This window comes from Saprospira grandis DSM 2844 (assembly GCF_000275825.1).
GTDB classification, from domain to species: domain Bacteria; phylum Bacteroidota; class Bacteroidia; order Chitinophagales; family Saprospiraceae; genus Saprospira; species Saprospira grandis_A.
On the sequence record NZ_JH719942.1, the window covers coordinates 1,193,914 to 1,309,256 of the forward strand.

Annotated in this window: 83 protein-coding genes and 4 tRNA genes; 38 read left to right on the forward strand and 49 right to left on the reverse strand. The window is 47.4% G+C overall.

What is annotated here, in order from left to right:
• Window positions 1-64 precede the first annotated feature (64 nt).
• The 9 genes from ruvA to SAPGRDRAFT_RS05530 form a co-directional block, all read right to left on the reverse strand.
• Window positions 65-895: a Holliday junction branch migration protein RuvA gene (ruvA, locus tag SAPGRDRAFT_RS23255; RefSeq protein ID WP_002657849.1), complete on the reverse strand. Its 831-nt coding sequence runs from the start codon at window positions 893-895 to the stop codon at window positions 65-67.
• 432 nt (window positions 896-1,327) lie between these two features.
• Window positions 1,328-4,228, reverse strand: a complete 2,901-nt coding sequence (locus tag SAPGRDRAFT_RS05495; RefSeq protein ID WP_002657850.1) for a putative LPS assembly protein LptD — start codon at window positions 4,226-4,228, stop codon at window positions 1,328-1,330.
• Between the two features lie 357 nt (window positions 4,229-4,585).
• Window positions 4,586-6,022 carry a protein kinase domain-containing protein gene (locus SAPGRDRAFT_RS05500; protein WP_002657852.1) on the reverse strand — a complete coding sequence of 479 codons (1,437 nt, stop codon included), beginning with the start codon at window positions 6,020-6,022 and terminating at the stop codon, window positions 4,586-4,588.
• Window positions 6,023-6,463: 441 nt separating this feature from the next.
• Window positions 6,464-7,723: a 2-oxoglutarate dehydrogenase complex dihydrolipoyllysine-residue succinyltransferase gene (gene odhB / locus SAPGRDRAFT_RS05505; RefSeq protein ID WP_002657854.1), complete on the reverse strand. Its 1,260-nt coding sequence runs from the start codon at window positions 7,721-7,723 to the stop codon at window positions 6,464-6,466.
• Window positions 7,724-7,804: 81 nt separating this feature from the next.
• Complete coding sequence (locus tag SAPGRDRAFT_RS05510) at window positions 7,805-8,986, reverse strand: hypothetical protein (RefSeq protein WP_002657856.1); 1,182 nt, start codon at window positions 8,984-8,986, stop codon at window positions 7,805-7,807.
• Between the two features lie 181 nt (window positions 8,987-9,167).
• Window positions 9,168-10,412: a hypothetical protein gene (locus SAPGRDRAFT_RS05515; RefSeq protein WP_002657858.1), complete on the reverse strand. Its 1,245-nt coding sequence runs from the start codon at window positions 10,410-10,412 to the stop codon at window positions 9,168-9,170.
• Window positions 10,413-10,498: 86 nt separating this feature from the next.
• A complete protein-coding gene (locus tag SAPGRDRAFT_RS05520) occupies window positions 10,499-11,629 on the reverse strand; it encodes a hypothetical protein (RefSeq protein ID WP_253271274.1) in 1,131 nt (376 codons plus the stop codon).
• Window positions 11,583-12,713, reverse strand: coding sequence for a hypothetical protein (locus SAPGRDRAFT_RS05525; RefSeq protein WP_002657861.1), 1,131 nt, complete (start codon window positions 12,711-12,713; stop codon window positions 11,583-11,585). Before SAPGRDRAFT_RS05525 ends, SAPGRDRAFT_RS05520 begins: the two co-directional genes overlap by 47 nt.
• A 50-nt stretch (window positions 12,714-12,763) precedes the next feature.
• The gene (locus SAPGRDRAFT_RS05530) at window positions 12,764-13,984 is read right to left on the reverse strand and encodes a hypothetical protein (protein WP_002657863.1); all 1,221 of its coding nucleotides are present in this window, start codon (window positions 13,982-13,984) and stop codon (window positions 12,764-12,766) included.
• 182 nt (window positions 13,985-14,166) lie between these two features.
• Here SAPGRDRAFT_RS05530 and meaB point away from each other — a divergent pair, with 182 nt between their 5' ends.
• Complete coding sequence (gene meaB, locus SAPGRDRAFT_RS05535) at window positions 14,167-15,249, forward strand: methylmalonyl Co-A mutase-associated GTPase MeaB (RefSeq protein WP_002657865.1); 1,083 nt, start codon at window positions 14,167-14,169, stop codon at window positions 15,247-15,249.
• A 306-nt stretch (window positions 15,250-15,555) separates the two neighbouring features.
• On the opposite strand, the gene SAPGRDRAFT_RS05545 is transcribed toward meaB, so the two are convergent.
• The 5 genes from SAPGRDRAFT_RS05545 to SAPGRDRAFT_RS05560 form a co-directional block, all read right to left on the reverse strand.
• Window positions 15,556-18,999: an efflux RND transporter permease subunit gene (locus tag SAPGRDRAFT_RS05545; RefSeq protein WP_002657867.1), complete on the reverse strand. Its 3,444-nt coding sequence runs from the start codon at window positions 18,997-18,999 to the stop codon at window positions 15,556-15,558.
• A 395-nt stretch (window positions 19,000-19,394) separates the two neighbouring features.
• The gene (locus SAPGRDRAFT_RS05550; protein ID WP_002657868.1) at window positions 19,395-20,330 is read right to left on the reverse strand and encodes an efflux RND transporter periplasmic adaptor subunit; all 936 of its coding nucleotides are present in this window, start codon (window positions 20,328-20,330) and stop codon (window positions 19,395-19,397) included.
• Between the two features lie 66 nt (window positions 20,331-20,396).
• A complete protein-coding gene (locus SAPGRDRAFT_RS22850) occupies window positions 20,397-20,567 on the reverse strand; it encodes a hypothetical protein (RefSeq protein WP_002657870.1) in 171 nt (56 codons plus the stop codon).
• A 25-nt stretch (window positions 20,568-20,592) separates the two neighbouring features.
• On the reverse strand, window positions 20,593-21,990 hold the full coding sequence (locus tag SAPGRDRAFT_RS05555) for a TolC family protein (protein ID WP_002657872.1): 1,398 nt from the start codon (window positions 21,988-21,990) through the stop codon (window positions 20,593-20,595).
• 13 nt (window positions 21,991-22,003) lie between these two features.
• Window positions 22,004-22,630 carry a TetR/AcrR family transcriptional regulator gene (locus SAPGRDRAFT_RS05560; RefSeq protein ID WP_002657874.1) on the reverse strand — a complete coding sequence of 209 codons (627 nt, stop codon included), beginning with the start codon at window positions 22,628-22,630 and terminating at the stop codon, window positions 22,004-22,006.
• Between the two features lie 260 nt (window positions 22,631-22,890).
• Here SAPGRDRAFT_RS05560 and SAPGRDRAFT_RS05565 point away from each other — a divergent pair, with 260 nt between their 5' ends.
• The gene (locus SAPGRDRAFT_RS05565; protein WP_002657876.1) at window positions 22,891-23,685 is read left to right on the forward strand and encodes an O-methyltransferase; all 795 of its coding nucleotides are present in this window, start codon (window positions 22,891-22,893) and stop codon (window positions 23,683-23,685) included.
• A 1,055-nt stretch (window positions 23,686-24,740) separates the two neighbouring features.
• On the opposite strand, the gene SAPGRDRAFT_RS05575 is transcribed toward SAPGRDRAFT_RS05565, so the two are convergent.
• Window positions 24,741-24,815, reverse strand: a tRNA-Val gene (locus SAPGRDRAFT_RS05575).
• 380 nt (window positions 24,816-25,195) lie between these two features.
• Between SAPGRDRAFT_RS05575 and SAPGRDRAFT_RS05580 the strand changes: the two genes are divergently transcribed.
• Window positions 25,196-27,916: an AsmA family protein gene (locus tag SAPGRDRAFT_RS05580; protein WP_002657878.1), complete on the forward strand. Its 2,721-nt coding sequence runs from the start codon at window positions 25,196-25,198 to the stop codon at window positions 27,914-27,916.
• Between the two features lie 237 nt (window positions 27,917-28,153).
• Here SAPGRDRAFT_RS05580 and SAPGRDRAFT_RS05585 read toward each other — a convergent pair whose 3' ends face one another.
• The gene (locus SAPGRDRAFT_RS05585) at window positions 28,154-28,876 is read right to left on the reverse strand and encodes a M949_RS01915 family surface polysaccharide biosynthesis protein (RefSeq protein WP_002657879.1); all 723 of its coding nucleotides are present in this window, start codon (window positions 28,874-28,876) and stop codon (window positions 28,154-28,156) included.
• 244 nt (window positions 28,877-29,120) lie between these two features.
• On the reverse strand, window positions 29,121-29,420 hold the full coding sequence (locus SAPGRDRAFT_RS05590) for an ArsR/SmtB family transcription factor (protein ID WP_002657880.1): 300 nt from the start codon (window positions 29,418-29,420) through the stop codon (window positions 29,121-29,123).
• A 261-nt stretch (window positions 29,421-29,681) separates the two neighbouring features.
• On the opposite strand from SAPGRDRAFT_RS05590, the gene SAPGRDRAFT_RS05595 reads away from it, so the two are divergent.
• From SAPGRDRAFT_RS05595 to SAPGRDRAFT_RS05620, 4 genes are all read left to right on the forward strand, one after another.
• Window positions 29,682-31,199: a zinc-dependent metalloprotease gene (locus tag SAPGRDRAFT_RS05595; protein WP_002657882.1), complete on the forward strand. Its 1,518-nt coding sequence runs from the start codon at window positions 29,682-29,684 to the stop codon at window positions 31,197-31,199.
• A 259-nt stretch (window positions 31,200-31,458) separates the two neighbouring features.
• Entirely contained in the window at window positions 31,459-31,929 is a 471-nt protein-coding gene (locus tag SAPGRDRAFT_RS05605) for a hypothetical protein (RefSeq protein WP_002657884.1), read from the forward strand.
• A 236-nt stretch (window positions 31,930-32,165) separates the two neighbouring features.
• Complete coding sequence (locus tag SAPGRDRAFT_RS05615) at window positions 32,166-32,906, forward strand: hypothetical protein (RefSeq protein WP_002657886.1); 741 nt, start codon at window positions 32,166-32,168, stop codon at window positions 32,904-32,906.
• A gap of 64 nt (window positions 32,907-32,970) precedes the next feature.
• Window positions 32,971-34,569, forward strand: coding sequence for a hypothetical protein (locus tag SAPGRDRAFT_RS05620; RefSeq protein ID WP_002657887.1), 1,599 nt, complete (start codon window positions 32,971-32,973; stop codon window positions 34,567-34,569).
• Between the two features lie 277 nt (window positions 34,570-34,846).
• Here SAPGRDRAFT_RS05620 and SAPGRDRAFT_RS05630 read toward each other — a convergent pair whose 3' ends face one another.
• The 6 genes from SAPGRDRAFT_RS05630 to SAPGRDRAFT_RS19815 all read right to left on the reverse strand — a co-directional run bounded on the left by SAPGRDRAFT_RS05630 (window position 34,847) and on the right by SAPGRDRAFT_RS19815 (window position 41,782).
• Complete coding sequence (locus SAPGRDRAFT_RS05630; protein ID WP_002657889.1) at window positions 34,847-37,126, reverse strand: OmpA family protein; 2,280 nt, start codon at window positions 37,124-37,126, stop codon at window positions 34,847-34,849.
• A 221-nt stretch (window positions 37,127-37,347) separates the two neighbouring features.
• Window positions 37,348-40,590: a gliding motility-associated C-terminal domain-containing protein gene (locus tag SAPGRDRAFT_RS05635; RefSeq protein ID WP_253271275.1), complete on the reverse strand. Its 3,243-nt coding sequence runs from the start codon at window positions 40,588-40,590 to the stop codon at window positions 37,348-37,350.
• 188 nt (window positions 40,591-40,778) lie between these two features.
• Window positions 40,779-40,851, reverse strand: a tRNA-Lys gene (locus tag SAPGRDRAFT_RS05640).
• A 36-nt stretch (window positions 40,852-40,887) separates the two neighbouring features.
• Window positions 40,888-40,960 (reverse strand) — tRNA-Lys (locus tag SAPGRDRAFT_RS05645).
• A gap of 33 nt (window positions 40,961-40,993) precedes the next feature.
• Window positions 40,994-41,066: transfer RNA gene (locus SAPGRDRAFT_RS05650), tRNA-Lys, on the reverse strand.
• 107 nt (window positions 41,067-41,173) lie between these two features.
• Window positions 41,174-41,782, reverse strand: coding sequence for a DUF4920 domain-containing protein (locus tag SAPGRDRAFT_RS19815; RefSeq protein WP_002657893.1), 609 nt, complete (start codon window positions 41,780-41,782; stop codon window positions 41,174-41,176).
• Window positions 41,783-42,109: 327 nt separating this feature from the next.
• Between SAPGRDRAFT_RS19815 and SAPGRDRAFT_RS05665 the strand changes: the two genes are divergently transcribed.
• Window positions 42,110-42,976, forward strand: a complete 867-nt coding sequence (locus SAPGRDRAFT_RS05665) for a diacylglycerol/lipid kinase family protein (RefSeq protein WP_002657894.1) — start codon at window positions 42,110-42,112, stop codon at window positions 42,974-42,976.
• A 232-nt stretch (window positions 42,977-43,208) separates the two neighbouring features.
• On the opposite strand, the gene accC is transcribed toward SAPGRDRAFT_RS05665, so the two are convergent.
• The 3 genes from accC to efp form a co-directional block, all read right to left on the reverse strand.
• Window positions 43,209-44,579: an acetyl-CoA carboxylase biotin carboxylase subunit gene (gene accC / locus SAPGRDRAFT_RS05675; RefSeq protein WP_002657896.1), complete on the reverse strand. Its 1,371-nt coding sequence runs from the start codon at window positions 44,577-44,579 to the stop codon at window positions 43,209-43,211.
• A 45-nt stretch (window positions 44,580-44,624) separates the two neighbouring features.
• Window positions 44,625-45,140 (reverse strand): acetyl-CoA carboxylase biotin carboxyl carrier protein, encoded by a 516-nt coding sequence (gene accB, locus SAPGRDRAFT_RS05680; protein ID WP_002657898.1) that lies wholly within the window; start codon window positions 45,138-45,140, stop codon window positions 44,625-44,627.
• A 128-nt stretch (window positions 45,141-45,268) separates the two neighbouring features.
• Window positions 45,269-45,835: an elongation factor P gene (efp, locus tag SAPGRDRAFT_RS05685; RefSeq protein WP_002657900.1), complete on the reverse strand. Its 567-nt coding sequence runs from the start codon at window positions 45,833-45,835 to the stop codon at window positions 45,269-45,271.
• A gap of 429 nt (window positions 45,836-46,264) precedes the next feature.
• Here efp and SAPGRDRAFT_RS05695 point away from each other — a divergent pair, with 429 nt between their 5' ends.
• The 6 genes from SAPGRDRAFT_RS05695 to SAPGRDRAFT_RS05720 all read left to right on the forward strand — a co-directional run bounded on the left by SAPGRDRAFT_RS05695 (window position 46,265) and on the right by SAPGRDRAFT_RS05720 (window position 55,917).
• Window positions 46,265-47,680 (forward strand): aldehyde dehydrogenase, encoded by a 1,416-nt coding sequence (locus SAPGRDRAFT_RS05695; protein ID WP_002657901.1) that lies wholly within the window; start codon window positions 46,265-46,267, stop codon window positions 47,678-47,680.
• Window positions 47,681-48,060: 380 nt separating this feature from the next.
• Window positions 48,061-51,735 (forward strand): methionine synthase, encoded by a 3,675-nt coding sequence (gene metH, locus SAPGRDRAFT_RS05700; protein WP_002657903.1) that lies wholly within the window; start codon window positions 48,061-48,063, stop codon window positions 51,733-51,735.
• 1,221 nt (window positions 51,736-52,956) lie between these two features.
• On the forward strand, window positions 52,957-54,444 hold the full coding sequence (locus SAPGRDRAFT_RS05705) for a hypothetical protein (protein WP_002657905.1): 1,488 nt from the start codon (window positions 52,957-52,959) through the stop codon (window positions 54,442-54,444).
• 7 nt (window positions 54,445-54,451) lie between these two features.
• Entirely contained in the window at window positions 54,452-54,910 is a 459-nt protein-coding gene (locus SAPGRDRAFT_RS05710) for a hypothetical protein (RefSeq protein WP_156001852.1), read from the forward strand.
• Between the two features lie 247 nt (window positions 54,911-55,157).
• Window positions 55,158-55,514: a hypothetical protein gene (locus SAPGRDRAFT_RS05715; protein WP_002657908.1), complete on the forward strand. Its 357-nt coding sequence runs from the start codon at window positions 55,158-55,160 to the stop codon at window positions 55,512-55,514.
• Window positions 55,504-55,917, forward strand: coding sequence for a hypothetical protein (locus SAPGRDRAFT_RS05720; protein WP_002657910.1), 414 nt, complete (start codon window positions 55,504-55,506; stop codon window positions 55,915-55,917). The genes SAPGRDRAFT_RS05715 and SAPGRDRAFT_RS05720 overlap by 11 nt, the downstream gene beginning before the upstream one ends.
• Before the next feature lie 944 nt (window positions 55,918-56,861).
• On the opposite strand, the gene SAPGRDRAFT_RS05730 is transcribed toward SAPGRDRAFT_RS05720, so the two are convergent.
• The 3 genes from SAPGRDRAFT_RS05730 to SAPGRDRAFT_RS05740 are packed head-to-tail and all read right to left on the reverse strand — an operon-like array spanning window position 56,862 to window position 58,584.
• Window positions 56,862-57,521, reverse strand: coding sequence for a deoxynucleoside kinase (locus SAPGRDRAFT_RS05730; RefSeq protein ID WP_002657912.1), 660 nt, complete (start codon window positions 57,519-57,521; stop codon window positions 56,862-56,864).
• A 4-nt stretch (window positions 57,522-57,525) separates the two neighbouring features.
• Window positions 57,526-58,014, reverse strand: a complete 489-nt coding sequence (gene folK, locus SAPGRDRAFT_RS05735) for a 2-amino-4-hydroxy-6-hydroxymethyldihydropteridine diphosphokinase (RefSeq protein WP_002657914.1) — start codon at window positions 58,012-58,014, stop codon at window positions 57,526-57,528.
• The gene (locus SAPGRDRAFT_RS05740; protein ID WP_002657915.1) at window positions 58,015-58,584 is read right to left on the reverse strand and encodes an NUDIX hydrolase; all 570 of its coding nucleotides are present in this window, start codon (window positions 58,582-58,584) and stop codon (window positions 58,015-58,017) included.
• Between the two features lie 405 nt (window positions 58,585-58,989).
• Here SAPGRDRAFT_RS05740 and SAPGRDRAFT_RS05745 point away from each other — a divergent pair, with 405 nt between their 5' ends.
• The 5 genes from SAPGRDRAFT_RS05745 to aroQ all read left to right on the forward strand — a co-directional run bounded on the left by SAPGRDRAFT_RS05745 (window position 58,990) and on the right by aroQ (window position 70,421).
• Window positions 58,990-63,963, forward strand: a complete 4,974-nt coding sequence (locus tag SAPGRDRAFT_RS05745; RefSeq protein ID WP_002657917.1) for a gliding motility-associated C-terminal domain-containing protein — start codon at window positions 58,990-58,992, stop codon at window positions 63,961-63,963.
• Window positions 63,964-64,601: 638 nt separating this feature from the next.
• On the forward strand, window positions 64,602-66,245 hold the full coding sequence (locus SAPGRDRAFT_RS05750; protein ID WP_002657918.1) for a vWA domain-containing protein: 1,644 nt from the start codon (window positions 64,602-64,604) through the stop codon (window positions 66,243-66,245).
• Between the two features lie 312 nt (window positions 66,246-66,557).
• On the forward strand, window positions 66,558-68,219 hold the full coding sequence (locus tag SAPGRDRAFT_RS05755; RefSeq protein ID WP_002657920.1) for a PhoX family protein: 1,662 nt from the start codon (window positions 66,558-66,560) through the stop codon (window positions 68,217-68,219).
• Between the two features lie 1,017 nt (window positions 68,220-69,236).
• Complete coding sequence (locus SAPGRDRAFT_RS05760) at window positions 69,237-69,854, forward strand: hypothetical protein (RefSeq protein ID WP_002657921.1); 618 nt, start codon at window positions 69,237-69,239, stop codon at window positions 69,852-69,854.
• Between the two features lie 117 nt (window positions 69,855-69,971).
• Window positions 69,972-70,421 (forward strand): type II 3-dehydroquinate dehydratase, encoded by a 450-nt coding sequence (aroQ, locus tag SAPGRDRAFT_RS05765; RefSeq protein ID WP_037349876.1) that lies wholly within the window; start codon window positions 69,972-69,974, stop codon window positions 70,419-70,421.
• Here aroQ and SAPGRDRAFT_RS05770 read toward each other — a convergent pair.
• A complete protein-coding gene (locus tag SAPGRDRAFT_RS05770) occupies window positions 70,392-70,877 on the reverse strand; it encodes a hypothetical protein (protein ID WP_002657925.1) in 486 nt (161 codons plus the stop codon). The two genes, aroQ and SAPGRDRAFT_RS05770, sit on opposite strands and share 30 nt — an antisense overlap.
• Window positions 70,878-71,225: 348 nt before the next feature.
• Between SAPGRDRAFT_RS05770 and SAPGRDRAFT_RS05780 the strand changes: the two genes are divergently transcribed.
• Together SAPGRDRAFT_RS05780 and SAPGRDRAFT_RS05785 are read left to right on the forward strand one after the other, a co-directional pair.
• Entirely contained in the window at window positions 71,226-73,139 is a 1,914-nt protein-coding gene (locus tag SAPGRDRAFT_RS05780; protein ID WP_002657927.1) for a CBS domain-containing protein, read from the forward strand.
• A 5-nt stretch (window positions 73,140-73,144) separates the two neighbouring features.
• On the forward strand, window positions 73,145-73,681 hold the full coding sequence (locus SAPGRDRAFT_RS05785; protein WP_253271277.1) for a hypothetical protein: 537 nt from the start codon (window positions 73,145-73,147) through the stop codon (window positions 73,679-73,681).
• A 72-nt stretch (window positions 73,682-73,753) separates the two neighbouring features.
• Here the strand turns inward: SAPGRDRAFT_RS05785 and SAPGRDRAFT_RS05790 are convergent, their stop codons facing one another.
• On the reverse strand, window positions 73,754-74,467 hold the full coding sequence (locus SAPGRDRAFT_RS05790; protein WP_002657931.1) for a tetratricopeptide repeat protein: 714 nt from the start codon (window positions 74,465-74,467) through the stop codon (window positions 73,754-73,756).
• A 440-nt stretch (window positions 74,468-74,907) separates the two neighbouring features.
• Between SAPGRDRAFT_RS05790 and SAPGRDRAFT_RS05795 the strand changes: the two genes are divergently transcribed.
• Window positions 74,908-75,432 carry a TlpA family protein disulfide reductase gene (locus SAPGRDRAFT_RS05795; RefSeq protein ID WP_002657932.1) on the forward strand — a complete coding sequence of 175 codons (525 nt, stop codon included), beginning with the start codon at window positions 74,908-74,910 and terminating at the stop codon, window positions 75,430-75,432.
• A 26-nt stretch (window positions 75,433-75,458) separates the two neighbouring features.
• The gene (locus SAPGRDRAFT_RS05800; protein ID WP_002657934.1) at window positions 75,459-77,075 is read left to right on the forward strand and encodes an FMN-binding glutamate synthase family protein; all 1,617 of its coding nucleotides are present in this window, start codon (window positions 75,459-75,461) and stop codon (window positions 77,073-77,075) included.
• A 57-nt stretch (window positions 77,076-77,132) separates the two neighbouring features.
• Here SAPGRDRAFT_RS05800 and SAPGRDRAFT_RS05805 read toward each other — a convergent pair whose 3' ends face one another.
• Window positions 77,133-78,248, reverse strand: a complete 1,116-nt coding sequence (locus tag SAPGRDRAFT_RS05805) for an alkene reductase (protein WP_037349879.1) — start codon at window positions 78,246-78,248, stop codon at window positions 77,133-77,135.
• Window positions 78,249-78,443: 195 nt separating this feature from the next.
• Window positions 78,444-79,640, reverse strand: a complete 1,197-nt coding sequence (locus SAPGRDRAFT_RS05810; RefSeq protein WP_002657939.1) for a metal-dependent hydrolase — start codon at window positions 79,638-79,640, stop codon at window positions 78,444-78,446.
• 141 nt (window positions 79,641-79,781) lie between these two features.
• Between SAPGRDRAFT_RS05810 and SAPGRDRAFT_RS05815 the strand changes: the two genes are divergently transcribed.
• Together SAPGRDRAFT_RS05815 and SAPGRDRAFT_RS05820 are read left to right on the forward strand one after the other, a co-directional pair.
• Window positions 79,782-81,080 carry a PP2C family protein-serine/threonine phosphatase gene (locus SAPGRDRAFT_RS05815; RefSeq protein WP_002657941.1) on the forward strand — a complete coding sequence of 433 codons (1,299 nt, stop codon included), beginning with the start codon at window positions 79,782-79,784 and terminating at the stop codon, window positions 81,078-81,080.
• Between the two features lie 42 nt (window positions 81,081-81,122).
• A complete protein-coding gene (locus tag SAPGRDRAFT_RS05820) occupies window positions 81,123-81,404 on the forward strand; it encodes a DUF4834 family protein (protein ID WP_002657942.1) in 282 nt (93 codons plus the stop codon).
• 307 nt (window positions 81,405-81,711) lie between these two features.
• Here SAPGRDRAFT_RS05820 and SAPGRDRAFT_RS05825 read toward each other — a convergent pair whose 3' ends face one another.
• The 6 genes from SAPGRDRAFT_RS05825 to folD form a co-directional block, all read right to left on the reverse strand.
• The gene (locus SAPGRDRAFT_RS05825) at window positions 81,712-82,152 is read right to left on the reverse strand and encodes a YbjN domain-containing protein (RefSeq protein WP_002657944.1); all 441 of its coding nucleotides are present in this window, start codon (window positions 82,150-82,152) and stop codon (window positions 81,712-81,714) included.
• A gap of 23 nt (window positions 82,153-82,175) precedes the next feature.
• Window positions 82,176-82,748, reverse strand: a complete 573-nt coding sequence (locus SAPGRDRAFT_RS05830; protein ID WP_002657946.1) for a hypothetical protein — start codon at window positions 82,746-82,748, stop codon at window positions 82,176-82,178.
• A 188-nt stretch (window positions 82,749-82,936) separates the two neighbouring features.
• A complete protein-coding gene (gene era, locus SAPGRDRAFT_RS05835; RefSeq protein WP_002657948.1) occupies window positions 82,937-83,836 on the reverse strand; it encodes a GTPase Era in 900 nt (299 codons plus the stop codon).
• Window positions 83,837-84,057: 221 nt separating this feature from the next.
• Window positions 84,058-84,486: a hypothetical protein gene (locus SAPGRDRAFT_RS05840; protein ID WP_002657949.1), complete on the reverse strand. Its 429-nt coding sequence runs from the start codon at window positions 84,484-84,486 to the stop codon at window positions 84,058-84,060.
• 15 nt (window positions 84,487-84,501) lie between these two features.
• Window positions 84,502-87,024, reverse strand: coding sequence for a penicillin acylase family protein (locus SAPGRDRAFT_RS05845; protein ID WP_002657951.1), 2,523 nt, complete (start codon window positions 87,022-87,024; stop codon window positions 84,502-84,504).
• Between the two features lie 3 nt (window positions 87,025-87,027).
• Complete coding sequence (gene folD, locus SAPGRDRAFT_RS05850; RefSeq protein ID WP_002657953.1) at window positions 87,028-87,924, reverse strand: bifunctional methylenetetrahydrofolate dehydrogenase/methenyltetrahydrofolate cyclohydrolase FolD; 897 nt, start codon at window positions 87,922-87,924, stop codon at window positions 87,028-87,030.
• A 317-nt stretch (window positions 87,925-88,241) separates the two neighbouring features.
• Between folD and SAPGRDRAFT_RS05860 the strand changes: the two genes are divergently transcribed.
• Together SAPGRDRAFT_RS05860 and SAPGRDRAFT_RS22855 are read left to right on the forward strand one after the other, a co-directional pair.
• Window positions 88,242-89,768 carry an OmpP1/FadL family transporter gene (locus tag SAPGRDRAFT_RS05860; protein ID WP_002657954.1) on the forward strand — a complete coding sequence of 509 codons (1,527 nt, stop codon included), beginning with the start codon at window positions 88,242-88,244 and terminating at the stop codon, window positions 89,766-89,768.
• Between the two features lie 125 nt (window positions 89,769-89,893).
• Window positions 89,894-90,070: a hypothetical protein gene (locus SAPGRDRAFT_RS22855; protein WP_002657957.1), complete on the forward strand. Its 177-nt coding sequence runs from the start codon at window positions 89,894-89,896 to the stop codon at window positions 90,068-90,070.
• Window positions 90,071-90,242: 172 nt separating this feature from the next.
• On the opposite strand, the gene SAPGRDRAFT_RS05865 is transcribed toward SAPGRDRAFT_RS22855, so the two are convergent.
• Window positions 90,243-90,734, reverse strand: coding sequence for a GAF domain-containing protein (locus tag SAPGRDRAFT_RS05865; RefSeq protein ID WP_051018609.1), 492 nt, complete (start codon window positions 90,732-90,734; stop codon window positions 90,243-90,245).
• 56 nt (window positions 90,735-90,790) lie between these two features.
• Here SAPGRDRAFT_RS05865 and SAPGRDRAFT_RS05870 point away from each other — a divergent pair, with 56 nt between their 5' ends.
• Window positions 90,791-91,951 carry a hypothetical protein gene (locus tag SAPGRDRAFT_RS05870; RefSeq protein ID WP_002657960.1) on the forward strand — a complete coding sequence of 387 codons (1,161 nt, stop codon included), beginning with the start codon at window positions 90,791-90,793 and terminating at the stop codon, window positions 91,949-91,951.
• Between the two features lie 115 nt (window positions 91,952-92,066).
• Window positions 92,067-94,469 (forward strand): endonuclease MutS2, encoded by a 2,403-nt coding sequence (locus tag SAPGRDRAFT_RS05875; protein ID WP_002657961.1) that lies wholly within the window; start codon window positions 92,067-92,069, stop codon window positions 94,467-94,469.
• 295 nt (window positions 94,470-94,764) lie between these two features.
• Here SAPGRDRAFT_RS05875 and SAPGRDRAFT_RS05880 read toward each other — a convergent pair whose 3' ends face one another.
• Window positions 94,765-95,418 (reverse strand): SMI1/KNR4 family protein, encoded by a 654-nt coding sequence (locus SAPGRDRAFT_RS05880; RefSeq protein ID WP_002657963.1) that lies wholly within the window; start codon window positions 95,416-95,418, stop codon window positions 94,765-94,767.
• Between the two features lie 242 nt (window positions 95,419-95,660).
• Complete coding sequence (locus SAPGRDRAFT_RS05885) at window positions 95,661-96,455, reverse strand: DUF4625 domain-containing protein (RefSeq protein WP_002657964.1); 795 nt, start codon at window positions 96,453-96,455, stop codon at window positions 95,661-95,663.
• Window positions 96,456-96,565: 110 nt separating this feature from the next.
• Between SAPGRDRAFT_RS05885 and SAPGRDRAFT_RS05890 the strand changes: the two genes are divergently transcribed.
• A complete protein-coding gene (locus SAPGRDRAFT_RS05890) occupies window positions 96,566-98,932 on the forward strand; it encodes a TonB-dependent receptor (protein WP_002657966.1) in 2,367 nt (788 codons plus the stop codon).
• A gap of 45 nt (window positions 98,933-98,977) precedes the next feature.
• Here the strand turns inward: SAPGRDRAFT_RS05890 and gldN are convergent, their stop codons facing one another.
• From gldN to SAPGRDRAFT_RS05925, 5 genes are all read right to left on the reverse strand, one after another.
• Window positions 98,978-99,796, reverse strand: coding sequence for a gliding motility protein GldN (gene gldN / locus SAPGRDRAFT_RS05895; protein WP_002657967.1), 819 nt, complete (start codon window positions 99,794-99,796; stop codon window positions 98,978-98,980).
• Between the two features lie 498 nt (window positions 99,797-100,294).
• Window positions 100,295-100,798: a hypothetical protein gene (locus SAPGRDRAFT_RS05905; RefSeq protein ID WP_002657968.1), complete on the reverse strand. Its 504-nt coding sequence runs from the start codon at window positions 100,796-100,798 to the stop codon at window positions 100,295-100,297.
• Window positions 100,791-101,339 (reverse strand): hypothetical protein, encoded by a 549-nt coding sequence (locus SAPGRDRAFT_RS05910; protein WP_002657970.1) that lies wholly within the window; start codon window positions 101,337-101,339, stop codon window positions 100,791-100,793. The genes SAPGRDRAFT_RS05905 and SAPGRDRAFT_RS05910 overlap by 8 nt, the downstream gene beginning before the upstream one ends.
• Window positions 101,336-101,956 carry a hypothetical protein gene (locus tag SAPGRDRAFT_RS05915; RefSeq protein WP_002657972.1) on the reverse strand — a complete coding sequence of 207 codons (621 nt, stop codon included), beginning with the start codon at window positions 101,954-101,956 and terminating at the stop codon, window positions 101,336-101,338. Before SAPGRDRAFT_RS05915 ends, SAPGRDRAFT_RS05910 begins: the two co-directional genes overlap by 4 nt.
• Before the next feature lie 465 nt (window positions 101,957-102,421).
• Window positions 102,422-102,910 carry a hypothetical protein gene (locus SAPGRDRAFT_RS05925; RefSeq protein WP_002657974.1) on the reverse strand — a complete coding sequence of 163 codons (489 nt, stop codon included), beginning with the start codon at window positions 102,908-102,910 and terminating at the stop codon, window positions 102,422-102,424.
• Window positions 102,911-103,734: 824 nt separating this feature from the next.
• Here SAPGRDRAFT_RS05925 and SAPGRDRAFT_RS05930 point away from each other — a divergent pair.
• From SAPGRDRAFT_RS05930 to SAPGRDRAFT_RS05940, 3 genes are all read left to right on the forward strand, one after another.
• The gene (locus SAPGRDRAFT_RS05930; protein ID WP_002657977.1) at window positions 103,735-104,565 is read left to right on the forward strand and encodes a septal ring lytic transglycosylase RlpA family protein; all 831 of its coding nucleotides are present in this window, start codon (window positions 103,735-103,737) and stop codon (window positions 104,563-104,565) included.
• A gap of 60 nt (window positions 104,566-104,625) precedes the next feature.
• The gene (locus tag SAPGRDRAFT_RS05935) at window positions 104,626-105,540 is read left to right on the forward strand and encodes a mechanosensitive ion channel family protein (protein ID WP_002657978.1); all 915 of its coding nucleotides are present in this window, start codon (window positions 104,626-104,628) and stop codon (window positions 105,538-105,540) included.
• Between the two features lie 121 nt (window positions 105,541-105,661).
• Complete coding sequence (locus tag SAPGRDRAFT_RS05940; protein ID WP_002657980.1) at window positions 105,662-106,447, forward strand: CIS tube protein; 786 nt, start codon at window positions 105,662-105,664, stop codon at window positions 106,445-106,447.
• A gap of 84 nt (window positions 106,448-106,531) precedes the next feature.
• On the opposite strand, the gene SAPGRDRAFT_RS05945 is transcribed toward SAPGRDRAFT_RS05940, so the two are convergent.
• Both SAPGRDRAFT_RS05945 and SAPGRDRAFT_RS05950 read right to left on the reverse strand, forming a co-directional pair.
• Window positions 106,532-108,184, reverse strand: coding sequence for a VWA domain-containing protein (locus tag SAPGRDRAFT_RS05945; RefSeq protein WP_037349882.1), 1,653 nt, complete (start codon window positions 108,182-108,184; stop codon window positions 106,532-106,534).
• Window positions 108,185-108,406: 222 nt separating this feature from the next.
• The gene (locus SAPGRDRAFT_RS05950) at window positions 108,407-109,492 is read right to left on the reverse strand and encodes a methylmalonyl-CoA mutase family protein (RefSeq protein WP_002657983.1); all 1,086 of its coding nucleotides are present in this window, start codon (window positions 109,490-109,492) and stop codon (window positions 108,407-108,409) included.
• Between the two features lie 419 nt (window positions 109,493-109,911).
• Between SAPGRDRAFT_RS05950 and SAPGRDRAFT_RS05960 the strand changes: the two genes are divergently transcribed.
• From SAPGRDRAFT_RS05960 to SAPGRDRAFT_RS05980, 5 genes are all read left to right on the forward strand, one after another.
• Window positions 109,912-110,904: an aspartate-semialdehyde dehydrogenase gene (locus SAPGRDRAFT_RS05960; RefSeq protein WP_002657985.1), complete on the forward strand. Its 993-nt coding sequence runs from the start codon at window positions 109,912-109,914 to the stop codon at window positions 110,902-110,904.
• A gap of 191 nt (window positions 110,905-111,095) precedes the next feature.
• Window positions 111,096-111,869 carry an exodeoxyribonuclease III gene (locus SAPGRDRAFT_RS05965; RefSeq protein ID WP_002657987.1) on the forward strand — a complete coding sequence of 258 codons (774 nt, stop codon included), beginning with the start codon at window positions 111,096-111,098 and terminating at the stop codon, window positions 111,867-111,869.
• A gap of 31 nt (window positions 111,870-111,900) precedes the next feature.
• Window positions 111,901-113,250, forward strand: a complete 1,350-nt coding sequence (locus SAPGRDRAFT_RS05970; RefSeq protein WP_002657989.1) for an AAA family ATPase — start codon at window positions 111,901-111,903, stop codon at window positions 113,248-113,250.
• A 119-nt stretch (window positions 113,251-113,369) separates the two neighbouring features.
• Window positions 113,370-114,395, forward strand: a complete 1,026-nt coding sequence (gene ruvB / locus SAPGRDRAFT_RS05975) for a Holliday junction branch migration DNA helicase RuvB (RefSeq protein WP_002657990.1) — start codon at window positions 113,370-113,372, stop codon at window positions 114,393-114,395.
• A gap of 261 nt (window positions 114,396-114,656) precedes the next feature.
• Window positions 114,657-115,295, forward strand: a complete 639-nt coding sequence (locus SAPGRDRAFT_RS05980; protein ID WP_002657992.1) for a ribonuclease HII — start codon at window positions 114,657-114,659, stop codon at window positions 115,293-115,295.
• The last annotated feature ends 48 nt before the right edge of the window (window positions 115,296-115,343 follow it).

Consider the following 115,343-nt stretch of genomic DNA (forward strand, 5'->3'; position numbering starts at 1 on the left):
TCGGTCCCACTACTATCTATGGCCGCAAGGGCCATTTGGCTGCTATCGCTAGGCGGCAAACTATCTAAAGCTGGGGCATCAACGAGCTTATCCGTTTCCTTTTTTGGCCTCCTCTGGCCTTGGGGTCTGTACTAGGCAGTTGATCGAGGCCCTCATCGCTAGCCGCTATTGTTGTATCGCTGGCGGGCAGTTGGGCCGCAGCCGCTTTGCGCGCTTTTTTTTCTGCTTGGAGGGCTTTGCGGGCCATTTTGGCCTGGGGCGTATAATAGGGATATCGGCAGGCAGATTGCCCCAAAAGGAGCAAAATGACGGCAGAAAAAAGGAAACTTTTTATCAATGCTTGCATAGCTAGTATTCTGTTCTGATCTTTTTGGGCCTTTATTTTATTAAAGCCCAAGGCCAAAAGCGCATCCAATGCCTCCGAACGAATAGGGTTCTCCCCCACCGTTTGACCCTGAATAGAAGCCGCAATGGCCTCGCTTACCGCACCACTTTCTTTGAGCAATTTGTCTTTTAACTCCAAAATGATCCGCTTCGCCGACTTTGGGCCAATGCCCTTGGCCGACTTCAATACCGCCACGTTTTCAGCAATAATTGCCCCCCGAATCTCTTTGGCCGACATAGCCGACAACAAGACCCGAGCCGTGTTGGCCCCCACTCCAGATACCGAAATCAACTGCTCAAATAGTTGCAGCTCCTCCGCTGTAGCAAAGCCATATAAGGCCTCTTGGTCCTCTTTTACCAAATGATGCGTGAGCAACTTGGCCTTATCTAAGGCTTGCACCGCCTGATAGGTCTGCAAACTGATGTGGAGACGATATCCCACGCCACCAACATCCATAATCAATTCTGTAGGGCTCTTATATACGAGCGTACCATGCAAGTAGGCAATCATAATTTCCTTTAGATAACGATAACAAAAAGCAAAACGTGGGTAACTTGACCCTTTTGTCTGCCTTTAGATGCAAAAAAGCCCTAAAATAGGGCTAATCAATCGGGTTTACAAGTCGCTAAGATACAACAGATTTTTACGAACTTGCAAATCTACCCCGCTCTCCCTGCTTTTTTCCTAACTGTTTCTTAATTTTTTTTTGGGGCTGCCCCGCCCTGCAGGCGGGTCGGGCCATTGCACAGCTCGCAGGTCTGCTCGGCCCTGCGCGGGCTGCGCCCGCTTGGTCTGCCGCCTGCGGCGGCCCTGCTACAGCCCCTCAGCCGCGGGCCTTCGGCCCTTTCTACTGTAGGTGGAAACCTACAGCAATAATGGTATTGCTTCGCAATGGTATAAATAAAGGCTCAAAACCTAGGTTTTGAGCCTTTATACTAACCCTTAGTAGTCATCAAAACGAGTTTTGTTCACCGGCAATTTAAGAAAGCCCAAGGAACCCGGACGCACCTGCACAAAGAAGTTCCAAGTCTGCTGCTCCGGCTGCCAACGCATGCCCATCTCCCAACAATGCAAGGATCGACTAAAACCAAAGTCCGGATAGGTAATCCGCTTTTTGTCAAAATCATAGCCCATTCTGTAAATCCGAATGTCCCAGTTTTTAGATAAACGAAAAGCTCCCGACATGGAAATCTCATTGGCCGTAAATTGTAAACTATCCACCCCCTCTATATACGCTCGACTAAAGCGTAGGTTGTAGTTCAAACTCAATTGCTGAAGAATGTCAAAGGATTTGGCCTCTTCTTCTTTCTTGCTCTTCGATTTATAGGGGTCCGAAAATAATTGCTTGAGCGAGTTGGGGTTGATTTGCGTACTCAAGGCCAAAGCCCCAGAGGTGAAACGTGCCAAACGACCGTTTTTGGTCCACTCTAAGGTGTTTAAACGCCTATTGGTATTTTCATCGGCAATGTAGGGATCAAAAACCATAGAAAAAGTCGCATTGACCATCTTAAATAAGGTAGTGTTGGCGTTCAAGTTGATGGTGGACCAACGCAGACTGTCCGCCGCAAAGTTGTAGTTCCCCGATACATTCAAGTTGTTCAAGATCGGAAATTTGTTGCTCTTCTGTTTGCTGGTATCTCGACGAGAACGCTTGAGCTTTCCCTCTATCCGACTATTCAAACTATAGGTCAATAGGGCCTGCTCTCCCCCTGAGGGTACAGCATCAAAACGACGGTAGGTCGTCAGCTCATCTGGATAACGAGTGTCCGTTTGGACCTCTCCATAGTATCCCCAAAAATCACTCTGGTAGTCGGGCCGCCAACTTAAGCCAAGATTGGGACGAATGACCGCCCGCACCTTTTCTAAACGACCAATGTTATAGGTCCCCGTGGCAAAAAGCTGGGTACTCATGTTTACCCCCGCACTAAAGTTCCGTACGGCATTAAAGCCATAGTCTCTAAATGTATTTAAGGTGCCAAAGGTAGTATCCGCATCAATATTTGAGATGATCGTCGGATCATCCTCATCATAGCTGGTGTCGGCAGAGATAACTAATGTGGGGTCAAAACTTTGCTCATTGGCGTAGAAGTACCAACTCTCCTGATAAGAAATAGTAGGCTGTACATTGATGTATTTAAATAATTTGAGCGATAAATTGACTCTTGGCGAATGCACCACCGAATATTTGGCCTCTTCCATCGCATCAGCCAAACCATCTGCAGAAAAGAGCAAGCTGTCCGCAATCTGAAAGCTGTTGTTGGCCGTGGCCGAATAAGAAAATCCTATCCGCTCGTACCAACGCTGTTTGCCTAACTGTATCTTCCGCTGAAAGGGGTAGATTTGGTTCATGGTCAAGGTCGTTTGCGGAGCCGTAATGTTCATGGTATTGCTGCTGGTGTTCTGCGAGTGACGGGCAGCAATGGCCAAGGAGAAAGGAGTCCCCAAAAAGCGTTTGCTATAAGAAATACTCGATTGTAAGGTAGACTGCAAGGTCAAGTTGGCCGAGGGCTCGGTGTTTCTAAAGTAATCAGAGGTCCCTAAGTTTACACTGGCCGAAAAACTTTGGCTGGGGTGCGCCTTGGCATCCTGCTGATGGGTCCAGCTAATGTTAAAGTCTTTGAGCAAGCTATAATCTGGGGTGCCCGGCTCGTCCTCTACGGTCCGCGCATAGCTCATCCGAAAACCTCCAGAGGCCTTATAACGCATTTTATAGTTGGATTCTAAATTTACTCTAAAGGTCCCCCGAGTATAAAAGTCCCCCGTTAGTTTGAGGTCCATTTGGTCACTAATGACCTGATAATATCCAATTTCTCGAATCCCCGCCCCCCAGTTTGGCGAAAAATCAATGTTTGTGCTGAGGATCAAGCCCGATTTTCGGCTGTTGGTGATCGGAAAAAAGCCAAAGGGCAAGGCCAAAGGGGTCGGACTTCCCATAATTTCTATAAAGGAAGGCCCTACCACAATCAATTTACCCGGAATCACCTTGGCCCGACTACTTCTCAGGCCAAAATGCGGATACTTATGATCGCAGGTGGTGTAGGTGCAGCCCCCCGCATATAAAACGTCATTACTGGCCGTACTATCTCCCGATTTACTAATAAATTTAGTCGCTTTTGACAGAAAATAACCGTCGCCTTGCTCCGTGCTGGTATCAAAGACTTTCCCTTTTTTGGTCTTAAAGTTATACATGATTTTCTTGGCCTCAAACTTTTGGTTTCCATCCGAAAAGTAGGGCATTTCTCGAATCCCAGAGGGCTCGGTACTATCCGGAAAACCTCGGGCGGTAGCAATAGAAGTCAAAAAATCTACCTCAATATAGCCCGCCTTGAGCTGATAGCGACCATAGTTAATTTCTGCCGAGCCATAGAGATAAATCTTCTGGTTCATGAGGTCATAAATGGTCGAGTCCTTGGCATCGTATTGCACGGGAGAATCTAGAGAATCGGGATTAAAGACAATAAGCGGCAGACTATCGGCCTGGCTCAAGGCCAAACTGTCGGTCCCACTACTATCTATGGCCGCAAGGGCCATTTGGCTGCTATCGCTAGGCGGCAAACTATCTAAAGCTGGGGCATCAACGAGCTTATCCGTTTCCTTTTTTTGGCCTCCTCTGGCCTTGGGGTCTGTACTAGGCAGTTGATCGAGGCCCTCATCGCTAGCCGCTATTGTTGTATCGCTGGCGGGCAGTTGGGCCGCAGCCGCTTTGCGCGCTTTTTTTTCTGCTTGGAGGGCTTTGCGGGCCATTTTGGCCTGGGGCGTATAATAGGGATATCGGCAGGCAGATTGCCCCAAAAGGAGCAAAATGACGGCAGAAAAAAGGAAACTTTTTATCAATGCTTGCATAGCTAGTATTCTGTTCTGATCTTTTTGGGGCTTGCCCGCCCTTCGGGCGGGCCGGGCTGTGTCAGGGCTCGCAGGCTTGCTCGGCCCTGCGCCAGCAAGCTGGCTGGCTCTGGCCCTTTGGGCCACCCTTATCCATCCCTAAGCCGTTTTGGCCTTCGGCCAAAGGGGCAAAGCCCCTTCATTTGGCCCTATAATTATAGACGTAAGCCAAGGCAAAGGCGTTGGCCACGCAAAAATCTTACTTTTTAGGCCAAAGCCCCAAGTTTTTGCATAGAATGTTAGAAAATAAAAGCCAAACCTCTTTTTAAGAGGTTTGGCTTTTATTTAATGAAAAACAGGGCTGTTCCGTTTTTCATATTAAAGAATACTCAGTTTCCTGATATAGGTATTAAAATTTTCTTTAGACATTTTATTATGTGAATCAGATTTCATCATCAATGTATATCGAAATGACTTACTAAAAATAACAAAGTCACCACTAAAAAACCTTCGCACTTGTCTTATATCATCTCTAGAAATATGATCATACCCTTCTCCATCTACAATGTCATTATACATTTCTATGGGAAGATACTCTTGAGTTGAAATTCTTTCACATAGATACTCCATATTATCATTAAAATCAGATGGTCCTAATGGTGCTAAACTATACGTTTCCAACCTAAAAAAGCTCCCGTTCAAATTTTCAGACATAGACTCAAAAGATAATTTTTTAGGTTTAACAATATCTATAACGCCTGGAAAAATTAGCTCTATACAGCCATCTTCTGAAGACTTCTTTACATCTATTAAGTTATTATGACCATCGTTTGGTTTAAATACATAATTCAATTGATCTATATTACTAATCAACTTTAAAACATTTAATATATCTTTAAAACTACTCCATACAGCCGCATCAGGAATAGACACAGGAAATAAAACATTTTGTATATATCTCCATTGATCATCAACCCTTCCATGATAATTATTGTTCTTTTTTTTCCACAAAAGAAGCTTTTCTAAAAAAAGTTGAGCAGTTGGCCGTTTAGATGGATCATTACTTGTCGATTCTATTAGTAACTCATCTATAGGTATAGTATATTTTTTTTCACTAATATTCAATTCTTGATTCGTACTATATTGCCCTTCAAAACCTCGTTCATTTCCGCATATAACCATCCAAAAGGTCTTTGCTAAAGAATATATATCAGATTTCAAATAATCAATATTACTCTCAGGATATCTACTTATCTCAGGAGCAATGGTCCAGCGTGGTCCTATTCTATCTTTAGGTCCTGTGATGTCTTCCTTATTCGGAAAATCTACTAATCCAAAATCTATAATTACAGGTTTACCATTTACAACGATAAAATTTAATGGTTTTATATCTCTATGAGCAATAGTTCTAGCATGAAGTTGCACTATAATTTGAGTGATTTCAATAAAAACATCTATTTTTTTCTCAAAAGGATAGTTTTTAACAACCTCTACTAGTGGCTCACCTAATGGCATGACATAAAAAGGCGGAGATTCTGAACCTACTTGAGGTAAACTAGAATCTATTATCTTAACTACACCTTTAATATCTTGACAAGATTTAATTATTGTTACCTCATCCTGAAACCGCTGATGTGCCTGTTCTTTTTTTTTGATCAACAATTTAATGGCATATTGTTCATCATCTTTGTTTCTACAAGTCCAGACAGATCCATTTCCCCCATGACTTACTTTTTCAATCAACTCCCAATCTCCATACACATCCCCCCTATTAAATTTCCGCTTCATATTCCCATTATTAAATTTCTTTTCCATAGCTACTTTTAATGTAAAGTAACAAATAATTGCTATAAATGAGAATAATATTATATACGTCTAGCAGGCGGCGAAGCCGCCGCAAAGGAGCGCAGCGACGCGGCAATAGCCAGATTTAAACGCACTCACTTTTATAGTTTGCAGCAATTTCCCGCTAGTCGGCCCTATTTTCCTCGGCCATAGCGAAGGCTATGCCCTTAAAAAATAGCTGGCCTAGCAGAAAATTCATAGCAAACGATGGCCAAAGCAGCGCGATTAAATCTGGCTGAGGGATGGATAGTGGGGCGGCGCAGCCGCAGACCCAGCCGCCTTTGGCGGCGCAGGGCCGAGCAGACCTGCGAGCCACGACACAGCCCGACCCGGCCAAAGGCCGGGGCAGCCCCAAAAAAAAGACCAACCCCAAAAAGAGGTTGGTCCATTATGCTTTATAGGCCTATTGATCTAGAGATCGAGCAACAAGCGAGTAGGATCTTCGAGTAATTCTTTAACTTTCACGAGGAAAGTTACCGAAGTGCTACCGTCGATCACGCGGTGGTCATAAGAGAGGGCCAAATACATCATGGGACGGATTTTGACCTCGCCGTCTATGGCCATGGGGCGCTGCTGGATAGTGTGCATCCCCAAAATAGCCGATTGTGGTGGGTTGATAATGGGCGTGCTCATCATTGAGCCAAAAACGCCACCATTGGTAATGGTAAAGGTTCCGCCGCTCATTTCGTCCAGGGTCAATTTACCGCTGCGGGCCTTGCCGGCAAGCTCCTTGATTTTCCACTCCACATCAGAGAAGCTGAGCGACTCCACATTATGAACGGGAGGCACCACTAGGCCAGTGGGCGTAGAAATGGCGATAGAGATATCGGCATAATCGTGATAAATAAGGTTTTTGCCATCTTCTGTGAGTTGAGCGTTCACATCGGGCATTTCCATAAGGACCTTAGCGCAAGCCTTGGCAAATAGCGACATAAAGCCGAGTTTGATGCCATATTTCTTGACAAAATCCTCTTGGTAAGTTTTGCGCAACTTCATGATATTGCTCAAGTCTACCTCATTGAAGGTAGTAAGCATGGCCGTTTCATTTTTGGCATAGACCAAGCGAGAAGCGATAGTACGGCGCATGCGCGACATCTTCTCTTGGCGTTTTTCGCGGCTAAAGTTAGCGGCTCCGCTAAGGGGAGGAGCGGCCACAGTTTTAGGCGCTTCTTTTTTGGGAGCGGCCTCTTTTTTGGGTGCGGCTTGCTTGTTGGCTATTGCCTTGAGTACATCTTCTTTGATGATACGACCATCTTTGCCGGTGGCTTGGATATCGGCGGCAGTAAGGCCATTTTCATCCATGAGTTTACGGGCAGCGGGAGAAGGATGTCCAGCCGCATAGCTATCCTCTTTGGGGGCAGCTACCTCTGTTTTTTCTTCTTGGGCGGGAGCTTTTTCCTTTACTTCTGGGCTGCTTTCGGCGCCGCCAGAAACGCTCGTATCAATTTTGGCATAAACGCCACCGATTGGAATATCATCATCCTCGGCAGCAACCCAAATAAGTTTACCTGCTTTTTCGGCAGGAGCTTCTACGGTGGCCTTATCTGATTCAAATTCGCAGATGGCCTCATCTTGTTCTACATAGGCGCCATCTTCCTTGAGCCAGGCCGATAGCGTCACCTCTGTAACTGATTCCCCAATTACGGGTACTTTTAGTTCAATAATACTCATTTCTTAAATTGAAATTATGGTGGTATATGGTTCTACTTACAATATATAAATAATTCTAGATATAGGCGACTGCCTTGGGGCCTAGTTTTCCTGATAGATGTAGCTATATTCATCTAATTTGAGCAGTTTTTCGCCTTGAAAAAGCTGTTTTTTCACTGGATTTTGGCGAACATTATACTCAATGATGGTAATAGAATGGGCGCCATTTTCTCTAAACTCCGTTTCGGTATATTTCAGCAGGCGGTCGGCGGCATCATAGCTATATTGCTCTCTGTATTGGGGGCTTCCATCAATGGCCCGTTCATAGAGTTGGAGTTTTCCGGTAGCATTATAGACCTTTTTCTCGGTCTTGATGATGTCCTTTTCTTTTTTGTCTTTATAATCGACTTTTTCGCTAGCCACGGGGCCATTATAGCTAAATTTAGAGGTCTTAAACTTCTTTTTGTAGTTATATTCTACACTTTTAATGGGCCGATTATTTTTGTACTTGCTCACTTTTTTGTGGCGGATAGTCACTTTGCCATTACTTTGGCGCAGGCCATAACTAATTGTCGATTTCTTAATTTCGCCTGTTTTTTTGTTGTACTTATTTTTGGTTTGGTTCCAATCGCTATAGACATAGCCTGTAGACTCTAGCAAAAGGGTATCAAAAAGGTACTTACAATTCATTTCTCGGACCTTTTCGGTGCCCAGCTCACTTTTATCCGTGGCGGTCCATTTAATAATTTGGCCGGCGGCATTGCGTTCCACCTCATCAATATGGATAAGGGGGGGCGAGTAGCTATAATCCGTACTTTTGCTATAGACCAACTGCCCTGTTTTATCGTAGCGGTTTTCGCTGGCTCGGCTTAGTTTTCCTTGGGCATCAAACTGCTGCACCCGCTCTCTTTCGGTAGCGCTATGTTGGTGGCTTTTAAAGGTAGTTTTCTTCTTTTTGGTCTTTTTTGGGCCGCCTTCATAGGCCAAATATTCATTATAAAACTCGCCCATATAGCTGTTGGGGCTATAGCTATAATGATAATGCAATTTGGCGGTTTTTTGGCCCTGGGGGTAGGCATAATGCCAGCGATCTTGCCGCGTCATAATCTGCTTATCATCATAAACAGACTCTCTCAAAATGCTCAGGAACTGCTCGCCTTCTTCGGTAAAGCTATAGCTATGCTGAATAATCTGGCTCACACTATCGAGACGCATCTCGAGTTGGGCCTGAAGCAAGGGCGAAAAGGCCAAGTAACAACTAATAAAAACTAATCGGCTAAACATTGATATAATTTTAATGAGGATACAATTTTGGGGCTGCCCCGGCCTATGGCCGGGTCGGGCTGTGGCGCAGCTCGCAAGTCTGCTCGGCCCTGCAGCCCTTTGGGCTTTGGTCTGGCCCTTTGGGCCACTGCTATCCATCCCTCAGCCAGGCGGCTGCGCCGCCTTCTGGACCCAGAGGGCTCTAATCTTTGCGTTTGCGGGGGTGGTATTCATAAATAAACTCATCCTTATGTACAATGCGGTCATTTTTGAGCAGCTCTAGGCTGGCCACATTCCCCCATTTGTCATAGGTCAAACGCTCTTCTTCTTTTTCGTTACTCTCTCTATTGATTTTGATTGTTTTGATGCGGTTGCCATAATCATCATAGGCATATTGCACAATGCTCACCACCTGTTCATTTCGGCTTTTGGTTTGGACCAAAATATTGCCATAGACATCATACTCTGTATTGGTTACCCAAATGCTTTCTTTTTTAGAGCGCTTGCGTTTTTTCTCTCGGTCAAAGCGTTCGTTTTCGGTTTGGCGGATCAGCACACTATCTCGGTATTCATTGACAAACTCGCTGACGAACTTGCCCTCAATGTATTTTTTCCAGCGAATCAGAAAGCTATTTTCAAAGTAGCGAATATCTTTTCTGAAGAGTTTCCCATTGACCTTTTCTACGGTAATGGATTTAGTGAGGTAGCCATCTTGGTCCCTTTTATAGCGGGTTTTTATTTCTTTTCGGGGTTGGTTGGGTTCTTCCACCAGTTCTAAAGAGCGGATAACCTCTTCCTGTTTATTGTAGAACCAATTTCGCTGGCGGGTAACTATTCCTTTCGTATTAAAGTACTGTTCTACCTCCTTATTTCCGGCCTCATCATAAGTGAGCAGATAGGTAATGGCCACCGAAGCTTGTTGGCCATCTACATAAGAAATTTCTTCAATTTTGTTCTTATTGTTCTTTTGGTCCCAATAAATCTTCACCTCTCTTTCTAGGAGATTATCGCCATTGTAGTGCAGGCTATTTTGGTGGCGGCCTCGGCTATCGTAGCTATGAATAATTTTGCGTTGGCTATTGAGGTTGCTGTCCAAGCTCATCTTAAAGTACTCTTCTCGAGTGACGGCTCCATATTCATTAAAGTACTTTTCGGTTTGGGTTTGCAGCTCCAAGCCCTTATTGAGGGCTGGCACATAATGTTTTTGCTGCAGGAACTTAATCTGTGGTTTTTGGGCCAAGAGGAGCTGCGGCAAAAGGGCCAAAAAGAGGAGAAGAGCGAAGCCTCGGCCTAGCGCTGCGGAATAGTGGCCCGAAGGGCCAGACCGGCGCAGGCAAAGCCTGCGCTGGGCCGAGCAGACTTGCGAGCTATGTAGCATAGCGCCGACGAGCGCAGCGAGGCGGAGGCCCCTAACAGCAGAAAAACCAGATGTTTTGAGTATATTCATTGGTATAGTTGTTTTTCGGGAAAATCGTAAAATTGGGCGATAAAGGTACAGACTAAGGCCCAAAAAAGGGGGGCTCGAGGGGCTTTTTAGTTGGGGTAGTAGATATATTCATAGCTCCGTTCTTGGATAAGTTTTTTATCTAAAAACTGCCGATGTTGGAGGGGCAGGCCTTTGGCGGTATAGCTCAGTTCTTCTTCTTTGACCTCCTCATTGACTTTATCGACGGTTTTTTGACGGATAAGTCGTTGGGCTTCATCATAGAAAAAGTAGCGGACCTCTACCAGTTTTTCTCCTTCTCGGATAGCTTCTTTGACGGGCAGTCCGGCATCATTGTTCTTGGTGCTAATGCTTCGGAGGGGTTGGTAATCCATTTGTTGGAGGGGGTCTTTTCGGCTTTCCTCATATTCTAGGGGAGACAATTGGAAAGGCAAAGGGGGTGGGATTTCGCTGGGGCCCTGCTCTCGAATTTGTTCTTTATCGTGTTTAAAATGGCTATAGAGCACGCCATTTTGGTAGCGTTGCCACTCTGTGATAAAGCAATTTTCAAAATTTCGGACTTCTTTATAGCGGTCTTTGCCATTTTGCAAAATGCTTACTGATCGTTGGATTTGGCCTTTTTTATTATACTCATGCAAAATGCTGAGGCTGCGTTTGCTGCCATCTTCTTGGAGGTCCCAGGCGTTGCTTCCTAGCAGCTCGCCCAATTGGCTATAGAGGTAGTTCACCTCGCTCACCAATTGGTCTTCGGTATTATAGGTTTGGACCTGTTTGATTTGCCCTTGGCTATTGTAGCTATAGAGGGTATATTGCTGCTGAAAACCGGGGGGTTGGTAGGCGGTTTGGGTCACCTTTAGTTTTCGGCCCTGCTCATCTAGTTGTCGGTCTTCGCTCCAGACCAAGGCCTGCATAGAGTCGTAGCGCAGGCGGCCCACCAACTGGCCCAAGCGGTCGTATTTAAAGTGCTCTGCACGTTGAAGCTGTTCGCCTTTATAAAAACTCTGCTGCACCAAATTGCCATAGATATTATACTCTAAGACGGTCTTTTTTTGCAGCAGGCGTTGGTTATCCTTCAGGCGATAATCGAGAATGCGTTTCTCTTTGATCTGCGGAATGCTATCGGTTGCCTGCCCCCAAAGCGAAGGCCCCAAGCAACAGAAAAGCAATAGAAGTTTAGCGATATTGATAATTGTAGCGTTTTTCTGAGATGATCTGTCCATCTACATAAACAGCACGACGTAGCATATTGTTATTGTCGTCAAATTCTTGGACCTCCTCCTCTACTCTTGTTTCTTTCTCTCCTTCATAATCTACTTTCTTGCTACTAATCAAATTGTTGCGTTCGTCATAGCTATAGAAGGTAATCTGCGTAACTACATCATCTACTTTTTGGATGGTCTTGGTTTTGTTCCCCTTATCGTCATATTCATCTTCATTGGCCCAACGGCCAAAGCCGCCGCCGCCAAATCCACCGCCGCCAGCTAGGCCGCCGCCATCATTATTAAAGGTCATCATGACTCTAGCCTTAGAGGGATCAAAGCCGCCTTTTTTGGCGCCTCCAAACTCACTGATCAACTCGCCATTTTTGTATTTGAGTTGTTCTTCTACTCGGTTGCGGACAAAGGTGGTCATCTCTTTATATTTATCCTGACCATCATCTATTTCCTTTTCTGAGGAAGCCAAAAAGCCGTTTTCGTCATATTCGGTTTTTTCGCTTTCCTTATACTTTTTACCAGAGGGCAGCTTTTCCCATTTGGTATACTTGATAATTTCATCATCGGCATTGTACTTCCAGCGCTCCTGCCCTACTTTTTTCCCATCGGGGCTAAAAAGTGTTGTCTTATCGAGCAGGCCATATTCGTCATACTCGTACTCTTTGGTATAACGAGTATCGGGCGCTTTGAGGTAGTCAATGTATTCTAGCTTTACAATGTCTTTATCGTCATTGTAATGGCTTTGTTCCATCTTGAGCGGATCCCCCATTTCATCGTATTCTGTTTCTTCTTCTACTCTCAGAATGCGTCCCTCAAAGGTTTTTTTGATTTCCTTTTGCGGCGTTAATTGACCGATGGGGTTGGCCACAAAGATTTTTTGCAAAATCAAGCGTCCCTGCTCATCATATTCCTTGAGCTCCTTTTTGGTGGTCAATAAACTATCTTTTTGGATCTCTTCCTTGATTTCTCTTTGCTGAAACTCCAAAGATTTCACCTTAGCCTTTTGGGCCAATAGGGGCTGACTAGCCAAAGAAAAGCCAATAAAACCTATCAAATAGGCCGCTTTCTTTATTTTATTATTAGTGATCATACTAAAATTTGACGCTTTTATAGGTTCCTGCAGACAGAATATAGGCAAGCTTAATCCTTATAAAAATAATAGGTTTTCTCAAATTTTCGCCCATCTTCTAGCATTAATGTAGTTCTTTGCTGACGGCCCTTTGCATCATACTGATGACGCAATTCTCTTACTTTTTGCTCCCGGACCCACTGCTCTTCTCGCAAAATTTGTTCCTTGCTATTATAATAAATATCTAGGCGATAATTCAATAGGCCCAAACTATTGTAATAATAGTTTTCTTGCTTTTCCAATTGCCCCAAGCTATCGTAGTAGTATTTCTCTTCTCGCTTGAGCTTGCCCGCTACCCAATAGTTCAATTCGCTCTTTAGGCTGTCCTGAAGATAGCTAATTGCTGTCCGCTCTTTTACTTTCCCATGATCATACTCTATTTCTAGGACCAATTGGCCCTTTTCATATTTCTTTGTATGACATTCACTCAGATAACGATATTTGGGCTGCTTTTTCTCTTTCTGCTCTTCTTCCCCTTTCTTTTTGGGCTTGGGGCTGTTCTTAAAACGCTTGCAGATATGCGACTGGTAAAAGAGTATCCGCCCCTGCTCATCATATTTCCAAACCGTTTTGTACCGCCTGCTGCTGCTCTTGCCTTTCATGAGCTTGGGCTGCCCTTTTCGGTTGTATTTATATTTGTACCACTCTCTGCGCTCTTTTTTATAAACCACCTTGCCGCCCCGCTTTACGGTGCTCCAATGTACATAACGCCCCTTTTTCTTGAGCTTGCCCGCCTTATTGTATTTCATCCGCCAAGACCGATGAGAGGTGCTCCCCCGATAATCAAAGGTCTCTTCGACAAGCAATTGCCCCTTTTCATTATAAGTCAAGCTATCTTCCCGCTGCAACTCTCCCGTTTTATCAAAATAAAGTTGCTTGCTCCGCAATTGCTCGTCGGCCCCATATTTTATATAATGGGTTTTCAAGAGCTGCGACTGAGGCTGCCCGCCCTTCACCGAATACTTCAGTTGCTGCTGCTGCCCCAATTTCGCCTCCTCATCATACTGATACAAAAAAGAAGATTTTAAGCTGCCCGCTGGCTGCTTCCGATACTCGTATTCTTCCTGCCCAACTAGCTCGCCAGCCTCTCCATAACGCCAAACCTGCTTCTTAATGGGCATACTGTCCCCCTCCATATTATACTGGTATTGCTCCACTCGCAATTCCCGATACGCTTGCCCCCAAAGCATAAATGGACATAAAAGGAGGACAAATTGTAGGTAGTTCTTCATATTTTTGTTTAATATTTTGGGGCCTCCCGCCTACGGCGGGCGCTACGTTTCGCAGCTCGCTGTTCGCTCGGCCCTGCGGCGGCTTTGCCGCCTAGGTCTGGCCTAACGGCCACTGCTCCACATCGCTAGGCCAGTCGCTTCGCTCCTTCAACATGCAAAAGATTGGCCCTAAACCTATAGAGATGGAAAATAATAAAGATAAAAAATCAGCCCTGCATATTGCCAAGGGCGTCAGAGAAACGCCAACTTTCAAGAAAAAGCAATTGGCCCGCTTCAAAAGACGAAAACCCTCTGTAGAGGAATTGCTGCAGGGAATTTTGGCCCAAGACCGCCTTTTGCTTAGCCAAGCCATTACCCTGGTCGAAAGCCAAAAAGCAACAGACCGCATCAAGGCCGACCAACTCATAGAGGCCTGCCTCCAACAACAGAAGTCGAGCCTCCGCCTTGGCATTACAGGATCTCCCGGTGTGGGCAAAAGTACGTTTATCGAATCCTTTGGCCAAATGCTTATCCAAAAAGGTTTCCGCCCAGCCATTTTAGCTATTGACCCCAGTAGCCAACGCACGGGTGGCAGTATCCTCGGCGATAAGACAAGGATGCAAACTTTATCTAGCCACCCCCAAGCTTTTGTGCGCCCCTCTCCCGCTGGCGATGCCCTAGGCGGAGTGGCCCGAAAAACCCGAGAGGCCATCTTTTTATGCGAAACGGCTGGCTTTTCTCCCATTATTGTAGAAACCGTGGGGGTGGGCCAATCGGAGCTAGCGGTGCACTCTATGGTCGATTTCTTTATGCTTTTATTGCTGCCCAATGCTGGCGATGAACTACAGGGCATCAAAAGAGGGGTGGTTGAAATGGCGGACCTCCTGCTGGTCAATAAGGCCGATGGCGAAGCCCTGCAAGCAGCCAAAAGAAGCAAGCAACAATACCGCAATGCGCTCCACCTCTTTCCGGCCCAAAAATCGGGCTGGGCCCCCAAGGTGAGTCTGGCCTCTGGCCTACATGCCCAGGGATTAGAAGCCATTTGGGAGCAAATTCAAGACTATTGCCAGCTGACCCAAAATAACAACTACTGGGCTCAAAGAAGAGCCGAACAAGCCGAATACTGGATGCGCCAAAGCATCGAGCAAGAGCTGCTCCGCCACTTCTATGAGCACCCCAAGGTACAGAGCCAATGGCCCGCTTGGCAAAGCGCCGTCCGCAATGGGCAAAGCTCTTCGTTTCGCGCCGCTAGAGAACTCCTCAAATTGGTCCAAAAAGAAGACTAAACCCAGCGGGAGGCGGCGCAGCCGCCTCGGCCACAACAAGGCCTTTAGGCCGCAGTTCGACGACCAAAGGGAGTAACCGATGCGGCGGGGTGGCCGTTAGGCCAGACCAAGGAGCCGAAGGCGACGCAGGGCCGAGCAGACCTGCGAGCCCCAAAGCGACAACAAGCCCTTTAGGGCGCAGTTCGACGACCAAAGGGAGTAACCGCCTGCCGCAGGCAGGAGGCCCCAAAACAGTAGCCCAAAAAACAAAAAAGGCCCCTACCGAAGTAGAGACCTTAAAGTAAGCTTGATCAAAGCCTGGGTTTACTATTTTTTGCGGCCAAAGAGGCTCCCCAAAAAGCTATTCATCTTATACATCATCCAGTACATGGCCGGAACAATGACTAGGGTAAGGAAAGTAGCGAAAATGAGGCCATAGACCACCGTCCAAGACATGGCGCCCCAGAAAGCGGCATTATCGCCTCCCCAGTAAATATTGGGGCTAAGCTCTGTAATTAGGCCATAGAAATCAAAGTTGAAGCCAACGGCTAGGGGGATGAGGCCCAAAACCGTAGTAATAGCCGTGAGGAGTACGGGACGTAGACGGGTTTTTCCGCCCTCAATAATCGACTGTCTGACCTCATCATCGGAGAGTTGGTCTTGGCCCGTTTCCTCCTTCCGCCTCTTCTGCAGAAAGTCCGTATAATCAATAAGTACAATGGCGTTATTTACCACCACCCCAGCCAAAGAGATAATGCCGATACCAGTCATGATGATAACAAGGTCCATACCGGTAAGGATGTAGCCCAAGAGCACCCCAATAGTACTAAAGAAGACCGAAACGATAATGATAAAGGGTTTGCTAAGCGAGTTGAACTGCGAAACGAGGATCAGGAAGATGGCCAAGATGGCAATAGTAAAGGCCGAGCCCAAAAACTCCATAGCGGCGGCTTGCTCCTCTTGTTCTCCAGTAAACTTAAAGCTATAGCCCTCGGGCATATCGTAGTCGTTCATAATAAACTGCAACTGCTGCACCACCTCATTGGCATTAAAGCCCTCTAGCACATTAGAATAGATGGTGATGGTCCGTTTCTCATCCTTTCGCTTAACGGCATTATAGGTAGTGCTGGGCACCTTCTTGGCCACCGAAGAAATGGGAATCTGAACAATTTGTCCGCCTGCGTCCATATTTCGGAAGGTCACATTTTGGTTCATCAGGGCCTCTTGGCTTTGGCGGTACTCCTCGCTAAAGCGGAGCATGATAGGATATTCATCTTCTCCCTCCTTAAACTTAGAGACCTCGCGGCCATAAAGAGACGTACGAATTGTCATGGCAATATCATAGGTAGATAGGCCATAGCGGCGGGCCGCTTCTCGGTCAATCTCGATAAGGTCTTGCTGCACACTAGCATTGACATTCACCTTGAGTTCCTCTACTCCGGGTATATTGGCATTGCGAAGCTTATTGAGGACCGTATTGGCCACTGCAGAAAGCTCTCTCATTTCTACATCATCGCCAGAAATTTCTAGGTTGATAGGCTTACCCGTGGGAGGACCTTCTTGGTTGCGGTCTACCACAATTTCTACTCCAGCATAACCTTGGACCGATTGGCGGATTTCCTCCATAATTTGGCTAGTCAATACCCCTTGGCGTTCGTCGGCAGGCACAAAAGAAACCGTTAGACGGGCCTTGTTGGGCGTGGCGCCAGGCTCGGGGGGACCCGAGGGGTCTGAGGTGTTTTCTCCAATTTGAGAAAGTACGGCCTCAATAACGCCCTTTTCGTCATAGGGGCGAACAACAGCCTCTACCTTGGCTTTTAGTTCCTTCATCAATTCATTGGTTGCCTCAATGCTACTTCCAATAGGAAGATCGACAAAGACATTGACGTATTTGGGTTCTGCCGCGGGGAAGAACTCTACCTTAGGCGGGAAAACCCCCATCAGAATTACGGAAAGAAAGAGCAAGCCAATAACACCCAAAAATAGGAGGTAAGGCATAACCCCTTTTAGGGCAAAACTAATAAATTTGTCGTAGATATTCTCTAGTATAGGGAGAAACTTATCTTGGAAAAAGACAGCCCCAGGAGCAAACAAAAAGACATTCATGGCGGTCAAGATCGTGACGATACCAAAGAGGTTTCGGACCCAATCGCTGCCCGCAATCCAGCCTGCTACGGCAATAATGGCCAAAACGCCAATCCAAATCAAGTTGTTCATGAGCTTCTTCCCTTTCTGCTCCTCAATCTCTTCTGGCGTTTTTTCTTTGGTCATCAAGGCGGCGGTAAATACAGGCGTAAGTACCAAGGCCACAAAGAGCGAAGAAATTAGAACAATAATGAGGGTCAAAGGCAAATAGCCCATAAATTCACCCATCAGGCCGGGCCAGAACAAAAGCGGAAAGAAAGCCGCCAAAGTGGTCGCCGTAGAAGAGATGATCGGCATGGCCACCTCTCCCGCTGCCTTTTTAGAGGCATCCTTGAGGCTATAGCCCTCTTGCACATATCGGAAAACATTCTCCACCACTACAATAGAGTTGTCTACCAACATCCCTAGAGCCAAAATGAGCGAGAAGAGCACAATCATATTGAGGGTAACGCCCATGAGATTTAGGATTAAAATCCCAAGGAACATCGACATAGGAATAGCCAAGCCCACAAATAAGGCATTGCGCAAACCAAGGAAAAACAAAAGGACCAAAACCACCAGGATAATCCCCGAGATGATACTATTTTGTAGGTTAGACACCTGGTTGCGGGTATCTACAGACTGATCATTAAAGATTTGGACCTTCAAATCAGAAGGAAAGCGCTTGGCCTGCGCCTTTTCTACCAACTCCTTAATTTTATCCGAAGCATCCAATAGGTTTTCTCCAGAACGCTTAATCACATCCAAAGAAACCACCTGCAATTGGTCGCTACGAGCAATAGAGGTAGGATCCTCAAAACCCATTTTCACGCTGGCAATATCCTTGAGAAAAACCGGGTTTTGAAACTCCGAGCGGATGATGATATTCTCAATCTCTTGTACATTTTTAAACTCGCCCACTACCCGTACCGAACGGTTAAAGCCCTCCGACTTAAAGTCTCCAGCAGAGAGCGTCAGGTTTTCCATACTAATGGCATTGGCAATATCATTAAAGCTCAATTTGCGGCTTTGCATCTTAAACCAATCCACATCAATTTTTACCTCCTTATCCGAGGTTCCCTTGAGCTTAACTTCCGAGATTTCCGACAGTTTCTCAATTTCATCCTGCAAATACTCTCCATATTGGCGGAGTTCGTCCTCGGTATAACGACCCGATATATTAACCGTCAGGATCGGAAATTCAGAGAAGTTGATTTCAAAAACATCGGGACCCGCCGTTAAATCCTGCGGAAAATCTGCATCGTTTTTGGCCTTGTCTACGGCATCTTTTACCTCCCGCAAGGCCTTTTCTACTTCTACATTGGTATTAAATTCTACAATGATATTCGAGAAGTCCTGAATAGAGGTGGCCTCCAATTTTTTAATTCCCGTAATGGACCCAATCTCTTTTTCTAGCGGAATGGTCACCAGTTTTTCCATATCCTCGGCAGAGTTCCCCGAGTAGGTCGTTCCTACATAAATAGTAGGAATCACAATTTCTGGAAAGGCCTCTTTGGGCATGGTCAAATAAGATTGTGCTCCAAAAAGGAAGATAATTCCCGTTAGCAAAAATATACTAATAGCATTATCTACAGCAAAGTTACTTGGCCCAAAACTCCGGTAGAGTTTCTTTTTTTCTTGGCTCATATCGTTTAATTCTGATTGCTTTGATTTAACTGATCTTTGTTTTTTGGGGCCTCAGCTGCGCTGCGCTTGCTGCGCTACGTTTACTCCCTTTGGTCGTCGAACTGGCGCCCCTATAGGGGCTGGTTGTCGGGGCTCGCAAGCCTGCTCGGCCCTGCAGCCGCTTTCAGCGGCTTGGGTCTGCGGCTTCGCCGCCCCCCTCCATATCGCTAGGCCAGCCAACGCTTGGTCCTTGCGGCTAGAGAAGCGGGCTGCGCCCGCTTCGGCTTAGGGATGGATAGCAGTGGCCCAAAGGGCCAGACCAAAGGCAGGCGAAGCCTGCCTGCAGGGCCGAGCGAGCAGCGAGCTGCGACACAGCCCGGCCCGCCCAAAGGGCGGGCAAGCCCCAAAAAAACAACTTAATTTTTCTGAGCAGTAGTGGAGCTCAGCACCTTCACCTTATCACCATCAATGGCTTTGCGAGCACCTTTCACGATTAGGGTTTCATCGCCTTGCAAACCCGCCTCGAGCATAGTTTCATTTTGGTAGCTACGCCCCAGTTCAACGATGCGCTTTTTGGCTTTTCCGTCCTTGGCCAACATCAGGTAGTTGTTGCCATCTACATCCTGCAAAAGCAAGTTGCTATTGACCACCACCACATCTTCGGCCTCAAAATCCTTAATCTTAATTGTGGCCAAAAGGTTGGGTTTAATCAACCCGCCTTGGCTAGCCAATGGGGCCTCAATGGCAAAGGTTCGGTTGGTAGAGTTGATGCTTCGGCTCACTTCATTTACACGGACCGTTTGGTTTTGGCCAAGGGCTGGAAAATAGAGCTCTACCTGATCGCCTACTTTGACCTTACCCAAAAGGTTTTCGGGCAGCTGTGCCACCACCTTGAGCTGGTTGGTATTGAGAATCTGGATGATAGGGGTGCCCGGGCCTGTAATTTCACCTGCCTTGAGCATGACTTTCTCCACATAGCCCGAAATGGGGGCGTATACATTGGATTTGCTCAGCTCAAACTCTAGGCGCTCCTTACTTTTGGTCAGTTGTTCTACCTGGCTTTCGGCCTGAATAAACTGCACCTCAGAGCCAATCTTTTTCTCCCAAAGCTTTTTCTGCCGATCAAACATGTCTTGGGCCAACTTCAATGAAGTTTTGAGCTCTTCTAGGCTTTTGCGGATGCTTTCTACATCTACCTTAGCCACCAAATCGCCTTTTTTTACAAATTGGTCTTCACGGACCAACATTTTGGTAATTCGGCCTCCAGTTTCAGAGCTAGCAAAAGCGGGATCTTGGGCTGTGGCAATATTTCCCTGTACCTCTACATAATGCGAGAAGGCCTTTTTTTGCACAGGCTGAGTGGTAATATCGACAAATTTCTCGGGCCGAGCCGTGGTGTCTACCTCCCCTAGGCGCTTTTACAATTGGGCCAGTTCGCCTTCTAGGGTTTTGATGGCCTCCTTTTTTGTTTGGATGGCTTGGCGAATTTTAGCGGGATCCTTCATTTGATCGGGCGCTACTCCTGCCCCACCGCAGGCGGCCAAACTAAGGGCCATAAGGGCCACAAAACTATATTTTAGCGTTTTCATGCTGTATAATTGGTTTTAACAAGTTCTATTTCAAGGGATTTCCTAGGGCCTTGTCCAAATCTGTTTTGGCAATGACTAGATCGTAAATAGCATTCATATAATTGGCCTGCGTGCGATAAAGCTCCTGCTCGGCTGTGCTGATTTCTGTACTAGAGCCCACTCCTTCTCTATACTTGAGGCGGGTAGTTTCCAAAATGCGCTCGGCCAAGGCCAAGTTCTTCTTTTGGTTCTCTAGGCGCTCCGAAGCATTGAGGTAGGTGGCTCTGGCATTGCGGATTTCTAGCTGGGTGGCTAGGGTAAATTGCTTAATTTGGATATCCACTTTGGTCGCATCAATTTTGGCCATTTGGATGTTGGCATCCTTCTTAAAGCCATCAAAGATGGGCACATTGAGTTGTAGGCCAATGACCGTAATGGGGTTAAATTCCCCCTGATCACTATCAAAAAGATTGTTGCGTTGTAGCTGGTACTGATGGGCCAAAAAGCCAGATAGATTGGGCAGATAGCCCGCCTTATAGCGCTTCATATTGAGGTCCATCAAATCGCGGTTGAGGCGCAAGACCTCTAGCTCGGGCCGCTTACTAGCCGAAGCCTCCCCCTCTAGATCGTCCTGAGAAGGGGCCTGCATCAGACTTTCCAACTCATCTTTAAGGACAATAGACTCCTCTAAAGGGTAATTCATTTGGAACTTAAGGACATTATAGGCCAATTGCGTTTGCCGCTCTATCATCCCCCTTTCCGATTGCAAATTGGCCAGACTGAGATCTAGACGATCTACATCTAGTTGCTCTACCAAACCACTTTCAAAAAAGGCCTGGGTTTCATCTCGCATATTTTGCAAGTTCTCTAGGTTTTTGTCCAAAACCCCTAGGTTCTCTTCCGCCAACAAAACCGCCAAATAAGCCTTTTTGATGGTGTAGGGAATCTCATGGGCGGTCAGCGTCTTTTGCTTACGGCTCAATTCGGCTACAGAACGCGCCGCTTTTAATCCCACAAAATAAGAACCATCAAAAATGAGCTGGCTCAAAGTAGCCCCAGCGGTCAAAGTATTGGTGACCCCAAATTCAGCAGGGAACAAACCTGCATCGGGTAGGTTTGCTGTAGTTCCTTGCGGAACGAGCTGATAGCCCTCTAGGGTCCCCACCACAATAGGCGAAATAAAATCGGGTAGATACTGTACGGGCAAGTTCGCATTGTAGTTATACTCTACAGTACCACTCAATTGGGGCAACCCAATGGCCCGAGTATCTCGGATTTGTTGCTTAGCATATAGAATATCCTGCTCTGCAGTTTGCAGATCTAAGCTTTTATCTAAGGCATAATCAATGGCCTCTTCCAAAGAGAAACTAGCCGGAGATTGAGCCGAAGACCAGCCCGCCAAGAAGAGAAAAACAAGGCTGTACAGCCCTTTGCTTAAGTTCATCTCAATTTTATATTTAGGAAGGTGAAAAAAGTTGTTCTAATTGTTCTAGGTAGTCCTTAAGGGTCGCCTTGCCCTTATCCGACACAATGCCGTGCAGATGATAAGCCATCATGGCCCGATGCATACTGGAACGAGAAAACTTATCAGGCGGAAATAATTCAGCATCCAAAAAGAGCTCGACCATACCTATATATAGACGGCTCACAATTTCCGCATTCAAATCAGGCCGATATAAGCCCTCCTCTATGCCTCGATCCATATTGCTTTTCATCATATTAAAGATGAAGGTCTTGCGAAACTTATCAAATTCGCCCCAAACCGCCTTATGGTATTTTCGCAAATCAAACATCAAAGAAGGGTTGATATGCTGAATATTTTTCTGAATCTCTCGACCCGTCAAAAACATTTCTTCCAAGGCATTTTTAGCCTCCTGCTGTACCAACGTACAAGTCAGCTTCTCTTGATCAAAATGCAGCCGTAATACCTTCATGATAAGATCCTGCTTGTTCTTTATATGTACATAAAGCGTCTTTTTAGACATGCCCAACTCTCGAGCAAGGTCCGACATCGTAACGGAGCGAATGCCGTACTGCCGAAACATTTTATCCGCAGCTGCTAATATTTTTTGTAGTTCGTCCACAACATCAAATTTTATTTTGTCAGTAGTTCTCTAGTGCTTTTTATTTAGCCTGTAAAGTACAAAAAAGGAAACTTTTAATGTTTCTTTGGTTTCCTCCTGGACCTAAATCCCTGCTTTACAGTGGCGAAACTAAGGACTAAAACTCGGAAACCCAAAATATGTTTAAAGTTTCCTCGGTTTTTTTATCATTTTTTTTGTTCGCTTGGGAGCCCCAAGGGCTGCTAGATTTTTTCTTAACTTGGGCACAAATCAATAGAACTATGTGGACTGCGCTTTTTTCCTTCTATCAACGGGCTCAATCGGGCCGCAAAATAGCTTGCCCCGCCTTGCAAGCATGGCGAGAATTGGTCTTGGAGGATCATCGGCAATTTTATTGTTTTTCGGCCCTAGAGGGACAGCGCGATTTACTCCGACACGATAGTCGGCCCATTCAAATTCAAGATTTGGGCGCAGGCAGTCGAAAGTCAGCCCCTAAACGAGTATCCGATTTGGCGAGGCGCTCGCTCTCTCCCGCCTGGCAGGCCCAGTTCTTATTTCGCCTCATCAATTTTCATCAGCCCCAAACAATCTTGGAGCTAGGGACCTCCTTGGGCATTTCGGCGCTTTATCAGCATGCGGCCAAGCGCTCGGCCCAAATGATTAGCATAGAGGGCTGCCCCGAAATTCACGCTATTGCCCAAAAGAATGCCCGCTTGTTTGGCGCCTCCACTAGTTTGCAGCTTTGGCAAGGCAGCTTTGCGGAGCTATTGCCCTCGGCCCTGCAGCAGTTGGGCCAGTTGGATTATGCCTTTATTGATGGGCATCATTTGCGGCAACCCACCCTAGATTATTTTGAGGCTTGCCTGCCTTATTTGGGCCCCAATGCCCTCCTGGTTTTCGACGATATTTATTGGTCCGAGGAGATGCAAACCGCCTGGAAAGAACTCAAGGCTCACCCTAAAGTCAGTTATAGTATTGATTTGGGCTGGGCGGGCTGCCTCTTTTTTGCCCCCCGTCCCCAAGGCTGGCCCCAACAGCTAGAGTTGGTTCCTTTTTGGGCCAAACCTTGGTCTTAACTAGCTTGTTTTCTTCTTTTTTTGGGGCCCGCGGCCAGCAAGCTGGCCGCCGCTATGCTTTGGGGCTCGCTATTCGCTCGGCCCTTCGCTGGCTGCGCCAGCTTGGTCTGGCCTACGGCCACCCCTCCGCAGCGCTGGGCCGCTCAACGGTCTTTTTTCTTTTGGCGGTCTTCTTCGGCAGTTAATTTTATAAGCTCTAGGCTAGCTTTTCAAACAGCCCTCTAAAGAGGGCCTTTGGATAAGGATCTTCTCTGCAATAACTATTTACTAAGGCCATCTATATCCACCTTTGAGGCCCTTTAGGGCTGACTCCATTGGATTAGCCTAGGGGCTTGTCCCTAGGCGATGATTGGCTGCCCCTGCTTTTGAGTCTTTAGCTGGACTCATTTATTGCTCCTATTATAGTAGTTCTACTGTTCCAATACACTAGTTGTAGTGCTCGCATACCGTAGCTATACTGTATGATTGAGGTAGTCAAAGTCCTCTATATACGTTATGGAAGTGTATAACATACGTTGTGTAAGTGTATGATATAGGTTGTGGAACTATATCATATAGGTTATAGAACTGCATAATATAGGTTGTAGGACCCCAAATAGACGTTCCAGGACGTCTACTTTGGGGTCCCTAGACGTCTATTTGGGGGTTAAGGGACTTATCTCATGGGGTCTAACAACCTATACAATAGAGTCCAGAACGTACCTAATGGGGTCTAGGGACCTCCTCCATGGGGTTAGGGGACCTATATCATACAGTTCGAAACGTCTATTATGGGGTTGAGGGACCTATCTCATGGGGTCTAACAACCTATACAATAGAGTCCAGAACGTACCTAATGGGGTTGAGGGACCTACTCTATAGGGTTAGGGAACCTATATCATACAGTTCGGAACGTCTATTATGGAGTTGAGGAACCTATATCATAGAGTATAACCACCTCTATTTAGGTTTTGGGGACAAAAAAGGGGGAGCTTTAGGCAGGAAGAAAGAAGAATCAGGACAGATCTAGGCACAAAAAAAAAGAGTCACTGATAAAATCAGTAACTCTTTTGTAGTGGGCGAAGAGGGATTCGAACCCCCGACCCTCTGGGTGTAAACCAGATGCTCTGAACCAACTGAGCTATTCGCCCTTATTTTTGTGTTGCTTTCCGTTGAATGCGATGCAAATATACGGCAAGAATTTAAACTTCCAAACATTTTTCAAGAAAAGGGAGAAAAAAACGGCAAAAAAACCTAAACCTTGGGCCAAAAGCCCTTTTTACTGGCCTTCTTTGTATTTTCGAGCTAAATTTTTCATAAAAATTATTTTGTATTCCTGCATCTAGCAGGCGGCGAAGCCGCCGCAGGCTGAGGGATAGTAGGGGGTGGCCGCAGGCCAGACCGAGCTTTTTTGAGCAAAGCGAAAAAAAGCGCAGGGCCGAGCGAACAGCGAGCCCCCGCATAGCCCGACCCGCCCGCAGGGCGGGGCAGCCCCAAATACATCTTACTTCTCCCCAAAAAAGAAAGCGACATGAGTCCAAAGCCCAAAAACCAAAAACCCAAGAAGAAAAAAAGCCTAGCTTGGCGAGTATTATCGACCCTTTTCTTTTGGTCCCTAATGTTTACGATGATCGCCGTAATTGCCCTGATTGTTATGGCCGCCTTTTATGAGGCCAAAATTGGGGGCTTGGTGGTCCAGGAACTACGCAAAAGCCTAAAAACGGAGCTCAAAGTAGAGCGAGCAGAACTCTCTTTGATTTGGGATTTCCCCAAGGCTTCGGTCAGTTTGAAAAACCTAGCCCTACATGATAATAGTGGCGATAGTAGTCGTTATTTGCTGCAAGCCGAAGACCTCTCCTTGAAGTGTAGCATTTGGGGATTGCTGTCGGGGCATTATCAATTTAATGCGATCAGTATATCTAATGCATCCATTGATGTGCGGCAATATAAGGATGGGCGGACCAATTACGACATCTTTATTACGGAAGAAGAAGCCGAGGAAACGGGCCAAAGCAGCGACCTTAATCTTTCGATTAAGGATGCCAATTTTAAGAATGTTAAGCTGCGTTATTTGGACCAGATGATGGACCAAGATGTTAGCTTTTTGCTAGAGTCAGCCTTTTTTGCGGGCGATTTTAATAATGAGCGCTATATCCTGAAAAGCTTGGCCAATATCCAGATGAACTATCTGGAGATGGGCGGCGAGCGCTACCTAGAAAATAAAGCCCTGGGCTATAATGCCAATATTCAGATTGACCACCTAACCCAAAGTTATAGCATTAAAGAGATGAAACTGCAGGCGGAGGGCAATGAGTTTTTGACCACGGGAGAGGTCGTTTTGGTGCCTAAGGGGAGCCGTTTGGACCTCAAATTTGAGTCGGACAAAGCCAAACTCGGCGCCTTGCTTCAATTGCTGCCGCCCAAGCTCCTCCCCTATTTAGGCGGCTTTGAGAGCAATGCTTACATGAGCTTTAAGGCCGAAACCAAGGGCTTACTAGCCCCCAACAGCCTGCCGATGACCAAATTTAACTTTGGTTTGCGTAGTGGCAGACTGAGCCACCCCAATATGAGTCAATCGCTCAAGGGCGTTAACTTTGATGTAGAATTTGAAAACCGAGGCGGCAGCTCCAATCAGGCCCTATTAGAGCTCAAAAACTTTGAGGGCAGCTTGGGCGGTCATCCTATTTCCTTGGCCCTAAGGGTAGAGGATTTAGACAACCCCCTAATTGATTTTAGCTTTGACGGCAAGCTGCCCATTGACCTGATCAAAGGATTTTTGGGCGAAGAAGTGAGCAAGGGCCAAGGCCTGCTCGCCATAGAAAATGTGGCCCTAAAGGGAAGGCTAAACGATATGCTCAACCCTCGCTACATCCAAAAAGTCAATTTGGGGGGAGCCCTGCGTTTTGATAATGTGGGCCTTGTTCGCTATGGCGTGCCACTGAGTATTCCCGAGGGGAGTCTGGCCCTCAACAACAATGTGTTTTCGGTCAATAAACTACAATTCAAAAGCCGCAAATCTGACATCCTGCTGCAGGGGAATTTCCAGAATATTTTGCCCGTTCTCTTTGCCGACTCTAGCAACTCTAAGCAGGCAGAACTAGGCTTTAAGGCCAGTTGGGCCTCTGAAAAACTAGATATTGATGAGCTGATGTTGGCCGCCTTGGGCCCCCAAAGTCAGGAGCCTTTGCCTACAGATTCTATTGCGGCAGATTCGGTTCGGGCCGAGAAAAACGAACAGCGAATGTTTGTCTCTAACTTCCTTTTCGGAAGCTTTAAGCTGCATATTCAACAGCTCAATTATGGAGAATTTGAATTTAAGAACATTGATGGCGAACTCGCCTTTCAGAACAACAAAATGGACCTCAAAGGGCTTTCTCTAGAGGGCTTTCAGGGTAAAATGCGCCTAGATGCCCGCTATACCTTTGATTTGGCGCCCAAGTTACTAGCCTTTGCCGAACTAGAAAAGATCGATATCAATCAGTTTTTTGAGCAAATGGATAACTTTGGGCAAACCACCTTAGAAGCTCGGCATTTGCGTGGCCGCTTGAGCAGCTTGGTCAAGCTAAACGCCTTTTGGGATGAACAGGGCCATTTTATGGATAATGAACTCTCTGTTTTGGCCGATGCAAGTTTAGAAGATGGCGAAATCATTGGCTTTGAAATGTTGGAGGATTTTGGTCAGTATATTAAGGTCAAGGACCTCAAACACATTCGATTTAGTCGAGTAGAAAACCAGTTCCGCATTGCCAACCGCAAGCTCTATATTCCCGCCATGTTCATTCAAAGCAATGCCATGAATATCACGCTTTCGGGCAGCCATAGTTTTGACCAAGATATGGACTACCGCTTCAAGATCAATGTGGGCCAAATTCTGGCCAACCGCTTCAAGCGCTACAATAAGGATATGGAGCCTTTGCCCGCCCGCAAAAAGGGCCTCTTCAATGTTTATGCGCGCATGTATGGCAACCTCTACGATGAGGAATATCAATATCAGATGGGCCGCAAAAAGGTTAAAAAACTCATGGAGGCCGATATGAAGGAAGAAACACTAGCCCTGAGCAATAGCCTAAAAGCAGAATTTATGGGCAGCGAATTTGCAGCCCGTGGCGGCAGCGCTCCCTCTGGCAACAACTTCCAACGAAAGGTCAATACCTTAGAAGAACCCGACGAATGGGCCGATATTCCAGAATATAAAGGCGGTAGTGGCGGCAGTATCGAGGAAGAAGAAGAACCGGAATATATTGAGTGGTAATCTTTTGGGGCTGCCCCGCCAGTAGGCGGGTCGGGCTGTCCGCTGCTCGCTGCTCGCTCGGCCCTGCAGGCTTTTTCGCTTCGCTTCAAAAGCCTTGGGTCTGCCGCCTGCGGCGGCCCTGCTCTCATCCCTCAGCCGCGTCGCTGCGCTCCTTTGCGGCGGCTTCGCCGCCTGCTAGACGCATAAAAAAAGCGCCCATGCTCTGAGGAGCATAGGCGCTTTTTGCTTTGGGCCAGACTAATAGGCCTTTACCTTATCGGAAAAAGAGTTAAAGATATCGCTGGCGTAGTTAAATATTTTTTCTTCTGCCTTAAAGTTATCGCTAGGCTTAAACTCTCCGCCTAGGCCTTCCACCTTATTGTTTCCGGCTAATTGATAATAATTTTGGCCCTCAAAAACGTGTAGATCTAAATTAGTCGGACTCACATCGCTCACGCAATCGAGTTGGCTAAAGCAGTAGATTTCGGCCTCGCCATCCTTATCTTCATCGGCAATTTGGAAAGCTGCATTAGGAAACTTGCTGACTAGGTCAAAGTTGCAATTTTCCATATCGTAATGCTTAATATTTTGGCGTTTGGCTTCTTGGCCATCCCAGAAATAATAGCCTAGGCTCATATAGTGGCGGCCTTCAGAAAAGTATTGGTTGCGGAGCAAATAGTAAGTGCCCTTAATATCCTTTACCTCAGTGGCTTCTTCTAGATCGGGGCCATGCACCATCAGGCCATTGAAGGGGAGTTTTTTGGCGGGCACTGCCGTCATCGTAATTTCAAAAGGGCCAGCAGCGGCTTCGGCAAAAGCCTCTTCCTCGCTCATGGGTTCCTCTTCTGTTTCTTTTTGGGCCTCTTCTTTGGGCGTTTCTTTTTGGGCCGTTTGCTCATCTGTTTGAGGAGCAGATTGGTTTTGGCAGGCGCTGCCCATCAGCAAAAAGGCCAGGGCCAAGGGGATAAATAGTTTTCTCATGTTTTCTATAGTAAATTAGTGGAGATAAATAGCGTAGATATGCGCAGAGCCGCCCTTCTGGCTGAGGGGCTGTAGCAGGGCCGCCAAAGGCGGCAGACCAAAGCGGCGCAGCCGCTGCAGGGCCGAGCAGACCTGCGAGCTGCGCAATGGCCCGACCCGAAGGGGCAGCCCCAAAATAAAAAAGCTTTACCTCCAAAAGATAAAGCAAAAGACGGAAGTCCGAAAGAAAGTCATCAAAAAAAGCCTAAAAACACTGCTCTACATAGGCAAGCACCTGCGCCACTGCTTCATCTTTGATGGCATAAAAATGTTTGTTACCTTCGGGACGGACCACAAGCACCCCTTTATTTTTGAGAATGCCCAAATGATGAGAAACCACCGCCTGCTCAATATTGAGGATGCCATGAATATCCTTAACGGGCAATTCGCCTTTCTCTTTTAGAAGGTCGACAATAGCCAGACGAAGAGGATGGGCAAGGGCGCGAAGGGCCGCAGCAGCAGCTTCTAGGGTCGCAATGCTTAATCTAGCTTCTAACTGACTCATAGGATGTTGATTTAATTTGAGGTATACAATTGAAACAAAGTTAATCAAAAAAGTAGAAGGTCCTAAAAAATTAGCTATATAAATATAGTCCTTTTTATATGTAGTTAGGAGATATCTAAAGTTCAAAATATAATTTTACAAACTAGCTATTAACAACTATTTTGCTTGTCTTGGCCGTATATAAGCCAACAAAAGTGCAAAAAATACATTTAGTGCTAGGGCAAAATGCCCTTCTTTCGTCAATCATTAAAACCAACAGCTATGCGATTGCTATACTTTTCTTTTTTATGCTCGCTCCTTTGGGTGGGGCAACTACTGGCCCAACAGGCGCCCTGTGGGGTCTCTTTGGCCGATGGAGCCGCCATTAAGGCCCAAATGATGGAAAACCGCCGCAACATCAACTTGGCCCAGATTAGCCGACAAAATACCACTTATATTCCCTTAAGTCTGCATTTGGTGGGCAGTGAATCTGGGCAGGGTTTTGCCTCGGGCAGCAAGGCCGTAGAAATGCTTTGCAAGCTCAATAGCGATTTTGCCGACCAAAATATTTTCTTCTATCTCAATGGTCCAGTTCGCTTTATTTATGATGATGTGATTTATGATGATGCCTATAATAATACGGGCCAAATTAGAATGAGCAGTTATAAGGTCCCCAATAGCCTCAATGTTTTTGTGAGTGCCAATGTGAGCCGCTCGGTGGCGGGTTATTATACGCCTTCTCGCGACTTTGTTTTTATTCAAAATAGCTATGCCAATGGTAGTTCGACCACCATTACGCATGAGCTCGGCCACTTTTTCACCTTGCCACATACCTTTTATGGTTGGGAGGGCATAGATGCCCGGGCACAATATAGTGGCAGCCCTGCCCCAGTAGTTGTCAATGGGCGTTTGGTCGAAAATGTAGACCGAGGAATTGGGGCCAATTGCGCCAATGCCGCCGATGGCTTTTGCGATACCGAAGCCGATTATATTTCGGAGCGCTTTAGCTGCCCTGTTTCTACTAGTTTGCAAGATCCTATAGGGGTCAGTTTGCAAATCAATAGCGACTACTTCATGTCTTATTCTAGCGATAATTGCCAAAATACTTTTTCGCAGGAACAAAAGAATGCCATGCTCGCCGATATGGCCAACCGTGGCTGGACCAATTTCCCTGCGCCCAGCAGTATGGATAGCCTAGACGGTAGCCAACTCCAAGGCATTAGCCCCATCAACAATGATTTTGCCCAAGAAACCAATGGACAAATTCGCCTAGAATGGGATGCTTCTACAGCACCCAATGCCAACCAATGGGTCATTACGGTAGAGCGTATTTTTAACAATATTCCCTTGGGGCAGGTCTATACCGCTAGCGTGATGAATCAGAATTTTGCCTTTATTCCTAGCTCGGCTTTGGGGAGCAATCGTCAGTTTCGCTGGACCGTCAAGCCCCTGCAGCCAGCCTATACTTGTGCCCCCAGTTCTTCCCCCTTCTATTTTCAAACGGGCACGGTTAGCAGTAGCCATAACTTGGCTGATTTGGCCCAAAATGAGCTGCAGATTTTCCCCAATCCCATCCAAGATGCCGCCCTACAGCTTCGGCTGACGGCCTTGGCCAATAGCTCGGCCCAACTGGCCATTTATGGTTTAGATGGTCGCATCATTTGGGAGAAACAGAACTTGGCCCTAATCGCTGGCGAGCAAGATTTCCGCCTAGCGATTCCAGCACTAGCCCCTGGCCAATATTTTATCCTGATTCGTAGTGATAAACAAGTTTGGAGACAGGCTTTTATTAAGCAGTAGGCTATTTTTTTGGGGCTGCCCCGCCCTGCGGGCGGGTCGGGCTGTCCGCAGCTCGCTGCTCGCTCGGCCCTGCGCGGGCTACGCCCGCTAGGTCTGCCGCCTGCGGCGGCCCTGCTCTCATCCCTCAGCCTGCGGCCCTTTGGGCCTGTAGGGCGCAAAATGGGGCTAGCTGACAAATTGGCCGCCTATTGGGAACTGGAATTATCTTTGACGGCTTTTAACTAAGTTCAACATCATCCCCTTAGACACAGTATAGTATATGTTCGGAAATTTCAAACGCTGGTTAGGCTTCTCGGAAGTCAAGATGCGCATATCGGCCCTAGAGGTCTATCCCACAGATGTAAACACCATCAATGCAGAATTACTTTTTTCGGCCAAGGGTGCCGCTAGTATTGAGGCCATTCGTCTTCGCCTGATTGAGCGCTATGAGCGTGGGCGGGGCGAGAACAAACAGATTGATGAATACATTTTGGGCGAAAAGCTCATTGAGGAGCCCTTACATTTAGAAAATGGGCAGGACTTCAGTTTGTTTTTCAAGCTTCCCTTTCAGTTTCAGCTCTCTAATATGGATCGTTTGGAGCGCTCTAATGTTTTGGGCAAGAGTTTGGCGGGTTTTGCCAAAAGCCTCAAATCGGCTAAATCTAGTTATAGAATTGAGGCCGTGGCCCAATTAGAGGGCCAAGAAGGCCAACTTTGGGAAGAATGCAAAATTCGTTTTCAGGGAAAATAAGGCTTTGCATTTTCAGCAAAAAGGCCCAACTTTATAGAAGTTGGGCCTTTTTGCGTTTAGGCGGGCGGCCTTTAGGCCGTTTTTGGCGAGCTCATCCGCCGGCCCAGCGCTGCGGAGGGGTGGCCGAAGGCCAGACCGAGCTGGCGAAGCCAGCGAAGGGCCGAACAGACCTGTGAGCCCCGCAGCATAGCGGCGGCCAGCGAAGCTGGCCGCGGGCCCCAAAAAAATAAAAAACTATGTATCCACTTCTTCTCTTTTTAACGGTATTGACCCTAGCGGTTTTGTTTTTAGCTTGGCGATTATTGCAATCGCCCAAGGCGCCCCAACAAGAAGAAAGCGAGGCGCCCCTCAACAACCAGCAGCAGTTGGGCCAGCGCCTTCGGCATGCCTTATATTGGGCCGAGCGGCATGAGCGGCAGGCCAAAGAAGAGCTAGAAAGCGGCTATCGGCAGCAAAAAGAGCTCTTAGAAAGCTTGGGGCGGCCTAGCTATGTCGAGCTACCGAGCAAGTCCCTTTTTTTCTGTTTGCGCCCCATAGACGAGGGCCAAAATATCTATTATTATCAGAGAGATTTGCAAGAAAAGCGGGAAGATTACTTGGAGGAAAGCCAGCGGATTTTGCAAGAATTTGAGCAAGAGCGGGAGGTATTAGTACAGCAAATTGGGCTTTTTGGGGAGTTGCAGCAATCGCATCGAGAAAACCTGCAGCGCTTGGAGGCCCTTAAAAAAGGGGACCAAAGTTGGGCTCAGCTCGAGCGGCATCGGCAGTATTTGGCCCAGCAAAAAGCCCAGGATAAAAAAGAAGAGGCCGCCATTTTGCAGCAATACCGCCTAGCACTCATTGCCGAAGAGCTGGCCTTTCAGGAAGACTGCCAGCAGGCCTATGAAGAGCTCCTTCAGGAGGATCGGCTGCTGTTGGGGCCAGAGCTCGAGCAGCTGCGGGCTAGAGTAGAGCAGCAAGATCCTGACCGTGGCTAGGCTTTTGCATAAAGAGAAGAAAAAAACTAACTTAACACTCAGAACGCTAAATTTACAGATAAGTATGAGAACTATTTGCATGTTTCTTCTTGCCCTTATGGGCTCCCCTTTAGTATGGGCTAGCAAGCCAGCAAACTCCGATGGCTCCATTCAAAAAATTTTACTCCTCAGCGAGCAACAAAAGTACCTGATTAAGCAAAGCGCAAAAGCCTTTATGGGCCTCGCCAATAGCCCTAAGGTGGTCGATTACTACCTACAGATTGACTCTTCGCTCTTGGTTTTTGAGGAAAACCTAGTGGAGCTAGAAGAATTTAGTGAGTCGCCAATTCTTAAACCCGCCCTAACCGACCTAAAAAACAACTGGAAGGAATACAGCCTTGTCGTCAGCCGAGAAATTGGCCCAAAGACCTGCTCTAAACTGCTCAAACTGGAGCGCAAAACCTATGAGGCGGCAGAGGCCTATCGCTTTGCGCTCAGTGGATATATTGCTCAGATTTACCCCAATATTGCACGCAACCTCAAAGAATCTTATGGCCTGAGTAGCCGGGCCTACACCCAAGCTATTTTTGCCGAAAGTTATATGTTTTATCAATATGCTAGTCGCTTGGAGCTGCCCGAAAAGCGAAGTTTGGAGCGCAGCCTAAAAAAGGTAGAAGAACAAACCCTAGCCAATTTTGATATCCTGCTCAATAGTAAAATCAATACCGCAAGCACCAAAGGACAACTCCAAAGTATTAAAGAAAAATGGCTGGGGCTGGCTAAGGAGTTTGAGCAATACAACTCCAAAAGCCGTAGCTATATGACTAGCCTAGCCGGCCATTCGGATGAAAGCAGTCAGGCGCTTTGTCGGCTTGCCCGTGAGTACAGCCAGTTGGTCGAGGTCCTATCTGTGAGCCATTTGGTGGCCATGGTGAGCCGCCACCGCGCCCAAAATAAAGAAATGGCGCGCACCTACCTACTTGCGGCCTTTGAGTTGGAGCGCGACCGCAGCGTCCGTCAATCATTAGATGAGCTCATCTCGCAATTTGAGAACCGCAATCGCCGTTTGGTGGTTTTTGCCCCCACCAAAGCCGCTCGTCGGTCGGCAGAAACCATTGGTCGATTCTGGAAAAACTACAAAAAGGCCCTAAAGAAAAACTATACCGAGGAGGGCCTCTTCAAACTCATTGAGCAAAGCCATATTATCATGGCGGCCTGCGACCGCATGGCAGAAGACCTAGAAAATTATGCTGGCCAGCTCCCACTCTACCCCAAAGAGCAGAAAGAATTGCCCAAAGAAGAGCGCATCATTCACTTGCTCAATATTGTGGGCCATCAAACTACCGACATTCAGCGCCTCTTGATTTATCGAGTACAAACGGCCAAAAACCAGGGCGGAAGCATTTCGCTGCGCCGCTATGAAGACACCGTAAAGGAGTTTGAGCAGACCTTGCAGCAGCTACAAACTTTTGAGGACAACACCCCCGCCATTGTCGAGGGCCTACATAAATTGGAAACCCTTTGGACCCAGCTCAAAAATGATTATTTGGGGGCCAAAACCCTAGAAAAAGAGGAGCTGCTTAGCTGTATTGAGCAAATTGATTTATTGGCTAGCGAGTTAGAACAACTGAGTATTCTCTATGAAAACATGGTCAATACTTTGGTCCAATATAGCTTAAAATAATCCGTTTAGCCCTTCTGTTTTGAAGGGCTTTTTTTTGGGGCTGCCCCAGCCTGCGGCTGGGTCGGGCCATTTCGCAGCTCGCAAGTCTGCTCGGCCCTGCAGGCTTTTTCGCTGCGCTTCAAAAGCCTTGGGTCTGCCGCCTGTGGCGGCCCTGCTACAGCCCCTCAGCCGCGTCGCTGCGCTCCTTTGCGGCGGCTTTGCCGCCTGTAGATCCGTAAAAAAAGGGGAGAAGAATCTACAGATTCTTCTCCCCTTTTTGCTGGACCAATAAAGGCCACTATTTACTTTGGCGAATCACTCTAAACTCTGTTCGGCGGTTTTCGCCATGCTGAGCTTCATCACAGGCGCTAAAATCATCGCAGCCATTGAGTAGTTGGCTTTCGCCTAGGCCCAAATAGCTCAAACGGGCCTCAGAAATTCCCTTTTCAATCAGGTAATCGGCTACTGATTTTGCTCTACGAGCAGAGAGCTCCAAATTATAATTGGCATCTCCACGAGAATCGGTATGCGAGCGAATCTCGACCACCAAGTCGGGATTATTGACCATAATATCGAGCAATTGTTGCAGCCCCGTAGAGCGTTCTAGATTGATTCGATCTTGATCATAATCATAATAAATTGCATCAATTTGGTAGACCTGTTCTCCTTCAAAGCCATTGGGGTTTCCGCCACCAAAGCTGCCCCCTTCTCCATTTGGATTATTGGGATCATCTAGCTTAAAGAGTTCGGGTAGGGCCACATTGGCAGTAAAGGTCGTATCCTCATCAATATGGAGTGTACTAAACTTATTGGTGCTAGTAAAATAGCCTTCTTTACTTGCCTTAATTACATATTGGCAATTGGCCAAGGCCTTTAGGCTATAATTACCTTCTGCATCGGTGCTGCTTTTGGTTGTTCCTTTTTGGCAGTTGCTTAGGAGTTCTAGCTGCGCATTGGCTAGGGGTTCTCCGGTTTTATCATCAAGGACTTGGCCCTCTACTTTAATTTCCAGTTTTTTGGCCACCGTAGGCACTTGAACAAAGAGGCGGGCCCCCATGGCATAACCTTCTGTAGAGATAGTCACTGAAGTATCGCCAAAGGCGGGAGAAAAGACCTCGAAAGTACAGCTTCTATTGAGTGGCAATTGGAGTTGGACCTTTCCATCCACATCGGTTAGATACTCTTTGCGGGGAAAGCAATCAGAGGTTAGGCTCACCTCATCTACCCCCTTACCTGTCAGCTTATCAAAAACGAGTAGTTCTGTATTAACGGCTAACTTAGTAAAGAAGAAAATATCGGTAGCGCCTACTGCGCTATCTCGGTTAGAAGAGAAATAGCCAGAGATTCCAGAGCTATCATCTTGCATATAGGCAAAATCGTCGAAGCGGCTATTGATAGGAGAGCCTAGATTTTCTAGGGGTCTCCATCGGCCCTTATAAGCCTTAGAAGAATAGACATCGAGTCCACCGAGGCCCGTATGTCCATCAGAGGCAAAATAAAGCGTTCCGTCTGAGGCTAGCCAGGGGAAGACCTCATCGCCTTCGGTGTTAATTTCTGGGCCGAGGTTAATCGGTTCGCTCCAGCCGCTACCTTCTAGATAAGAAACGTAGAGGTCCATACGGCCAAAGCCTCCGGGCATATCTGAGGCGAAGTACATTTTATCGCCTTCTGCATTGAGGGTGGGATGGGCCACAGAATAAGACTTGCGGGCAAAATCGACGCGGCGGCCTTTTTTCTCCCAGCCTGTATTGGTCATTTTAGTACTCATAATTTGAGTTTGGACAATACCGGCACCATCTCTTTCCACCTTTCCTTTTTGAAAATAATTTCGGGTAAAGTACATAGTTGTTCCATCGGGAGAAAAAGCCACAGGGCCATCATGGTAGCGAGTATCTACAATCTTATCGAAGGGGCGGGATTTGCCATACTTATAAGCCTTAGTTTCCTCATCTACCAGGCGGCGGTCACAGTAATAGACATCGACAAAGGGGCGGCCGGTCCAGGCGGACTGAAAAAACAGCGGAGCGGCTCCGGTGTCTCTTTCGGCGCAATAGACAACTCCCTTACGGTGTGTATTGAGGCCAAACTCATCGTATTTGGTGTTAATTTCTCGAACATTACGGACGATATAGAGGGCTCCACTATTTGTGAGCAGCGCTCGGAGGCTATCGTCGCAGGCCTCAATAAGTTGTGGGCCGCGGAGATCGCCGGGGGCGAGTTCTCTAAACTTCTCGAAGCTCACGCGAGCCTCTTGGGGGCGATTATTAGACAATTGAGAGAGGCCCAAATAAAAATGGAGCTCGGCATTGGCCTCGGGGTGGAGGACTGCTTTGGCGTACCAGCGTTCGGCCTTTTGGTAATTGCCGATGCGGCGGTAGCAGTCGGGCAGATTGAAAAGGGCCTCGGGCTCTGTTTTCTTGGCCAAAATCTTTTCATAGAGCTGGATGGCCTTTCTAAAGTTCAGTTGTTGGTAGAACTTGTTGGCCTTAGTCAGCTTGGCAGATTGTGCTTCTAGGCCTGTGCTGGCAAGCGCTAGGCAGAAAAAGGCTAAGCAAAGGCGGGATAAGATGGATGTCATATTAGAAAAAGCTTTAGAAAGCGTAAAGGGTCGATAATATAAAGGTCTGCTCCTTTTGCGGTTTTGCAGGCGGCGAAGCCGCCGCAGGCTTAGGGATGGACAGCAGTGGCCCGCAGGGCCAGACCGAAGCGCTTTAGCGCTGAAGGGCCGAGCGAAGAGCGAGCTGCGAAACAGCCCGACCCGCCCAAAGGGCGGGGAAGCCCCTCTAAAACAGCCCTCATCTAGCGAGCGATCTGGATCCATTGGCGGCCCAAGAGAACGCCATTTGTTCCGTAAACAATCAGGTAATAATTGCCATCGGGTAGGTCATTGCCTTGGAAGGTACCGTTCCAGTCATTTTGATAATCTTCTTGGCGGAAGACCTCATTGCCCCAGCGGTTATAGACCACTACTTCATTGCCGGGAAAGTTTTGAATAGTTTCGATGACCATAAAGTCGTTTACTCCATCATTATTGGGAGAGAAGCCGTCATAAATCGTGAACGGGCTACAGGGGATATCGAGATAAACCGTAGCGGTATCGGCGCCCCAAGGGTTAAAAATCACATAATCGAAGGCATCATCTCCGCAGAAGCCGGGATTAACAGTATAGGTAAAAGAGCAATCATTTTGGTTGAGTTGGCCCAGGTTGGGTTGGCTAAGGAGAGCCACCGTATAGTTGGCCGTATTGAAGCTATCATTGAGGCAAACATTAATTGTAGCCGTATTTTGGCCAAAGATCAGTTCTAGGGTATCATCTTGAGTGATTGGGGCGGGTAGTGCCACCTCCACAAAAAGGTAAGAGGTATCGCAAGCGCCGTTATTGGAGCAGACCAAGAAGCAACCGAGATCACTTCCGAGGCTATCGCCGACATAGGTCACGCAAGCGGTTTGTTGGTCGATAATAAAGTTCACAGCTCCAGAAGAAGCGTTGGCGCAGAAATTATAGATGGTATCTACAGAAGGCACCTCTGTGGTATCTAGGCAGAAGGTAAACTGCTCACCGACCAAAATGGTATCTTCAAATTGCTCAGTGGTGGCACAGTACAAATTCACCAAAGCGGCATCGCTACAGTTGAGTGGGCCATTGACCACCAAATTATAAGTTCCTTGAGCGGGGAAGCTGAGTACCGTTCCTTGGGCGTATTGAGGTTGGACCGTAGGGCCTACATTAGAAACCGTTCCGGAAGGAATACAGCTAATATTGAGATTATTGTAATTGGTGGTTGAAGTCGTGTTGGTTCCGATAATAATCGAGCTATCTCCGTTGATACTCCAGAAGGTATTTCCGTCATTGATATTCATAAAATTGACCACGCCCAAAAGGCCAGCGACTGTATCGGGGCCGTAGAAAACGCCATTGGCGGTCCAGCTCACCTCAAAAGCGCCAGAGCAGTTAGGGACCAAAATCACGGGATATTGGATGCGGGTCACTTCATTGCAAGCGGCAAAACCGCCGGTATAGGGTTGGCCATTGAGGCTAAAGCTATAATCGCCAGACTGCACGCTATCGAGAGGAATATTATCGATACAAGTTTCGAGAACAGAGCAATCGGTTAGTTGGCTAGTAATCGTATCGGGTAAAAGATTGGGGCAGTTAGGCTCCAAGTTATTAAAGATATAGACCATCGTATCGCAAACGCCATTATTATCGCAAAGCTCCACACAAACCGTATCGGCTCGAATACCAGAGTTTTGTTGAGGGGCGGCAGGGGTATAAGAAGCGCAGCCCGTAGTGGGATCTACGTTAATCCCCCCTACATTTTGTAGATCGCAGCCGAGGTTATTGACCGAAGCCAGGGTTCCGGCAAACTGAATATTGATAGGGCAAGTATCGACCACTGCAGAGCCAGCCGCCACATCAATAATAGCCGTATCGGGCTGAGGGGCTAGGGTAAAGATATAAATAGTGGTATCGCAAAAACCGTTATTATCGCAAACCTCCCAACAGATAGTATCTTGTCCGGCGGTATTGTTCGCGATATAATCGAAACAAGCCGTATTGGCGTTGATATTGGCTACGGCACCAAAGTTAAGTGGCGAGCAGCCCAAGTTATTCACCGTTTGCAAATTGCCAGGCAATTGGGTAGTATCCATACAATAGGTTCCGCTTTGGTTGACATAAACCGCAGGGCGAATAGTATCTACAGAAGAGCAAGCCAAAAGCTCAATATTATTTTGTTGGATCTGGCAGCCTTGGGCATCGGTTAGCGTAAGGCTATAGTTGCCAGGCGCCACACTAGAGAGATCCTCTGTAGTTGCGCCATTAGACCAAAGGAAAGTATAAGGCGAATTGGCCCCATTTACGGTCAAATCAATATCGCCAGCTACACAGGCGGGATTGGCCGTTTGTACCTCTAGGGTCCAGTAGTTGGGCGTTGTAATTTCTACGGGCAGAAAAGACTGGCAGCCCCCAGTTTGCAAGCGGACCTCATAGCGGCCAGCGGGCAAGTTATTTTGTGGGGTATTTCCAACCAATTGGCCAGAGCTCAATTCATAAATTTCACAAGTTGGGCAACTTCCGTTATCATCAATAACTCCAGCATTGGCGCCTGCGCAGTTGTTTGCCGTAATTGTAAAGTTGGCAGGATTGAGCGTAGATGCTCCAGCCTCATCCAACACCAAAGTATCAAAACCACTACAGCCATTCACATCAATTACCTCGATGGTATAAACCCCTGCGGTCAAGTTGACAAAAGTATTTGGACCAAACTGCTGCCCAACAAAGCTCCCGTTCAAGTAATAATCAAAGGGCACACTACCCGTAGTGGGCGTGCTGGTAAAAGAACCATTGGTTCCCCCCCCACAGGCTGGGCTGGCATCTACTGCACTGCCCAGCAAAAGGCCGCCATTTGTAGGGACCTCTAGGCGGAAAGCCGAACTACAGCCATTGGCATCTACCAAAATGAAGCTATAATCTCCAGCAGCCAACTGATTAACCGTATCTAGGTTGTTCAAATTGGTCAAGGTAGCCGATTGCGGACCGCTATAGTTTAAAGAAAAAGGCGCTTGGCCCGTAAAGCTAAACGCAATTTCTCCTGTATTTACCGAAGTATTACAATCATCGGCCTGAATGACCGCCGTTTGGCTTGGCCCATCCTGATGACTAATACTAAAGGGCAAAATTTGCTGACAAGCTGCCCCATCGCTAACCGTAAGCTGATAGTTGCCCGCCGCCAAAGAAGAAATGGCCGAGGTAGTTCCCCCATTAGACCATTGATAACTAATTGGCGCCTGTCCGCCAGTAACAACAACCCTAGCTTCACCATTAGACTGCCCACAACTCGCATCACTCAAGAGCAAGCTTTCAATTTGTAAATCACATTGGGCAGAAAGTTGATGACTAAAGATGCTGCTCCAGCAAAAACTAACCGTAAGCGCTGCTATAATGGCCGATTTGCGGATAAAGTGTAGAGGTAAATGCATGCTCAAAAAACGAGTTATTGAAGGTATATTCTGATGGCTAAAATTAAGTAAGTTTTTCATAAAACACTAAAGAAGTCTTTTAAGAATTGTCCCTTTAAGACCAAAGCTTAGCTTTGCCAAGAGCTCCGCCCAAAGATAAAGCTTTTGAAGCGAAAAAAAGCGGTGCAAAATTTTAAGGGCTGAAATTGAGGCAAATAGTCTAAAATAGACATAAAAAAAACCGCCTCCAAAATTGGAAGCGGTTTGCGTGATTTCGCCGGGGTTCGAACCCGGGACCCTTTGATTAAAAGTCAAATGCTCTACCAGCTGAGCTACGAAATCAACCTAAAAGGCTAAACTCTATATAAACTTTTCTTGTGATTTCGCCGGGGTTCGAACCCGGGACCCTTTGATTAAAAGTCAAATGCTCTACCAGCTGAGCTACGAAATCAATCCAGAAATTTAGCCTCTATATTATATGTTGTGATTTCGCCGGGGTTCGAACCCGGGACCCTTTGATTAAAAGTCAAATGCTCTACCAGCTGAGCTACGAAATCAATCCAAACTTAAGGTTAAAACCGAAATGTTTTCCTCCCTAAGCGGTTGCAAAAATAGGCAAGAATTTCTTTTGTCCAAAATATTTTAGCCCTTTTTTCAAAAAAACTTACTTTTTCAACATCACGCCCTTGGCAATGAGGTTAAATTCAGACTGCCCTTCCGTAATTTTTGCCGCCTCTTCTTCGCTCTGCCCATCGGCCTGAGCTTGGGCTTGTAGCTCCTCAGCCGACACATCCACTCTAAAGGCAAGTCCCTCAGCCACAACAGTTTGCCCCATAAATTCTTTGGGCAAAGCCTTATGCTCCGCTGTGCTCACAATCAATTCTTGGCCCTCGGCTGTCTTGAGCGTAAACCAACAACCCGACATTTTACACATCTCCACAATTTCTCCCTCCACTTTTATATTTTCTACACCAGGCGATTCTTGGCCCTCGCCCCATGCAATCATGCCCAAGTCTTCCGCCTGCAAAGCCGCAACAACTTCTGCCGCCGTTTTGGCCCCAGCTCCATCAATTTTTTCTAGCCCATAATGTAGGCCCTCTTCCGTCAATGGCTCGGGCACAGCCCCATGCCCCTCATGATGCCCATGCTGCTCTTCTGCGGGGGCGGCTGCCGTTTCTTCCTGCGCAGACTCCTGAGGTGCCGCTTCGTTTTGGCAAGCGCCAAATCCCAAGACCAAAAATAGACTGACAATAAATGTGACTGACTTAAACATAGTAAACTGCTTTTTATTTTGACCCCAAAAATAAGCATTTTCCAGCAGCTAGCTGTATCCTTTGGCTTTTTATCCCTTTTTGTTATAGTTTTTTCCTGCCAGAATTAGCGCCGCCCAAAACAACCTCCTCTCCTTTTTTATGTTTACCTTTTTATTTATTTTTTGGGGCCTCCGCTGCGCTGCGCTTGCGGCGCTACGTTTCGCAGCTCGCAGGTCTGCTCGGCCCTGCGGCAGCAAAGCTGCCTGGGTCTGGCCTGACGGCCACTGCTGCACATCGCTAGGCCAAGCCCGCCCCTGGCCCAATTTTATACCCAAAGCCGCTCTTTTATGAAATGGTACATCTTACGCAACCCCAAGGCCCGCCAAGCTACTGCACTAAAGCTTTGGCCCAAAATAGAGCGGCAAATTAAGGCCAGCGGCCAAGCCTATGAGGGCCAAGATGTCCGCAACCGCCAAGAAATGTTGCAGCAAATACAAGTCTACCTCAAAGAAGGTGGCCAAAATTTTCTGGTTTTAGGTGGCGATGGTAGCCTAAATGCTGCCGCCAATGCCCTCTTAGGGCAGTCTTTTCGGCCTGTAGAGGAACTCTCTTTGGCCCATTTACCCCTAGGTTGGGGCAACCACTATGCCGCAGCAAGGACCAAATACCGCCCCTGGAAAGGGCTGGCCCAAGGCATGCGCAACCCCCAACTGAGCTACCAAGATGTGGGCCTACTGAGCTGGAAAAGAGGACAAAAAACCTATCAACGCTATTTTATTCATTTGGTCCAAATGGGCTGGCTGGCCCAATATTATCAAAGCCTACAAAAAAGAGCCCCAAAAAATATTCGCCTACTCACCAAATGGCAGTTTTTTCAAAGCTGGAAGCAGCAAAGCCAAATTGGCCCAACAGAAATTGCCCTCAATGGCCAAAAGCAAGCCCTAGCCCCCTTCTTTAACTTTGCCGTGGGCCTGCAACAAAAAAACGAAAGCTTTAGCTGGAGCAGCCAAGAGAAGAAAGCCCATCTGGGCCAGCTGCTGTTTCCCCAAGCCCTATTAAATGGCCCAAAAACAAGCCCCCAATCTATTCAAGATATTCAACTGAAGTTGCCGGGCCACTGGCCTTTGAGCATTGATGGCGACCCCATTATTCGCTCTGGCAACCAACTGCATTTTCAGTTATTGCCCAAACAACTTAGGCTACTGCAGTTTTAGGTCCTACAGGCGGCAAAGCCGCCGCAAAGGAGCGCAGCGACGCGGCTGAGGGGCTGTAGCAGGGCCGCCAAAGGCGGCAGACCCAAGGCTTTTGAAGCGCAGCGAAAAAGCCTGCAGGGCCGAGCAGACCTGCGAGCTGCGAAATGGCCCGACCCAGCCGCAGGCTGGGGCAGCCCCAAAAAAATAGCCCCTCCCTAAAACGGAAGCGGCTATTTATAGTCAAAAGAGCAACCTAATGTCCTCTTTTCTTCTTTTTGGGCTTAGCGGGCTTTAAATCAAAAGTTTCTAGAAACTTGGTGGTAAAATCACCTTTGATAAAGTCTTCATTATCCATCAATTGGCGATGGAAAGGCACCGTAGTATGTACGCCTTCTACCACAAACTCATCTAGGGCGCGGCGCATCTTAGAAATGCACTCTTCTCGTGTTCGAGCGCGGCAAATCAGCTTAGCGATCATGGAGTCATAGTAGGGCGGAATATTATAGCCAGAATACACATGCGTATCAACGCGGACGCCATGGCCTTTAGGGCTATGGAAGGACTTAATTTTGCCTGCAGAAGGGCGGAAATCATGATAGACATCCTCTGCATTGATTCGGCATTCGATAGCGTGCATTTGGGGGTAGTAATTCTCTCCAGAGAGGCGTTCGCCCATAGCAATCTTAATCTGTTCGGCGATGAGGTCATAATCAATGACTTCTTCGGTGACCGTATGTTCTACTTGGATGCGGGTATTCATCTCCATAAAGTAGAAATTGCGGTGTTTATCGACTAAAAACTCTACAGTTCCGACTCCTTCATAGTTAATGGCTTCGCCGGCTTTGATAGCGGCTTGGCCCATCGCTTCACGGAGCTCATTGGTAAGGAAAGGAGAAGGCGACTCCTCTACTAGCTTTTGGTGGCGGCGTTGGATCGAGCATTCTCGTTCAGAGAGGTGGCAAACGGTGCCGTATTGGTCGCCAGCAATTTGGATTTCGACATGTCGGGGTTCTTCCACAAACTTCTCGATATACATCCCATCATTGCCAAAGGCGGCTTTAGCCTCCTTTTGGGCAGCTTCTAGGGCGGCTTGCAAATCGGCCTCTTTCCAGACCAGGCGCATACCTTTTCCACCACCACCGGCTGTAGCTTTAAGCATAACGGGATAGCCTACTTCTTCACAGGTTTTTTGGGCTGTTTTAAAGTCTTTGACCAAGCCATCGGAGCCGGGCACCACAGGGACGCCCGCTTTAATCATGGTATCTTTAGCCGTAATTTTATCTCCCATCTTGTTAATCTGTTCGGGAGTTGGGCCAATAAACTTGACATTATACTCCGTACAGATTTCGGCAAAGTGGGCATTTTCGGCTAAGAAGCCATAACCGGGGTGAATCGCATCGGCATTGGTAATTTCTACCGCAGCCATAATATTGGCAATATTGAGATAAGAATCGCTACTTGCAGCAGGCCCTACACAGACGGCCTCATCGGCAAAGCGCACATGCAGGCTATCGCGATCGGCTGTAGAGTAAATAGCGACCGTTTTGATCCCCATCTCCTTACAGGTTCGGATAACACGCAAGGCGATTTCGCCACGGTTAGCAATAAGTATTTTCTTAAACATACAATTGGTTTTGGATGAATAGCAAAGATGTTCTAGCGGCTAGACTTAGACGAGGGGCTCTACAAGGAAAAGCACCTGCTCGTATTCTACGGGGCTAGCATCTTCGGCCAAAACCTTCACTACGCGGCCAGTTACCTCAGATTTCACTTCATTAAAGAGTTTCATGGCTTCAATGAGGCAAACCGTATCATCTGGTCCAATTACGTCTCCGACCTTAACAAAAGGTGGTTTTTCTGGAGAAGAAGAGCGGTAGAACGTCCCCACCATAGGCGATTTGATTTCGAGATAATTGACATTATCTTTTAGTTCGCCAGCATCTTGGCTTTTCTCTTGAGCTGGGGCTCCTTCTTGCTGAGGGGCCACAGTGGGAGCTGCAGGAGCGGCCATAGGCATAGCGCCCATAGTAGGCATCATGGGCGCGGGAGAAATCACTTCGGTGCGTACCTTTTGGTAGTCCTTGGTCCGAATCGACAGGCTCATTTCTGTCGTTTCATATTTAAATTCCCCCACAGTAGTGCCTTGTAGCAACTTAATCAGCTCTTTAATCTGGTCAAACTCCATAACTATAAGTTTTTAGCAGAATCCTCCCTAGTAGGCGAGGTTTCTTAGGCTAGATAAAAGGTGTTTTATAAACAAAAAAGCGCAATGCTAAACTAATCGGCATTGCGCTTTGGGCCGGAGCCAGCGCCTTAATTTTTGACACGCTCCATATATTCACCTGTTTCGGTGTTAATCTTAATGAGGTCTCCATTCTTGATGAATAGAGGTACACGTACTTCTGCCCCTGTTTCTACTTCGGCAGGAGTAAGGGTGTTGGTAGCCGTATCGCCTTTTACGCCAGGCTCTACATAAGTAATTTTTAAAAACACGTATTGAGGCATCATGACCGCCAAAGGAATCTCTTTTTCGGCATGAAAGAGTACTTCACAAACCTCTCCTTCCTTAAGGAACTGTACGCCATCTAGCATCTCGCGCTCAATGTCGATTTGCTCATAGGTCTCTTGGTTCATAAAGTTGAGGCGCTTATCGGCCTCATAGAGAAATTGGTACTGACGACGCTCTACGCGTACATCCTGTACTTTGTGGCCCGCGGGGAAGGTGTGATCAAGCACTTTACCCGTAGTCAAACTCTTAATTTTGGTCCGAACAAAGGCGTTTCCTTTTCCGGGCTTTACATGCTGAAATTCAACAATGATATAGGTATCATGGTTGTGCTCTAGGCACATCCCTTTACGAATGTCTGAAGTCGTTGCCATTTTAGGAATAATTTACAATTACAGTGAAGTTGTTCTACTTCTTTGGGTAGCTTTAGGGGGTCAAAGAAAAATCTTTTTGCCCCAATGGCCAAAGAATATAGCTAAATTTTATCTTCTGGGGTGGAATTTCAACCGCTAAGATAGGAAGAAATAAGTATTCAAGCGCCCTAGATGTTGGCTGGAGCCAAAATTTATTGCGTTCTACAGGGCCGAAGGCCCGCAGGCTGAGGGATGGTAGGGGGTGGCCGAAGGCCAGACCGAGCTTTTTGAGCAAAGCGAAAAAAGCGATGGGCCGAGCAGAGCTGCGAGCCCCCGCACAGCCCGACCTGGCCAAAGGCCAGGGCAGCCCCAAATCCTCCTTAATATGAATCTATAAGCCCTACTTTTTATTTTTTTGCTTATCTTTTGTCATCACCAAAATCAATCTATATGATCTCTTCTAGCCATTTATTAGAAGACCCTAATCTGGACCAAATCCCCGAATTACTGGCCCAACAACGCAGCTTTTTTGCTAGCCAACAAACCAAATCCCTACAGTTTAGAAAGGCCCAGCTCGAACGCCTGCACCAAAAGATTGTAGAACGAGAACAGGAGATTTTAGCCGCCTTGCATAGCGACCTGCGCAAGCATGAGTTTGAAGCCTACTCAACCGAACTGGGCTTTGTTTTGGTCGAGCTTAAAAAGGCCATCCAACAACTGCCCAAATGGATGAAGGCCCAAAAGGTGGGCACCCCCCTTTTCCTCTTTAATGCAGGCAGCGAGATCCGCTCCGAGCCCTATGGCCTGAGCCTGATTATTGGCCCATGGAACTACCCTTTCCAACTGCTTTTTGCCCCCCTTATTGGCGCCCTGGCCGCCGGAAACACCGCTATTATCAAGCCCTCAGAGCTGGCCCCAGCAACTTCGGCCATCTCCGCAGAGATTATCCGAGAAGCTTTTCCCCCACATTATGTGGCCTGCCTAGAAGGAGGCGTGCCAGTGGCCCAAGCCCTACTCAAAGAACGTTTCGACTATATTTTCTTTACGGGCGGAACCAAGGTGGGCAAAATCGTTTATCAAGCAGCTGCCCAACACCTTACCCCCGTTACCCTGGAGCTAGGCGGCAAAAGTCCCTGTTTAGTAGACCGCGATACAGACCTCAAAGCTACCGCCAAACGCATCGTTTGGGGCAAGTTTACTAATGCTGGACAAACTTGTATCGCTCCCGATTATGTGCTGGTGGATAAGGCCGTAAAGGAGCCCCTAATTGCCGAAATGAAACGCCAAATCAAAAAGGCATATGGCAATACCCCCCAACAATCCGATAGCCTGGCCCGAATTATCAATGCCGCCCATTTTAACCGCCTGATTGCCTACCTCAAAGATGGCCAAATTGCCGCCGGCGGCGATTATGAGGAAAATGAAGGCTACCTCTCCCCTACCCTGATGACGGAGGTCGATCTGGACAGCCCCCTCATGCAGGAGGAAATTTTTGGCCCCATTCTCCCCATCATTAGCTACGATAGCCTGCCCGCCGCTATCGAGTTTATTAACCAACGCCCCAAACCCCTGGCCCTCTATATCTTTAGCAAAAATGATAAGCATGTAGAACGCGTTTTGGCCGAAACCTCTGCCGGCGGCGCCTGCGTAAACGATACCTTACTGCATATTGTCAACCCCAACCTCCCCTTTGGCGGAGTAGGCGATAGCGGCATCGGCGCCTATCATGGCCAAAGCTCTTTCCAACTCTTTTCTCACCAGAAATCAGTGCTCAAACGTAGCTTCCTCATCGATGACCCCGTCCGATATGCCCCCTATAAACTGGGCATCAAATGGCTCAAAAAACTCATGGACTGGACCCTATAAACCAGAAGCTTCCTCTTCTCGAGGGAGCTTTTTTTTATGCTATTTTGGGGCCCGCGGCCAGCTAGGCAAAGCCTAGCTGGCCGCCGCTATGCTCTGCGGCTCGCAGGTCTGCTCGGCCCTGCGCGGGCTTCGCCCGCTGGGTCTGGCCTGCGGCCACCGCTGCGCAGCGCTGGGCCTTTTGCGCAGCCAAGCCCCTAGCCTCAGTTTTTTTTTAAAAAAAACTACTTAAAATAAGAACAAAGTCGATTCGCCTTTTTTTAAACTCGGGCCACTATATTTGTAGCCAATCCAAGCCTCCTGATGAGCAGGAGGCCTTTATTTCACAAGATTAACGTACGCACATGAGTCTAACACTTCGTCCTACGCATCAACAAATGGCAATGCAACGCCTGCACGAACGGATCGAACAGCAGATTTTGGTCATTGATGGAGCTATGGGGACCATGTTACAACAGTACAAATTGCAAGAAGCCGACTACCGCGGAGAACGCTTTGCCGACTTCCATCGCGATTTGAAGGGCAACAATGATTTGCTCTCTATTACTCAACCCCATCTGGTCACGGAGGTCCATAAGGCCTACCTAGAAGCCGGAGCCGATATTATCGAGACCAATACCTTTAACGCTACCGCTATCTCTCAGGAAGATTACGATATGCAGGAACTGGTCTATGAACTCAATTATGCCTCGGCCCAATGCGCCCGCGCCGCCGTAGATGCCTTTAATGCCGAAAACCCAGAGAAGTTTTGCTTTGTGGCCGGCGCTATGGGCCCCACCAACCGCACGGCTTCGCTCTCCCCAGATGTAAATAACCCCGGCTATCGAGCCATTAACTTCGAACAACTACGGGCCGCCTATTATGAACAGGCCAAAGCCCTAGCCGAAGGTGGCGCCGACCTCTTCTTAGTCGAAACTGTTTTTGATACCCTCAACTGTAAAGCAGCCCTCTTTGCTATCGATCAGTATTGTGAGGAGGTAGGCATTGCCTATCCCGTTATGGTATCCGGAACCATTACCGATGCTTCTGGCCGTACCCTTTCGGGCCAAACAGTAGAAGCCTTCTGGCTGTCGGTTAGCCATGCCAACTTGTTTTCTGTTGGCCTCAACTGCGCCCTGGGCGCAGCCGAAATGCGCCCGCATATCGAAGCACTTTCTAATATTGCTCATTGCTATATTAGTGCCTACCCCAATGCAGGACTGCCCAACGAAATGGGAGAATATGACCAAACCGCCCAAGAAATGGGCCTACTCATTGAAGATTTTGCCCAAAGTGGCTTTATCAATATCGTAGGAGGCTGCTGCGGTACTTCGCCAGCGCATATCCGCCGAATGGTAGAGGTGGTGGCCAAGTTGCCCATACGCAAAAAGCCCGCTCCTATGCAACTCTCGGCCTATTCTGGCCTAGAACCCCTGATTGTCCGCCCCGGCTTCAACTTTATCAATGTTGGAGAACGGACCAATGTGACGGGCTCCCGCAAGTTTGCCCGCCTAATCAAAAATGGCAACTATGAAGAGGCCCTCTCTGTAGCCCAACAACAGGTAGAAGGCGGCGCCCAAATTATTGATGTGAATATGGATGAAGGAATGCTCGACTCGGTAGAGGCCATGAGCTATTTCCTCAACCTTATCGCCTCCGAACCCGATATCGCCCGCCTGCCCATTATGATCGACTCTTCTAAATGGGAAGTGATTGAGGCCGGTCTCCGCTGCGTGCAAGGCAAGGCTATTGTCAATTCTATCTCGCTAAAAGAAGGCAAAGCGGCTTTTCTCCAACAAGCTAAATTGGTCCGCAGATATGGCGCCGCCGCCGTAGTCATGGCCTTTGATGAAGTAGGCCAAGCCGATACTATGGAACGCAAAGTGGAGATTTGTAGCCGCGCCTACAAAATCTTGACAGAAGAGGTCGGCTTCCCCCCCCAAGATATCATCTTCGACCCCAATATTTTCGCCATCGGAACCGGTATCGAAGAACATAATAATTATGGGGTAGACTTTATTGAAGCCACTAAGGAAATTAAACGCCGCATGCCTTTGGTCAAAATTAGTGGTGGGGTGAGTAATCTCTCTTTCTCTTTCCGTGGAAATAATATCGTTCGAGAAGCTATCCACTCGGCCTTTTTGTACTATGCGGTCCAAGCAGGTATGGATATGGGCATTGTCAATGCCGGTATGATTGAGGTCTATGAAGATATTCCCAAAGAACTATTAACTCTTGTGGAGGACCTCATCTTCAACCGCCGCCCCGATGCTACAGAACGCCTAACCGATTATGCCGAACAGCTCAAGGGCCAAGGCGGCAAGAAGCGCCAAGAGGACCTCAGCTGGCGAGAAGTGCCCGTTGAAGATCGCCTTTCCCATGCTCTAGTTAAGGGAATTACCAAGTTTGTGGTAGAAGATACCGAAGAAGCCCGACAACAATATAGTAGCCCCCTAGATGTCATTGAAGGACCACTGATGTCGGGGATGAATATTGTAGGCGACCTCTTTGGCGCAGGAAAGATGTTCCTCCCTCAGGTGGTGAAATCCGCCCGAGTGATGAAACAGGCCGTTGCTCATCTTACCCCCTTTATTGAGGCCGAGAAATCTGCTGGCCAATCAACTAGAGGCAAAATCCTTCTGGCTACAGTCAAAGGGGATGTGCACGATATTGGGAAAAATATTGTAGGGGTGGTCTTGGCCTGCAATAACTTTGAGATCATTGATATGGGCGTTATGGTTCCCGCCAATGAAATTCTCAAAAAGGCCCAAGAAGAACAAGTAGATATTGTTGGCCTTAGCGGTTTGATTACTCCTTCTTTAGATGAAATGGTCCATATGGCCAAAGAAATGGAGCGTTTGGGCATGAAAATGCCACTATTGATTGGTGGCGCAACCACCTCTAAAACTCATACCGCCGTAAAAATTGCACCAAAATATAGTGGCCCTTCTGTACATGTTTTAGATGCCTCTAGAGCAGTTACCGTAGCCGCTTCGCTCTTGGCTAAAGAGGAAAATAAATCCGCATATATGGAGAAGGTTTTGGCCGAACAGGAACGAATCCGTCTGCAGCGTGCCAAACGGACCTCCGCCAAACGCTACCTGAGCCTAAAGAAGGCCAGAGAGAATAAACTCGCTTTAGATTGGTCCAAAATAGAGCCGGTGGTCCCCAACAAAATGGGCATTACGGTCCTTGACCAACTAGATTTGGCCACCCTTCGAGACTATATCGACTGGACGCCCTTCTTTAGCAGTTGGCAACTGGCCGGTAAGTTTCCCGCTATTTTAGAGGATGAGGTGGTGGGCCAAGAGGCTAAATCTCTCTATGCGGATGCCCAGAAGATGCTAGACCAAATCATTGCCGAAAACTGGTTGCAGGCCAAGGCCGTTTGTGGTCTTTTTGCCGCCAATTCCATAGATGATGATGACATTTTAGTCTATCCCAATGGGCCAGAAGCGGAGCCGATGCGCTTGCACCATCTGCGCCAACAACGCCAAAAGGCAGCTGGAAAACCCAACTATTGTCTCAGCGATTTCTTAGCCCCTAAAGCTAGCGGAAAGACTGACTATATCGGGGCTTTTGCCGTTACTGCAGGCATTGGCATAGAACAGCATGTGGCCCGATTTGAGGCTGCTCATGATGACTACAACGCCATTTTGCTCAAGGCTTTGGCCGATCGCTTGGCCGAGGCTGCTGCTGAATATCTTCATGCTGAGGTCCGCCGAAACTATTGGGGCTATGCAGCAGATGAGACTTTAGATAATAAAGCCTTAATTGCCGAAAACTACCAGGGAATCCGTCCCGCACCAGGCTATCCCGCCTGCCCAGAACATACCGAAAAACAAAGCTTGTTCGCCCTGCTAGAGGTGGAGGAGCGCATTGGCATTCGCCTGACGGAGAGCTATGCCATGTATCCCGCCGCTGCCGTGAGTGGTTGGTATTTTGGCCAAGAAGAGGCCCGCTATTTTGGCTTGGGCAATATCGAAAAGGATCAGACAGAAAGCTATGCGGCCCGCAAGGGCATGACGGTTGAAGAGGCCGAACGCTGGTTGATGCCGGTCTTGAATTATGATATTTAGGGGCCTGCCGCCTTTGGCGGCCGGGCTGTGCACTGGCTCGCAAGTCTGCTCGGCCCTGCGGGGCTTCCGCTTCGCTTCAGCCCCTGGGTCTGCGGCTACGCCGCCCCAGTTACCATCCCTAGGCCTGCGGCCCCTTCGGGGCCTGTAGGACCCAATAAGGAAAGGCCCAAAACTTAGGTTTTGGGCCTTTTTCTGTTGTGGAGAGCTACTTTTAGCCATCAAGAGGGGTTCCCATACCCATCAGGAGGGGTTCCTATACCCATCAAGAGGGGTTCCCATACCCATCAAGAGGGGTTCCCATACCTATCAAGAGGGGTTCCCATACCCATCGAGAGGGGTTCCCATACCCATCGAGAGGGGTTCCCATACCCATTCGCAGGGGGTTGGCTAGCCCTCTAGGGGGCTAGCCTTAGTCCTCCCAAGGGCTATTCCTAATCATTAGGACTATTCTTCTACCTCCAAGCGAGGGCTTGTCTTAGTCCTCCCAAGGACCTAATCAAATCCTCTTGAGGGGCAGCTCTAATCCTCTAGAGCTGGCCTCCTAGTCCTCAGGACCATTCTTCTACCTAAAGAGGAGGACTTAGGCTAGTCATCGGCAGGACTTGAACTGCTCCAAAGGAGGACCTATAGAGGTCCTCTAGAGCAACTAGACCTATAGTATAGAGGACTTGAATAGGCCCAAAAGAGGAGCTACAGAAGCCCTCTAAAGGACCTCCCCTGCCCCAAGCGAGGACTTGGACAAGTACTATTGAGGAGCTATACAAATACAAGCGAGGAGCTCACTAAGTCCTGCTGAGGGGGTTCAGTACTCCTCGCCCTTATTTCAGTCCTTTTTGGGAAGATTTGGCACAAAAAAGGAACCAAGGCCAGAAGGTCTTGGCTCCTTTTGAGGAAAGAACTGAACTAAAGTTTTAACAAAAAAAGTCAATTCTGCGATTTTAATCTATGGTTTTAAATTATCTATTTTTATATTTGACTATTATTTAAGCGATAACTAAATGTCCATGCAAGACCACAGACAGACAGACAGACAGACAGACAGACTATGATGGTCAGTTAACTGCTGTACAACAACTTCATGTTTTAGGCCGTAAAATTAGCCGAGAAGAACTTCCATTAGAGGAGGGCGAAGAGCGGCAATTTTGGCTTACAGAGCCCTATTATTTTTCGCCCAATATTGCAGAAGAAGGATTTGGCGAGGCCTACATCAATCGTTTGGAAATGGGCCCCACTGGAGTAGAAGAAATGAACCTTCTGCTTTCTGGCTTTTTTCAGCGCTATGTCTCTTTTGAGCCTATTGATCAGATAGAACTTAGCGGGCAACTAGACGGAAGCTGGGAGGTCCATATTCCTCAGTTTTCGGATCTATCTCGGGGCTTAGATCAGGTTTCCCTTGCATTTAGTTGGCAGGAAGAGCATGAGTTTACTGCCGCATTAGAGCAGCAATTAGCCGCAGGAGGACAGCCCGCTAAGAATATTGAGGAGGAAATCCAAAACTGCAAACATTGTCCAGAAGAAGCCATAGAAGGCCAGCAATATGAAGATGCAGACGGAAAGCGCTACCAATATGAGAATGGGCAATGGCTCGAGCATATCTGGACCGCCCCGATGGTAGAACCCATCCCTGTTAAGGCAGATAGAATAACTGCTGAAGGCAGTTCCTTCTGGGATTGGGCCAAAATTGGGGCAGAAATAGCTATTGGCTTCACTCCTTTTGGGGTTGTTTTAGATGTTATTGATTTAGGGAAAGCAATTGCGGGGGGACATCCAACGGATATTGCTATTGCTATGATTGGCTTTTTGCCTGCTGGGGATTTACTAAAGGCAGGGAAAAAAATTGGTGGAGGCTTAGAAGATATACTTAAGCATACCGATGAACTTGCTCCCTTTGGCGTTCAGCCGCCCAAACTGCAAGCACCTCCTAAAGAACTTGAAAAGCTAAAAGAACTACAAAAGCAAGTTCCAGAAGGCCCCAAAGCAGCTAAAGAAAGTCCGCCAATTCAAAATAATGAAGCCCCAAAAGTAGAAACACCAAAAGCAGAGCCCCCAAAACTAGAGGAACCTCAGCTAAAAGAGCCCGAACTCAAAGAGGAAATTCCCTTAGAAAAGGAGCTGGGCAAACAAGAGGCGCCAGAACTACAGGCCCCAAAAACAGAGGAAGGAAAGACTCCCCCTAAAGTTTATATTCCAGATGATGAAGACTTTGTCCGTTTACAGAAAGGAAAACTAGGGAAATACGACGAGGGGGATAAAATTCCTAAAGCGGAATATGAAAAGCTGATTAGGGAGTATAAACGAGAGCAGTTAGCGGCTAAAAAGATAGCCAGGAAAGGAGGTTTAAACAATGGCCCTAAAGAGCTAGAGAATCATGCTAAAAAAGGTGACCATATTAAGAATATAATACCTAAAATAAATCATCAAAAACAAGCGGGCCATGTAAAAGGCACTCCTCAATTTAACAATAGATTAAAAGGCAATAAAGCTACATCGTATTTTGAAGACATGGAAAGTGCTAAAAAATTAACTCTGGAGGCTTGGGAAAAAGGGACCGTTGTTAAAAAACAAAAAAATAGTGGTGCAATTGTTAAAGATTATGAATTTGGAAAAAATATAGGTGTCGGCCCAAAAGGAGGAGTACAAACAAAAGTTCGAGTACATCAAAATTCTAAAGGTGAAATCCATGGGCATCCTGCTGGCCCAGAAAAATAATACAACTATGAGTAAGCTAAAAAAAACAATATCAGACATACGTTCAAAGTATGGCAATCTAGATGATCCAGATTATTTATTCATCATTAAAACTTATGACCAAAATCCATATCGAAACCTAATAGCCAAAATGTCAAGCTACCTAAGTCTGCTTGACATTACAGATATCAACTATGACGCAAGCTTTGCTTTTAGTATAAAAACAAAGACCTCAAATCATCTTTTAATGATGTCTATGGTGGGAAAGTATGCAGTTTTGATTCGACAGCCTGATGTTGAATTTGAGTTTGTCAGTGAAAACAGCACAACAGACATTACAGAAGAAGAGAAGTTAATACTGCACTTACTTTTGGATGAGGGCTTTGAGCTGGTTGATGAATCTTTACTGTATAAAGTGGTATCAAATTCAGAAAATGAAGATGGAGAAAAGCTGAATGTATACCATTTGCTATTTTCAAGGGTGTAAATGAGGTAACTACCTGCCATTTAACCCTAGCGCCCGAAGCGCAGAACTTCCATTCGGCCTAGGGGCCTGCAAGGGGGCCGCGTAGCGGCAGACCCAGCCAGCTTGCTGGCGCAGGGCCGAGCAGACCTGCGAGCCCTGAAAGGGCCCGGCCGCCGAAGGCGGCAGGCCCCAAAAAAAATGTAGCTTTAAGATACTGAGATGAATCGGAGACCTTGGGTAAAGGATTCCGCACTAAAATAAATAGATAATGAAAGAGGAAAAATTTGTAGAATGTGTATTCTTTGCAGAATATGAGAATGCAATGGTTGTAGCCAAAGATTGGAGCTTAGAGAAAATGACGTCTATCATCATTGCACAGCTTAGAGAAGAAGGTCCCGCAATAAGTTGTTATGGTTTTTTTGTTTATTTATTATCCTGTTGGCCAATAGAGAAGCATTTGGCTATACATGAAACCTTAGGCCACATACTTTCTGCAGAAATGAATGACATCATGGGAGGAGGCAAAATGACGGCCATTTATCACTTAAGAGAGGCTTTGGCTCTTGCGCCTGATAAAGAAGAAAATAAATTACAGTTAGAAAAACTCTTAGACAATGTTACTTGAAATTCTAGAAGAGATTCGCTTTAAAAAAATGATTAAACTTATTCAGGAAGGCAGATTTGGAGAGGTTTGGGCAGAGTTAGATCGGACTAAAACGCCCGAAAGTGAGAAAAAAGAAGAGCAAGCAGCCTTTTGGAGAAAGGTTGCAATTACTATATGGAGTTATAGTGATTATCAGATGGTTTACTATGCATTTTATGCTTACCCTTTATGGCATTCAAAAAGCAGTGAAAAAAAATATCAAGCACATTTTGACTGTTGTATTTTACTGAGAAATTGTCTTCTGTACATGCCCTATGCTTTGTATTTAGCTGAATATCATTTGCTAGAGGCCTTAAAGCTTAATCCTGGAGATGACTTTTTAGAAAAAAAGTTGGTAAATCTAAGATATGAACAAAACTATTAGAAGAATAGTTGGCAGATCTAAGATATGAAAGCTGATAGCTGTTTTGTATAGGCCTCCCGCCTTTGGCGGGCGGTTACTCCCGTTGGTCGTCGAACTGCGGCCTAAAGTCCTTGTTGTCGTTTACTTCGTCGAACTGGCGCCTCTTCGAGGCTGGTTGTCGGGGCTCGCTGTTACTTGCTTCGCTGCGTCGGCTCCCGTTGGTCGGGTCGCTCGGCCCTGCGGCGGCTTTGCCGCCTTGGTCTGGCCTTCGGCCACCCCTGCACATCGGTTACTCCCTTTGGTCGTCGAACTGCGCCCTAAAGGGCTTGTTGTGGCCTGCGGCCCTAGGGGCCTGCTATATGGGCCTGTAGGTTGAAACCTACAGCCAATTAACGAATGCATTTTTGTGTTCAATGGAGGGTTGAAACCCTCCATAAATAAACATTTTAGCCCTTCTTTGCTGATGGAGCCTAGTGGAACAGCAAATCCCCTCGAATGAGGGGATGGCGATTTTTTCGATAGCCTAGGGCCTTGGCCCTAGGGTTCCTATGAAATTTATGGGGGAGAAATAATAGCAATTGTTTTTTAGTGTAGAATTGTTTTGGGCCCATGGGCTGAAGCCCATGGTTGTAGACTGAGCAAAGAGCGGGCTAAAGCCCTTGTTTGCTGGAAAATGAAAAAGGTTCGCTCCAAGAAAAAAACAATCCTTGTTCAAAGCGGTAGAGGATTTTAATCCTCTCCGCACTATAGATGTAGAATGGGGGTGTTGTATGGCTGCTGGTTTCAACCTGCAGCCACAGCTAGCAGGCGGCGAAGCCGCCGCAAAGGAGCGAAGCGACTTGGCCTAGGGGCCTGCAAGGGGGCCGCGCAGCGGCAGACCCAGCCAGCTTGCTGGCGCAGGGCCGAGCAGACCTGCGAGCCCTGCAAGGGCCCGGCCGCCGCAGGCGGCAGGCCCCAAAAAAGGATTAGAATCCTTCTGCTCTACCTTTCCAGAAATGCAGGCCTTTTTCGTAGGGTTGGGCGATGAGGTCGAGTAAGAGTTGGTAATCCTCGGGATTGTGGACAAAATCCATCCCTTCTACATCGAGGACCAGGATGGGAATTTGGTCTTTTTGGAGGCGGAAGAAATTGAAATAGGCCTGTTGGATTTTCTTGAGGTAATCGGGGGCGATATCTTGTTCGTAGCTGCGGTTGCGCTTCTTAATTTGTCGGATTAGTTCGGGGACCGATCGGTGGAGGTAGACCAGTAGGTCGGGTTGGGGGAAGATAGAATTGAGGGTAGTAAACAGGCGTTGGAAGAGGCGGAGTTCTTCTCCGCGGAGGTTTTGGCCGGCGAAGAGCAGGGTTTTGGAGAAAACATAATCGGCTATGGTGTATTGTTGGAAGAGGTCGGGATTCATCAGGACCTCTTGGAGTTGTTTGTGTCTTTCGGTCATGAAGAAGAGTTCTACGGGGAAGGCGTAGCGTTCGGGATTTTTGTAGAAGAGGGGGAGGAAGGGATTATCGGAAAACTCTTCGAGGATCAGGCGGGCATTAAGGTCTTTGGCCAGCAGCTCGGAGAAAGAGGTTTTGCCGGTACCGATATTTCCTTCAATAACAATATAATTACCGTTAGCGATTTGCATGATGTTAGTTTTGGGAGGCTATTTTTTGAACGGGAAGAGGGTCTTGACAGAGCGTTAATAAATCTTGAACAGAGAGTTGGAGTTTGGGGTGAATAAATTGGGGGGCGATTTGGGCCAGAGGGGCAAGAACAAATCGGCGTTTATGGAGTTGGGGGTGTGGAATTTGGAGTTGAGGTAAATCAATTTGTTCTTGATTGTAGAAAATAATATCGATATCTAGGCAGCGGGGCCCCCATTTTTGTTTGCGGATACGGCCAGCCTTGGCTTCTATAGTCAAACAAGCCTTGAGGAGTTCTTCTGGGGCGAGTTTGCAATGCAGGGCCAGGGCCATATTTTCGAAATCGGCTTGATCTTCTAGGCCCCAGGCGGCGGTGAGGTAGACATCGGATTGGGCGGTAATTTGGCCCAATTGGGCTAGTTCATTTAGGGCAAACTGCAGAAAATCTCTGGGGTGGCCCATATTGGAGCCCAGAGCGAGTAGAGCGAGCGCCATTTAGCAAGATTTAAGCAGTTGGGCGATACTAGCGTAAGTATTCGCTTCGGTTTTCAGGGCTTGGAGGGGTCGCCAGGCTAAGTCTTCGATACCTTCTTCGGTTTGGGGGATGAGGGGGCCGTTGGTTAGGGCCTTCATTTGGAACCAATGCGTTTTTTTGAGCGACCAGAGCGACTTGTGGGGGTTCCAGTAAATATGATAAGTAGAAGGTAATTTGGGGCCGAGTTTGAGAGCGGCCAGGCCAGTTTCCTCCTCTACCTCTCGGAGAGCGGCTTGTTCGGGAGATTCTCCTTTTTCGATTTTACCTTTGGGGAGGTCCCAGCGGTTGAAGCGGTAGATAGCGAGGATATCGTCTTGGTAATGGACCAGCCCTCCTGCGGCTTCTAGGTAATGGAATTGGGCCAATAGCGTTTTCCAGAGGTCCTCTAGTCCTTTGGCGGGAATAATTCGTTTTTGAGGAGGACTGTCCGCTTCAAAGCTAAGGAGGAGAGCTTTAATTTGCTCGGCCTTCCAGATTTGGGGGCCTTCAAGGAGTTGGATGTGGTGGGGTCCGTGGAAGATCGTGTACATAATCAAGATTCGGCTTAGAGAAATGCTGCGAAGATAACTTTTTGTTTTGACTTTTGGGATGGCCAAAGAGGCTCGATCCTTAAAGACTTAACTTTTGGGAAGCATTTTCGAAATAGGCTTTGGGGCTTGTCTTTTTGGGAAGAGCGGGCGGCAACAAATGTTTTACAGTAAGCAGCGTAAAGGCAAAAATAATAGTTTTAATAGCTGGGCCTTTATTTTTTTATTGGGTAAGGGCCTGCTGTAGATATGATTAAAATTTGCAGAATTGGTCGTTGATTTTAAATTTTTATTATTAAAATGCTAACTTTGTTAATAACTTTTAAAGGGCCTATGCGACTGCATTTTAGCACTTTATTAGTGGATTTGAAACCATTTTTTATTTAACCCTTCAAATGTAATATAGCCTTGGAATACAAAAGTTTACATTGGAGTATTACGTCTCTGAGTAGGTGGGCCTTAGGTCTATTTCTACCCTTGTTTTTCTTGCTATTTTCGGCAGGAGAAGCACAAGCCAGCCACATTGTTGGTGGAGATGTCTACTATACCTGTCTGGGGAACAACCAGTATCAGGTAACATTTCAACTATACCGAGATTGCGATGGTATTTCTATGCCTACCAGTTTATCGGTAAGTTTAACGGCGCCAAACTGTGGTTTGGCGCAGCCTAATATCACCTTTAATGCGGGAAGTCGTTTTGGTGATGAGATTACCCCTGTTTGTCCAGATGAGTTGCCTAACACCACTTGTGGTGGTGCGGGGACGATTCAGGGTACTCAGGTTTATGAATACACGGCTACGGTCAGCTTGCCTTCAGAATGTGATTCTTGGGTAGTGTCTTGGAATACCTGTTGTCGAAACAGTAACATTACGAATGGAGACAATGCCGGTAGCCAATCGATGGCGATTGAGACGACGATTAACAATGTTGGGGGCTTGTGTAACAATTCGCCTCGATTTACCTCTTTGCCTACGCCTTATATCTGTGCAGGCCAGCCCTTTACCTTTAATCATGGGGCCATTGATGTAGATGGAGACTCTTTAATTTATGAGATGATCACGCCTTTCCAGACTGGTCCTGCTGATCCTTATATTTTTCAGGGGGGAGCTACTGCGGCTCAGCCTTTCTTTACTACACCGGCCAACGGTATGGTATTTAATACCAACACAGGGCAGATGACCTTTACGCCTAGCATTGCCCAGACCTCTGTCGCTGGGGTAAGAGTTTATGAGGTGCGCAATGGCGATACGATTAGTACGATCATGCGTGATATGCAAGTGGTAGTATTAAACAACTGTACGAATACAGGGGTAACTAATACGGAGCCTATTGTATCGGGTGGAGGAACCTATGATACCACTAACCGCTCTTTTGTTACTTGTCAGTGTGATACCCTACAGTTTCAGATTACTGCGGTAGACCCTGATGGCGATACCCTTTCTTTGGATCCGAACAACTCCAATATTGGGACTGTATTTGGACCTGCTAACTTTAGCATTTTCCAGTTTAATCCTGACCCTACTCGCCCTGACTCTTTAGAGCTATACGTACAGATTCGTACTTGTAATGCTCAAATTGGGGTAAATAACTTTACCATTGCGGTAACGGATAATGCTTGCCCCATTCCGCTTCCGGCTTACCTTGGCTTTAGCCTAGTAATTCCTGGGGTAAATGTTACGGCTAGTGATACTTCTATTTGTGCCGGTGTGGCTCAAGATATTCAGTTAGGTGCACAGACCTTCTCTTTGGGCCCAGGTGGCTCTGTAGCAGGTAGCTTTAACTGGGTACAGATTGGAGGACCTACGGCTCCACTTAGCGATGATACTATTCGTAACCCTATTGCCAGTGTTCCTGCTTCTACAGTAGCTGGTGATGTCGTTACTTATGAGGTACAGTTTATTACTACTCCTGACCCCGTTACTGGAGCAAGTTGTATAACTACGGATACGGTAAGTATTGCCTTGGTTGACTTGCCACTAGATGTGACGAGCTTGGCCTCTGACACTTCACTTTGTCAGAATGGTCAGCCCAATGCTTTGAACTTTACCACCAATGCAACTGGACCTGGTATTGACTTAGTCAATGGTAACTGGACATGGACCTCTTCTCCAGCTACTCGAGTGAATGACCTTAGCGCAACGAATGTCGCTAGTCCTACAGGCTCACTTGTGGGTACCCCTGGCGACTCGGTTTCTTATTATGTAGAATATGCTTATGGAGCTTGTGTGGGTAGTGATACTATTGGCTTGAAGTTCCGCACGGGAGTTCCCGATATTACTCCTGCTGCCGATACTATTTGTCCTGGCGATACAATCGTATTGGCCATGAACTATGGTACTGGTTCTGGCGGAATGAGCTCTGGTGCTTGTGGACCGAACCCTGGTCCTTGCGGTGGCCCTCAACAACAGGTGACTGTTGGTACGGCTACAACTACCTCTGACCAGCCTTTCCGTGGCTTTTTTGAGGATAGTCGTTTTCAGATGATTATTCCCGCTAGCGAATTGTTGGCCGCTGGAGTACAACCTGGCCTGCTTAACGACATGACACTAAACGTAGTGGCTAAGGGAAGCTCACTACCTTTTAGTAACTTTACTGTTTCTTTGGCCTGTACTACCCTAACGTCTATTTCTTCGGGGAGAACAACTTTCCTAACCCCCCCTAGTTCCACTGTTGTTTACAGCGGTACTTATACCACTGTTGCAGGAGCTAACCTAATTCCCTTTAGCAGCCCTTACGAATGGGATGGTACTTCTAGCCTATTGGTGGAGTTCTGCTTTGATAATGGTAACTGGACTTCTGATGATGATGTGGCCGCAGAAACGACTCCATATGTCTCTGGAATCGGTGATTTTGCCGATGGAGTGAGTGGCTGTCTTCCTGGTTCTTTGGGTACACCCACAACAACTTCTATTCGTCCAGTAATTACCTTTAGCAACTGTATCCTTCAGCCGCTATTGGTCTATGACTGGTCGCCTAATGTAGCAATCATCAATGATTCTACAGATTCTCCTTCGGTCTTCCCTGCTGGTACGACCACCTACTACGGTACGGTAATCGAAGCGGGTTGTCCTATGGTAGACTCTACAGAGATTGTTATCAATACGACTATTCCTGCTCCTGTGGTAAGCTGTGGTAACCCCACAAATTACACCAGTGAAATTCTCTTTGAATGGAGCGGTTCTACTGGCGCTACTGGCTGGGAATATAGCCTAGATTCTGGCGCTACTTGGGTAGCTGTTCCTTTGGCTCAAGACAGTGTATTGGTCACTGGCTTCCGCGATGGAGAATGCTTCCAAATTCAAGTTCGTGCCCTAGGTGGTGCTGGACTTTGCCCCGATAATGCCGCTACCCTATTTACTTGCTGTACGACTCCTTGTGTCAATCCCACCCAAGTATCGACAGTGGGCAGTATGGATATTAGCTGCTACCAAGCCAATGATGGTATGATCCAACTATTGGGTACGCAAGGTGACTTGGGCCCCAATTATGACTTTACCCTCTATAATGCTGCCGATAGCCAAATTGCTTTCGTCAATACGCCCGATACCGCTAGCTTCTCTAGCCTTATGCCCGATACTTACTATGCAGTGGCTTACGACTCTTTCGGTTGTGTAGCTTACTCGGATACAATTACTATTGCCGAGCCTGCCGAGTTTGTAGCTAGCCTTGATACACTTATTGGTACTTCTTGCTGGAACACCCTAGACGGTGCCGCTCAAGTAAGTGCTGTTGGCGGTACTGCTCCTTATGGCTTCCAATGGGATGCTAACGCAGCTAGCCAAACTACAGCAATTGCGATTAACTTGCCTTTGGGCAGTTATACAGTTACCGCTACTGATGCCAATGGCTGTCAGTCTGTAGTCAATAACATCAATGTATTTGGTCCTTTTGCTCAAGCCCCCACCGTTACTGTAAATATTACAGACGCTACAGGCTGCCCCGCCGATGGATCTATCGAAATTACCGCAGTTCAGTCTATGGCTGGTGACCCCGTTCCCGCTAACCCCAACTCTTTGGATTACCAATGGAGCAATGGCGCAACTGCTGTTAATACAATCTCTAACTTGACGCCCGGTACCTATAGCCTAACGATTACAGATCAAAATGGCTGTACCTTTACCGATAGCTATACCGTTGGAGGCTCTACCGTAAATATTGATAATGCCGATCTGAATAGCCCCATTTGTGGTCTAGATAATGGTAATATCGACTTGACGGTCTCTGGCGATAATAGCTATACTTTCGTTTGGTCTAATGGCGCTAGCACTGAAGACCTATCTGACCTATCTATCGGTACTTACTCTGTTACTGTTACTGGTGCAGGTGGATGCCAAGATAGCGCTACCTTCAACCTTGTTGGTGGAACCATCGAAGCCCGCGTAGTCACTCGTGAAGAGCAAATCTGTGTCGGCGCTAGCAACGGTTTCTACGATATCGAAGTGAATTCTGCTAGCTCTGGATCTAACCAAATCACTTACCTCTGGTCTAATGGAGAAACTACCCAAGATGTAAGCAACCTCTCTGCAGGTACTTACTCGGTAACTGTTACTCTAGATGGTGGCGTTTGCGAAACTAGCCTCGATGGCCTAGTGGTCCTAGAAGATGACCCCGAAGTAGCTATCGATGTGACTAACTGTGAAGACCTTGCCGCTAATGTTCAAGGTGGATGGCCCGATAGCTCTGGCGTATTTACTTACAGCTACCTATGGAGCACTGGCGATACAGTGACTAACCTCAATGGGGTTACTGAAGGTACTTATACCCTCAGCGCTACAGATGTTAACGGTTGCTCTGCTACCGCTACTGCCGAGGTTCGCTACCCTGTTATCGCTCCTTATATTGTAAGTCCTAGCGTTCAGGATACAAGCATGCCTATCGGTAGCACAATCGATATCGCCGCGGGTACCGCAGGCGCAGAAACTGGCGTAAGCTATGTTTGGTCTCCCGCCGCTGATGTGGCCGATGCCAACGCTTACCAAACTACCGTAACGACTCTAGATACTACGCAAAATCCTTTGGCTTTCGTTATCGTTGCCGACAATGGATCTTGCCAATCTACAGATACCCTTTACCTCAACCTTCTACCTGTCCAATTCTCTGGATTTGCCAACGCTTTCACGCCTAACAATGATGGAGAAAACGATAGCTTCCGCCCATTGCCTTACCGCTTGAGCGATAATGTAGAGGTTGTCGAGTTTAAGATCTACAACCGCTGGGGACAAGTTGTTTTTGATGGCGACAATAACGATCCTCGCGAGGGTTGGGATGGTACCCTCAATGGCGAATTGCAAGCCCGCGATGTTTATATCTACGTATTCTCTTACCAGTATCCTGGTGGAGAAGTACAAACTGTTCGTGGCCAAGTGACGCTTCTCCGTTAAGCCGAGCTTTTGCCGCATGCCGAAGAGCCAATCTGCCGAAAGGTGGGTTGGCTCTTCTTTTTTTGGGGCCCGCGGCCGGCTAGCCGGCCGCCGCTATGCTGCGGGGCTCACAGGGCTGTTCGGCCCTTCAGGCTTCACTTCGTTTCGCCTTCGGTCTGGCCTGCGGCCACCCCTCCGCAGCGCTGGGCCGCTCATCAAAACAGTTTTACTAAGGCATTCTTCTTCGGCCCTTTAGCCCCCTCCCTTTTAAATGGTATTCGTCGCTGCGCTCCTCATGCCTCTATATGTCCCCGCCCACCCACCCCTCTGCGGGATTCCCTAAGGAATCCCTCGGGGAGGCTGGCCGCAAAAACTTATAACACAATACTATAAAGGGCCGAAGGCCCGCAGGCTGAGGGGCTGTAGCAGGGCCGCCAAAGGCGGCAGACCAAAGCGGCTTCGCCGCTGCAGGGCCGAGCAGACCTGCGAGCTGCGCAATGGCCCGACCCGCCCGCAGGGCGGGGCAGCCCCAAAACAATCCAGCAATACCACAAAAAAAGCTTATCTTAAAACGCCAGAAGCCCCCTCGGCTTCATCTAATGCACTAAAGCAAACATTTTCCCCCAAAGGATATTTCTCCTTCACTTAAATCAACCACTATGAAATCCTACTTTTTGCCCCTGGCCCTCATCAGCTTTTTGTTTTTGGGCCAAAGCTGTAACCAATCTATGCCCTCTGGAGCCAAAGAGGCCGAAATGATGACCCAGTCCCGCTCTTCCCTCAAAGAAGAAATGACCGCCGCTGACGACCTAGCAGAGCCCGAAGAACCCGATGCACTCGGCGATACCCTTAGCGATATTGCCCAAAATACCGAAGAGTACGGCAAAATTATCGAAAACCCCTTCCTTGGAGCCAAAGATAACCCCCTATCTACCTTCTCTATTGATGTGGATAATGCCGCCTATAGCAATGTCCGCCGATACCTCACCCAATGGAACCAACTTCCCCCCAATGGGGCCGTCCGCCTAGAAGAAATGATCAATTATTTTGATTATGACTACCCCCAACCCACTGGCGAACATCCCTTCTCCGTAAATATGGAGCTTAGCCAAGCCCCCTGGGCCCAAGAGCATCAACTCCTGCATATTGGCCTACAAGGAAAAGACCTCAACTATGATGAACTCAAGCCTTCTAATTTGGTCTTTTTGATCGACTGCTCTGGCTCTATGTCTAACAACAATAAACTCCCCCTACTCAAAAAAGGCCTCAAAATGCTGCTCTCTCAACTAGATGATAAGGATAAAGTGGCCATTGTGGCCTATGCCGGAGCCGCCGGACTGGTCCTGCCCGCTACCCCCGCTAGCCAAGCCAATAAAATTCTTTCAGCCCTCGATCGCCTAGAAGCTGGCGGCTCTACCGCTGGTGGACAAGGAATTGAACTGGCCTATAAAACAGCCCAAGAAGCCCTGATTGAAGGTGGAAACAACCGTGTGATCCTCGCTACCGATGGCGATTTTAATGTCGGCCCCTCTAGTAGCTCTGATTTGTTGGACCTCATTACCGAAAAACGCAAACTCGATATCTACCTCACCATCTGTGGCTTTGGTATGGGCAACTATAAGGATGACCGCATGGAGCAGATTTCTAATGCCGGTAATGGTAATTATTTCTATATCGATAATGAAAAGGAGGCCCAAAAGGTCTTTGTGCGAGAAATGCGCGCCAATATGTTTAGCATCGCCAAGGATGTGAAGATCCAAATTGAATTTAACCCACAATGGGTAAAGGCTTACCGCCTAGTCGGCTATGAAAACCGCCTACTCAAAGCCGAAGACTTTGATGATGATACCAAGGATGCAGGCGAGCTGGGCGCTGGTCATACGGTTACGGCCATCTATGAAATTATTCCACAAGGTTCGGCCTCTACCCAAAAAGTTACCCAACAACCTGCGCTCAAATACCAAGATGCCCCCAGCATCAAAAATAATAGTAGCGACCTCATGACGCTCAAGCTGCGCTACAAACCTTTGGATAGCGACAAAAGTAAACTCCTAGAGTTTAACCTCAATAAAGAGGCTGCCGTAGAGCAAACCTCCGATAACTTCCGCTTCTCAGCCGCAGTAGCCGCCTTTGGTATGCTGCTCCGCGATTCAGAGTTTAAGGGAACCGCCAATTTTGATAAGGTGAAAAATTGGGCCCTCTCCGCCAAAGGCCAAGACCCCAATGGCGACCGTGCCGAACTGGTGAAATTGATCCAGTTGGCCGCCCAACTAAAAAGTAATGCCGCAGCCAAAAACGATTAAGCCATTACTTTAGCTAATATGAGCTGGTTCTATGCCTAGAACCAGCTTTTTTTTGGCCCCAGTTTAATTCTCCTTAAATTTTAACCCAATCCTTCTGAATACAAGCTCTGCTTTTTAACTTTAACTAGCTAATCAAGCGCTTTTGGCCCAGCGCTGCGCAGCGGTGGCCGCAAGGCCAGACCCAAGCCGCCAAAGGCGGCTGCAGGGCCGAGCGAACAGCGAGCCGCGCAGCATAGCGGCGGCCGAGCTAGCCGAAGGCTAGCCGGCCGCGGGCCCCAAAATAAAACATCAGTGCTAAATAAACTTCATATCATGAAAGAGCAAAACAGACGATCTTTTCTACAGTTCTTGGGCCGTACCAGCCTAGCTGTTTCTGGCGCTAGCCTATTCACTAGCCTAGAGTCTTGTGGCGAACCCCAGCATAATAAGGGCTATACCGAAACTGGCGAGAAAGTAGATCCCCAAATGGAATTCCCTTTTAAGGGCCTTGCCGCCAAAACCGAGGACCAACTCCTTCTAGATGAGGGGCTGGAGTATCAGATTTTGGCCAAATGGCAGGATGAGATTTCTCCTCAAGATAAGTTTGGCTTTAATAACGATTATACCGCCTATATCCCGCTCCAACAAGGACCAGATCTACAAGAAGGACTGCTTTGGGTCAATCACGAATATCTCGACCCCCTATTTGTACACGGTTTTGCCCGCAAAGCCGACCCCAAAACAAAGACTAAAGAAGCCATTGACCAAGAGCTCTATGAGGTGGGCGGCTCTATTCTGCATATCCAAAAAAAAGCAGATGGTCCCTGGACCATTAAGCAGGATAGCGACTATAACCGCCGCCTAAATGGCTTTACCGAAATCCCCTTTGATTGGCCCCAAACTATAGCCGGCAAAAAGGTCGCTATGGGCACCTTTGGCAATTGTGCAGGCGGCGTGACGCCTTGGGGCAGCATCCTGACCTGTGAGGAAAACTATCAGTTTTATTATGGCGAAAGCGACTATAGCCAAGATGCCAAACAACCCAAACGCATCGCCTCCGCCTATGGCTGGGAACATAAGTACCCCGATAATCTGCCCGAACATTATGGCTGGGTGGTCGAGGTGAATATTAAGAGCGGAAAAGCCCGCAAGTTGGTGGCCCTGGGCCGCTGTGCCCATGAATGCGCTCAGGTGCATGAGGCCTCCGATGGCCGCCTAGTGGTCTATACTGGCGACGACAAAAATGATGAACATATCTATAAGTTTGTTAGCAGCCAGCCCGGTAGCCTGACCGAGGGCACGCTCTATGTGGCCAATACCGAAAAAGGCGAGTGGCTATCCCTCAATTATGAGGAACAGCCCATTTTGCAAGAGCATTTTAAGGACCAAACGGAGGTCCTTATCCGTCTGCGAGAGGCGGCCAAGCTCTTGGGCGCTACCCCACTCAATCGCCCCGAGGATATTGAGTTTGATCCCCAAACGGGCCATGTACTCATCACGCTCACCAATAATATTCCCAAGGGAGATTATATGGGGAAAATTCTCAAGATTGAAGAAGAATCAGAAGATAAAACAGGCCTTAAATTTAAGGCAGAAGCCTTTTTGACCGGTGGGGCGGACTTCGGTTTTGCCTGCCCCGATAATATGGCCTTTGACCCCAAGGGCAATCTTTGGTTTACCTCCGATATCTCGGGCAGCAAGATCGGCAAGGCACCCTATACCCCCTATGGCAACAATAGTCTGTTCGTCTATCATCAGGCCAAGGACAAGGTGGTTCGGGTCGCTTCTGCCCCCAAAGATGCCGAGCTCACTGGCCCTTACTTTACCCCCGACGGTCGCCACCTCTTCCTCAGTGTGCAGCACCCCGGAGAGACCAGCCCCAACCTAGAGGAACTCAGCAGCCATTGGCCAGAAGGCGGCGATAGCATACCCCGCTCTGCCGTGGTGGTCATTAGTGGCCCCTCCCTCGATAAGTTGATGGGCTATAATAGCTAGATGATTGTTTTTTGGGGCCTCCGCTGCGGCTTCGCCTTGCGGCGCTACGTTTCGCAGCTCGCTGTTCGCTCGGCCCTGCGCGGGCTAAGGCCCGCTTGGTCTGGCCTGACGGCCACTGCTGCACATCGCTAGGCCTGCGGCCCTACGGGCCTGCTATATGGGCCTGTAGGTTGAAACCTACAGCCATACAACAATTATATACTACATTTATAGTGCGGAGAGGATTAAAATCCTCTACCGCTTTTAACGGCCCTCATAACTGCTGCATTTATGATTTGGGCAGCCTAGAAGATGTTTGTTTATGGAGGGTTTTAACCTTCCATACTATATTAAATTGCATTCGTTAATTGGCTGTAGGTTTCAACCTACAGCTCGGCCCAACAGGCCTTTAGACTGCAGGATATTTAGGCCAAAAATACAACTGCCTTCCATATTTCGCTGCTAAGCGCCTATCCCTAGACTGTAGTAGGGTCGGTCCAGAAAGAAAAGATAGGACATTACAGATACGCCCGGAGGGATTTGTAAACTGCAGATTAGCTCCGGGCATCGTTCAGAGCTGTTTTGCAAATGCAAATTAGCTCCGGGCATCGTTTAGAGCTGTTTTGCAAATGCAAATTAGCTCCGGGCATCGTTTAGAGCTGTTTTGCAAATGCAAATTAGCTCCGGGCATCGTTCAGAGCTGTTTTGCAAATGCAGATTAGCTCTGGGCATCGTTTAGAGCTGTTTTGCAAATGCAAATTAGCTCTGGGCATCGTTTAGAGCTGTTTTGCAAATGCAGATTAACGCTGGCACCACGCCAGAGCTGTTTTGCAATTGCAGATTGAGGCTAAACAACTGGTTATAGCCATTTTGCATCTACAAACTAGCGAGGGACTATAGTATACTGCTATTTGTTTGATAAACTAGCCTATGGGGCCTCCCCCAGCTAAGCCTTCCAACTTTTGGCCAATAGTTTGCGGCTGTTTTTTTAACAGGCCCAAACTTTTTTTAACAGTTTACGCTAAATCACAACAACTGATGAAACAACTGATACTCTGCTTTTTAGCTTTGGTCCTTTTGCAAGGGCCTATTTGGGGGCAAACCAAAGCAATAGCCTATAAAAGTTTTGCGGGCGAGCTGCCTTTTTTTAATCCAGAGGACTTGCCAGAGGATGACTTTGGTTTGCCGCCCCCTATGATGATTCGGCTAGAAAAGCTAAATGATTCTATGGTTGTAGAGACCATAAGAGATTGGGACCAATCGCTTGAGATCGATACCGTAAAGAACCATTTATATATTCATCAGCAAAAGCTTTCGATGGAAGAGCTGCGCAAGCGCTACCCCAAGTATGTAGAGTTTATTGGCTTTGAAGAGGATAGTCTACCGAGGGTAAGCGATACGCTTATAGAGCCGCAGCAACCTGCTTTGGAGGAGATACAAAAGCCCATGGACCGCTGTCCAGCGCCCAAGAAAAAGACAGACTCGCCCAAGGCCAAGCCGCAGCCAAGAGCAGAGCAAGGCGCTATAGAGCAGGCCGAGCCGCAGCAGGCTACCCCTTGCAAGCTGCCCGAGGAGGAGCCGACCAATCTGGCTTATATAGGTTGGGGCGGGTTTTTCTTGCTTTTTGTTTTGGGCCTTTGGTATAGAATCGCTTAGATTTGTTTGGGTCCAGCCTCCCCGAGGGATTCCTTAGGGAATCCCGTAGAGGGGTGGGTGGGCGGGGACATATTGCGCATGAGGAGCGCAGCGACGAATACCATACTAACAGCAGCAATGAAAGATCTATTGATTATGAATGGGCCCAACCTCAATTTATTGGGGAAGCGGGAGCCCGAAGTATACGGTTCGGCAAACTTTGAGGAGATACTGGGCCAAATAAAAGCCGATATGGGCGAGCTCTTGCTCCCCTATCGGCTGCATTATTTCCAATCGAATCATGAGGGGGCCCTTTTGGACCAGCTACATGCCGTTGGCTTTGATTATTTAGGCATTGTCTTTAATCCGGGGGCCTATGCCCATACCTCTATCGCCTTAGCCGATGCGGTACGGGGCATTAGTCGGCCGGTAGTAGAAGTGCACCTCTCCAATGTTCATCAGCGGGAGGAGTACAGGCGACATTCCTATTTGGCAGAGGCGGCAGTAGGCGTTATTTCTGGTTTGGGTTGGCGGGGTTATGCCTTGGGTCTGCGTTACTTAATCGAGCAATTCGGCCAAAAAATCTAGTTCGATTCTCATGCGGCTAGTGGCCGTAGTGGTAGAGCGGAGATCAATTTTCAGCTCAATGCGAAATTGTTCTTGGGCCAACTGCTCTTTGAGGTCTACAATAGAGGGAAATAAATCTAGGCTAGCCGAATTGGCTAGTGGCACATCTAAGCGATAGCCCAGCTCATTGCGGCTACTATCGGTCACGGCATCTAGGTAAACGCGTCGGGCAAAATCAAAAGAAGCTTGTCCGTCTTCTAAATAGAGACGGATGCGGGCGGGTTGAGCCTGCTTGAGATTTTCGGGCACCGTTCCATTGGTATAGACATCGGCGGGAAAGTGATAGGTTAGTATACCATTGAGGCCTGCGGGAACCTCTACCCAAGTAGTAAAAGGCAATTCGAGGCGATCTCCATTTTTATCGCAAGACAACAACAGGCTAGAGCTGAGCAGAAAAAGAGCAAAGAGAAAACGCATAAGATTAAAATTTAGAGTGAAGGCTAGTATTCGTCTAAACGAAAGCCAGACGGCAAGGGTTTAGCGGCGGCTGTTCCAGCCGCCCCTGGCTGAGGGATGGAAAGCAGGGCGGCGAAGCCGCAGAGCAAGCAAAAAAGCGCAGCTTTTTTTGCGCAGGGCCGAGCAGACCTGCGAGCTGCGACACAGCCCGACCCGCCCGCAGGGCGGGGCAGCCCCAAAACAGCAAGCTTTTATAAATTTTGCAAATAAAGGACGCTAGTTTAATAAAATTGGGCAAAAGTCCCTTTTTTAATAGACTTCTTTTTATGTTCGTAAGGTCCTTAACATTTTATTTAATTACGAAATCATATGGGAGAAGAACGTGTACGACTAGCTAGCTCCAGTAGTAAGAGCGATATGCAGCACTTTGTGCGGCAATTACTACAAGATGTTCAAGCCTTTGAGACCATGCTAGAGGGCAACTGGTTTGAGGATGATGTTTTGCGCATTGGGGCGGAGCAAGAAATGTGTTTAATTGACAAACATTATAAGCCGGCTTGCACGGCCATGCAAATTTTGGAAGAATTTCATCCAGACTGGTTGACCACCGAGCTGGCCCAATTCAATTTAGAGATCAACCTCTCTCCTCAGCGTTTTGAGGGAGATGCTTTATTTAAGATGGAAACTGAATTGCGGCAGCGATTGGGAAAATTGGCCAAGGTAGCGGCTCGGCATGACAGTCGATTGTTACTCACGGGGATATTGCCATCTTTGCGCAAGTTTGATTTGCATATGAGCAAGCTCACGCCCAAGGAGCGTTATGCTGCATTGATGCATGCTTTGCGTAAAATGCGGGGCAGTGATTACGAGCTGCATATTGTGGGGATTGATGAATTGATTGTGCGGCATGATTCGCCTTTATTAGAGGCGAGTAATACGAGTTTTCAGGTACATTTGCAGGTTCGTCCGCAGGATTTTGTCAAGATGTACAACATTGCCCAAGCTGTTACTGGGCCGGTATTGGCCATGGCGGCCAACTCGCCGCTTCTTTTTGGCAAGCGGCTCTGGCATGAGTCGAGAATTGCCCTTTTTCAGCAATCGATAGATAATAGAAAGAGCCGGGACCACCTCAGAGACCAGAGTCCGAGAGTCACCTTTGGGCACGACTGGTTGCATAAGTCGGCCCTAGAGATTTACAAAGAAGACATCACTCGTTTCCGTATTATATTGGGCACTGACATTGAGGAAGACTCCTTGGAGCGTTTGGCCCAAAAAGTAGCGCCCAAGCTAAAAGCCTTGCAAGTGCACAATGGTACCGTCTACCGCTGGAACCGTCCTTGCTACGGTATTTCGGGCAATGGGAAACCCCATCTTCGAATAGAGAACCGGCTGTTTGGTGCGGGGCCTACGGTAATTGACGAAATGGCCAATTCGGCCTTTTGGTTGGGTCTTATGGAAGGCATGGCTTTGGCCCATGACGACATCACCAAACTCATGAGTTTTGATGATGCTCGAGATAACTTTATCAAGGCGGCCAAAATGGGTATTGATTCTGAATTTACCTGGACCGGCGACAAAAAGGTCAATGCTCGCACCCTCGTGCTAGAAGAACTTTTGCCCATGGCCAGAGCGGGTCTAGCCCATCGGAACATTGAGCCGGAGCATATTGATCGCTATTTGGGCATTATGGAAGAAAGGGTTCGCCGGCATAGTAATGGGGCCCGTTGGATTCTGCGCACCTTCTCTAAATTTAAGAAAGAGACCAGCGTAGATGAAAGCCTCACCACCATCACGGCGGCTATTTATGAGCATCAGACGCAGAGCCGGCCTGTACATGAGTGGGAAATTCCCGAGCTAGGGCAGTTTCATCAATACGACCCCTCCAAACTATTGGTCGAGGAATTTATGAGCACGGACTTGGTCACGGTCCATCAAGATGATATTGTAGAATATGCCTACAGCCTAATGGATTGGAACGACCTAAACTACCTGCCCGTAGAAGATGAAGAAGGGCATTTGCAGGGCGTAGTCACGGCCAAATCAATCATGCGCTATTTATCTAGTCCTCAAAAAGAAGAGGGGAAAACAGTAGGCGAAATCATGCAACCTAAACCCCGAACCGTTGCGCCTCAGAACACGATTACCGAAGTTATGAAGATTATGCGGAAAGAAGGCGTAAAAATTTTGCCCGTTCTAAAGAATAAGGAGCTAATTGGCCTAATCTCTGAAGAAAACTTTGTAGATATGTCTCGGCGATTGATTGATCGTCTTTCAAAAGAATAAAAACTATGATGAAAACAGTATTCAGTATTTTCTTTGCCGCCTGCTTCCTCTTGGCAGGCCCCAACCTATTGGCCCAAAAAAAGGGCAGTACGCTCAGCAGCAGTACCATTAAGGCTCCTATCACTAAGGAGAAAGCCAAGGCCCTCGCCTTTGGGCAAGAGCTCATCAAGGCCTACTTTGATGGCAACTGCCAATTGGTCGCCAACAGCCTAGCCTCGGAGGTAATCGCTATGGAGTCGGGGCAGCAGTTTAACATTACGCCCCAGCTAAAATCCGATTTTTGCGATGAGAACCCCATCCGCAGCGATATTCAAGTTAGTTATCAGATGTACCTAGATAGCTATAAATCGGAAGTGATGGACAAAGAAGAGTTTGCGGCCAAATATCCCCAACGCCAGCAAATGTACAAGCTACAAGCAGGCGATATCTTCTTTAATGGGGCCAACCTTCTCCCCAAAAAGCAGGCGCTTTTCTCGGCCTCTGATATGGCCATGTTTATCCTTCGTCCTACCGCCAATGGTTTTGAAATCATTGCCATCTAAATGAGCCTTTGGGCCAAAAAAGAAGGGCGTCGACCAATTGGTCGACGCCCTTTCTCTTTGCTGAATCATATCTTATTTTCCTTGCTCCAAGCGAACCACATCTTTCGAAATGTTCAAGCGCTCAGCCGCTTCAGGATACTTCTGCTCAATCTCTTTGTATAGCTCCAATGCACGAGCCGAATTGCTCATCACGACCTCATTAAAAAGAGCCGCTTTACGCATATAAACAGGCGTCATCATGGCGTTGGGACTCTCTTTAGCCGCCTTCTCATAATAACTCAAAGCCTGCTCATTGTCATTGGTTTCAGAGTAAGCATCGCCCAAAAGCGCATAAGCTGCTGCCTGAGAGTAACCATCCTTACCATTATAAGCCTTTAGGTACTTAATCGCCTCATCGGCCTTGCCCAAACGAAGCAAAGAAGCCCCAGCACCATAATGCGCACGGTTGGCCGCCTCTGTTCCACCATAATTAGCAATAATATCTAGAAAACCTTCATAGCTGCCCCCCATCTGCCCGGCCAAAGCCGCGCCGGTACCATTTAAGGCTAGCAAAAAAGAATCTTTCTGAAACATGGCCTCAGCCTGAAAAATCGCCTTGTTGGCATTCTCATTTTTGGGCTTCATGTAAAAATCACTATAGAAATAGTAGCCCCCACCAATGAGGACAACGGCGAGCAAAGCGCCAAAAATCACGTTCTTATACTTCTCAAAAGTTTCTGCAGTTTGATCGCGAAACTGATCTACGTCAAAATCCTGAAGCTCCGTTTTTATGGGTTGATCTGCCATTATATCTCTTTCTTTTTCAGCCAGCTGATTTGATCTTATAAAAAAAAATTTGCTTGCAAAGATAAACAACTTCTTAAAAAACCTAGATTTCACTAAATCTTTTTTAGAAGCAGGCCAAATATTCACTCTAGTAAGACTTATTTCCCTTGGCATTTTCTAATTTCCATCAGAATTTGGGGCTGCCCCGCCCTGCGGGCGGGTCGGGCTGTGTCGTGGCTCGCTGTTCGCTCGGCCCTGCAGTTTTTTCGCTGCGCTCAAAAACTTGGGTCTGCGGCTGCGCCGCCCCACTATCCATCCCTCAGCCGCGGGCCTACGGCCCTTTGCGGCGGCTTCGCCGCCGCCCTAGGCCCAAAACAACAACTAATCGCAAAAAAAGCTGGCCCTAATATTGAGCCTAAATAACGTCCCTCCTACATCCTTTCACCTTCAATATCAATTCTATGAACAAGCTACTCTTGTCCCTCAGTTTTCTCTTCTTGCTAGGAGGTAGCCTCTTGGCCCAATCCAACAAAACACTGCCCGAACTGCTCAGCAGCCATAGCTTCAAGGCTGCCAATGGCGAGCAAGAAAAAAGCCTAGCCGATATCTTGGCCCAACACAAAGGTAAAGTGATTTATATTGATTTTTGGGCCAGCTGGTGCGGCCCTTGCAAAAAAGAAATGCCCCAATCCAAGAAATTACATGAAAAACTAGGCGAAGAAGTCGTTTTCCTCTACCTCTCTTTAGACGATAAACCCCAGGCTTGGCAAAAAGCCCTAGATAAACTCGATATCCGCCAAACTGGCGAACATTGGCAAAGAGCTGGCCGAGACAGTAAAGAATTACTCCGTTTTTTTTATATTTATAGCATTCCTCATTACCTGATTGTTGATGCCGAAGGAAACTTTGCTGATAGAGATGCCCTGCGCCCCTCTGACCCCAAAGCCGCCAAAAAACTCCAAAAGTGGGTGAAAAAAGCGAAGTAGTCAGGTATTCACTGACGCAATATATTATGACAATTAACAACTTTCCCCAGAAATTTTTGGCCGTATCGCTGCTGCTTTTTGCCGCCACCGCGATTGCGGCCTATTTTCTGTCTATTCACTTCCTTTGGGCCCTAGTTATTTTGGTCCCGCTCTTCTTTATGGGCCTTCAGGATATGATTCAGACCGATCATGCCATTCGCAGAACACACCCGCTCATTGGCCGAATGCGCTACTTTTTAGAGGGCCTGCGTCCCGCTATCCGCCAGTATTTTATTGAATCAGATTTGGACCATACGCCTTTTAGCCGCCGCAAACGCTCCCTCATTTATCAAAGGGCCAAAAAAGCCAAGGAAACAGTTCCTTTTGGTACCCAACTCGATATCTATGATGAAGGCTATGAATGGATGACGCACTCTACCTACCCCTTTGCTTTTGATAGCATAGAACAAGATCCCAAGGTTTCTGTAGGTGGACCAGACTGTAGCCAACCCTACGATTTAAGCATCTTTAATATTTCGGCCATGAGCTTTGGCTCTCTCTCTGCCAATGCCGTTATGGCCATGAACAAAGGAGCCGCCAAAGGCGGCTTTGCCCAAAATACTGGCGAGGGCGGAGTGAGCCCCTACCACCTCTCGCAAGGCGGTCACCTCATCTGGCAAATTGGAACGGGCTACTTTGGCTGCCGAGCCGATAATGGCCACTTCGACCCCGATAAGTTTGCAAAAACAGTGGACCATCCCGATGTCAAGATGGTGGAGATTAAACTCTCGCAAGGGGCAAAACCCGGACATGGCGGTATTTTACCCGCCAAAAAAAATACCGCCGAAATTGCTAAAATTCGGGGAGTGCAAGCGGGGACCGATGTACTTTCGCCACCCTACCACAAAGCTTTTCAGGGACCAGAAGGGCTGTTGCAGTTTGTGGCCCAACTTCGGCAGTTGTCTAAGGGCCGGCCCATTGGCTTTAAGCTCTGTATTGGCTCTGAAATTGAGTTTTATGACCTTTGCAAAGCCATGATCAAAACAGGCATTAAGCCCGACTTTATTACTATTGATGGTGGAGAAGGGGGAACCGGTGCCGCCCCTGTAGAGTTTTCCGACTCCCTAGGGATGCCCCTACGCGATGGGCTGAGCTTTGCCGTGGATACCCTTAAGGGCTTTGACCTCAAGAAGGATATTAAGGTCTTGGCCGCAGGTAAAATTAGCTGTGGCTTTGATTTGGCCAAAACCTTGGCCCTAGGCGCAGATGCCTGCTATAGTGCCCGCGCCATGATGATGGCCGTTGGTTGTATTCAGGCCCTAGAATGCCATACCAATAAATGCCCTACGGGAGTAGCTACCCAAAACAAACAACTAATGAAAGGCCTCAATATTCCAGATAAGGCCGAGCGGATTTACTCCTTTCATAAAAAGACCGTGCATGCTTTGGTTGAACTACTCGCAGCGGCAGGCATGAAAGAGCCCTCAGAACTATCTAGAAAACATATTCTTCGACGGATTTCTATGAGTGAGGTCCGCAGATATGACCAACTTTATCCAGAGATTCCAGTGGGTTGCCTACTGCAAGGCCAAGAAGGCTGTCTACCTGACCTCTATCGCAAAGAGATGCTACAATACTTAGAAGAAGGCTCTAATTATGAATAGAGCAAGGCCCTAAAAGCAAGGAGCAAGCGTAAATTACGCTTGCTCCTTTTTTTTATGCTAGCCCTCTGACAAAAAGGGGTAATCGGTATAGCCTTCTGGGCCTTGGGTATAAAAGGTATTGGGATTCCAGGGCGCCCAGGCCGCATTTTGTTCCATTCTTTGGACCAAATCGGGATTAGCGATAAAGGCTTTGCCAAAAGCGATGGCATCTGCTCGATTTTGGGCCAATTCCTCTTGGGCCGTTTGGGCCGTATAGCCGCCATTGGCCACTAAAACGCCTTTGTAGATTTGGCGATAATGGCCAATAACATCTTGAATAAACAAATTGGGGTCCTTCTCTTTTTGGGCCAATTGGCGGTGGGCAAAAGCTTGGCCTGGCCGAGTCAGATGCACATAGGCCAAGGGATAATCATTGAGCTTGTCTAAGAGATAATCAAAGAAAGGGATGGTTTCTTCATCTACCTCAATGCCGATATGCCCATCGAGCATAGGGTTAAAGCGCAGGCCCACTCTTTCTAGGGGACAAACTTCTTGGACCGCCTCGAGGACCTCAAAGAGGAAGCGGGCTCTATTTGGGATACTGCCACCATATTCATCTTGGCGTTGGTTGGCCGAATTGGCAAAAAACTGATGAAAGAGGTAGCCATTACTCGTATGCAGCTCTACCCCATCAAAGCCAGCGGCCAAGGCATTGGCGGCAGCCTGTTTAAACTGAGCAATTACGGTTTGAATATCTTCTTGGTCCATAGCCTTGGGAACAGGAGAAAGCTTGAGCCCTTCATAGGTTCGGCTCTTACTGCCCGTAGCAATAGCTGAAGGCGCCAAAAGTGCTTGTCCATTCATCAGATCGGGGTGAGAAACTCGGCCCACATGCCAAATTTGGGCAAAGAAATGGCCCCCTTTAGCTTTTACGGCAGTTGTTACGGCTTTCCAGGCCTCTACTTGAGCGGGAGTATAAATGCCCGGCACAAACAAATAGCCTCCAGCTCGGTCAGAAATGGGCAGACCTTCTGAAATGAGGAGGCCAGCCGTAGCTCGCTGCGCATAATACTCCTGATGCAAGGCCGTGGGCAGTCTTTCTGGATTATCGGCTCGGCAGCGGGTGAGCGGCGCCATAAAGACCGCATTTTTCAGTTTTAATGGACCCAATTGGAGAGGATGGAGAAGAGACATAATCAACTAATTTTAGTGCGGAGAATGGGGCGGCTTTGCCGCCCTGGCCGCAGGCCAAATGGCCTAGCGATGTGTAGGGGGGCGGCGAAGCCGCAGACCAAAGCCGCTGAAAGCGGCTGCAGGGCCGAGCAGACCTGCGAGCCCCGAAACGTAGCGCCGCAAGGCGAAGCCGCAGCGGAGGCCCCAAAAAAATACTTACTTATTGACAGCAGGATATTTTTCCCAGATGCGATTCCAGAGCAAAGAGAAGAGCAACTTGGGTTGTAATTTATCCATATCACGGACCTGCGCCACAGCTAGCTGCCCATCTTTTTCGGCTAAATTAAACTTAAAAATATAGGCATCGCTATCGTCTAAGAGGCCAAAGCCCATCAGGCCAAAGCGAAGATTATTAAACTGCAGGCTACCGTCTGGATTTTCGGTAACATTATAATAGCCCTGAGAGAACCAGAGGAGAATATCGACAAACTCATGGCCTTTCCAGCGGTCCAGCAACTGATGTTGTTTGGGTAACTTTTGGAACTGAATGCTAGGCTCTTCATCCCAGATAGAATAGACTCCATAATAATAGGCATCGGCGGTTTCGATAGTCGTTTGCCAGAGCATACAATTAAGAATCGTGGGATAAGTCACATAGCTGAGCTGTTCTATATTTTGGGTCTTAATATTTTCGCTAACGACTGCATTGACCTTTGCCTTAATGCCAAAAGTAAGGGCCATATAGGTTGTAGAAAGGACCAAAGCGGTAGTATTGATACCTTGCTGCCAGCTTTTATTCTTAAAAAAGGGGATAATAATCACGGCCAGTAAAAGCGGCAAAGTATAGAGTGGATCGGCAATAGCGATATTATTAAAAGAGAATCGGTAGGAAGAAAAGGGCTCAAAAATTTGGGTGCCGTAGCTAGTGCCGGCATCAATTAGCCAATGAGTTAGAATGGCCCAGAAGAACATCCAGCTCCAGCTTTTCCAGCCGGGTTCTTCTTGAAGTTTTGGTGGGTTTTTGCTGCCCCAGTATCGCCAGCCGACCCAGGCCGTAATGGCCAAAATAAAGAGGCCAATGCCCTGCAAAACAGTGCTCCCTTCTTTGAGGCCCATACCGCCCATAAAAAGGAGCAGCAAAAGGCCAAAAAGGACAGCAAGAACGCCTCTTTGTTTATGCGCCAAATAGCCCAATAGAGGCGGGGCTAGCAGCGTAATAAAAATAGAGTGCGTTAATCCTCTATGATAGAGCAAGCCATAAACTTCATGCTCGCTAAAGACGCGGCTAACTACATCTAAATCGGGTAAAGTGCCCGCAATAGCGCCCCAAGCCAAGGCTTTAGGGCCAATTTTTTGGCCGAGAACAGCTTGTCCGCAAGCGGCACCAAGCACAGCCTGAGTAAGTGAATCCATAAGGTATAAAAATGATTGAGGCGCAAAATACAAAGCCTAAGTTAGAAGATGCGCCCAAATAACAAGAGTTTAAGGCCTTTGGCCAGCGATTTTTCTTATCTTTAATTTACTTCTTCTTTTATAGAGATAAAACCGGCGCCTATGGACAGCCAAGATAAAACCAGCTTGCCGCAGATAGAAGAGCTAGAACACAAGCTCTATTTGCAGCAATTGCAGATCAACCGCCTATCAGAGATTACGCAGGCCATCAACAACAACATTAAGATTCAGGACCTGTTTAAAATTTATACCGATACCCTTTCTTGGGAGATGGGTGCCAAGCGCTTTGCCCTATATAGTTGCAAAGATGGGGATTGGCAGCTTGCTACGCATAAGGGAATAGACGAAAAGCTCTTGGTTCTAGACATTAGCGACTATTTTCTGGCCTATCAGCGAATTGCTAAGATTGGGGAGGACCATCCTTTGCTCTGCGAGTTTAACTATGTGATTCCCGTCTATCATAAGGAGGAGGCCATTGCCTTTGCCTTTGTTTATAAGGAGGCCCGAAAAGGGGAAGACCTCTTTGAGTCTATTCGCTTTATTGGGACCTTAACCAATGTGGTGGCGGTGGCCATAGAAAACAAACGCCTCTTTAAAAGGCAATTGGCGCAGGAGAAAATGCGGCATGAGCTTCGGCTGGCCAATCAGGTGCAGAATATGCTCATTCCGAGCAAGCTGCCCAATAATCAACGCTTTAATTTTTCGGGGATTTACCAACCTCATGAGGGCGTGGGGGGCGATTACTATGACTTTATGGAGCTCAATGAAGACGAAATTGCCTTTTGTATTGCCGATATTTCGGGCAAGGGAATTTCTGCCGCCATCCTGATGTCGAACTTTCAGGCCAACCTACAAACCCTTATTCATCGCAAGGACCTAAAGATTCCCGAATTTGTAGACCGCCTCAATGAGAAGGTCCTCAAAGCCACCCGAGGCGACCGATTCATTACCTTTTTTGTGGCCCGCTACAACCGCAGCACGGGCCGTTTGCTCTACCTCAATGCAGGGCACAATCCTCCTTTTCTTTACCGAAATGGGCAGGTCGAACGACTCGATAAAGGCTGTACCATTTTGGGCATTGTTCCTAAAATCCCTAAGCTAGAATGGGGCGAAATCTACCTAAAAGAAGATGCCTTTTTCTTCCTCTATACCGATGGCTTGACCGATTTGCGCAATGAGGCTGGACAAACCGTTGAAGAAGAGGCAATTGCTGATTTTATTAGCAGACATCACCAACTATCCGCCAATGACTTTAATGCGGCCCTAATGCAGGAAATGCAAGAATTTAAGGGGCATATGGAGTTTCCCGATGACATTTCTATCCTTACTGGGCATATCTTTGCGACAAAAGAGCAGAAAAAACAAACTGAAACTGCCAAAATGACAGTAAAAGCTTCCTAGGCGCTCTTTTTGCCTTTCTTAGGTTACAACAAGACTTATATCATGCGTACTTTATTTCTTATTTTCTTTGCTTATTTGGTCTACCGTTTTCTCATCAGACCCATATTTTTGGCCCCGCCCAAACGAGAGCGCCCGCTTAGTCCACAAGAACAATTCATGCGGATGTTTCAGCAACAAATGCAAACCCAACAACAGGGCCAAGGCCAATATGTTAGTGAGCAAGAGTTTGGTACACAGCAGCAAAGCAACAGCCAGCAAAAACAGAAGCAAAAACAACAGCCTCAAAATGATGGCGAATATATTGATTTTGAAGAACTAGATTAAGGTTTGGGGCGTTACTCCTTTCAGTCGTCGAACTGCGCCCTAAAGGGCTTGTTGTCGCTGCGGCTTTGCCTTGCGGCGCTACGTTACAGGGCTCGCAGGTCTGCTCGGCCCTTCAGCGCTAAAGCGCTTCGGTCTGGCCTACGGCCCCCCTTCCACATCGGTTACTCCCCTTGGTCGTCGAACTGCGCCCTAAAGGGCTTGTTGTGGCCGTTCGGCCTTTGGCCGTGGCGGCTGCGCCGCCCAAAACGCAAAAAGGAAGCTGCGAAAATTCGCAGCTTCCTTTTTTTTGTGGGCTATTTGGTCCAACCTACTTAAATCGAGCAATTTCGATATTAAACTTATTGGCTAGTGCCTCTCCATGTCGTTCGGCATAAGTGCCAACTCTCATGATACTATTATGGGCTTCATCGGCAGAGAGGCCATCTGCTTCGCGAATAGTTTTAAGATAAATCCATTTCTTAAAAGTAGTAAAGGCGACTCCTCCATAAAGGCGGTCATTGATTTGCAGCAATTCGGCAAAAAGCTCGGTGCGTAACTTTTCATCTTCTGGAACATGAAAAAGGGGAGACATCACTTGAAAATAGGGGCGGCCCTCTCTTTCAATTTCCCAGAGGTCGATCCAGACCATAATATCTTTCTTCGTGAGGGTCCAGAGGCCCTCTTTTTCTTTTCCTCGGCTAGAAACCGGGTCAATGCCCAATTTAGCGATAGCGGCTTCTATGGTCTCGTAATAGGCTTTTAAACTCATAAGCATTTAGCTAAAACGGTGGGCTAGCCTAGCTCAATTTGGTGCTGCCAGCTCACCGTCGAATAATTATTATTAAAGCGAATAATCTGTACTTCCTTCTGTGTTCCATTTTCTCTTTCGATCCGAAGCTGCTGGCTACCTTTAGGTCCTTCTTCCCAGAAGAGCTCATCTTGGCGAAGGGGGTCTGCGGCTACTTTTTCGGCCTGAGTGAGTAGTTCTAGCAACCAGCTCATATTACAAGCTTTGGCTTGCTCATCAGATTGAACAAAAAGAGGGCGGGCCTGCAAACTCGCCGAGAACTGTTCTTCTCCAAAAGGCAAGACTTCGGCTTCTTCTCCTAATTGGAAGTAGCCAAGATATTGAAAAGGATAAGATTGTAATTGAGCGGAGCGCAACTCGCTAAAGGCCCTTTCTTGCAAGCGGGCTTGCTTAAACTCTTGCCAATGAAGCTGCAGATGCTCTTTGGGTAGGGTTGTGTCTAGTTGGACAAACTCTTGCTTAGCGGCTGTTTCTAGCAGTTCTGCTAGGCTAAGCTGGCCTTGGGCCTCGCATCTTTGGCGAATGATATTTTTGAAACTCAGCGTCAGTTGTTCCATAAAGCTGCAGGATTTATCTTGGAGATGGTAGTACCGTATATTCTACTATTGGACTATAATAGTACGCAAATTTAAGCAAACTCTCAAGCATTATCCTAGTTTTATGGACAAAAAATATAAGATTAGGGACTTTACCTACTTTTTAGGCAAAAGCCCATAAACAGACCCTTTCAAGGGAGATAAAAGGATTAAGACGTATAACCAAAATAATTGAGGCTGCGCTCGTCGTCGCGCCAATTATCTTTAATTTTTACGTGCAATTCTAGGTAGACTTTAGTCTCTAAAAACGCTTGGATAGCGAGGCGGGCGTCTTGGCCTAGGCGTTTGATGGCTTGGCCTCCTTTACCGATAAGAATTGCTTTTTGGGTTTTTCGGGCCACATAGATATTGGCCAAAATGCGGGTAATATTTTCTTCTTCTTGAAAAGCCTCTACCACTACTTCTACTGAGTAGGGAATTTCCTGATGGTAATTGAGTAAAATCTTTTCTCGGATGATTTCGGACATAAAGAAGCGTTCTGGCCGGTCGGTAAACTGTTCTTTGGGGTAATAAGTAGGGCCTTCGGGCATTCGTTCGATCACTTTTTCGAGGACCAAATCGGTATTGATGCGATTGAGGGCGGAGATGGGAATGAGCTCGGCAAAATCGAGTTTTTTGCTCCAGGCGGCCAATTGTTCCAATTGTTCTTTTGGGGGCAGCAGATCAATTTTATTGAGTAAAAGAAAAACGGGAGCCTTTAGTTTGGCCAAAAGCTCAAAAATGGTAGATTCATCAGAAATCTTTTCGGTAGCATCGGCTACCAGTAGCATCAAATCGCTATCTTCTAGGGTAGATTTGACATATTCATTCATGCGCTCCTGCATTTTATAGCTAGGGTCTTGAATCAGGCCGGGGGTATCGCTAAAAACGATCTGAAAATCTTCTTCGGAGACGATGCCCAGGATACGGTGGCGGGTAGTTTGGGGTTTATTGGTAATGATAGACATTCGTTCGCCAACCAGGGCGTTCATCAGGGTAGATTTGCCCACATTGGGGTGGCCTACAATATTGACAAAGCCCGATTTGTGGGCTTTTTTTTCTGTACTCATAATATATATTCGTTAAAAAACTAGCGATTTATAGGTCTAGCAGGCGGCGAAGCCGCCGCAAAGGAGCGCAGCGACGCGGCTGAGGGATGGATAGCAGGGCCGCCGCAGGCGGCAGACCCAAGGCGTTTGCGGCGAAGCGCAAGCGCCTGCAGGGCCGAGCAGACCTGCGAGCTGCGGCAGAGCCCGACCCGCCCGCAGGGCGGGGCAGCCCCAAAAAAAAATTAAAGTTTAAAGGTAGCGGCAGAGCGTTTGCGTCCTCTTCTTCGGCGTTTGGAGCGGCCATCTACGGGGCCGGTGGCGATATCTCGGCCCAATTGGCCCAAGAGAAAGCCCAATCCGCCCAGCAGAGCGCCCAGCAAGGCAATAAAAAGCATAACGCCCATATTGGAGCCAAAAGGGAGGCCTAAGACGGCGCGCATTTTTTGGAGCAGCAAGCCGCCATTGCCCGCATTGATCCAGTACATACTAATGAACCAACTGAGAAAACTGCTGCCTGCTCCGGCCAAAAAGCTGGGGCCTGCGCCTAGCTGCATGGCAAAACCGATGAGAATGGCAAAAAATAGATTGGCCCACCACCAGCTTGCAAAAAGCCAAAAAGAAAGGCTGATGAGCAAAAAGAGCGCGGCGGCGCCTAATAGTACTCTAGTCATAATAAATTGTCTTTTTTAGTGCAAACGCTGGCGAATGCGGATATTCTCTTTTCCTTCTTCGGCAGATTCTAGATAAAGTAATTTGTTGTAGCGGCCTTCGGCCCAAGTTTGGACCATATTATCATAGTAGTGGCTACCGGGATTACCGGATTGGCCACCGGGGTAAATGGCTTGTGCCTTGGGTTTCTTCTCGCCCAATTCGACAATCATGCGCCAAGAGGGTCCGGCTGCAGAGCCGCCCTTATGCATCAGGCTATCGGCCTTTCGGCTGGCGGCAAAATCGTAGCGGTTACTCACGGCATTGAGGGCATCGGCGGTACCGCCCACCGATAAATTTAGGATACTAAACTCCTTGATGCGGGCCAGGTGATAGAGGGCTGTCGCCTTCATTTCTCCCCAGCTAATGGGTTGGCCCGATTTATTTTTGGGCAAAGTGTTGAGGGTCTCTTTAAAAGAGAGGGTTACAATATCTTCAATACGTTCTTGCTTCTCGGTGCTTATTTGGTCCCAAATAAACGAGCTAGTATCTCGCTTGAGGAGGCCCAACAAATGCCAGGCATCGGGATAATTCAGTTCCATACCTTGGGCGGCAGCCTCTTCGAGTTCGTCATAGGTAAGGGCTTGCAAATTATAGAACCAATCTTCAAAGATGGTTGGGGCCACAGCCTCTGCGGTATATTCATAATCCCAATCTCGGAAAAGGGCCAAGAGTTCTAGCTCGTCTTTGCTCAGCTCGCCTCTTTGCAAATACTTCATCAGCAGGGGCAGAAAATCTTGGGCCTTTTGGCTAAAATTGCTCAATTGCAGGGCTTTCATTTCGCTATCGGTGGCTGCAGAAAGGGCATCCAACTGTCCGTTGAGATAGCGGCCACGATACTCCTCAAAATAACCATAGGTATAATAAGGATAGGCGGGGCTGACCGAATGCTGATTGGCCGAGGCCACATAGCCCTTTTGGGGGTTATATTCGTGTGGAATATGCTTTTGAGGCATAAAGCCCGACCATTGATTGAAGGAATAGCGGCCATCGGCTACAAATTTTCCTTGTTCGGGCCGGCGCAAGGGCAGTTTTCCTTGGGTCCAAAGCGCAATGTCTCCATTATTGCAAGCAAAGACCAAGTTTTGGGCGGGGCAAGAAAAATGCTTAATGGCCGCCTGATAATCTTGGTAGTTTTTGGCTTGGGCCAATAGGATAAAGGTTTTGGCCTCGGAGCTAGGCTCATTGGCCTGCCAATGCAAGACATAATCTTGGCCATTTACGGTACGGACGACTGGGCCAAAATGCGTATAAACAAGGGTATCGACAACAAAGCCCGCTCCTCGCACATAAACGGTATCGAGGATTTTTTCGCTGGCTCTTTCTTCGCCATCAAAGATATAGGCCGACTTCGTCTTATCGGTCCATTGAATGGCGTACCAATCGCGAACATCATGGGCCACATTGGTTACACCCCAAGCAACATATTGATTGAAACCAGAGATTACGCCTGGCGCTCCGGGCAATGTTGCCCCATAGACATTAAAGTCGGGCGTTACAATTTGCGCCTCAAACCAAATAGAGGGCAGATTGAGCTTGAGGTGGGGGTCATTGCACAAAATAGGGTAACCCGAAGCGGTTTTCTTGCCACCCAGGGCCCAGTTATTACTTCCGATGCCCTTAGGTTTGGGGTTGGGGTTTTTCGGCAAGCCCTGATCAAAACCCAAAAAGGGTTTGGCCAAGCTATCGCCTACCGCTACGGGCTTAAAGTTATAGAAGGCCGTATCGTTAATAATCGGCGATTGCTCGGGAAAATATTCTGGATAAAAAAGATTGAAGGTATCTCGACCAAAGTATTTATAGGCATTGGTCATTTCAAAATCATGGTCCTTATCGGTTAAGTCCTCAGCCATAGCTTTGAGCAAAAGGGCCGATTTAAGGACCGTCCATTTTTCTGGGCGATAGTTCAAGAGCTTATACTCCAAAGGCAATTCGGCATAAGACAAATCATCAATATAGGCATTAACCCCATCGGCATAGCGCTGCAAGATCTCATAGGTTTTCGGGTCTTTTTTCCAAAGCTCTACGGTCTTTTTAGCCGCCAAGGGCAAACCCGCTTTCCGCTTTTTACGATCCATCTTCAGCAAAACTTCTCGCATCTTTTCAGAGGTGGCCAAAACCTCGGCCAAGCGGCCAGAAACAGCATGCGTCTGAAACTCCATCTGCCAAAGCCGAAGGCTAGCCGTAGCATAACCCTGGGCAAAAAAAGCATCCTGCATATTGTCGGCAAAGATGTGCGGCACCATGCGGTCGTCATAGAGCAATTCTACAGGAGCACTAAGCGAACCATCACGCAAAGAAGAGGACAAAGAAGGCCCCGTTTTGCTTTCGGCATTGCGCCAAAAGCCCGAACTCGGGCTCAATAATTTCCCCATCGGGGGAACAAAGGTCTCTTTTCCACTCAAACTCTCCACCGTAGAAGAGGCAAAGTTAGAGGAGTTCAGAAAGAGAAATAGAAATATAGTAATGACCAAAACGGCCAAAAAACTCAATATGCGCATAGTTTATTGCTTTTCTAGGGCTTTGCCTGCTCCTGTTTTATAGGCTTTTAGGCAGTTCATCAATAAGGATACTACGGTCATTGGACCAACTCCACCAGGTACGGGCGTGATGGCCGATACCTTTTCTTTTACTCCCTCAAAATCTACATCTCCAACTAGACGATAGCCTCTTTTGGCCTTGGGGTCATCTACGGCATTGATGCCCACATCTAAGATAATGGCACCTTCTTTCACCATATCGGCGGTCAGGAAGTTGGCCTGACCAATAGCAGCCACAATAATATCCGCCCGCCGACAGTGTTCGGCCATGTTTTGGCTGCGGCTGTGCAATACCGTAACCGTACAATTGCCCTGCGGATGTTTGCGAGAAAGCAAAATACTCATCGGGCGGCCCACAATGTTCGAGCGACCAATCACTACCGCTTCTTTTCCCGATGTTTCAATCCCATAACGCTCCAAAAGCGTGATCATCCCCATAGGCGTAGCGGGCAAATAACCGTCTTCGCCCAAGAGCATCTGGCCCAAATTATAGGGATGAAAGCCATCTACATCCTTTTCGGGCGCAACCGCCTGCGTCACTAGCTGTTCATCTATATGTGCCGGCAAAGGCAATTGCAATATGTAGCCATCTACTTCCGAGTCTTGGTTCAATCTCGCAATTTCAGCCAATAAATCATCTTGACTTATCTCCGCTGGCAGTTTTTTCAAGCTAGACCGAAATTTGGCTCTTTCACAAGCACGCATTTTATTGCGCACATAACTGGCCGAAGCAGGATGTTCTCCCACTAAGACCGCCACCAAATGAGGAGGACGACCGCCTTGGGCAAGAAGTTGCTCCACTTCCGCTTTGAGCTCTAATTGAATACTTTGAGAGAGGGCTTTACCATCTAAAAGTTGCATGGACCTATTTCTTTGAGGGTGGTTTAATGCTCCCAAAAATAGCCTATTTTAGGCAGCCCACTGGATTATTTTCCTTTTTTTTTCTCTTCCTCCTATTTTGGGGCTGCCCCGCCCTTCGGGCGGGTCGGGCTGTTTCAGGGCTCGCAGGTCTGCTCGGCCCTGCGCGGGCTTCGCCCGCTTGCTCTGGCCTGACGGCCACCCTTGTCCATCCCTCAGCCGGGCGGCTGCGCCGCCCCCAAAACCGCAAAGAGAGGATGGCGCTAAAATTGAGTCTTCTAAAATGCTAGTCTTAAATTAAATGACTTAAAATAAATCTTATGAACAAGTGTAGTCTCTTTGTCTTCTTTTCCATCTTCAGTTCGGCCCTAATGGCCCAAATAAGCAGCGATGCCCTGCTCTTTTCCGAACGCTTGCAGCCCAATACCGCCCGCAGCATGGCGGTTGGTGGCGCCCTTGGGGCCCTTGGGGCCGATATGAGCAGCCTCAATGGTAATCCCGCAGGACTAGCCGTTTACCGAGGCTCGGAGTTTAGCATTAGCCCCGGCCTGCAATTTGCCAATATCAAAAGCCAGTTTTTGGCCGATAGCACACTCCCCCGCTCTAGCAACAACCGCCTGAGTTTTAACCTCGGCTCTGTAGGACTCGTCCTGGCCCAAGAACAAAGTACTGACTGGCGCTTTGTCAATTTTGGTATTAGCTTTGGCCGCACCGCCTCCTTTAATAGGACCTACTCTTTTTCTGGAACTTCTACGGGCTCTCGCATTATTAACTTTGCCCAAGAGGCCAATGCCGCCAATGCCGTCCCCGATGATTTAGACCCCTTTGAGGAACGCTTAGCTTGGGATGCCTACTTTATTGATAACCCTAGCGGCGGCACCGATTATACCGGCGCTGTTGTCGATTCTAATCGCGCTTATATTCAAAAAAGCCAACTGATCCGCCAATCGGGAGGTATCAACGAACTCAATATTGCCCTAGCTGGCAATTATAAAAACAAGCTTTATATTGGTGGAAGCTTGGGGATTACCTTTCTCAACTTCAGAGACTTTAGAAGCTATAAAGAAGAAGAACCTACAGGCAATATGGACTTTAAAAGCCTCAACTTTGATGAGATTCGGACGGTCAAAGGAACTGGCATTAACCTTAAACTAGGCCTTATTTATAGAGTAAATAAACGCCTGAGAGTGGGCTTCAGTATGCACACCCCCACGGCCATGAGCCTTACGGAAAACTTAGATACAGAACTTAGTGGAGCTGTTGTTTGGAATGATACTCTCCGCGAAACTTCTGCTACAGAACCTTGGGTCTCTCCTACCGCAGAATATAAGCAAGACTTTTTCTCTCCCTGGGTTTTTGCCCTTAGTATGGGCCATACTTTTGGCCAAAAAACAGCTCCCATCAAAGGCTATTTGGGGGTAGATGGAGAGTATATTAACTACGCAGGCAGTAGCTATGCCCTACAAGCCTCTGATGAAAATGCCACCGCAGGAGACCAAGCCTTTATTGATGCCGTAAACAATGCAATTACGGACACTTACCAAGGGGCTTACCGACTAAAAGTTGGGGGCGAAATTGCGATCAATACCCTCCGCCTAAGAGCGGGCTACCGCCTACAAAGCTCTCCTTACTTGGACCAAGTGAATGGAGTGAACGATTTTCGCCACGATATTTCTGCCGGCTTTGGCTTCCGCCAAGAACATATCTTTTTTGATTTTAGCTATATGCGGACCATCAGAGATTTTGAATACTCTCCCTATTATGCTACTTCTAGTTACAATAATCCTAGAACAAGTAATAGTGAAACCATTGGGCTTTTTCTCTTAACCCTAGGCTTTAGATTTTAAGGCTAAGCCCCTCCCCGATTAGAGGAAGCGGACCAACTGCATTTTGTAGTTGGTCCGCTTTTTTTTAGCTAAAATACTATGGCTGGCCCTATTCTGCAGTTGCAGAACAGCCCATCAAAACCTTTATGCCCTATTCGACAGAGATCAAACAGCCCATCAAAACCTTTATGCCCTATTCGACAGAGATCAAACAGCCCATCAAAACCTTTATGCCCTATTTGACAGAGATCAAACAGCCCATCAAAACCTTTATGCCCTATTTGACAGAGATCAAACAGCCCATCAAAACCTTTATGCCCTAGATAGCAAGTCCTACAGGGCCGAAGGCCCGCAGGCTGAGGGATGGGCAGCAGTGGCGCGAAGCGCCAGACCCAGCGGGCGCAGCCCGCGCAGGGCCGAGCGAACAGCGAGCTGTGAGACAGCCCGACCCGCCCGAAGGGCGGGGCAGCCCCAAAACAGCAGCAGCATAGCCCACTAACTCAAAAACTGTTTTTCTAGCGGGCTTTGAGCAAACTGCTCGGCCAATAGTTGTTCGAGAAACTGTTGGTCTAGCTCATCGAAGGCGGCCTTTTCGGTACTATCTACATCAAAGACGGCAATAAGCTGGCCCTGAGGGTCAAAAACGGGCAGAACAATCTCCGAGTTAGTTCGGCTATCGCAGGCGAGGTGTTCGGGATCGGCATGTACATCCTGAATCAGTTGTGTTTGGGCCAGGCGGGCGGCTCGGCCACAGATGCCACGGTCTAGACCAATATGCAAGCAGCCTAGCGTACCCTGATAAGGGCCAACAATCAGGGCGCCCTCATGCATACAATAAAAGCCCAGCCAAAAATAGTAGGGCAAATGCGACTTGAGAATACAGTTTATTGTACTCATTTTAAGGACCATCTGGCTTTCGCCCTGCAAAACGGCCTTAATTTCGGCTAGGGCGGCGGTATAGGCCTGCTCTTTTTCTGTTTTATTCATTAAATTTGTCGGCTGCATTTATCCTTATGATTTAGAACTAATAAAAAAAACAACTTATGAACGTACAGCATTACCTCCTCCTCCTCTTTCTTTTGTTGGGGGGCCAAAGTTGGGCCCAAGCCGATCTGCTCATTCAGAGCCCCGATAACTATGAGTTTTATATAGGGATTGATGGCCGCAAACAATCGGAAAAAGCAACAGCGCATCTTCGTTTGCGCAAATTTGTAGAAGGCAACTACTTTTTACGGATCGAATTTACAGATAAAAAGTTGGGCCTCTTGAAACAGAATGTAGTTTTGGACAAAGGCTTTTGTTCGGTCTATAAAATCGTCAAAATCAATGACCGAATGGTCTTGAAGTCAGAAAGTCGAATTGCCCTTAATGCCGAAACTCCTGCTCCAGATCTAGACCTTGCCTATAGCAAAGAAGGCCTAGGCCCAGCCGTGGCCAGCAAAGCCCCTCAGGGCAACAAAGGAGGGAGCAAGCGATTGGGGGGATATCAAGCCAATAATAATACAAATACCATTGACGAATCGCAATATCCAAAAACCATTACGACCATCCGCTACCAATTGGAGGACAAAGATGAGGGGGGCCAAGAAGTGGTGGAGCTCAAAGAAGTGGAGACCCAAACTGTAGTAGAACGTGGGGGGCAAAAAATGCTTCGTCGCCGTAAGGAAAAGCGCGAAAAAGTGACTGCTTTTACAAGTTTGCCCATGCAGCCCGTTCTTTATGATAGCCTCTTTTCTATCTGTTTTGATGCAGAGAACAGCTATGAGCAGGCCCTAAGTCTATTTCAGGGCGCTTGCCTAACGCCCAACCAAAGCAGCCGTTTGCTCAGCATGCTGTCTAAGGAGGAAGCCGCCAAATTGCCTCAGCAGGCCCAATTGCGCTGTGCTTATCCACCCCACTGTAAGTTTGAGGCCGCCAGCCTGCCTAGCGAAACGGATATAGTTCAGGTAGAACAAGAAGTGGTAGAGGAAGTTAAGAAAGAAGTAGAAGTTGAAATAGAAGAAAAACCCAAAACTGCTGCCGAGCTCAAAGCCGAACTCAAAGCGGCCAAAAAAGCCGAGAAAGCCCGCAAAAAGGCCGAAAAAGCAGCCGCTAAAGAAAAACGCAAAGCCGAGAAAGCAGCCGCCAAGGCCAAACGCAAAGCCGAAAAGGCCGCAGCCAAAGAAGCCAAGCGCAAAGCGAAGGAAGCAAAAAAGAAGAAATAGGCTTGAACTATTTCCGCTTTTCTGCTCTTTGGTTAGCAGCTGAATTAAAAAATTAGACCCCAAGAACTGCCCAGTTGGGCAGTTCTTGTTTTAGAACAGACATTATTTTACTGTCATGAACTTAGCACCGAAAGACCTCTATCAGAAATTAGAATTTGATAAGGTCCTAGAACGATTACAGGAGTACTGCCTTGGAGAATTGGGGCGGGCTCATTTTGCCGAATTGCGCCTGAGCCAAAACCCTCAGGAAATTGAACGCTCCTTGCAGGAGTCTTTTGAGTTTCTACAAACCTATGAGCAAAATCATAGTATCCCGCTGCGGGTCTATCATAGTATAGAGGCCGATCTAAAGATGCTCAAAATTGAGGGCTATGTGCTTTCGGTAGAGAGCCTTCGGAATATTGCCAGCATTTTGCTCTGTACAGAGGCCCTTTTCCGTTTCTTCGATCCCAAAACAGAGCGCCGAGAGCTCTATCCCCATCTTTTTGATATTTTGCGGCCCCTACATTTTGAGCCCGAACTACTCAAAGCCATTAACCAGGTGGTCGATGCCGAGGGCAATATCCGCCCAGATGCCTCTCCTGAATTGCAGCGCATTGCCAGAATGCAAGGCTCTAAGCGGCAAGAGATGGATAAGAAGTTTAGACAAACGGCAGGCTTTTATCAAAGTAAAAACTGGTTGGCCGACTCGGTGGAGACGGTCCGCAATGGCCGCCGAGTGCTAGCCGTACAGGCCGAATACAAGCGGCAGTTAAGAGGGATTTTGCATGATGAGTCGGCTTCTGGCCGGACCGTATATATTGAGCCTGATGAGGTGATTGATTTGAATAATGACCTCTTTGATCTGGAACAGGAATACAAAAGAGAGATTTATCGGATCCTTAGAGATCTGAGTGCTTTGCTCCGTCCTTATGTGGAAGACCTGCGGGCTTTTCAGGACCTCATGCTGCGCTTTGATGTGATCCAAGCCAAAACCCAATTGGCCTACAAACTCAATGCGACCAAGCCTTTGCTGCGCCCCAAGCCCTTCTATAAAATTGAAAGGGCCTATCATCCGCTTTTGTTGCTGAAGAATAAGGAGGAGGGCGAGCCGGTGGTCCCTTTTAGCCTCAGTTTTGAGAAAGATCAGCGCATTTTATTGCTTAGTGGTCCCAATGCTGGGGGTAAATCTATTACCCTCAAGGCCCTTGGCCTTTTGCAGATGATGTTGCAGGCGGGCCTCCTTCTCCCTATGGAGGAGGGTAGCGAAATGGGGGTCTTCGAGCAAATCTTTGCCGATATTGGGGACCAGCAGTCTTTGGAAGATGAGCTGAGTACCTATAGCTCTAGATTGAAAAATGCCCGCTATTTTATGGAGCATGCCAATGCCAATACGTTGGTCCTCATTGATGAGTTTGGCTCGGGGACCGACCCCCAAATGGGGGGCGCTATTGCCGAGGCTATTCTACGAGAGCTCAATAAGGCCAAGGTCTACGGATTGATTACCACCCACTACGCCAACCTCAAGAGCTTTGCCTTTAACCAGAAAGGCCTTGTCAATGGCCATATGGTTTTTGATATGAATAGTTTGGCCCCCACCTACCAAATGCGCATCGGCCAACCCGGTAGCTCTTACGCTTTTGAAATTGCCGAAAAAACAGGACTGCCCTTTAAGGTGGTAGAATACGCCAAGCGGAAGGTGGGTAAAAAGGTACATAACTTCGAGCAGATGCTCTCCGATTTGCAAAGAGAACGACAAGAACTTAAGGAAAAAGAAGCCGAAACGGCCGAGCAACAGCGGCAATTGGATCAGCTCATTAAGAATTATAATTATGCCCAAAAAGATTTAGAGTTTGGGCGCAAAAAGCTCAAGTTGCAGGTCCGTGAGCAAGAAATGCTGGCCCTACAACAAGATCGCCAAGACCTAAAGGATGCCCTCAAGGAGCTCCGTGAGTCTGAGAACAAGGCCAATGCCCGTGCCAAAGCCGAGGCCCTTTTGGCCAAAAACCGAAAGCAACAAGCCGAACTGACTGAAAAGGTCGATGATATTAAAGAAAATATTTATCAGGCTTATCATCAGCAAGTGAAGGGCGAAATTGTGGTAGGCTCTCAGGTCCGCTTGCGAGCTGGCGGCATGCTGGGCGTAGTCCGAGAGATCAAGAAAAAAGAAGCCTTGGTAGAGCTAGAGCACATTAGTTTGAGCGTAAAATTGCGCGACCTCATTTTGGTGGAAGGTGCCTTGGAGAAGCAACAGGCCAATACGGTCCAAACCAAATTGCATAGCCAACCTCAGGTTTTTGATGCCAAAATTGATATTCGGGGAATGCGCTATGAGGATGCCGTGGAACGCCTACAAGTTTTCTTAGACAAGGCCCTGATGTCGAATGCCTATGAGGTAGAAATTATTCATGGGAAGGGCTCTGGTGTTTTGCGGCGGGCCGTGCAGAAAAAACTGCGGGAGTATCCCAATGTAAAGGACAGCTTTTTTGCCGCCCCTCAGCAAGGTGGAGATGGCAAAACCATTGTTCAGTTCGAGTAAAAACAGAAACAGTCTACATGCAATTGTAGGCTGTTTTTTTTGGGGCCTCCCGCCTGCGGCGGGCGCTACGTTTCGCAGCTCGCTGTTCGCTCGGCCCTGCGGCGGCAAAGCCGCCTGGGTCTGGCCTTCGGCCACTGCTGCACATCGCTAGGCCATTTGGCCTTCGGCCACCTCGCCACATCGGTTACTCCCTTTGGTCGTCGAAGACGCCCTAAAGGGCTTGTTGTGGCCATTTGGGCCAAAGAAAAAGGGCGGCTAGCTGTGCTAGCCGCCCTGCAGAGGAAGCGTTTTGGACCTATTCTTCTTTGAGGACTTCAAAGCCCTCTAGGTCATCATTTTCGCTATCGTGCCAGAAGCTATGCTGGCTATCATCGCTTACGCCATTGAGGCGTTGTTTTTGGATAATGCCGCCCATTCTTTCTGAGTAGCGATAGTGGCCTTCTTCTAGGTGGCGCACATATCGGTTGATCCAGGCCTCAAAAGAGGGGGCGAGTAGAATACGTTCGGCAGAATCGCGGGGCATATAGATAATTTGGCCCAAATTGCCTTGGCGGCTAGGGGCAAAATCCATAAAAATAAAGCTGCCGGCTTTGTCTGTAGTGAGGGGGAGCCAGTAGGGGTTCCACCACTCCATTCGGATGCCCTCTTGGGGTTCAGATTCTAGATCATCGAATGCGCCTTCATCAAATTGATGGCGGAGTTGGGCCCAAATGCTGAGCATTTGCTCTAGGGGCAATAAAATGTGCGTATCAATTAGGCCCTCTTCAGATTCTGAGTATTGGCCATCGTGGATGCGGTAAAATTCCTTAAAGGCTTGGGGGAGTTCTGAGCGAATAGCTTTTTCGATCGGCTCAAAATGTTCTTCTTCTGCGCCTCCATTCAAATCGTCTAGCAATAGGTTGGCATAGCGGTCTATCCAAGCTTCGAAGCGTTCCCAAATTTCTTTCATAACTAAAGTTGCAGTAAATATTTAAGCAGTAGGCTAAAGGGGCCGGAGCGTTTGGCCGAGCGTTTTCTGGGCCGATGAGCGGCCTAGTGATGTGCAAGGGGGCGGCGAAGCCGCAGACCCAAGCCGCCGCAGGCGGCTGCAGGGCCGAGCAGACCTGCGAGCCCTGAAACGTAACGGCCGCCGAAGGCGGCAGGCCCCAAAAAAATAGAGCACAAAGTTAAAGATTTATTCAGGGAATCCCACTAATTGAGCTGAATATCCACCGAGCTGCTTTCTGTGGTATTGCCCACGGCATCGATAATGCGTAAAAAGTAGCGATAATTTCCGGTAGAGAGGCTATTGGGGATGGTATAGGGCCAGTTAAAATTGTAGTTGGTTCCGCTACCAGTCGTTAGGGCTAATTCTTGGGCCAGTTGGATATTTCCGGAGGGAGATTCGTAGCGAAGTTCGAGTTTTCCGCCAGTGAGGTCCATATTATCGAGGGCCTCTCCTTCAAAGAAAATTTGGCTCCCTCGGTTGGCGATTAGGCTGCTTTGGGGGCTATTGAGGCGAATTTCGGGGGCGATACTATCTTGGCTAGAAATCAGCTTGATGCTATAGGCCGTGCTGCCCCCGGTTTCGTTTCCAGCTGCATCGAGCAGGCGGAGTTGAAAATGGTAATTTCCTGCCCAGGCATCTGTTGGGGGGACATAAAAGAGCTCGAGATTTTGTTCGCTGCCGCTGAGGTCAATCAGATCGAGCACCGACCAGCTCTCTAGGGTTGGGCTACGGTGGCCGTGGCAGTCGAAATTGGCGTGAATATCTACTTTGAGCTGAGCGAGTTCCTCATTATCAATCAGGTTCAAATTCATTTTGAGGGTATCGTCGGTTCGGAGATGAATGACATTGTCGGGCTCTAGTTGGCCGCAAATTGTATCTGAAACCCTATTGGGGCTAAAACTATATATATTTAGAATGGGCGCATTCAGATCGGTTTCGGAGGGTTGGCAGGCCTGCAAAAAGAAGAGGCCGAGGAAGAAAAGGGCGAAGCGTTTCATGTTTTAACAAATTTTAAGCGAAATAAGGAGGCAAAGTTAATGCATTAGTTGCAACTGCGTTGCAGAAAAGCCGTACTTTTGTAGGAGCTTAACAAGATGAAGCCTTAATTATGCGCAATTTATACCTTATAGTTTGTTTTTGGCCTATTTTCCTTTGGGGGCAAGACTATCAGATTCATGGAGAAGTTTACGATTATGAGAGTCATGAGTTAGTCTTGGGGCAGCCAGTTCTTCTATTGCCGGACAGTCTGGGTCAATTGACTGATACTGAGGGTCATTTTCATTTTGAGTTTTCGGGAAAGTTGGGGGACAGTCTGGAGTTGCAAGCCTTTGGGGAGCAGGGTATTTTTGTATCCAAACGCTTTGTTTTGGGCCTAAAAAAAGACATTCATCTTCATTTATACTTGGCTGCTGATGCCGATTGTTTGCGCTGTCAGGAGGTGGATGTGGTTTTGGTTCAGGAGCAAGATTTGGGGCCCAAGCCGCAGCCCTCTCAGGAGTTATTAAATGCGGAAGATATTCAGGAAAACTTAGCGGGAAATTTGGCCCAAACCTTAGCTGAAATACCGGGGGTTTCGGCCCTATCGGTGGGGGTAGGCATTGCCAAGCCGATTATTCGGGGGCAAATGGGCAATCGGGTACAATTGCTAGAGGGGAATTTGGCCCAAGAGGGGCAACAGTGGGGCACCGACCATGGTCTGTCCATAGATGCCTTGAGCGTAGGCCGTATGGAGCTGACGAAGGGCGCGGGTAGTTTGCGTTATGGTTCTGATGCTTTAGGGGGCAGCATTCGTCTCTTACCGACTAAGGTGGCGCCACACAATAGTTGGCAGGGGCAGGTCTTGCTTTTGGGCAAAAGCAACAATGAGCATTGGGGGGTTAATCTACAATTGAGTCGCAACTGGCACAACTACTTTTGGCAGCTTCAATATAGTGAGCAGCGCTATGGGGATTATCGAGTACCTGCCGATGAATTTGTCTATCAGGGCTTTGTTTTGCCTTTATATGAAGAGCGTTTAAAGAATACGGCAGGGCAAGAGCGTTCGGGCAAGATGGTATTGGGCAAGCTCTGGAAAAAGGGGGGCTTGCGTTGGACCAACAGTTTGTACCAGATGAAAGGCGGTTTATTTTCTGGGGCCATGGGGATTCCTAGGGCCTATGATTTACAGCCTGATGGCAATTGGCGAGACATAGATTTTCCCTCTCAAGCGATTCGGCATTTTAAGTCTTTTCTCAACTTCAATTATCAGTTGAGCAAAGAAAAGGCCCTATATATAGACCTAGGTTGGCAGCAAAATTTGCGAGAAGAGTTTGCTTTTCCGCATTTGCACAACCGCCCAGCCGATGCCAATGACCGCTTGGCCTTAGCGTTGAACTTGAGCACTTTTTCGGGCCGTCTAGAGCTGCGACAAAACTACAAATCCTGGGAGCTTGCCTATGGGATTTCGGGCCAAAGCCAAAGTAATAAAAGAGGCGGCTTTGATTTCTTGATCCCCGCTTTTGAGCAGCAGAAGTTAGGGAGTTTTGCTTTGGGTCATTGGGTGAATAAAGAAGAGCGTTTGGGCCTTGATTTCGGTTTGCGTCTAGATTATCAGCAGTTGCAGTCTACGGCCTTTAGCCAATCTTTTGATGTAGACGGGCAAAATATCAGCTTGGGGGCTGGGGCATTGGAACGACAATTTTGGGGCAGCTCGGCTAGTGTTGGGCTTTGGAAAAAACTGAATGCTTGGTCCAACATACAAGGCCAGTTTAGCAAGAGTTTTAGGCCGCCACATCCGGTAGAGTTATTGAGTGATGGGGTACATCATGGCAGTTTTCGACATGAAAAGGGGGACAGCAGTCTGGGGCCAGAATCTGGCTATCAGTTTGATGCCAGCTGGAGCTGGCGCAAGGGCAATTTTGGTCTTTTGGCCGAGGCCTATGCGCATTATTTTGATGGATATTTATATTTATCGCCTGCGCCTCGCTTTTCGCCCTTACCCGATGCGGGCCAACTGTATGAATACGAGCAGCAGGACGCCATGTTTTCGGGCCTAGAGTTGCGCTATGATTATCGCTATAAAGGCTTTAAGTGGAAGCAATCCTTAGAATACCTATATAGCTATGGTCTAGAAACGGACTTGCCCCTCCCCTTTTCGCCTCCTTTTTCGGTTCGCTCTCAGTTGGCTTGGAGCAAAGACTGGGCGCCCAAAAAGGGTTTAAAAGCGGTAGAAATAGCCTTGGGGCATCGTTATTGGGCGGCTCAAAATTGGGTGGCTAGAAATGAGAAGAGCACGCCTGCGGCTTCTCTTTGGGATCTGCGTTTAGATTTGGATTTTGTTTGGGGCAAGCAGCCTTTGTCTGTCCGTTTTTTGGCCCAAAACCTATTCAATACGCCTTATTTGGCCCATTTGAGCCGCTATCGGCAGTTGGAGTTGCCCGAGCAGGGCCGCAACATACAGTTACAGCTTCGTTTACCGATTATTGTTCGAGGCTAAAGGGAGGCCCCAAATGCATTAGCATTTGGGGCCTTTATTTTGGGCCTAATTTCCATAGAAGTCATGCTCATAATTGGCCATATCGTTTTTAATTTTCTCGGCTTGTAGCAGGCGGTCTGTACCGCTATAAACATCTTGTAGGCGGAGGTCCTGCATATTGCTTTGCTTAGTGATATAGCTAGAAAACTGCCGGGCTTCAAAAACATCGGCCCAAGACAACTGTCCTGCGTCTTGAAAGCGGTTGGGGGCTTGTTCTTGGCCCAAGATGGGGCGCAGCTCGTCAAAATGGAACCAAAACATGGGGATAGCCATCAAAAAGTTACCATTATCGTCATAGATATTGCGGATGGGGGCAATGCCTAGAATTTGGGTTTTGAGTTGGCCGTCTTTTTTGTCTACATAGGCCACCTCTTTAATGCGGAAGCGGGTCACATCTTTGGGGTTGATACGAGTTTTGACCACCTCCCAATTATCGCCCATACAGCCGCCGTCTAGGTCCATCACAAAAAAGGTATCGATTTGGTAGACATAGTCCATGGCCTCTTCATAATCCATTCGGCTAGAGAAGTCCTCATTATAAACGCTGAGTTTTTTGTCTTCTAGGGCCCAACTGAGTAGTTCAATCAGGGGGCGGCTTTCATTGGCAAAATGCTGGTTTTGCAGTTCGCCCAATTCAATTTCTCTCCAGATGCGTTTTTCCCAAAGTACATCTCTTTCTTGCAGCTGGGGCCGCTGAATAACTGGCCGTTCTCCCCATGTTTTCTGGTAAATGCCATCTTGGGGCAGGCTGGCTTCTTGAGCAAAATTATTTTGGGCCAAAACAAAGATAAGGGCAAGGCTAAGATAAAGGCGGATCGTATTCATAAGGCTATTTTTTTAAGCTGGTAGAAGCGCCGTTTGGCTGCTTTTGTCTCTTTATGCCTCCTCCTTTCAAAGGTTAGCCTTTTGGGCAAACTATTTTTATTTTTTATTTGGGGCCCGCGGCCAGCAAGCTGGCCGCCGCTATGCTGCGGGGCTCACAAGTCTGTTCGGCCCTTCGGGCTTCACTTCGTTTCGCCCTTGGTCTGGCCTTTGGCCACCCCTGCGCAGCGCTGGGCCTGCGGCGGCTTCGCCGCCTTAAAATGGCATTTTGTTTAGACAGCCCTTTGGGCTGATTGGACCCGGCCGGCGGTAGGCGGCTGGCCACTTTTTTCTTTGCTCCTTAGCTAAAATTAGCCCTCAATATATTGCATTTCAAGCAAGGGGGTGCGGCAAAGCCGCCTCCGCCTGGGGGCAGGCCTTGTTGGCCTTGGGGGCCAACAAAGCCTGCATGGCCTTCGGCCCTTCGGGCCTCAGCTTCTAATAATCAATATTATGCTGCCATCACTCCTTTTCTGGACGGAAAGGCCAGGGCAGCTCCTCAGACAGCTTAAGCTTAAAGGTGAAACGTGAAACAATATGACCTCCATGCTCATAGATATGATACTCCTTCTCTTTTTCTGAAGCCCATTCTAAGTCGAAATAAAACTTCTTATCTGCGAATACCCAGGCTAAAGAATGGCCAAAACTCGCACAGTCTTTACAACTGATTTCTTCCTCACAAAACGGAATAATATCATAAACTCGATAAATAGAATCATTGGAGTTATTCTCTTTGATAAAGGATATGTAAAAAAGTGGCTGTTGTTTTATCTGTACCCAGCGTTCTTCTGAGTTATATTTTAACCCCTCTTCCTCTAGATTGAAATCAATATAAACAGAAACGTTCATATCGCCCTTGTTAAGCCTAGGGGCATATATAAACAAGCTCCTTGTACTATCCTGCTGCGCCCGAGCTAGCCAACTAAAAGAGAGCGAAAAAAATAGAATTAAAAGGTAGTTATTCATTGCTGGGGAGGGAATTAGACTTTTGTAAGGGAATAGGTTGATCAAGTAGTAGGTAGTCAGGACAAGCTTGCTGAAAAGAAATGCTCTTTCTTTTTATGCCCAAACTAGGGGCTGAAAAAATAAGTTGATTTCCCAACAAACTAAAACTATGCTTAGGATAAGGGCCAAGTAGATAGCGGCCAATCAGCTGATGCTGGCTATTAAAAACAGAAAGGCTGCTGCTTCCAAGTTGAGTGCTTTGGCTCCCTATGCTATGTATAAAGTGGAGCTTGTCTTGCCCCTGAATGCTCCCCAAATAATGTAAATACAAACTACTATCCTCAGTTTGTGGAATAAGGTACCACTTATTGGGGATGCCCTCAGCCAGAACTTTTGCCCAAGGCCCTGAAGCAAGAGTATCTAAACTAAAGGCCAGCTCAAATAACTCATTGTTTTCGCAAAAATGAGCGGGCAACTCAACAGTTATGACTTTGGGCGGCTCCTTTTTAGGCCGACAAGCCGAAAAAGCCAAACAGAGACAAACTAGATAAAACCATTTCATTGGGCCAGATTTGAAGCAGGATGTAAAGGATAAAAACCAGAAAATGAACAGCTGTCATAAATACCTTGAGAAGGAATCCCTTTCGCAAAACTGAGGCTGTAGTGCCCACAATCTTGCTCAAAAATTAGGGATTGGCCCAAAATGCCCTTGGGCAATAAATCAGTGTAATTTGATAGCTGATAATAGCCCAATAAGCGATTATCTGCAGCATAACAATAAAGCGCTGCATAACTCCTATGCACCGTAGACTCCATAGATGCTGAAACCAGCCGCTGAACAAATTTAAAGGTATCTTGCTCTTCACTGACAATCTCCCCCAAATAAGAGAGGTAGAAATGAGGAAAGTCAGTTTGCTCAGTTGATATATAGTACCATTTATTAGGGAGGCTCTCGGCAAAAATTTCCAATTGAAAAGCCGCTAACTCCTGCTGATAATTATGCTGCTCTAGCGGCAGCTGCACACTATCTATAAAAACCGCTAGCCCTAAAACAGGATGCGGCTGGCAGTCTGCAGGAGAAACTTGTAAATAACGAATCTTACTTGCTTGCTTGGCCTGCTTTTGTTTGGCACAAGACAGCAGCAAAAGCAAAAAGAGTCCACTAAATAGAAATTTCATAGGGTAACTTTTACTGCGGTTTTGGGGCCCGCGGCCAGCAAGCTGGCTGCCGCTATTTTAATATTATACTACAATCACTCCTTTTCTGGACGAAAAGGCCAAGGCAGCTCCTCAGACAGCTTAAGCTTAAAGGTAAAACGTGAAACAATATGACCTCCATGCTCATAGATATGATACTCCTTCTCTTTGTCCAGCCTATATTTTGGTACCGAAGCGGAAAGCCAAGAGCAGCACAGCAGTTGAGCGGCCTAGCGATGTGCAGCAGTGGCCGTCAGGCCAGACCAAGGCGCTTTGCGCCGCAGGGCCGAGCAGACCTGCGAGCTGCGAAACGTAGCGCCTGCCTTCGGCAGGAGGCCCCAAAACATAGGCAAAAAAAATAGAATTAAAAGGTTATTCTAAGGGAATAGGTTGATCAAGTAGTAGGTAGTCAGGACAAGCTTGCTGAAAAGAAATGCTCTTGCTTTTCTATTCTTCTGTTTGTTGCTGATCGCTTTTTCGGCCATACTTTTTAAAACAAACTTGTAGCCGCTCATAGGCAGTAGCATAACCAGGCAAACTACTACTGGCCAAGGCAGCTAGTAAGTGATAAACCAAACTACTTTGGCCATAGGCCTCACTGCCCACTAAGGCGGCACTGTCCTTTAAGCGCTTCAATAACTGCTCAACCTGAATAATGAGCTGCTGTAACTGCTCATATAGAGCCAAATCTTTCGCAATTTCATCGGCGCCAATATGAGGGGGCAAAGGCAAATCTACATAATTCATGACGGCCAGTGTCTCTTGTACAAAATGATGATGGTCCAAATTGATCCGCTTGAGCGTTTTCCGCTCTTTACTGTCTAGCTCTGTTAAAAAAGAAAGGATTTGTTGACAGTTGTCGAGCTGTTGTTTTAGGTCTTGCATCTCCTGATCTGTTAATACTCTGGAGATCCGATTGAGATTTAAATTCGCCATATCGATCTATTTTTCTGTAGTTTTTTTAGTTAGAACTTTATCTATATGCTATTTATGGCGAAAACTGCATTGTTGTTACCTCTTTAGTAGAACTTTTTCTAAAAAAAGTAACTCCTCCGCTAAATCGAGCAAGTAGGAAGTCAGGTCGAGCTAATGAAAACCTAGCTCGAGCAAGCAGGAAGTCAGGTTGAGCTAATGAGAACCTAGCTCGAGCAAACAGGAAGTCAGGTCGAGCTAATGAGCAGCTAGCTCAAGCAAACAGGAAGTTAGGTCGAGCTAATGAGAACCTAGCTCGAGCAAGCAGGAAGTCAGGTTGAGCTAATGAGAACCTAGCTCGAGCAAGTAGGAAGTCAGGTCGAGCTAATGAGCAGCTAGCTCGAGCAAGTAGAAAGTTAGGTTGAGCTAATGAAAACCTAGCTCGAGCAAGCAAAAAGTTAGCTCATTGAGGTTTTTCATTAAGTTCAGTTAGTCCGTACTTTAACAAAAGTCTAACAAACTACCTAAGCCTCTGCCCCTAGAGCTACATCTAGTGCCGAAGCGGAAAGCCAAGAGCAGCACAACAGTTGAGCGGCCTAGCGATGCGAAAGGGGGCGGCGAAGCCGCAGACCAGAACAAGCCCTTTAGGGCGCAGTTCAACGACCAAAGGGAGTAACCGAAGGTGCGTAGCACCGAAGCGCAGGGCCGAGCAGACCTGCGAGCTGCGAAACGTAGCGCCTGCCGAAGGCAGGAGGCCCCAAAACATAGACGAAAAAAATCCTTTGCTAAAATATTGGGTCAATTAGGGTTGAACTTGTATATTGTTTTTCTAACAAATAGAAATCGTTATGAAACAAATCCTCTTTATCTTTTTGCTGACATTCAGCTTACAATGGGCCTCGGCCAACAATAATGATTTACCGCCTGCAGAAGTAGGGATTGCGACCTTTTACGACGACAGTTTTCATGGGCGCAGGACGGCTTGTAGTGGGGAGACCTATGACAAGACCAAGTTGACGGCGGCGCATAAGACCTTAGCTTGTGGGACCATGATTCGGGTGACGCATGCGGGCAACAAGAAATCGGTAACGGTTCGGATTATTGACAGTGGGCCTTATATTGCTGGACAAATTGTTTCTTTATCGAGAGCGGCGGCGGCAGAGATTGGCTTATTGGCCGATGGTCAGGCCAAGGTAAAAGTGGAAGTAGTGAGTGCGCAGCAGCCTAGTCCCAGAGTGGCTAAAAAGAAAGCGGAGGCGCCCAAAGCGGTGGCTAAAGCGGCCCCAAAGACGGCTCCAAGGCAAGTAGCGCCGGCCTCTAAGCCAGCGGTAAAGAGCACAAAGGCCGATGGGTTGAACATCATTAAAGAGGCCTCTGCCCTAGACAAGGGAGGGCTATACAAAATGCAGGTCCTCAAGTTGGAGCCCAAGGGTTTTGGTGTACAGGTAGCGGGATACAGCGACTATGAATCGGTGGTGCAGCAGGTAGCTGTTTTGCAAAAAAACTGGTTTAAGGGCGCATTGGTCTATGCTGATGAGTTGAATGGCAAGCCCTACTACAAAATTATCATGGGGCCATTTTTCACTAAGGCCGAGGCAGAAAGCTATCGGAAAAACTTGCAGAAAAAGTACAAATTGAAAGGGGCCTTTGTTGTTGAATTGGATAAATTGGACAAATAGGAATACCTTATATCATCTAATAAAAGGCGGCTTTGGCTGCCTTTTTTTGATTTTAGAACTATGTTTGAGCAGATACTAATATACTGGAAGCAGTACTTGGGGCAAGACTGGAACGACTGGCAGATCAAGCTAGCCTTATCTGTTGTTTTATGGTTCTTTTTTAGTTTGCTCAAGCGGCTGCTCAAGAACTCGGTGGCTAGGCGGCTGAAGGGGAACCCCGTGGCTCGATACAACTGGAACAAAGGCATATCTTATATACTCAATGGAGTTTCATTGCTCTCCTTAGCCTTTTTGTGGTCCAACCAATTTGAGTCCTTTGCCACCTTTTTGGGTTTATTGTCGGCGGGATTGGCCATTGCCTTTAGAGACCCTATAGTAAACATGGCGGGTTGGTACTACATTGTCTTGCGCAAACCTTTTAAGGTGGGCGACCGCATACAAGTAGGCGATAAAACGGGAGATGTTATTGACATCAAGCTCTTTGACTTTGTCATGTTAGAGTTGGGCAACTGGGTACATAGCGACCAGAGCACGGGGCGGCTGTTGTCTATTCCCAATATGCGTGTTTTTAATACCGACATAGCCAACTACAATGCGACCTTAGACTTTATTTGGAACGAACTAGAGCTAGAGATCACCTTTGATAGCAACTGGGGCAAGGCCAAATCTATATTGACAGAGATCCTTAACCAAAAAGCGCCCACTTATTATGAGCAAGCGAGGGAGAACCTGCGCAATATGAACGGAGAATACCTGATTTACTACAACAAACTCACGCCCATTGTCTATACTTCGGTAGAGCGAGAAGGGATACGCTTTTCCTTGCGTTATCTTTGTCCCCCCAAACAACGGAGAGGATCTGCGGAGCAGATTTGGGAAAGCATCCTCTTGGCCTTTGCCAAAGCGGAGGATATAGAATGGGCCTATCCGACTCAGCGAATAATAGGCTGGCCAGAAAATGAAAATAAGGCTTAGAGGCTTAACTTTTCAGTGGAAAAAATTTGGCTAAAAGTCGAAAATTCAGCGGAAAAACAATATCTTTAAACCACTCAACGACAAAATACTTCCTCGACTAACCATAAAACGCATTCTACTCATGCAGAAAGTAGTGATCACTGGCTATAAAGATGTTGCTTGCCAAGATGCAACGGGCAACGCCATTGCCTTGCAAGTAAACCCACAAGAGCTACAGCTCGACTATAATATCTCTTATGGCGATAAGGGCGGTAGTGGTGGAGACACTAAGACCACCGAGCATGCTGGTGGAGAGTCGGCGCCTCTTCCTGGGGCGGCTAACTATGAAACGCCTGATTTAACGATTGAGACGGTAGTAGATGCCACGGGGGTATTGCCTGATCCGGGTGGATTGCCTGGTAGTGTGGGAGGAGCTATAATGGCGGCTATTAAGTTTGCCACCGGAACGCCCACAGTAGAAGATTATATCAAGAAGTTGAAAGACACTTGTTATTATTATGTAGAGGAGACCCACGGTCCTCCCTACCTGACCGTAACTTGGGGTTCTGTACTGCCTTCTCAGTCGACCAATATTGTTTCTTCTAAGGGGGTATATAAGTGTCAGTTGCAGAGTTTGTCTGTAAAATATGTTTTGTTTAGTGCCCAGGGGCATCCTGTTCGGGCCGAGCTAACCTTAAAGTTTAAGGGAGTGGAAGATCCGGAGGCTAGGGCCAAGGGGAACTCTCCTGACTTGAGTCACTTTATTGAAATTAAGCATGGCGATAACCTGCCTAAGCTTTGTGAAGATATTTATGGGAGTCCAGAGTTCTTTATGGCGGTGGCCAGAATCAACGACTTACCTTCTGTTTATGCGATTGAGCCGGGCATGCGCCTACTCTTTCCGCCTCTAGATAAGGCTTCTCGCTAGTTCTATTCGAGGAGGATATAATGAAAAAGGCTGCTGGATCTTGAAGATCCAGCAGCCTTTTTTTTTCTGCTTTTTGTCTTTGTCTTAAGGCGTATTTCGGACCGATTGGGCCTCGATGAGCAGAGCTTGTTTAGCATTTTGGGCCGTAATATAATTATAGCTTCCTTCTCCCCAGAGCACAATATCTTGCAGATTATTTTTCACATAATCGTACTCTTTCTCAGAGAAATAGAAAATGCTCAGTTGAATATCTTTGCGGGCGCTTTTTCGGATCAGGCGCTCTGTTTTTTTATCTAGGCTAAAATTACCATCGGTGGCCATAATGATGCGATTATTTCCGCCCTCAATAAAGCTTTCTCTAGCCAGCAAATAGGCTTTTTGCAGGCCCAAATCGGCATTACTGCTGCTGCGGACCTTTAATTCATCTAAGATGCCCATAATTTTTTCTTGCTCTTGGCCCGAAATAGGCGGAAGTAATAAATCGGCCTTATCCGAATAGGCAATAATAGCGATATTATCCTCTTTGCGCATCAGAGAAAGCAGCTGCGCCAAAGAACTTTTAAGTAAAGGCAGCTTTTCTTTATCGTCCATAGAAGAAGAAATATCAATGAGGAAAATGAGGTTATTGGTGGCAAAACCCTCTAGACTCGGCTCGCCCAATATGGGCGGTTGCGCCTTAATTTGGGCCAAACTATCGGCTCTAGTCAGACTATCCATGCGGTTTTTCTCCATCTGAGCCAAGGCCCAAGCAGGATCCGCTAGGCTATCCTTGCGCAAAGAATCAAAAGCGGGATGATTTGGATATTTCAGCTCAAAAATAGGCGGCAATTCATCGGCCAGCAGTTTGGGCTCTGTGGTATAATGCAAGATCTTATTATAGAGGGCCGTCAAGCCATTGCCATAGCGGTTATAGTGGCCCAACATATCTCTATAATAGTGGTAGTCGGCCCCCAAGGACTTATTCTTATATTTTGTTTGGGCCAAATAAGAGCGGGCATCGGCCAATAGCAGCTCCGCCCGGTTGATCATCTGCTCATAATAGTCTCGGAGAATTTCCTCATCTTTTGGAATAGCCCCCAAATATTGCGCTTTTTCCTTTTTAAGCTTGAAGATCAAGTTCTCAAAATACATACAGTTGGCCTTAAAGCCTGCACTGCGGTCTTTGGCCCGCACCCCTCGGCTAATCCGACGCCCCTCCTGCCAAAGCTCATCGAGCTCCAACAAAATATTGGCGTACAACTGATTTCTAACGGGCAGCTCATAATGATGAAAACTAGCGTCCAAACGCCAATATAGCTTTTCCTCTAAGGCATAGGCATCATAGTACAAAAGCTCTATGCGCTCCAAATACTTATAGCCCTGCAATAACTTTTCATCAGAACGATAACGACCCGATTCCATATACTGGGCCAAGGCCTCATAGAGCTCTTCCAATTCTTCTACCACCTGATGATATTGCCCAATCAATTCTAAGGGCTTCCCTCGCTCCTTAGAGGGAATATAAAAATTGTCATCATACAATTTGACATAAAGGTCTCGGGGCAAAACTGGAAAATAGTCGTAGTTCCGCAAAACAATCCTTTGGTCAAAGGCAATGTCTTTTTCGCCCTGCTCTATATACTCATTAAAGGCATGATTCAAATACGCAAAGTCATTTTCCATGATGTGCAAGGCATGCACCAACTCATTACTATAGATAACGTAATTGTTATATGCCTCATGGGTCTGGGCAGACATAAGCTCGCCCTGTGCCCGCCCAACTAGAGAGGACAGGCATAAAAAAAAGAATATATAAAAAAATGATGTTCTCATAAGCGATGGGGGACAGCTTAAAGTCGATGACTTTAATAAGTTCATTGCTCAGCTACAGGAAGCTTTCAATGAATACAATATCAACAGCAAGCCAACCTAAGGAATTTAAGTTGAACTTGAAAAAAAGAAAACCAACTAAATAATACGCTAGGCTTTCTCTAAAAACTGTTCCCAACTCGCCTTAACCAGCATTTGGCTGTATTTTTCAATATAATAGGCCCCAGCAGCAGGGTCTTCTACCTCATTAAGGTGACTCTCTAGCTGTAGCAAATGCTGCGCATTACGTGCAATCCGACGAGCAAAAGGACGCTGCTCAGCCGTACCCAAAATAGGCAATTCCAAACTATTGACCTGCCCTACTGCCGCCGCCAAAGCCTGCGTACTATTCGCTATCATTTGCCAATACAAATCTTCTTTGCGCTCGGCCACTACCGCCCGCACATGTATCCATGGCCAACTCACTTTCTCTAAGCCCTCTGCTTCTAATACACCCAACCAAAGCCGCTTGAAAGCCCGAATGGCAGAAATAGAACGGAAGTAGTTCTCCTCCAACTCAAAGTTGATCTGAAAATAATGCTGGGCATCCCAAGGCGGAGCCCCCGCAGCCCGCAATTCCTCAAAGGCAAATTTAATCTCCGTCAAGGCATCCGATAAAGCCGTAATGGCCCCATCCTTCAAAGAAATGTTAATCTGAAACGCCCGCAATTTAGGATAAGTGCCCCCATACAATTGCTGCCAAGATAAAGCCTGAAAACTATTGCCGCTCAGCAAAAGATCCAAATCAGAGGAGTAGCTAAAACGCCCCAACTCCCGCAGATAATCCTCCGCAAAAATACCCAGGGCCTCTCCCTGCATCTTTAGACTAATCATATTCAAATGAACGCCCCGCAAAACTTCTTTAATATCTTTCCCTTTGCCTTTCTGAAAATCCAAAATAAGCATGTTGGCCCCGCCATTCAAGGCCTCTGCCACAGCTTTTTTACTAGCCAGCAAATCGCCAGCAACCTCAATTTTTTCAGCAATGGCCCAAGTTTTAGGCGCATTTAAACTAGGCAAACGCAAAGGCGCCACCTCTTCCTTTCGGTAAAAAGGAGCCATACTATAGCCCTCTTCAATGCTTTGTTCTAGCTCCTCTAAAGGCTTTCCCTTTAGGTATTTTTCAATGCTGGCCTTCCATTCTTCTGTGCTAAGGCCCTCAAATTCAGACCAATTGATTTTATTCTCTACTGACATAGTTGATAGTGCTTTCGGTGGGGGAATATTGGGGGTAAAACAATCTTTATGCGCTTACAACATTTTTAAAGGGAGGGTTAAGCCTCTAATTTAAGAATTAGTCGCTTAAAGTTCTAAATTCTTAGTTCTAACTTTTTAAGCTGTCCTTAGCTTCTCCCTTTTTATTTACTTTTTTGGGGCTGCCCCGGCCTTTGGCCGGGTCGGGCTGTTTCGCAGCTCGCAGGTCTGCTCGGCCCTGCGTTTTTTTCGCTGCGCTCAAAAAACTGGGTCTGGCCTGCGGCCACTGCTGTCCATCCCTCAGCCTGCGGGCCTTCGGCCCTGCAAAACCGCAAATCCCCAACAGTTTTAAAGCCGTTTGCCCCCAAAGCCAAAACTTCTTTTGTACTTTTGACCTCTTATCAGTTGCAAAATATATACGCATGAAATTAGCCCTTGTCGGTGCCAGCGGAATGGTTGGCCAAGTGATGTTGAAACTCATCGAAGAACGCAATTTTCCTCTTAGCCAACTCTTGCCCGTGGCCTCTGCCCGCTCCAAAGGCAAAACAATCCGATTTAAAGGCCAAGATGTTCCGCTTCTTTTGGCCGAAGAAGCCCTAGCCCAACAACCCGATTTGGCCCTTTTTTCTGCTGGCGGAAACGTTTCCCTAGCACTGGCCCCAAAATTTGCCGCCATCGGCTGTAAGGTCATCGATAATTCTTCGGCCTTTCGGATGGACCCCGATAAACCCCTAATCGTTCCCGAGGTCAATCTGGACCAACTCAAAGCCGATGACTTTATTATTGCCAACCCCAATTGCTCTACCATTCAGCTACTTTTGGCCCTTTGGCCCCTCCAAAAAAAATATGGCCTAGAAAGAGTCCTGGTTTCTACTTACCAATCCATGACGGGAACCGGCATGAAGGCCCTCCAACAATATCAAGAGGAGTTGCAAGGCAAAACGCCCCAAAACCCCGCCTACCCCCAGCCCATTTTTGAAAACTGCCTGCCCCATTGCGATGTTTTTGTAGAAGATGGTTATACTAAAGAGGAAATAAAACTGCTGAACGAAAGCCGCAAAATTATGAATTTGCCCCAGCTTCGGCTCAGCGCCACGGCGGTCCGTGTGCCCGTTATGGGCGGCCACTCCGAAGCCGTAAATATTGACCTAAAAACACCCTTTGAGCTCGCCGATATTCGAGAGCTATTGGCCCAATCTCCAGGCGTAGTGGTCCAAGATGATCCCAGCAAAAATCTCTACCCCATGCCGCTTTCGGCCAAGGGAAAAGATGAGGTTTTTGTGGGCCGCATCCGCCGCGATTTTTCTCAAGAAAATGGCTTGCATCTTTGGATCGTTGCCGATAACTTGCATAAGGGCGCGGCCACCAATGCCCTACAAATTGCAGAAGCCCTCATTGAAAAGGGCTGGCTGTAAATGGTCCAGAAGGCCCAGCGCTGCGCAGCGGTGGCCGAAGGCCAGACCCAGCAAAACGAGCGCTAGCGAAGTTTTGCGCAGGGCCGAGCAGACCTGCGAGCCGTGTAGCATAGCGGCGGCCGACCTAGGCGAAGCCTAGCCGGCCGCGGGCCCCAAAAAAAACAAAACATCAGTAAAATTAAACGCTAAAAATGAAGGTACTATCTTACAATGTAAATGGACTAAGAGCTGCAATTCGGAAAGGTTTTGTAGATTGGGTGAAGGAAAATGACATTGATATTATTGGTCTGCAAGAAGCCAAGGCTTTGCGCGAACAAGTAGATTTGGAAGAGCTGCAAGCGGCTGGTTATGAGCATATTTATTGGCATGCTGCCGAGAAAAAAGGCTATAGTGGCGTGGTCGTTTTGTCTAAGGTAAAGGCCGATTTGGAAGTGCAGGGCATGGGCATCGAGCGCTTTGATAAGGAGGGCCGAGTTTTGCGTCTAGATTTTGGCGATTGGACCCTATTGAACTGTTATTTTCCTTCGGGTACCTCGGGCTCGGTTCGCCAGGAGGTCAAATATGATTTTTTGGATAGCATTTATGATTGGGTGCAAGAATTGAAGAAAGAGCGGCCCAAAATTTTGCTGCAGGGCGATTATAATATTGCCCATGAAGAAATTGATATTCACAACCCCAAACGCAACCATAAAACCTCTGGTTTTTTGCCTGAAGAGCGGGCTTGGATGAGCAAATGGCTAGAAGAAGGCGGCTTTGTAGACAGCTTTAGACAACAACATCCAGAAGAACAAAAATTTAGCTGGTGGAGCATGCGCTCTAAAACCGCCAGGGCCAACAACAAAGGCTGGCGCATCGATTATCAGTGCGTTTCAGAGGATTTAGTGCCGGCCATCAAAGGCGCCGAGCTATTGAATGATGCCGTACATTCTGACCATTGTCCCTGCTTGATTGAGCTGGATGTATAACCCTTTTTAACCTACTTTAAAAGCCACTACTATGATTAGTAAAATAGCCATTAGCGGTTTTAAGTCCTTTCATAACTTTGAGATGGATTTGGCTCCTTTTACGCTAATCGCAGGAGCGAACAGCTCGGGAAAAAGCAATCTATTTGATGCTTTAGCACTCATATCGGCTTTAGCTAACTCTTCAAATTTGAAGACTGCTTTTGCGACTCAAAGAGGCGAGTTAATCGAGCTATTTACGCAGTATTCGCCAGACATTTATGCAGAAGAAATGTCTTTTATGGTAGAGGTTTTACTCGATCGTCAGATTACAGATTCTTGGGGGCAAACGGTAGGTTTAGACTATACTCGTTTGCGTTATAGCTTAAAAATCAAGCGCTCAACTGATGAAAATTCCATCAGCTCTTTGCGTGTTTTAGAAGAAAAGCTAGAACGCATTTTGGTCAAAGAAGATGCTTGGATAAAGCATTTTGTCCCTGGGAAAAAAGAGCATTGGCGGCCTAAAAGTATAGGCCGTCAGCTCCCCTTTATACAAACTAAGGGCGATTATTTGCAATTGGAGGAAGATGCTAAAGGCAGCCGCGACAAAAGGTTTCCTTTAAAACAGGCCCAACGGACCATTCTTTCTACAGTAGATACTATTGAGTACCCACATGCACTAGCCTTAAAAGAAGCATTTAGCTATTGGCAATTTCTTCAGCTTCAGCCAGAAGAATTGCGAAAAGCAACAGCCAAAGCTGCTGCTCAAAATGTTCTAGGCCAGCAAGGTCAAAATATGGCTGGCAATTTACAGCGACTCATCAAGAAATCGCCTAAGTTGCTAGCTAAAATCAGACGGAATTTCAATCGTTTTTTGCCTCACTTTATAGATTTAGAAGTGGTCGAAGATCAGTTGAATAAGGCTTATGTCATTCGCTTGCAGGATCAGAATAAACAGTGGTATTCAGCAAAGTTACTCTCTGAAGGAACCCTACGCATTTTGGCTCTCTGCATTATGTTGGCCGACCCCATGAGACAGGGCCTGCTTTGTTTTGAGGAGCCAGAAAATGGTCTGCATCCTGCTCGCATCAAAGATATGGCGGATTTACTGGAGAAACTGACGACTGATTTTAAAGATAAGGAGGAAAAGCTTCAACAACTCATTGTCAATACCCATTCTCCTCTTTTTGTGCAAGAAGTGTACGAAAAGAAAAGTCTAGGTAGCCTCATTGGCTTGGCTCGAATTAGTACTCGACTAGATATTTACCAAGACAAAAATGTAAATTTTAACCATAGCCAAATTCTTCCTATAAATTCTCCAATTAGGCCGATTTCTAAGGGCGTAAAAGCGATTAGTCTAAGAGAACTGAACGATTATCTAGGTACCTACTCGCAGCATGGCTAATAAGCCTATTAGGCAATCAATTATCTTTTGATGCGCTAAAAAAACTACCTTCTTTTCGAGCTTTTGATCAGCAAATGAAAGAACTACTTACAGATCAGCAGCTAATGAATTAACAAACTATGCGTAACGAACACCTCGATCCCACCAACGATAATTTCTCGGAACAAGAGAATAATATAGAGAAGGCGCTACGGCCCCAACTCTTGCAAGATTTTACGGGCCAACCCAAATTGGTCGAAAATCTCCAAATCTTTATTCAAGCCGCCAAAAGAAGGGGCGAAGCCCTAGACCATGTGCTCTTGCATGGCCCTCCTGGCCTCGGAAAAACCACCCTCTCGCTGATTATTGCCAATGAGCTGGACACTGAAATTAAGATTACTTCGGGGCCCGTGCTCGAAAAACCCGGTGATCTTGCTGGCCTATTGACCAATCTGGAGGAGGGCGATGTCCTTTTTATTGATGAAATTCATCGCCTCAATACGGTGGTGGAGGAGTATCTCTATTCAGCTATGGAGGATTATCGCATCGATATTATGCTGGATACGGGACCCAATGCCCGCACCATCCAAATTCAACTCAATCCCTTCACTTTGGTGGGCGCAACTACCCGAAAAGGCCTGCTCACGGCCCCTATGCGCGCCCGTTTTGGCATCGATTGCCTGCTCGATTATTATGATTTGGCCACCCTGATCAAGATTATCAAACGCTCGGCCCAAATTCTACAAGTGCCCATTACCGAAGATGGCGCTATCGAAATTGGCCGCCGATCTCGAGGTACACCCCGTATCGCCAACGCCCTGCTCCGAAGAGTCCGCGATTTTGCCGAAATTAAGGGAAATGGAACCATTGATGCGACCATCGCCGCCTATGGCCTCGATGCCCTACAGGTTGATAGCCAAGGCCTCGACGAAATGGATAATAAGATTCTGCGTGTGATGATCGAACACTTTAAAGGTGGGCCCGTCGGACTAACCACTATCGCTACCGCCGTGGGCGAAGATGCCGGCACGATTGAGGACGTTCACGAGCCTTACCTCATCCAACAAGGCTACCTCAAACGCACGCCCAGAGGCCGATCGGTCACTTACAAGGCCTATCAACACCTCAATTTGGCCGCCCCCGGAGAAGAAGGCGAGCTCTTTTAATGTGATTCTATTTTGGGGCCTCCGCCTCGCTTCGCTCGTCGGCGCTACGCTTTGGGGCTCGCTATTCGCTCGGCCCTGCGCAGGCTACGCCTGCTAGGTCTGGCCTTCGGCCACCCCGCCGCATCGCTAGGCCAGGCGCTTCGCGCCACTGCTCCGCATCGGTTACTCCCTTCGGTCGTCGAACTGCGCCCTAAAGGGCTTGTTGTGGCCAGGCGCTTCGCGCCTTCTGGACCAAATTTAATTAGTAGACTATAAATATAGATGGCAAACTTAGCATTTTCTTATCAAGATACCTTAACAGAAGCCGGCTGCGATGAAGCTGGCCGTGGCTGTTTGGCGGGGCCTGTTTTTGCCGCCGCTGTTATTTTAGATCCCAAAATGGACCTAAGTGAGCTCAATGACTCCAAAAAACTAAGCGCCAAAAAACGAGAGGAGCTCCGAGAAATTATTGAAGAGGGCGCTTTGGCTTGGGCCGTGGCCCAGTTGAGCCCAGCAGAAATTGACAAGCATAATATATTGCAAGCTTCTTTTTTAGCTATGCATCGGGCTTTGGACCAATTAAGCACAACTCCCCAGCTGCTCTTGATTGACGGTAATCGCTTTCGGCCCTATAAAGAAATTCCACACCATTGCATGATTAAAGGCGATGGCCGCTTCCTCAGTATTGCCGCCGCTAGCATCTTGGCCAAAACCCATCGCGACGAATACATGCTCCAACAAGCCGAAAAATATCCAGAATATAGCTGGAGTAGCAATAAAGGCTACCCCACCAAAGCCCACCGAGCCGCTATTGCCAAATTTGGCGCTACGCCCCTACACCGAAAAAGCTTTCGCCTCTTGCCAGAAGCAGAACAGAAAAAACTGTCATTTGAAGATAAAAAAATAGAGTCTGTCGAATAAAATAGATTGAACAGCTTTTTAAGCTATTGATTTATAAGGGCTTATTTA

Excerpts from the sequence above, each read along its gene's own strand:
- ruvA (WP_002657849.1), bottom strand. The coding sequence starts at position 895 with ATGATTGCCTACTTGCATGGTACGCTCGTATATAAGAGCCCTACAGAA.
- SAPGRDRAFT_RS05495 (WP_002657850.1), bottom strand. The coding sequence starts at position 4,228 with ATGCAAGCATTGATAAAAAGTTTCCTTTTTTCTGCCGTCATTTTGCTC.
- SAPGRDRAFT_RS05500 (WP_002657852.1), bottom strand. The coding sequence starts at position 6,022 with ATGGAAAAGAAATTTAATAATGGGAATATGAAGCGGAAATTTAATAGG.
- odhB (WP_002657854.1), bottom strand. The coding sequence starts at position 7,723 with ATGAGTATTATTGAACTAAAAGTACCCGTAATTGGGGAATCAGTTACA.
- SAPGRDRAFT_RS05510 (WP_002657856.1), bottom strand. The coding sequence starts at position 8,986 with ATGTTTAGCCGATTAGTTTTTATTAGTTGTTACTTGGCCTTTTCGCCC.
- SAPGRDRAFT_RS05515 (WP_002657858.1), bottom strand. The coding sequence starts at position 10,412 with ATGAATATACTCAAAACATCTGGTTTTTCTGCTGTTAGGGGCCTCCGC.
- SAPGRDRAFT_RS05520 (WP_253271274.1), bottom strand. The coding sequence starts at position 11,629 with ATGGACAGATCATCTCAGAAAAACGCTACAATTATCAATATCGCTAAA.
- SAPGRDRAFT_RS05525 (WP_002657861.1), bottom strand. The coding sequence starts at position 12,713 with ATGATCACTAATAATAAAATAAAGAAAGCGGCCTATTTGATAGGTTTT.
- SAPGRDRAFT_RS05530 (WP_002657863.1), bottom strand. The coding sequence starts at position 13,984 with ATGAAGAACTACCTACAATTTGTCCTCCTTTTATGTCCATTTATGCTT.
- meaB (WP_002657865.1), top strand. The coding sequence starts at position 14,167 with ATGGAAAATAATAAAGATAAAAAATCAGCCCTGCATATTGCCAAGGGC.
- SAPGRDRAFT_RS05545 (WP_002657867.1), bottom strand. The coding sequence starts at position 18,999 with ATGAGCCAAGAAAAAAAGAAACTCTACCGGAGTTTTGGGCCAAGTAAC.
- SAPGRDRAFT_RS22850 (WP_002657870.1), bottom strand. The coding sequence starts at position 20,567 with ATGAAAACGCTAAAATATAGTTTTGTGGCCCTTATGGCCCTTAGTTTG.
- SAPGRDRAFT_RS05555 (WP_002657872.1), bottom strand. The coding sequence starts at position 21,990 with ATGAACTTAAGCAAAGGGCTGTACAGCCTTGTTTTTCTCTTCTTGGCG.
- SAPGRDRAFT_RS05565 (WP_002657876.1), top strand. The coding sequence starts at position 22,891 with ATGTGGACTGCGCTTTTTTCCTTCTATCAACGGGCTCAATCGGGCCGC.
- SAPGRDRAFT_RS05580 (WP_002657878.1), top strand. The coding sequence starts at position 25,196 with ATGAGTCCAAAGCCCAAAAACCAAAAACCCAAGAAGAAAAAAAGCCTA.
- SAPGRDRAFT_RS05585 (WP_002657879.1), bottom strand. The coding sequence starts at position 28,876 with ATGAGAAAACTATTTATCCCCTTGGCCCTGGCCTTTTTGCTGATGGGC.
- SAPGRDRAFT_RS05590 (WP_002657880.1), bottom strand. The coding sequence starts at position 29,420 with ATGAGTCAGTTAGAAGCTAGATTAAGCATTGCGACCCTAGAAGCTGCT.
- SAPGRDRAFT_RS05595 (WP_002657882.1), top strand. The coding sequence starts at position 29,682 with ATGCGATTGCTATACTTTTCTTTTTTATGCTCGCTCCTTTGGGTGGGG.
- SAPGRDRAFT_RS05605 (WP_002657884.1), top strand. The coding sequence starts at position 31,459 with ATGTTCGGAAATTTCAAACGCTGGTTAGGCTTCTCGGAAGTCAAGATG.
- SAPGRDRAFT_RS05615 (WP_002657886.1), top strand. The coding sequence starts at position 32,166 with ATGTATCCACTTCTTCTCTTTTTAACGGTATTGACCCTAGCGGTTTTG.
- SAPGRDRAFT_RS05620 (WP_002657887.1), top strand. The coding sequence starts at position 32,971 with ATGAGAACTATTTGCATGTTTCTTCTTGCCCTTATGGGCTCCCCTTTA.
- SAPGRDRAFT_RS05630 (WP_002657889.1), bottom strand. The coding sequence starts at position 37,126 with ATGACATCCATCTTATCCCGCCTTTGCTTAGCCTTTTTCTGCCTAGCG.
- SAPGRDRAFT_RS05635 (WP_253271275.1), bottom strand. The coding sequence starts at position 40,590 with ATGAAAAACTTACTTAATTTTAGCCATCAGAATATACCTTCAATAACT.
- SAPGRDRAFT_RS19815 (WP_002657893.1), bottom strand. The coding sequence starts at position 41,782 with ATGTTTAAGTCAGTCACATTTATTGTCAGTCTATTTTTGGTCTTGGGA.
- SAPGRDRAFT_RS05665 (WP_002657894.1), top strand. The coding sequence starts at position 42,110 with ATGAAATGGTACATCTTACGCAACCCCAAGGCCCGCCAAGCTACTGCA.
- accC (WP_002657896.1), bottom strand. The coding sequence starts at position 44,579 with ATGTTTAAGAAAATACTTATTGCTAACCGTGGCGAAATCGCCTTGCGT.
- accB (WP_002657898.1), bottom strand. The coding sequence starts at position 45,140 with ATGGAGTTTGACCAGATTAAAGAGCTGATTAAGTTGCTACAAGGCACT.
- efp (WP_002657900.1), bottom strand. The coding sequence starts at position 45,835 with ATGGCAACGACTTCAGACATTCGTAAAGGGATGTGCCTAGAGCACAAC.
- SAPGRDRAFT_RS05695 (WP_002657901.1), top strand. The coding sequence starts at position 46,265 with ATGATCTCTTCTAGCCATTTATTAGAAGACCCTAATCTGGACCAAATC.
- metH (WP_002657903.1), top strand. The coding sequence starts at position 48,061 with ATGCAACGCCTGCACGAACGGATCGAACAGCAGATTTTGGTCATTGAT.
- SAPGRDRAFT_RS05705 (WP_002657905.1), top strand. The coding sequence starts at position 52,957 with ATGGGCCCCACTGGAGTAGAAGAAATGAACCTTCTGCTTTCTGGCTTT.
- SAPGRDRAFT_RS05710 (WP_156001852.1), top strand. The coding sequence starts at position 54,452 with ATGAGTAAGCTAAAAAAAACAATATCAGACATACGTTCAAAGTATGGC.
- SAPGRDRAFT_RS05715 (WP_002657908.1), top strand. The coding sequence starts at position 55,158 with ATGAAAGAGGAAAAATTTGTAGAATGTGTATTCTTTGCAGAATATGAG.
- SAPGRDRAFT_RS05720 (WP_002657910.1), top strand. The coding sequence starts at position 55,504 with ATGTTACTTGAAATTCTAGAAGAGATTCGCTTTAAAAAAATGATTAAA.
- SAPGRDRAFT_RS05730 (WP_002657912.1), bottom strand. The coding sequence starts at position 57,521 with ATGCAAATCGCTAACGGTAATTATATTGTTATTGAAGGAAATATCGGT.
- folK (WP_002657914.1), bottom strand. The coding sequence starts at position 58,014 with ATGGCGCTCGCTCTACTCGCTCTGGGCTCCAATATGGGCCACCCCAGA.
- SAPGRDRAFT_RS05740 (WP_002657915.1), bottom strand. The coding sequence starts at position 58,584 with ATGTACACGATCTTCCACGGACCCCACCACATCCAACTCCTTGAAGGC.
- SAPGRDRAFT_RS05750 (WP_002657918.1), top strand. The coding sequence starts at position 64,602 with ATGAAATCCTACTTTTTGCCCCTGGCCCTCATCAGCTTTTTGTTTTTG.
- SAPGRDRAFT_RS05755 (WP_002657920.1), top strand. The coding sequence starts at position 66,558 with ATGAAAGAGCAAAACAGACGATCTTTTCTACAGTTCTTGGGCCGTACC.
- SAPGRDRAFT_RS05760 (WP_002657921.1), top strand. The coding sequence starts at position 69,237 with ATGAAACAACTGATACTCTGCTTTTTAGCTTTGGTCCTTTTGCAAGGG.
- aroQ (WP_037349876.1), top strand. The coding sequence starts at position 69,972 with ATGAAAGATCTATTGATTATGAATGGGCCCAACCTCAATTTATTGGGG.
- SAPGRDRAFT_RS05770 (WP_002657925.1), bottom strand. The coding sequence starts at position 70,877 with ATGCGTTTTCTCTTTGCTCTTTTTCTGCTCAGCTCTAGCCTGTTGTTG.
- SAPGRDRAFT_RS05780 (WP_002657927.1), top strand. The coding sequence starts at position 71,226 with ATGGGAGAAGAACGTGTACGACTAGCTAGCTCCAGTAGTAAGAGCGAT.
- SAPGRDRAFT_RS05785 (WP_253271277.1), top strand. The coding sequence starts at position 73,145 with ATGATGAAAACAGTATTCAGTATTTTCTTTGCCGCCTGCTTCCTCTTG.
- SAPGRDRAFT_RS05790 (WP_002657931.1), bottom strand. The coding sequence starts at position 74,467 with ATGGCAGATCAACCCATAAAAACGGAGCTTCAGGATTTTGACGTAGAT.
- SAPGRDRAFT_RS05795 (WP_002657932.1), top strand. The coding sequence starts at position 74,908 with ATGAACAAGCTACTCTTGTCCCTCAGTTTTCTCTTCTTGCTAGGAGGT.
- SAPGRDRAFT_RS05800 (WP_002657934.1), top strand. The coding sequence starts at position 75,459 with ATGACAATTAACAACTTTCCCCAGAAATTTTTGGCCGTATCGCTGCTG.
- SAPGRDRAFT_RS05805 (WP_037349879.1), bottom strand. The coding sequence starts at position 78,248 with ATGTCTCTTCTCCATCCTCTCCAATTGGGTCCATTAAAACTGAAAAAT.
- SAPGRDRAFT_RS05810 (WP_002657939.1), bottom strand. The coding sequence starts at position 79,640 with ATGGATTCACTTACTCAGGCTGTGCTTGGTGCCGCTTGCGGACAAGCT.
- SAPGRDRAFT_RS05815 (WP_002657941.1), top strand. The coding sequence starts at position 79,782 with ATGGACAGCCAAGATAAAACCAGCTTGCCGCAGATAGAAGAGCTAGAA.
- SAPGRDRAFT_RS05820 (WP_002657942.1), top strand. The coding sequence starts at position 81,123 with ATGCGTACTTTATTTCTTATTTTCTTTGCTTATTTGGTCTACCGTTTT.
- SAPGRDRAFT_RS05825 (WP_002657944.1), bottom strand. The coding sequence starts at position 82,152 with ATGAGTTTAAAAGCCTATTACGAGACCATAGAAGCCGCTATCGCTAAA.
- SAPGRDRAFT_RS05830 (WP_002657946.1), bottom strand. The coding sequence starts at position 82,748 with ATGGAACAACTGACGCTGAGTTTCAAAAATATCATTCGCCAAAGATGC.
- era (WP_002657948.1), bottom strand. The coding sequence starts at position 83,836 with ATGAGTACAGAAAAAAAAGCCCACAAATCGGGCTTTGTCAATATTGTA.
- SAPGRDRAFT_RS05840 (WP_002657949.1), bottom strand. The coding sequence starts at position 84,486 with ATGACTAGAGTACTATTAGGCGCCGCCGCGCTCTTTTTGCTCATCAGC.
- SAPGRDRAFT_RS05845 (WP_002657951.1), bottom strand. The coding sequence starts at position 87,024 with ATGCGCATATTGAGTTTTTTGGCCGTTTTGGTCATTACTATATTTCTA.
- folD (WP_002657953.1), bottom strand. The coding sequence starts at position 87,924 with ATGCAACTTTTAGATGGTAAAGCCCTCTCTCAAAGTATTCAATTAGAG.
- SAPGRDRAFT_RS05860 (WP_002657954.1), top strand. The coding sequence starts at position 88,242 with ATGAACAAGTGTAGTCTCTTTGTCTTCTTTTCCATCTTCAGTTCGGCC.
- SAPGRDRAFT_RS22855 (WP_002657957.1), top strand. The coding sequence starts at position 89,894 with ATGCCCTATTCGACAGAGATCAAACAGCCCATCAAAACCTTTATGCCC.
- SAPGRDRAFT_RS05865 (WP_051018609.1), bottom strand. The coding sequence starts at position 90,734 with ATGAATAAAACAGAAAAAGAGCAGGCCTATACCGCCGCCCTAGCCGAA.
- SAPGRDRAFT_RS05870 (WP_002657960.1), top strand. The coding sequence starts at position 90,791 with ATGAACGTACAGCATTACCTCCTCCTCCTCTTTCTTTTGTTGGGGGGC.
- SAPGRDRAFT_RS05875 (WP_002657961.1), top strand. The coding sequence starts at position 92,067 with ATGAACTTAGCACCGAAAGACCTCTATCAGAAATTAGAATTTGATAAG.
- SAPGRDRAFT_RS05880 (WP_002657963.1), bottom strand. The coding sequence starts at position 95,418 with ATGAAAGAAATTTGGGAACGCTTCGAAGCTTGGATAGACCGCTATGCC.
- SAPGRDRAFT_RS05885 (WP_002657964.1), bottom strand. The coding sequence starts at position 96,455 with ATGAAACGCTTCGCCCTTTTCTTCCTCGGCCTCTTCTTTTTGCAGGCC.
- SAPGRDRAFT_RS05890 (WP_002657966.1), top strand. The coding sequence starts at position 96,566 with ATGCGCAATTTATACCTTATAGTTTGTTTTTGGCCTATTTTCCTTTGG.
- gldN (WP_002657967.1), bottom strand. The coding sequence starts at position 99,796 with ATGAATACGATCCGCCTTTATCTTAGCCTTGCCCTTATCTTTGTTTTG.
- SAPGRDRAFT_RS05905 (WP_002657968.1), bottom strand. The coding sequence starts at position 100,798 with ATGAATAACTACCTTTTAATTCTATTTTTTTCGCTCTCTTTTAGTTGG.
- SAPGRDRAFT_RS05910 (WP_002657970.1), bottom strand. The coding sequence starts at position 101,339 with ATGAAATGGTTTTATCTAGTTTGTCTCTGTTTGGCTTTTTCGGCTTGT.
- SAPGRDRAFT_RS05915 (WP_002657972.1), bottom strand. The coding sequence starts at position 101,956 with ATGAAATTTCTATTTAGTGGACTCTTTTTGCTTTTGCTGCTGTCTTGT.
- SAPGRDRAFT_RS05925 (WP_002657974.1), bottom strand. The coding sequence starts at position 102,910 with ATGGCGAATTTAAATCTCAATCGGATCTCCAGAGTATTAACAGATCAG.
- SAPGRDRAFT_RS05930 (WP_002657977.1), top strand. The coding sequence starts at position 103,735 with ATGAAACAAATCCTCTTTATCTTTTTGCTGACATTCAGCTTACAATGG.
- SAPGRDRAFT_RS05935 (WP_002657978.1), top strand. The coding sequence starts at position 104,626 with ATGTTTGAGCAGATACTAATATACTGGAAGCAGTACTTGGGGCAAGAC.
- SAPGRDRAFT_RS05940 (WP_002657980.1), top strand. The coding sequence starts at position 105,662 with ATGCAGAAAGTAGTGATCACTGGCTATAAAGATGTTGCTTGCCAAGAT.
- SAPGRDRAFT_RS05945 (WP_037349882.1), bottom strand. The coding sequence starts at position 108,184 with ATGTCTGCCCAGACCCATGAGGCATATAACAATTACGTTATCTATAGT.
- SAPGRDRAFT_RS05950 (WP_002657983.1), bottom strand. The coding sequence starts at position 109,492 with ATGTCAGTAGAGAATAAAATCAATTGGTCTGAATTTGAGGGCCTTAGC.
- SAPGRDRAFT_RS05960 (WP_002657985.1), top strand. The coding sequence starts at position 109,912 with ATGAAATTAGCCCTTGTCGGTGCCAGCGGAATGGTTGGCCAAGTGATG.
- SAPGRDRAFT_RS05965 (WP_002657987.1), top strand. The coding sequence starts at position 111,096 with ATGAAGGTACTATCTTACAATGTAAATGGACTAAGAGCTGCAATTCGG.
- SAPGRDRAFT_RS05970 (WP_002657989.1), top strand. The coding sequence starts at position 111,901 with ATGATTAGTAAAATAGCCATTAGCGGTTTTAAGTCCTTTCATAACTTT.
- ruvB (WP_002657990.1), top strand. The coding sequence starts at position 113,370 with ATGCGTAACGAACACCTCGATCCCACCAACGATAATTTCTCGGAACAA.
- SAPGRDRAFT_RS05980 (WP_002657992.1), top strand. The coding sequence starts at position 114,657 with ATGGCAAACTTAGCATTTTCTTATCAAGATACCTTAACAGAAGCCGGC.